General features: G+C 43.1%; 95 protein-coding genes, 1 other RNA gene, 3 pseudogenes and 1 riboswitch (1 of these 100 only partly in view). Of the genes and pseudogenes, 24 read left to right on the forward strand and 75 right to left on the reverse strand.

Annotation, left to right across the window (positions count from 1 at the left end; genetic code table 11):
• Positions 1-51 precede the first annotated feature (51 nt).
• Together HMPREF1149_RS06270 and HMPREF1149_RS06275 are read right to left on the reverse strand one after the other, a co-directional pair.
• Positions 52-3,045, reverse strand: a complete 2,994-nt coding sequence (locus tag HMPREF1149_RS06270; protein ID WP_029710884.1) for a type I restriction endonuclease subunit R — start codon at positions 3,043-3,045, stop codon at positions 52-54.
• 76 nt (positions 3,046-3,121) lie between these two features.
• The gene (locus HMPREF1149_RS06275; RefSeq protein WP_000901148.1) at positions 3,122-5,746 is read right to left on the reverse strand and encodes a DEAD/DEAH box helicase family protein; all 2,625 of its coding nucleotides are present in this window, start codon (positions 5,744-5,746) and stop codon (positions 3,122-3,124) included.
• Positions 5,747-5,879: 133 nt separating this feature from the next.
• On the opposite strand from HMPREF1149_RS06275, the gene HMPREF1149_RS06280 reads away from it, so the two are divergent.
• Positions 5,880-6,497 (forward strand): TVP38/TMEM64 family protein, encoded by a 618-nt coding sequence (locus HMPREF1149_RS06280; protein WP_000076176.1) that lies wholly within the window; start codon positions 5,880-5,882, stop codon positions 6,495-6,497.
• Positions 6,498-6,820: 323 nt separating this feature from the next.
• On the opposite strand, the gene scrK is transcribed toward HMPREF1149_RS06280, so the two are convergent.
• Both scrK and HMPREF1149_RS06290 read right to left on the reverse strand, forming a co-directional pair.
• Positions 6,821-7,708 (reverse strand): fructokinase ScrK, encoded by an 888-nt coding sequence (scrK, locus tag HMPREF1149_RS06285; RefSeq protein WP_000164288.1) that lies wholly within the window; start codon positions 7,706-7,708, stop codon positions 6,821-6,823.
• A gap of 158 nt (positions 7,709-7,866) precedes the next feature.
• Complete coding sequence (locus HMPREF1149_RS06290) at positions 7,867-9,753, reverse strand: sucrose-specific PTS transporter subunit IIBC (protein ID WP_001064522.1); 1,887 nt, start codon at positions 9,751-9,753, stop codon at positions 7,867-7,869.
• 377 nt (positions 9,754-10,130) lie between these two features.
• On the opposite strand from HMPREF1149_RS06290, the gene HMPREF1149_RS06300 reads away from it, so the two are divergent.
• On the forward strand, positions 10,131-11,585 hold the full coding sequence (locus HMPREF1149_RS06300) for a sucrose-6-phosphate hydrolase (protein ID WP_000455336.1): 1,455 nt from the start codon (positions 10,131-10,133) through the stop codon (positions 11,583-11,585).
• Entirely contained in the window at positions 11,566-12,531 is a 966-nt protein-coding gene (locus HMPREF1149_RS06305) for a LacI family DNA-binding transcriptional regulator (protein ID WP_000225990.1), read from the forward strand. Before HMPREF1149_RS06300 ends, HMPREF1149_RS06305 begins: the two co-directional genes overlap by 20 nt.
• Before the next feature lie 33 nt (positions 12,532-12,564).
• Here HMPREF1149_RS06305 and HMPREF1149_RS06310 read toward each other — a convergent pair whose 3' ends face one another.
• From HMPREF1149_RS06310 to HMPREF1149_RS06420, 23 genes are all read right to left on the reverse strand, one after another.
• On the reverse strand, positions 12,565-13,839 hold the full coding sequence (locus HMPREF1149_RS06310) for a hydroxymethylglutaryl-CoA reductase, degradative (RefSeq protein WP_000704357.1): 1,275 nt from the start codon (positions 13,837-13,839) through the stop codon (positions 12,565-12,567).
• Complete coding sequence (locus HMPREF1149_RS06315) at positions 13,839-15,011, reverse strand: hydroxymethylglutaryl-CoA synthase (protein ID WP_000151971.1); 1,173 nt, start codon at positions 15,009-15,011, stop codon at positions 13,839-13,841. The genes HMPREF1149_RS06310 and HMPREF1149_RS06315 overlap by 1 nt, the downstream gene beginning before the upstream one ends.
• Before the next feature lie 118 nt (positions 15,012-15,129).
• On the reverse strand, positions 15,130-15,585 hold the full coding sequence (locus HMPREF1149_RS06320) for a threonine/serine exporter family protein (RefSeq protein ID WP_000176910.1): 456 nt from the start codon (positions 15,583-15,585) through the stop codon (positions 15,130-15,132).
• Between the two features lies 1 nt (position 15,586).
• A complete protein-coding gene (locus tag HMPREF1149_RS06325; RefSeq protein ID WP_000344546.1) occupies positions 15,587-16,345 on the reverse strand; it encodes a threonine/serine exporter family protein in 759 nt (252 codons plus the stop codon).
• 85 nt (positions 16,346-16,430) lie between these two features.
• Positions 16,431-18,311 (reverse strand): Stk1 family PASTA domain-containing Ser/Thr kinase, encoded by a 1,881-nt coding sequence (gene pknB / locus HMPREF1149_RS06330; RefSeq protein ID WP_000614520.1) that lies wholly within the window; start codon positions 18,309-18,311, stop codon positions 16,431-16,433.
• A complete protein-coding gene (locus tag HMPREF1149_RS06335; protein ID WP_000401533.1) occupies positions 18,308-19,048 on the reverse strand; it encodes a Stp1/IreP family PP2C-type Ser/Thr phosphatase in 741 nt (246 codons plus the stop codon). Before HMPREF1149_RS06335 ends, pknB begins: the two co-directional genes overlap by 4 nt.
• Before the next feature lie 15 nt (positions 19,049-19,063).
• The gene (rsmB, locus tag HMPREF1149_RS06340; protein ID WP_009067348.1) at positions 19,064-20,377 is read right to left on the reverse strand and encodes a 16S rRNA (cytosine(967)-C(5))-methyltransferase RsmB; all 1,314 of its coding nucleotides are present in this window, start codon (positions 20,375-20,377) and stop codon (positions 19,064-19,066) included.
• On the reverse strand, positions 20,370-21,305 hold the full coding sequence (gene fmt, locus HMPREF1149_RS06345; protein ID WP_000163655.1) for a methionyl-tRNA formyltransferase: 936 nt from the start codon (positions 21,303-21,305) through the stop codon (positions 20,370-20,372). The genes rsmB and fmt overlap by 8 nt, the downstream gene beginning before the upstream one ends.
• A 12-nt stretch (positions 21,306-21,317) precedes the next feature.
• A complete protein-coding gene (locus tag HMPREF1149_RS06350) occupies positions 21,318-23,714 on the reverse strand; it encodes a primosomal protein N' (RefSeq protein WP_000951894.1) in 2,397 nt (798 codons plus the stop codon).
• Between the two features lie 65 nt (positions 23,715-23,779).
• Positions 23,780-24,094 (reverse strand): DNA-directed RNA polymerase subunit omega, encoded by a 315-nt coding sequence (rpoZ, locus tag HMPREF1149_RS06355; RefSeq protein WP_002874282.1) that lies wholly within the window; start codon positions 24,092-24,094, stop codon positions 23,780-23,782.
• A 24-nt stretch (positions 24,095-24,118) separates the two neighbouring features.
• Positions 24,119-24,745, reverse strand: a complete 627-nt coding sequence (gene gmk, locus HMPREF1149_RS06360; protein WP_000775041.1) for a guanylate kinase — start codon at positions 24,743-24,745, stop codon at positions 24,119-24,121.
• A 134-nt stretch (positions 24,746-24,879) separates the two neighbouring features.
• Positions 24,880-26,493, reverse strand: coding sequence for a ribonuclease Y (locus HMPREF1149_RS06365; protein ID WP_000404958.1), 1,614 nt, complete (start codon positions 26,491-26,493; stop codon positions 24,880-24,882).
• Positions 26,494-26,696: 203 nt separating this feature from the next.
• Complete coding sequence (locus HMPREF1149_RS06370) at positions 26,697-27,794, reverse strand: nucleotidyltransferase (RefSeq protein WP_000587364.1); 1,098 nt, start codon at positions 27,792-27,794, stop codon at positions 26,697-26,699.
• Between the two features lie 9 nt (positions 27,795-27,803).
• Entirely contained in the window at positions 27,804-28,544 is a 741-nt protein-coding gene (locus HMPREF1149_RS06375; RefSeq protein WP_009067223.1) for a class I SAM-dependent DNA methyltransferase, read from the reverse strand.
• Between the two features lie 206 nt (positions 28,545-28,750).
• Entirely contained in the window at positions 28,751-29,104 is a 354-nt protein-coding gene (gene rsfS, locus HMPREF1149_RS06380; protein WP_001003030.1) for a ribosome silencing factor, read from the reverse strand.
• Between the two features lie 12 nt (positions 29,105-29,116).
• Positions 29,117-29,617 (reverse strand): cysteine hydrolase family protein, encoded by a 501-nt coding sequence (locus HMPREF1149_RS06385; protein ID WP_000859395.1) that lies wholly within the window; start codon positions 29,615-29,617, stop codon positions 29,117-29,119.
• Entirely contained in the window at positions 29,618-30,211 is a 594-nt protein-coding gene (gene yqeK, locus HMPREF1149_RS06390; RefSeq protein ID WP_000331214.1) for a bis(5'-nucleosyl)-tetraphosphatase (symmetrical) YqeK, read from the reverse strand. It lies immediately after the preceding gene.
• Positions 30,211-30,840 (reverse strand): nicotinate-nucleotide adenylyltransferase, encoded by a 630-nt coding sequence (locus HMPREF1149_RS06395; RefSeq protein ID WP_000963715.1) that lies wholly within the window; start codon positions 30,838-30,840, stop codon positions 30,211-30,213. Before HMPREF1149_RS06395 ends, yqeK begins: the two co-directional genes overlap by 1 nt.
• Before the next feature lie 50 nt (positions 30,841-30,890).
• Positions 30,891-31,202 carry a ribosome assembly RNA-binding protein YhbY gene (gene yhbY / locus HMPREF1149_RS06400; protein WP_000060171.1) on the reverse strand — a complete coding sequence of 104 codons (312 nt, stop codon included), beginning with the start codon at positions 31,200-31,202 and terminating at the stop codon, positions 30,891-30,893.
• A gap of 213 nt (positions 31,203-31,415) precedes the next feature.
• Entirely contained in the window at positions 31,416-32,522 is a 1,107-nt protein-coding gene (gene yqeH / locus HMPREF1149_RS06405) for a ribosome biogenesis GTPase YqeH (RefSeq protein ID WP_000391171.1), read from the reverse strand.
• Positions 32,523-32,524: 2 nt separating this feature from the next.
• Positions 32,525-33,052 carry a YqeG family HAD IIIA-type phosphatase gene (locus tag HMPREF1149_RS06410; protein WP_000963735.1) on the reverse strand — a complete coding sequence of 176 codons (528 nt, stop codon included), beginning with the start codon at positions 33,050-33,052 and terminating at the stop codon, positions 32,525-32,527.
• 14 nt (positions 33,053-33,066) lie between these two features.
• Positions 33,067-33,975: a magnesium transporter CorA family protein gene (locus tag HMPREF1149_RS06415; protein ID WP_000899713.1), complete on the reverse strand. Its 909-nt coding sequence runs from the start codon at positions 33,973-33,975 to the stop codon at positions 33,067-33,069.
• 57 nt (positions 33,976-34,032) lie between these two features.
• The gene (locus HMPREF1149_RS06420) at positions 34,033-34,593 is read right to left on the reverse strand and encodes a mechanosensitive ion channel family protein (RefSeq protein WP_001150575.1); all 561 of its coding nucleotides are present in this window, start codon (positions 34,591-34,593) and stop codon (positions 34,033-34,035) included.
• Positions 34,594-34,742: 149 nt separating this feature from the next.
• Here HMPREF1149_RS06420 and sstT point away from each other — a divergent pair, with 149 nt between their 5' ends.
• On the forward strand, positions 34,743-35,954 hold the full coding sequence (gene sstT, locus HMPREF1149_RS06425; protein WP_000821321.1) for a serine/threonine transporter SstT: 1,212 nt from the start codon (positions 34,743-34,745) through the stop codon (positions 35,952-35,954).
• 49 nt (positions 35,955-36,003) lie between these two features.
• Positions 36,004-36,957, forward strand: a complete 954-nt coding sequence (locus tag HMPREF1149_RS06430; RefSeq protein ID WP_000060065.1) for an aromatic acid exporter family protein — start codon at positions 36,004-36,006, stop codon at positions 36,955-36,957.
• Positions 36,958-37,479: 522 nt separating this feature from the next.
• On the opposite strand, the gene HMPREF1149_RS06435 is transcribed toward HMPREF1149_RS06430, so the two are convergent.
• Both HMPREF1149_RS06435 and HMPREF1149_RS06440 read right to left on the reverse strand, forming a co-directional pair.
• Positions 37,480-39,024, reverse strand: coding sequence for a peptide chain release factor 3 (locus tag HMPREF1149_RS06435; RefSeq protein WP_000155101.1), 1,545 nt, complete (start codon positions 39,022-39,024; stop codon positions 37,480-37,482).
• Positions 39,025-39,167: 143 nt separating this feature from the next.
• Positions 39,168-39,860 (reverse strand): YwaF family protein, encoded by a 693-nt coding sequence (locus HMPREF1149_RS06440; protein WP_000468949.1) that lies wholly within the window; start codon positions 39,858-39,860, stop codon positions 39,168-39,170.
• Between the two features lie 165 nt (positions 39,861-40,025).
• On the opposite strand from HMPREF1149_RS06440, the gene gatC reads away from it, so the two are divergent.
• From gatC to nusB, 11 genes and pseudogenes are all read left to right on the forward strand, one after another.
• A complete protein-coding gene (gene gatC / locus HMPREF1149_RS06445; RefSeq protein WP_000705412.1) occupies positions 40,026-40,328 on the forward strand; it encodes an Asp-tRNA(Asn)/Glu-tRNA(Gln) amidotransferase subunit GatC in 303 nt (100 codons plus the stop codon).
• A complete protein-coding gene (gatA, locus tag HMPREF1149_RS06450; protein ID WP_000143714.1) occupies positions 40,328-41,794 on the forward strand; it encodes an Asp-tRNA(Asn)/Glu-tRNA(Gln) amidotransferase subunit GatA in 1,467 nt (488 codons plus the stop codon). The genes gatC and gatA overlap by 1 nt, the downstream gene beginning before the upstream one ends.
• Entirely contained in the window at positions 41,794-43,239 is a 1,446-nt protein-coding gene (gene gatB / locus HMPREF1149_RS06455) for an Asp-tRNA(Asn)/Glu-tRNA(Gln) amidotransferase subunit GatB (protein ID WP_001008659.1), read from the forward strand. Before gatA ends, gatB begins: the two co-directional genes overlap by 1 nt.
• A gap of 57 nt (positions 43,240-43,296) precedes the next feature.
• Positions 43,297-43,692 carry a hypothetical protein gene (locus HMPREF1149_RS0101980; RefSeq protein ID WP_001032000.1) on the forward strand — a complete coding sequence of 132 codons (396 nt, stop codon included), beginning with the start codon at positions 43,297-43,299 and terminating at the stop codon, positions 43,690-43,692.
• Positions 43,693-43,773: 81 nt separating this feature from the next.
• Positions 43,774-43,905 (forward strand): annotated as a pseudogene (locus tag HMPREF1149_RS11535) (SPFH domain-containing protein); the annotation flags it as partial.
• Positions 43,880-44,176, forward strand: a pseudogene (locus tag HMPREF1149_RS06460) (glutamyl-tRNA amidotransferase); the annotation flags it as partial. The pseudogenes HMPREF1149_RS11535 and HMPREF1149_RS06460, both read left to right, overlap by 26 nt.
• A gap of 62 nt (positions 44,177-44,238) precedes the next feature.
• Positions 44,239-45,183 carry a zinc-ribbon domain-containing transport protein gene (locus HMPREF1149_RS0101985; protein WP_000715062.1) on the forward strand — a complete coding sequence of 315 codons (945 nt, stop codon included), beginning with the start codon at positions 44,239-44,241 and terminating at the stop codon, positions 45,181-45,183.
• 8 nt (positions 45,184-45,191) lie between these two features.
• The gene (locus tag HMPREF1149_RS06465) at positions 45,192-46,319 is read left to right on the forward strand and encodes an SPFH domain-containing protein (protein WP_000505818.1); all 1,128 of its coding nucleotides are present in this window, start codon (positions 45,192-45,194) and stop codon (positions 46,317-46,319) included.
• Positions 46,320-46,400: 81 nt separating this feature from the next.
• Complete coding sequence (efp, locus tag HMPREF1149_RS06470; protein ID WP_000568640.1) at positions 46,401-46,961, forward strand: elongation factor P; 561 nt, start codon at positions 46,401-46,403, stop codon at positions 46,959-46,961.
• A 21-nt stretch (positions 46,962-46,982) separates the two neighbouring features.
• Positions 46,983-47,372 (forward strand): Asp23/Gls24 family envelope stress response protein, encoded by a 390-nt coding sequence (locus tag HMPREF1149_RS06475; RefSeq protein ID WP_000510584.1) that lies wholly within the window; start codon positions 46,983-46,985, stop codon positions 47,370-47,372.
• Positions 47,365-47,787: a transcription antitermination factor NusB gene (gene nusB / locus HMPREF1149_RS06480; protein ID WP_000203656.1), complete on the forward strand. Its 423-nt coding sequence runs from the start codon at positions 47,365-47,367 to the stop codon at positions 47,785-47,787. The genes HMPREF1149_RS06475 and nusB overlap by 8 nt, the downstream gene beginning before the upstream one ends.
• Before the next feature lie 50 nt (positions 47,788-47,837).
• On the opposite strand, the gene HMPREF1149_RS06485 is transcribed toward nusB, so the two are convergent.
• The 16 genes from HMPREF1149_RS06485 to HMPREF1149_RS06555 all read right to left on the reverse strand — a co-directional run bounded on the left by HMPREF1149_RS06485 (position 47,838) and on the right by HMPREF1149_RS06555 (position 60,599).
• The gene (locus HMPREF1149_RS06485) at positions 47,838-48,560 is read right to left on the reverse strand and encodes a CPBP family intramembrane glutamic endopeptidase (protein WP_002879118.1); all 723 of its coding nucleotides are present in this window, start codon (positions 48,558-48,560) and stop codon (positions 47,838-47,840) included.
• Positions 48,561-48,578: 18 nt separating this feature from the next.
• A complete protein-coding gene (briC, locus tag HMPREF1149_RS0101990; RefSeq protein WP_025170442.1) occupies positions 48,579-48,764 on the reverse strand; it encodes a biofilm-regulating peptide BriC in 186 nt (61 codons plus the stop codon).
• 194 nt (positions 48,765-48,958) lie between these two features.
• Complete coding sequence (locus HMPREF1149_RS06490; RefSeq protein WP_000732998.1) at positions 48,959-49,684, reverse strand: CPBP family intramembrane glutamic endopeptidase; 726 nt, start codon at positions 49,682-49,684, stop codon at positions 48,959-48,961.
• A 355-nt stretch (positions 49,685-50,039) separates the two neighbouring features.
• Positions 50,040-50,807, reverse strand: coding sequence for an acetyl-CoA carboxylase carboxyl transferase subunit alpha (locus HMPREF1149_RS06495; protein WP_001017383.1), 768 nt, complete (start codon positions 50,805-50,807; stop codon positions 50,040-50,042).
• Complete coding sequence (accD, locus tag HMPREF1149_RS06500) at positions 50,804-51,670, reverse strand: acetyl-CoA carboxylase, carboxyltransferase subunit beta (protein ID WP_001173369.1); 867 nt, start codon at positions 51,668-51,670, stop codon at positions 50,804-50,806. The genes HMPREF1149_RS06495 and accD overlap by 4 nt, the downstream gene beginning before the upstream one ends.
• A gap of 35 nt (positions 51,671-51,705) precedes the next feature.
• On the reverse strand, positions 51,706-53,073 hold the full coding sequence (gene accC / locus HMPREF1149_RS06505; RefSeq protein ID WP_000488659.1) for an acetyl-CoA carboxylase biotin carboxylase subunit: 1,368 nt from the start codon (positions 53,071-53,073) through the stop codon (positions 51,706-51,708).
• Between the two features lie 11 nt (positions 53,074-53,084).
• Positions 53,085-53,507, reverse strand: coding sequence for a 3-hydroxyacyl-ACP dehydratase FabZ (gene fabZ, locus HMPREF1149_RS06510; RefSeq protein ID WP_000565515.1), 423 nt, complete (start codon positions 53,505-53,507; stop codon positions 53,085-53,087).
• A complete protein-coding gene (gene accB, locus HMPREF1149_RS06515) occupies positions 53,504-53,986 on the reverse strand; it encodes an acetyl-CoA carboxylase biotin carboxyl carrier protein (protein WP_001052301.1) in 483 nt (160 codons plus the stop codon). The genes fabZ and accB overlap by 4 nt, the downstream gene beginning before the upstream one ends.
• A gap of 2 nt (positions 53,987-53,988) precedes the next feature.
• Positions 53,989-55,224, reverse strand: a complete 1,236-nt coding sequence (gene fabF / locus HMPREF1149_RS06520) for a beta-ketoacyl-ACP synthase II (RefSeq protein ID WP_000774045.1) — start codon at positions 55,222-55,224, stop codon at positions 53,989-53,991.
• Between the two features lie 28 nt (positions 55,225-55,252).
• Complete coding sequence (gene fabG / locus HMPREF1149_RS06525) at positions 55,253-55,984, reverse strand: 3-oxoacyl-[acyl-carrier-protein] reductase (protein WP_001176203.1); 732 nt, start codon at positions 55,982-55,984, stop codon at positions 55,253-55,255.
• A gap of 44 nt (positions 55,985-56,028) precedes the next feature.
• Positions 56,029-56,949: an ACP S-malonyltransferase gene (gene fabD / locus HMPREF1149_RS06530; protein ID WP_000167659.1), complete on the reverse strand. Its 921-nt coding sequence runs from the start codon at positions 56,947-56,949 to the stop codon at positions 56,029-56,031.
• Positions 56,942-57,916 (reverse strand): enoyl-[acyl-carrier-protein] reductase FabK, encoded by a 975-nt coding sequence (gene fabK / locus HMPREF1149_RS06535; protein ID WP_000857447.1) that lies wholly within the window; start codon positions 57,914-57,916, stop codon positions 56,942-56,944. The genes fabD and fabK overlap by 8 nt, the downstream gene beginning before the upstream one ends.
• Positions 57,917-58,033: 117 nt before the next feature.
• Positions 58,034-58,258 (reverse strand): acyl carrier protein, encoded by a 225-nt coding sequence (locus HMPREF1149_RS06540; RefSeq protein ID WP_000257840.1) that lies wholly within the window; start codon positions 58,256-58,258, stop codon positions 58,034-58,036.
• Between the two features lie 56 nt (positions 58,259-58,314).
• Complete coding sequence (locus HMPREF1149_RS06545; protein WP_000852969.1) at positions 58,315-59,289, reverse strand: beta-ketoacyl-ACP synthase III; 975 nt, start codon at positions 59,287-59,289, stop codon at positions 58,315-58,317.
• Positions 59,289-59,723: a fatty acid biosynthesis transcriptional regulator FabT gene (gene fabT, locus HMPREF1149_RS06550; protein ID WP_000386337.1), complete on the reverse strand. Its 435-nt coding sequence runs from the start codon at positions 59,721-59,723 to the stop codon at positions 59,289-59,291. The genes HMPREF1149_RS06545 and fabT overlap by 1 nt, the downstream gene beginning before the upstream one ends.
• 90 nt (positions 59,724-59,813) lie before the next feature.
• Entirely contained in the window at positions 59,814-60,599 is a 786-nt protein-coding gene (locus tag HMPREF1149_RS06555) for an enoyl-CoA hydratase (protein WP_001015584.1), read from the reverse strand.
• A gap of 283 nt (positions 60,600-60,882) precedes the next feature.
• Here HMPREF1149_RS06555 and HMPREF1149_RS06560 point away from each other — a divergent pair, with 283 nt between their 5' ends.
• The 3 genes from HMPREF1149_RS06560 to serS all read left to right on the forward strand — a co-directional run bounded on the left by HMPREF1149_RS06560 (position 60,883) and on the right by serS (position 64,109).
• On the forward strand, positions 60,883-62,247 hold the full coding sequence (locus HMPREF1149_RS06560) for an aspartate kinase (protein ID WP_000869629.1): 1,365 nt from the start codon (positions 60,883-60,885) through the stop codon (positions 62,245-62,247).
• A gap of 2 nt (positions 62,248-62,249) precedes the next feature.
• On the forward strand, positions 62,250-62,621 hold the full coding sequence (locus HMPREF1149_RS06565; RefSeq protein WP_000079371.1) for a DUF956 family protein: 372 nt from the start codon (positions 62,250-62,252) through the stop codon (positions 62,619-62,621).
• Positions 62,622-62,834: 213 nt separating this feature from the next.
• Entirely contained in the window at positions 62,835-64,109 is a 1,275-nt protein-coding gene (serS, locus tag HMPREF1149_RS06570; RefSeq protein ID WP_000884266.1) for a serine--tRNA ligase, read from the forward strand.
• A gap of 25 nt (positions 64,110-64,134) precedes the next feature.
• Here serS and HMPREF1149_RS06575 read toward each other — a convergent pair whose 3' ends face one another.
• The 6 genes from HMPREF1149_RS06575 to zapA form a co-directional block, all read right to left on the reverse strand.
• Positions 64,135-65,034 carry a TDT family transporter gene (locus HMPREF1149_RS06575; protein ID WP_000714449.1) on the reverse strand — a complete coding sequence of 300 codons (900 nt, stop codon included), beginning with the start codon at positions 65,032-65,034 and terminating at the stop codon, positions 64,135-64,137.
• 109 nt (positions 65,035-65,143) lie between these two features.
• Positions 65,144-65,692 (reverse strand): carboxymuconolactone decarboxylase family protein, encoded by a 549-nt coding sequence (locus tag HMPREF1149_RS06580; protein WP_000206774.1) that lies wholly within the window; start codon positions 65,690-65,692, stop codon positions 65,144-65,146.
• Between the two features lie 131 nt (positions 65,693-65,823).
• A complete protein-coding gene (locus tag HMPREF1149_RS06585; RefSeq protein WP_000892025.1) occupies positions 65,824-67,146 on the reverse strand; it encodes an alanine/glycine:cation symporter family protein in 1,323 nt (440 codons plus the stop codon).
• A gap of 89 nt (positions 67,147-67,235) precedes the next feature.
• Positions 67,236-67,324: riboswitch (glycine riboswitch) on the reverse strand.
• A gap of 168 nt (positions 67,325-67,492) precedes the next feature.
• Entirely contained in the window at positions 67,493-69,829 is a 2,337-nt protein-coding gene (locus HMPREF1149_RS06590; RefSeq protein WP_001092926.1) for an endonuclease MutS2, read from the reverse strand.
• A 113-nt stretch (positions 69,830-69,942) separates the two neighbouring features.
• A complete protein-coding gene (locus HMPREF1149_RS06595) occupies positions 69,943-70,491 on the reverse strand; it encodes a CvpA family protein (RefSeq protein WP_000623541.1) in 549 nt (182 codons plus the stop codon).
• Positions 70,488-70,790: a cell division protein ZapA gene (gene zapA / locus HMPREF1149_RS06600; protein ID WP_000002028.1), complete on the reverse strand. Its 303-nt coding sequence runs from the start codon at positions 70,788-70,790 to the stop codon at positions 70,488-70,490. The genes HMPREF1149_RS06595 and zapA overlap by 4 nt, the downstream gene beginning before the upstream one ends.
• A gap of 86 nt (positions 70,791-70,876) precedes the next feature.
• On the opposite strand from zapA, the gene rnhC reads away from it, so the two are divergent.
• The 3 genes from rnhC (at position 70,877) to recD2 (ending at position 74,872) form a co-directional block, all read left to right on the forward strand.
• On the forward strand, positions 70,877-71,758 hold the full coding sequence (gene rnhC, locus HMPREF1149_RS06605; protein ID WP_000146893.1) for a ribonuclease HIII: 882 nt from the start codon (positions 70,877-70,879) through the stop codon (positions 71,756-71,758).
• Positions 71,759-71,761: 3 nt separating this feature from the next.
• Complete coding sequence (gene lepB / locus HMPREF1149_RS06610; protein ID WP_001083989.1) at positions 71,762-72,376, forward strand: signal peptidase I; 615 nt, start codon at positions 71,762-71,764, stop codon at positions 72,374-72,376.
• Between the two features lie 129 nt (positions 72,377-72,505).
• Positions 72,506-74,872, forward strand: coding sequence for an SF1B family DNA helicase RecD2 (gene recD2 / locus HMPREF1149_RS06615; protein ID WP_000454448.1), 2,367 nt, complete (start codon positions 72,506-72,508; stop codon positions 74,870-74,872).
• A 47-nt stretch (positions 74,873-74,919) separates the two neighbouring features.
• Here recD2 and tig read toward each other — a convergent pair whose 3' ends face one another.
• The 17 genes and pseudogenes from tig to HMPREF1149_RS06695 form a co-directional block, all read right to left on the reverse strand.
• Complete coding sequence (gene tig, locus HMPREF1149_RS06620) at positions 74,920-76,203, reverse strand: trigger factor (RefSeq protein ID WP_000116504.1); 1,284 nt, start codon at positions 76,201-76,203, stop codon at positions 74,920-74,922.
• A 90-nt stretch (positions 76,204-76,293) separates the two neighbouring features.
• Entirely contained in the window at positions 76,294-76,950 is a 657-nt protein-coding gene (locus HMPREF1149_RS06625) for a DNA alkylation repair protein (protein ID WP_000050040.1), read from the reverse strand.
• On the reverse strand, positions 76,951-77,583 hold the full coding sequence (locus HMPREF1149_RS06630; protein WP_000698403.1) for a response regulator transcription factor: 633 nt from the start codon (positions 77,581-77,583) through the stop codon (positions 76,951-76,953).
• Positions 77,584-77,592: 9 nt separating this feature from the next.
• A complete protein-coding gene (locus HMPREF1149_RS06635; RefSeq protein WP_000744937.1) occupies positions 77,593-78,591 on the reverse strand; it encodes a sensor histidine kinase in 999 nt (332 codons plus the stop codon).
• Positions 78,588-79,286 (reverse strand): cell wall-active antibiotics response protein LiaF, encoded by a 699-nt coding sequence (liaF, locus tag HMPREF1149_RS06640; RefSeq protein WP_000714476.1) that lies wholly within the window; start codon positions 79,284-79,286, stop codon positions 78,588-78,590. The genes HMPREF1149_RS06635 and liaF overlap by 4 nt, the downstream gene beginning before the upstream one ends.
• Before the next feature lie 165 nt (positions 79,287-79,451).
• Entirely contained in the window at positions 79,452-80,453 is a 1,002-nt protein-coding gene (fni, locus tag HMPREF1149_RS06645) for a type 2 isopentenyl-diphosphate Delta-isomerase (protein WP_000210644.1), read from the reverse strand.
• Entirely contained in the window at positions 80,437-81,444 is a 1,008-nt protein-coding gene (locus tag HMPREF1149_RS06650; RefSeq protein WP_000637612.1) for a phosphomevalonate kinase, read from the reverse strand. Before HMPREF1149_RS06650 ends, fni begins: the two co-directional genes overlap by 17 nt.
• Positions 81,431-82,384, reverse strand: a complete 954-nt coding sequence (gene mvaD / locus HMPREF1149_RS06655; protein WP_000375369.1) for a diphosphomevalonate decarboxylase — start codon at positions 82,382-82,384, stop codon at positions 81,431-81,433. The genes HMPREF1149_RS06650 and mvaD overlap by 14 nt, the downstream gene beginning before the upstream one ends.
• Positions 82,366-83,244 (reverse strand): mevalonate kinase, encoded by an 879-nt coding sequence (gene mvk, locus HMPREF1149_RS06660; protein WP_000163299.1) that lies wholly within the window; start codon positions 83,242-83,244, stop codon positions 82,366-82,368. The genes mvaD and mvk overlap by 19 nt, the downstream gene beginning before the upstream one ends.
• A gap of 117 nt (positions 83,245-83,361) precedes the next feature.
• Positions 83,362-84,395, reverse strand: a pseudogene (cbpF, locus tag HMPREF1149_RS06665) (choline-binding protein CbpF).
• A gap of 99 nt (positions 84,396-84,494) precedes the next feature.
• The gene (locus HMPREF1149_RS06670) at positions 84,495-85,184 is read right to left on the reverse strand and encodes a response regulator transcription factor (RefSeq protein ID WP_000518005.1); all 690 of its coding nucleotides are present in this window, start codon (positions 85,182-85,184) and stop codon (positions 84,495-84,497) included.
• A gap of 11 nt (positions 85,185-85,195) precedes the next feature.
• Positions 85,196-86,620: an NADP-dependent phosphogluconate dehydrogenase gene (gene gndA / locus HMPREF1149_RS06675; protein WP_000158772.1), complete on the reverse strand. Its 1,425-nt coding sequence runs from the start codon at positions 86,618-86,620 to the stop codon at positions 85,196-85,198.
• A 75-nt stretch (positions 86,621-86,695) separates the two neighbouring features.
• A complete protein-coding gene (mapZ, locus tag HMPREF1149_RS06680) occupies positions 86,696-88,138 on the reverse strand; it encodes a cell division site-positioning protein MapZ (RefSeq protein WP_000039111.1) in 1,443 nt (480 codons plus the stop codon).
• Positions 88,139-88,150: 12 nt separating this feature from the next.
• Entirely contained in the window at positions 88,151-89,308 is a 1,158-nt protein-coding gene (locus HMPREF1149_RS06685; protein WP_000662900.1) for a THUMP domain-containing class I SAM-dependent RNA methyltransferase, read from the reverse strand.
• An 83-nt stretch (positions 89,309-89,391) separates the two neighbouring features.
• Positions 89,392-89,773: RNase P RNA component class B (rnpB, locus tag HMPREF1149_RS11310), an RNA gene on the reverse strand.
• 23 nt (positions 89,774-89,796) lie between these two features.
• Positions 89,797-90,123 (reverse strand): cell division regulator GpsB, encoded by a 327-nt coding sequence (gpsB, locus tag HMPREF1149_RS06690; protein WP_000146536.1) that lies wholly within the window; start codon positions 90,121-90,123, stop codon positions 89,797-89,799.
• A gap of 69 nt (positions 90,124-90,192) precedes the next feature.
• Positions 90,193-90,720 carry an SLOG family protein gene (locus tag HMPREF1149_RS06695; RefSeq protein ID WP_000205321.1) on the reverse strand — a complete coding sequence of 176 codons (528 nt, stop codon included), beginning with the start codon at positions 90,718-90,720 and terminating at the stop codon, positions 90,193-90,195.
• A 66-nt stretch (positions 90,721-90,786) separates the two neighbouring features.
• Between HMPREF1149_RS06695 and recU the strand changes: the two genes are divergently transcribed.
• Both recU and pbp1a read left to right on the forward strand, forming a co-directional pair.
• Positions 90,787-91,383 (forward strand): Holliday junction resolvase RecU, encoded by a 597-nt coding sequence (gene recU / locus HMPREF1149_RS06700; protein WP_000248761.1) that lies wholly within the window; start codon positions 90,787-90,789, stop codon positions 91,381-91,383.
• On the forward strand, positions 91,380-93,545 hold the full coding sequence (pbp1a, locus tag HMPREF1149_RS06705) for a penicillin-binding protein PBP1A (protein WP_001041850.1): 2,166 nt from the start codon (positions 91,380-91,382) through the stop codon (positions 93,543-93,545). Before recU ends, pbp1a begins: the two co-directional genes overlap by 4 nt.
• Before the next feature lie 167 nt (positions 93,546-93,712).
• Here pbp1a and HMPREF1149_RS06710 read toward each other — a convergent pair whose 3' ends face one another.
• The 7 genes from HMPREF1149_RS06710 to HMPREF1149_RS06740 all read right to left on the reverse strand — a co-directional run.
• Complete coding sequence (locus HMPREF1149_RS06710; RefSeq protein ID WP_009067384.1) at positions 93,713-102,073, reverse strand: SIALI-17 repeat-containing surface protein; 8,361 nt, start codon at positions 102,071-102,073, stop codon at positions 93,713-93,715.
• 139 nt (positions 102,074-102,212) lie between these two features.
• Positions 102,213-108,680 (reverse strand): SpGH101 family endo-alpha-N-acetylgalactosaminidase, encoded by a 6,468-nt coding sequence (locus HMPREF1149_RS06715; RefSeq protein ID WP_000360687.1) that lies wholly within the window; start codon positions 108,678-108,680, stop codon positions 102,213-102,215.
• Between the two features lie 267 nt (positions 108,681-108,947).
• Entirely contained in the window at positions 108,948-110,930 is a 1,983-nt protein-coding gene (locus tag HMPREF1149_RS06720; protein ID WP_000842596.1) for a peptide ABC transporter substrate-binding protein, read from the reverse strand.
• A gap of 236 nt (positions 110,931-111,166) precedes the next feature.
• Positions 111,167-112,222, reverse strand: coding sequence for a hypothetical protein (locus HMPREF1149_RS06725; protein ID WP_000878659.1), 1,056 nt, complete (start codon positions 112,220-112,222; stop codon positions 111,167-111,169).
• A gap of 24 nt (positions 112,223-112,246) precedes the next feature.
• Positions 112,247-113,344, reverse strand: a complete 1,098-nt coding sequence (gene glf, locus HMPREF1149_RS06730; RefSeq protein WP_000272522.1) for a UDP-galactopyranose mutase — start codon at positions 113,342-113,344, stop codon at positions 112,247-112,249.
• Between the two features lie 143 nt (positions 113,345-113,487).
• Positions 113,488-114,636: a hypothetical protein gene (locus tag HMPREF1149_RS06735; protein ID WP_000724385.1), complete on the reverse strand. Its 1,149-nt coding sequence runs from the start codon at positions 114,634-114,636 to the stop codon at positions 113,488-113,490.
• 179 nt (positions 114,637-114,815) lie between these two features.
• Positions 114,816-115,343 carry the 3' portion of a flippase gene (locus HMPREF1149_RS06740; protein WP_000866219.1) on the reverse strand. Its footprint extends 888 nt past the window's final position, so only the last 528 of its 1,416 coding nucleotides appear in the window; its start codon lies off the right edge, out of view; it ends in the stop codon at positions 114,816-114,818.

Here is a 115,343-nt window from a genome sequence, read left to right on the forward strand (position 1 = left end):
TTAGAATGCATATAAACTTTAGGAATTCTATGTCTTCGAAACTTCGAAGGACTATCTCCCCACTCTGAGTGGCTCAATGACTTCTTCGACAAGTTGCTTACAAGCTTCCTTGATTTGTTTTTTATAGAGGAGGGGATTGAGGGCATCCGCCACTTCTATCTTATAATCCTGATAGCGCTGGCTCTTGGTCAGCTGGCTCTCTCCTAGTTGTTTCTTGGCTCCCTTGCGGTAGTGCTCGACATAGTAACGGAGTTCATCCTCTCCGACATACCAACGTTTGCTAAAGACTTGGATATGTTGCTGGATAACCGCCTCGATCATCTGATCCAAGATATTGGCAATGGACTGACCGCGATAGCTTTCTGGATTGTCCTGTACTTCCTTCCATAGTTCCGTGATGATCTGGGCAGGATTAGGATTGGTCTTCTCAAGGCTCTGAATATAGCTATCCACTGCTTCTCTATCTTGAGCACTTAGGTTCTTTTCTTGACTCTGACCTTGCTCGATCAGGCTTTGGATCAAGGTTAGGATATAGGCATAGTTAATCTCATCCACTTGGATAGACTCTAGTTCATAGTGAATATCAAGGGGCTCCCCATCCTCATCACCATCATCTCTTCGACTTTTTAACTCTGCAAGGATATTTTGATAAAAGCCTAGATAGGTTTCCAATTCTTCTGCGCTTAGTCCTGTCTGGGCATAGATTTCTTCCTCATCATACTCTTTATACACTCGGATAGAGGCTAGATATTTATCAAAGACTTGATAAGCCTTGGCGAGCTTTCTCAACTCAGGTGTAGAGATTTGCTCGATTTGAAGCCCTTCCTCCGGATCATCTGTGATGAGATTTTGGAAATCACTGCAACTCCGCAAAAAGTTTCTCTTTTCCTCTTCCCAGCTAGGCGCTAGAACCTCATTTTCTCCACCATTTGAGTAGAGCTTGAGGGCATTATCGACTGCTTCTTTAAAAGCTAGAGGCTTTTGGAAGGTGATGATATGACCATAGGTCTTACTGGAGTCAAAGATACGGTTGGTACGACTAAAGGCCTGAATTAAATCCTGCGGTTGCATTGGTTTACGATCGATAAAGAGAGTCGATAGACAAGGTGCATCAAATCCTGTTAGGAGACGATTGACCACGATAACCAAGTCCAACTGCTCCTTGCGATAGAGATACTTGTCTTGCTTACGGGCAAGGCGGTTATTGACATCCGTATTAAAGCCACGAAGATCCGCCATTGTAAAGTGAGTATCAAACTCTTGGTTATAGTCCTTTAAGACCTGCTTCATGTGGTCTTGGTTGGCTCTTGACTCTTCTTCATTTTCAGTGACAGAGTAGGTGATGGTCGCCTTTGGAAAATCAGGAAGGACCTGCTTGACCCTCTCTGATACCTTGACTCGTGTCTGACCAGCCTTGACTCGTTTGAGTAGGTCATAGTAGGCTTGGGCTTGAGGGATGGATTTGACAGTTAGGATGGCATTGTAGGTCTTACCTACTCCCTTTTGGAAGCCTAACTGTTGGCGGGATTTATTGATAATGGCATCCAAGACTTCCAGCATATGCTCCTCATCTTCGTAGACACTATCTGAGACTTGATCTTCAGACTGATCTGTGATGAGGGTATTACGATAATCGACCTTAAAACCTAAAACAGCTCCATCATGGATAGCTTCCTTGACTGTATACTCGTGCAAGCGTTCGCCATACTGTTGCTGGGTGGTTTGAGCAAGGTCTCCGACCTGCTGGCGTTTATTTTCCTTAAAGATAGGCGTCCCTGTAAAGCCATACCAGAGGGACTGAGGGAAAAAGGCCTTAATATCTTTTTGTGTCTGTGGCGTAACGGCACGGTGGCATTCATCCACGACAAAGGCCACTCGGAGTCCCTTGATTTTGTCCGCATCACGCTGGTAAAGACCTTGGTCAAACTTGCGCATCATGGTGGTGATTTTCTGGATGGTGGTTACCACCACACGCTTATCATTACTACCTAGTCGCTTGACCAAATCATGTGTATTATCCGTCTCATCGATATCAATGACATCATTGGTCGCATATGAGAGGAAGGATGAAGTGGTCTGTTGGTCCAAGTCCCTACGGTCAACGACAAAAATCGTCTTTTGGATGGATGGAATCTGGAGGAGATTCCGAGCCACCTTATAAGAAGTCAGGGTCTTCCCTGAACCTGTTGTATGCCAAACATATCCTGATGCTTGCTGGCGAGAAGCTTCCTGCACCGCTTCGATGGCATGAATCTGATAGGGGCGCAAGAGGATGAGAGCTTTCTTGCTATCATCAATGACAGAATACTGCATGACCATCTGGTGCGCACGAGGGATAGAAAGGACTTCGTGGGCAAAGCTAGTCAGGTTTGTCACAGGATGATTGTCCTTATCCACCCACTTGGTTAGAAATTGCTTGTTGAGTTTATTTTCCCTAGCTGCGGCGATATAGCGTGTGTCTATCTTATTGGTCACAACAAACATCTGTAAGCTAGAGAAAATGCCACGGAATTTCCCTTCACGGTCATATTTTTTAATTTGGTGAAAAGCATCGATAAATGCTGCTTGGGAACTCTTAAGCTCGATTTGAATCATGGGTAAGCCGTTGATGAGAAGAGTAACATCCAGTCTACGGTCTTGGTCCAGAGGATTTACTTTTTCTCTCTGGACTTGATTGACAACTTCATAGCTAGACTTACCAGCAGCGATATTGTCTCGCCAGATAACTGATAAACGAATGGTTCCTAGGCTAGCATCTTCTCTTTGAACCTCAACTTTGGCAATGCCATTTTCTCCGACCAACCACTTGGCAGCATCGTAGTAGCTGATAAAGTTGAGTTGGTTTTTTATCTGGCGTTTTTCCTGCTCTGTCAAAGGATAGTCTGCTAGCAGGGCAACGTTGTTTTGGGCTAGTTTAGTAAAGAAATTGTCCCATAATTGGTCTTCTGTTTTGAGGTCCTCCCTATAAGTCCATTGGCTTTCCCCAGTTACCAGTTGGGTGATCAGTTGTTTTTCTATCTCCAATTCTGGCTTTACTTGCATCATTCTCTCCTTTATAATGCACAATTTTACTATATTATATCATGTTTCAGATGGATTTTCCCATACGCCCCTACTCCAACTAGCTTTTAACCTTCTTCTTAGTCAAGATACGGTCGTTTTTGTTAGAGAGAGCTTTGATACGAGCTTCAAGAAGGGTTTTCCGTCCGGCCTCTGTTCGTGTGTAGACGAGGTGATAACGTCCAATAGTTGGCGTTAGGAAGTCGAGGAATTTTTGTGCCTCTTCCTTGCGCTTTTCAAAAAGACTAGGCACGACATAGTAAGGTGACTGACCTTGTCGAACTTTCTCTGCCTTCAAGAGATAGCGCTGGTTGTCCACTGGAGCAAAGAATTCTCCCACAGTCTGAGCAAACAACTCCTTGTCCCTCATGCTTCCTCCCTTGAGATAGGCGAAAACCATATAGTTTTCCTTGTCCTCCTCTACCTGAACACGGGATTGATCGTCTATTAGATGCCCCGAATCTAGCAGAGCCTTTCGGATCTGCTCACCAAGGAATTGCACACGCCTATAGGGGCTTTTATAGAGGAGATAGCGTGATGTAGCAAAAGCTAGAAAGAGGAGACAGGCTGCCGTAAGCCACCAAACTCTAATCAGTCTCAATCTAAACAACAAGAGCAATAAATCCACTGCTAGGAGCAACAAAGACAGGCGAACCCATTTTAAGGCATCAAGCAAGAGCATGATTGGAATTTTCTGTTTTTGAGTCGCAACTTCAGTGACAATCTCAAATTGATCTGCCACTACGAGAGAATCGTACCATTTTTTGCGCAAACCCGCTCGATCCTTGGATAACATCTTAATCCGTTCGTTATACTCTCTGATTTGCTTTTTCTTAAAAGGGGGCTTTGGAAAATCCAAACGATCCAAACCAGTCTCAATACTCTCCTGATTATAGGCCAATCCAAGAAAATGCTCCATCCGTCGCGACAAGGTTTGCAGATCCTGATTGCTCTCTGGTCTAGGCTCCTCTCCAGGAAGAGTGATAAGTGCTTGTGCTTGAACGGTTACCAGATGCCAGATGTTGCTGGTCTTTTCTGGATGTCCCGGCCAGATACGAATGGCACGTCCCCGCATCTGGTTACTCAACATAAAGCTCCCCACAAAGCTTCCGAGAATTAGGGAATTAATACAAGGAGCATCCCAACCCTCTCCGAGGAGAGATTTGGTTCCGACTAGGACTTGAATCTGCCCTCGTTGAAAAAGCTCCGTCACTGCCGCTACGATTCCCTTAGCTGAGCTTGGAAAACCGACCTGCACATAATCTTTTGGATTCAAGTGACCAATAGATGAGAAACTAAGAGGAACCTGAGGTAAGAGTTCCTTCAACTCTGCTGTCACATCAGTAGGCAGAATAACGACACTACCTGACAAAACAGCCAAAGACACAGGTAGCTCATACTCCTGAGCTTTCCGACGAATACTTTCAAAATAAGGGAGAACTCCCAACTGAGAAATGGTCGCCTGATCATCTCCCAGATAGGTGGCAAAATCCTTGCGAATATAGTCAGCTAGTACTAACTGTCTCAGTTCCTGACCTAGACTCTCATACTCTGTCAAAAAGATATCGGCAATGGCAGACAATTTCCCCAGAGATTGGGTTAAAAGCTGATCAGAAGACTTGGACTTAACCAGATAAACCTGACGTTTTTCCACCAGCCCACGCGCCTTCAAGTCAGCCTCTAACTTTTTCCTATATCCATCTGGATCCTCATACCAATCTGGTGTCTGATAGAGCATGCTCTGCAACAGCGTCTCCAGCCAGTAGGAGGTTAACGCTGGAAGCTTCTGAGTTCCCAGCAAATTTTGCAAAGAGGGAGGAATCGTTAACCCCTGAGAATGCATATAAATCAACATAGCAGACAAGTACTTGGGATCTTCTAAAAGCAAATCAGATGAAATATCCCCTTTGAGGACCTTAGACCCTGCTACAAATGTTTGAAAATCAGGATCGACTATAAGGTGATGAATATAGTCCCACTTAGTCTCCTCAAACCGTTTGAGACGTTCCGCCTCTTCAGCTGTTGGTGAACACATATAGACAAAATCCTGATGAGGGCAAAGAGTGTCTTCCTTGACTAGTTCAGGTACCGTGATTTCTTGATCGATCTCCCCGCACATTCGGATATAGCGTTCCCAGAGTTCAGGCTCGCTGTCATATGGTGGTGTCGCTGTCAGGGAGATGACTTGCAGCGGTTCATACTGCTTGCGAAAGGCTTCCAGACTTTTCCACCATTCATTACGCAGGTGGTGGCATTCGTCCAAGCAAAGAGTCGCAACTTTCTGAGTTCTTAGACTTGCAAGCAAATCAAACCCCATAAAATCCTCTGCTTCTCCATCTTCTTGTGATTGCAATTGGTTCATGGCGCTATGAAAAGCCTGATAGGTCACAATCGTTAATGCCTTCATCTCCTTTAAGTTTTGGGAAACGAGGTCTGAAAGCCTCTGACCATCCTCTAGAAAAGCAGTTTGGATCCTATCTACCCATTGTTCACGAATGGTGACAGTCGGAACTAAGATGAGGGCTGGGTTGCCAAAACGAGCGATTAGCTCGATACCAATGGTTGTCTTTCCAGACCCTGGAGCTGCCACTAGATGAACATGACCGTCTGCTTGATAGTCCTGAAAACGATCCAAGACCTGTTTTTGATATTGGCGCCATCTTCCTTTAAAGTTTAAACCTAACATGATACTCCCTCATTCTATACCGTCATTTTCTTATTCTCATTTTACCACACTTATTTCACCAATCAGATAATCCAGATAGTTTTTCTCCTCAAAATATGGTATAGTAGAATCATACTATCTATGAGGAGTTTACATGTCACAGGATAAGCAAATGAAAGCTGTTTCTCCCCTTCTACAGCAAGTCATCAATATTTCATCTATCGTCGGGGGAGTCGGCACCTTGATTTTCTGTATTTGGGCCTATCAGGCAGGAGTGTTACAGTCAAAGGAAACTCTATCGGCCTTTATCCAGCAAGCTGGGGTTTGGGGGCCACCACTCTTTATCTTTTTACAGATCCTACAAACCGTCGTTCCGATCATTCCGGGAGCTTTGACCTCAGTGGCTGGGGTCTTTATTTACGGCCACATCATCGGAACCATCTATAACTATATCGGCATCGTGATTGGCTGTGCCATTATCTTTTACCTCGTCCGTCTCTATGGAGCTGCCTTTGTCCAGTCCGTCGTCAGCAAGCGCACCTATGACAAGTATATCGGTTGGCTAGATAAGGGCAATCGTTTCGAGCGGTTCTTTATCTTTATGATGATCTGGCCTGTCAGTCCAGCTGACTTTCTCTGTATGCTGGCTGCCCTGACCAAGATGACCTTCAAACGCTATATGATTATCATCATTCTGACCAAACCCTTTACCCTAGTGGTTTATACTTATGGTTTGACCTACATTATTGATTTCTTCTGGCAGATGTTTTGAGAATAGAAAAATCCGTTTGGTTTCCCAAGCGGACTTTTAGAACATAAATGGAAAATAGCCTGATACTAAATATACTTTGGTATGGAAATCATGCCTATTTTTCGATAGTAAATCGAGGACTTACCTAGCCTTTCCGCCGTGATAAAAACACCTGAAATCTAATGGTTTCAGGTCTTGGGAAACTTTGAGACATTGGGCTCAAAGTTTAGGTATGGAATTTCGAAGAAAGTCGCTACCGTCCGTCATCACTTAAGGAAAGGCTCAAATAAATTGTCTTCAAACAAAATATCCGTTTGGTTTCCCAAGCGGATTTTTTGTTTGTTTTATTTTGCGACACTCTTAGCAAGGACAAAGTTCCCAAGTGTGGCAGAACCATTGCCTGCAACTGCTGGAGTGACAATGTAGTCACGCACGTCTGGTACTGGTAGGTAGCCGTTGAGAAGAGCTGTGAATTTCTCACGCACACGGTCCAGCATGTGTTGTTGGGCCATGACTCCACCACCAAAGACGATGACATCTGGACGGAAAGTCACAGTAGCGTTGACTGCAGCTTGAGCGATGTAGTAGGCTTGAACATCCCAGACAGAACTGTTGAGTTCGATGTTTTCACCACGAATACCTGTACGAGCTTCTAGACTTGGTCCAGCCGCAAAGCCTTCCAAACAACCCTTATGGAAAGGACAGACGCCGTTAAATTCTTTTTCTACATCCATTGGGTGTTTAGCCACATAGTAGTGACCCATCTCAGGGTGACCCACACCACCGATAAACTCACCACGTTGGATAACACCTGCACCGATACCTGTACCGATCGTGTAGTAAACCAAGTTTTCGATACGGCCACCAGCATTGTTACGAGCAACCACTTCACCATAGGCAGAGCTGTTCACGTCTGTGGTGAAATACATGGGTACGTTGAGGGCGCGGCGGAGAGCACCAAGTAGGTCTACATTTGCCCAGTGAGGTTTTGGAGTCGTTGTGATAAAGCCATAGGTTTTTGAGTTTTTATCGATATCAATGGGACCGAAGGAACCGATGGCAAGACCTGCAAGATTATCGAATTTTGAAAAGAATTCGATGGTTTTATCGATGGTCTCGATAGGAGTTGTTGTAGGAAACTGTGTTTTTTCTACAACGTTAAAATTTTCATCTCCGACAGCACAGACAAACTTTGTACCGCCCGCTTCTAAGCTTCCATATAATTTTGTCATGATAAACCTCTTATCTTTGTTTTCTCTATTATAGCACATTTTAAAGGGCTAGATTTCTCAATATTTTAGATTTTCCTCTGTAAATCTTACCATCCAAGTAAAAACGAACAAACATGATATTTGTTCGTTTTGTTTTTAGATCTGATTTTTGAAGAAGACTAGGCTTTCACTTCGATGATAACGTCACCCTTGACAACTGAACCGCTTGCGACTGGTGTCACAGAAGCGTAGTCTGCTGTGTTGGTTACGATAACCATTGTTGTGTCGTCAAGACCTGCAGCAGCGATTTTGTTTGAGTCAAAGGTTCCGAGAACGTCACCAGCTTTGACCTTGTCGCCTTGAGCAACCTTTTGTTCAAAGCCTTCACCGTTCATAGTCACCGTATCGATACCAACGTGGATCAAGATCTCAGCTCCATTTGCTGTCTTCAAACCATAAGCATGTCCTGTAGCAAAGGCGATCGATACTTCTGCATCAGCTGGTGCGTAAACCACACCTTGGCTAGGTTTTACAGCGATTCCTTGTCCCATTGCACCACTTGAAAAGACTGGATCATCAACATTCTCAAGGGCAACTACGTCCCCAACGATTGGAGTTTGGATTGTTTCATTTTGAGGAGCTACTGGAATGTTACCAGTTGTTTCTTCTTGGACCAAACGTTCTGTCGCTACTTCAGAAGCAACTTCTTTTTCGTCCTCGTAACCAAACATGTAAGTAAGGGCAAAACCAAGAACGAATGATACAGCTACCATAAGAAGGTATTGAAGCAATTGACCGTTACCAACGTACAACATTGTACCAGGGATGATGGTGATACCATTACCAGTACCAGCAAGTCCAAGGATAGAAGCCAATCCACCACCGATAGCACCAGCGATCAATGAAAGGAAGAATGGTTTACGGAAGCGCAAGTTCACCCCGAAGATAGCAGGCTCTGTAATACCGAGGAAGGCAGAAAGAGCAGCTGGGAAAGCAAGTGTTTTCAGTTTAGGATTCTTCGTTTTAACACCAACGGCAACAGTTGCAGCCCCTTGAGCTGTCATCGCTGCAGTGATGATAGCGTTGAATGGGTTCGCATGGTCCGCAGCAAGCAACTGCACTTCAAGCAAGTTGAAGATGTGGTGTACACCTGATACGACGATCAATTGGTGAACCCCACCGATGACCAAACCACCAAGACCAAACGGCAAGCCAAGAATTGCCTTTGTTCCGAGAAGGATGTAGTTTTCAACAACGTGGAAGACTGGTCCGATGACAAAGAGTCCAAGGATAGACATGACCAAAAGTGTCACGAACGGTGTTACCAAGAGATCCAAGACATCTGGAACCACCTTGCGGAGAGCTTTTTCAAACTTGGCTCCGACCACCCCAATGATGAAGGCTGGAAGAACGGAACCTTGCAAACCAACAACAGGAATGAAGCCAAAGAAGTTCATAGCTGTTACTTCACCACCTGATGCTACTGCCCAAGCGTTTGGAAGCGAACCAGAAACCAGCATCATACCGAGGACGATACCAACAGCTGGATTTCCACCGAATACGCGGAAGGTTGACCACACAACTAAACCTGGCAAGATGATGAAGGCTGTATCTGTGAGGATTTGGCTGTAAATGGTAACATCTTCTGGAAGTGTCATTCCAAGAGCGTTCAAGAGTCCACGAAGACCCATGAAGAGACCAGTTGCTACAATAACTGGGATGATTGGCACAAAGACGTCACCGAAAGTACGGATAGCACGTTGGAACCAGTTTCCTTGTTTAGCAGCTTCTGCTTTCATATCTTCTTTAGAAGATGTTGGCAAGCCGAGTGCAACCACTTCGTCGTACATCTTGTTTACTGTACCAGTACCAAAGATGATTTGGTACTGGCCTGAGTTAAAGAAAGCTCCTTGAACTTTATCCAAGTTCTCAATCACTTCCTTATTGATTCTCCCTTCATCTTTGACCATGACACGTAGACGAGTCGCACAGTGGGCAACACTGTTGACATTTTCACGTCCGCCAAGGGCTTCGATGACCTTTTTTGCAATATCCTGATTGTTCATTTGCAAAAATCTCCTTATAAAATTTTGTTCTTGTTTGAAAGCGATTTTATTCGCCCTACGACTATTATTTTATCACGTTTCTAAAATATGTCAAGCGTTTTGCAGAATTTTTTATTTCCTTTCTTTTATTCCTGATTATTCTTGATCGTTTTTGAGGGATATTTTCTTTTTCCTCAAAAAATATCTTTATACTTGAGGAATCGAGGCTTTTATTTACATTTTCTTTCATTTTTTCGTGAAAATTTGCCAGATTTCCTTTACTTGATTTCTGGCAATCGTTTGACATATTTTTCTTTTTTTTAACATAAAAGACTTGCTTTTTTTGCCGAAAACGTTTACTATTAATAATAGAATAGAACTTATGGAGGAAAGATAAAATGGAATGGACAACCGAGCGCCGTTATAGACGCTATGAAGACTGGTCTAATGATGAAATCAAGCAAATCAAGGAAAAGATGGCACAATCTCCTTGGCATACTCGTTACCATGTCGAGCCTAAAATGGGGCTTCTCAATGATCCAAATGGCTTTTCTTATTTTGATGGCAAATGGATTCTCTTTTACCAGAACTTCCCCTTTGGTGCAGCCCATGGGTTGAAGTCTTGGGTGCAACTTGAAAGTGATGATTTAGTGCACTTTACAGAAACTGGAGTCAAAATTTTGCCAGATACTCCATTAGATAGCCACGGCGCCTACTCTGGTTCTGCCATGCAGTTTGGCAATCAGTTGTTCCTATTTTATACTGGAAATGTCCGTGATGAAGATTGGATCCGTCACCCTTACCAGATTGGCGCTTTGATGGATAAGGATGGTAAAATTATAAAGATTGACAAGATCTTGATCGACCAGCCAGCAGACTCTACTGACCACTTCCGCGACCCGCAAATTTTTAACTTTAAGAGACAATATTATGCCATCGTCGGTGGACAGGACTTGGAGAAAAAAGGCTTCGTCCGTCTCTACAAGGCTGTGGACAATGATTATACAAACTGGCAAGCAGTTGGCAACCTTGACTTTGCTAACGACCGCACTGCCTACATGATGGAATGTCCAAATCTAGTCTTTGTAGGGGAGCAACCTGTCCTTCTCTACTGCCCACAAGGATTGGATAAGGCTGTTCTAGACTATGACAATATCTATCCAAACATGTACAAAATCGGGGCTTTCTTTGATCCTGAAAATGCCAAAATGGTAGATGTGTCTCCATTGCAAAATCTAGACTATGGCTTTGAAGCCTATGCAACGCAAGCCTTCAACGCTCCAGATGGACGTGCATTGGCAATAAGTTGGCTTGGACTGCCAGATGTTTCTTACCCATCTGACCGTTTTGACCACCAAGGTACCTTCTCATTGGTCAAAGAACTCACTATCAAAGATGGCAAACTCTACCAATATCCGGTCGCAGCCGTCAAAGAACTTCGTTCTTCTGAAGAGGCCTTCTCAAATCGTACTCAAACCAATAACACCTATGAACTCGAGCTCAACTTGGAGGCCAATAGCCAAAGCGAGATTGTCTTGCTCGCTGATAAAGAAGGCAAGGGGCTTTCCATCCACTTTGACCTTGTCAATGGACAGGTGACAGTGGATCGTAGTCAGGCTGGTGAACAGTACGCCCAAGAATTTGGTACTACTCGTTCTTGCCCTATCGATAACCAAGCTACTACTGCCACTATCTTCATCGACAAGTCAGTCTTTGAAATTTTCATCAATAAAGGAGAAAAAGTATTTTCTGGTCGTGTCTTCCCACATGCGGATCAAAACGGTATCCTCATCAAGTCTGGAAACCCAACTGGAACTTACTATGAATTAGATTATGGTCGCAAAACTAACTGATGTCGCAAAACTTGCAGGCGTCAGCCCCACTACCGTCTCACGGGTCATCAATAAAAAGGGTTATCTATCTGAGAAAACCATTCAAAAGGTAAATGAAGCCATGCGAGAATTGGGCTACAAGCCCAATAATCTGGCTCGAAGTCTCCAAGGAAAATCTGCCAAGTTGATTGGACTTATTTTTCCAAACATCAGTCATGTCTTTTATGCGGAGTTGATTGACAAGTTGGAACACCAACTCTTCAAAAATGGCTACAAGACCATCATCTGTAACAGCGAACATGACTCTGAAAAAGAACGAGAGTACATTGAAATGCTGGAGGCCAATCAGGTCGATGGTATCATTTCTGGAAGTCACAACTTGGGAATCGAAGACTACAATCGTGTGACGGCACCGATTATTTCCTTTGACCGAAATCTATCACCAGACATCCCTGTCGTCTCCTCTGATAACTACGGTGGCGGGGTCCTCGCAGCCCAAACTCTAGTCAAGACGGGCGCCCAGTCTATCATCATGATTACAGGAAATGATAACTCGAATTCACCAACTGGACTGCGCCACGCTGGATTTGCCTCTGTTCTCCCGAAAGCGCCTATTATCAATGTTTCGAGCGACTTTTCTCCCGTCAGAAAAGAAATGGAAATCAAGAATATCTTGACCCATCAGAAACCAGATGCCATCTTTGCTTCGGATGATTTGACAGCTATTCTAGTGATCAAAATCGCTCAAGAGCTGGGAATTTCTGTTCCTGATGAGCTCAAGGTCATCGGCTATGATGGAACTTACTTTATCGAGAACTACTATCCTCATTTGACAACGATTAAGCAACCTATGAAAGAGATTGCCCACCTCACTGTTGATCTTCTCTTACAGAAGATTGAAGGTAAGGAAGTTGCGACAACTGGTTACTTCTTACCAGTTACCTTATTACCTGGAAAAAGTATTTAAGTACAAAAAACTCAGACGAATGCGTCTGAGTTTTTATGATCTTAAGTTTTCTAGATAGCGCTGGGCTGTCTCTAAGTTAAAGGTTTTATCTGCAATAAGGCGCTCTACTAGGGGAGCAACTTCGGACTCACTAGCACCTGCTAGGAGAGCTAGGGATTTGGCCTGTAATTTCATGTGACCTTGCTGGATGCCCGTACTTACCAAGGCCTTGAGAGCCGCAAAGTTTTGGGCAAGGCCGATGGACACGATAATCTGAGCTAATTCCTTGGCTGAAGGGTTTCCTAGTAGTTCATGACTGAGAGCTGCACGAGGGTTGAGTCCGATAGAACCGCCCTTTGTAGCTACCGGCATGGGTAGGGTCATCTCACCGACCAATTCTTCTGTGTCCCTATCTAGACTCCATCGACTGAGACCTTGATAGCGTCCATCTCGACTGGCAAAGGCATGAGCCCCAGCTTCGATGGCACGCCAGTCATTACCTGTGGCGATTAAAATGGCATCAATACCATTAAAAATCCCTTTATTGTGAGTCGCTGCTCGGTAGGGATCAGCCTGTGCAAACTGGCTAGCCAAAGCTATTTTCTCCGCAATTTCTCGTCCTTGGTCCCTTTGGGGACTCAAGTAGCGAAAGGAGATACGACAGCTTGCAGTCACCAGAGAATCGGTCGCGTAGTTGGACAGGATCCCCATAAGGCTCTGTCCTTGACTGAGTTCTTCTAAGACTGGTTTCAAGGCTTCCAGCATGGTGTTGAGCATATTGGCTCCCATGGCTTCCTGGGTATCGACATGGAGATAAACAACAAGAAAGTCTGTTTCACCTTTGATCTGCTCTACATGCAAATCACGCGCCCCACCTCCACGTTTAACGATGGACGGATAGGCTTGATTGGCAAGTTCTAAGAGCTCCGCTTTCTTGCTGGCAATCTTCTCTTGCGCTAGATCTGGATTAGCAACTTGATAAAGGGCTACCTGACCAATCATCTGGCGCTCATGTACTTGAGCAGTAAAGCCACCTGCTCGCTTGATGATTTTACTTGCATAGCTGGCCGCAGCAACCACTGAGGGTTCTTCTGTCACATAGGGAACTGTGTAGCCCTGACCATTCACCACAAGATCTGGAATGACGGAATAAGGTAGAGAGAATGTTCCCACCACATTCTCACTCAGCTGGTCTGCAACAACCAAACTGACCTGCTCATCCTGCTCCAGACTGGTTTGCTTTTCAGGACTAAGGAGCGTCTGAGCTTTCAACAACTCTAGGCGCTCATGGTATGATTTTTTAGAAAATCCATTCCAACTTATCTTCATTATTTTTCAACCTTGCTATAACGGCGTTGGTGGTCGACAATTTCAACCAAGGCATAGTCTTGATGTTCATAACCTGCAAATTGAGCTGAGCCAGACTCATCCAACTGCACCTCTTCGAAGAAGACTTTTTCATAGTCTGCAACAGACAATGCTGTACGTTGCTTGAGTTTGCTCAAGCGATCCTTATCAAGGTAGGCCTCGTAGCCTTCAACCAGTTCTCCACTAAAGAACTCTGAAACCGCTCCACTTCCGTAACTGTAGAGGACAATTTTATCTCCAGCCTTCAAATTTTCTGCATTTTCCAAAAGGGAGAGAAGCCCAAGGAAAAGGGAACCTGTGTAGATATTCCCAATCATCTGACTGTATAGAATGGATTTATCAAAATTTTCTTGCAGACTATCCTTTTTTTCCTGAGACAAAGTCTTATCCATCATCTTGCGCAAGCCTTTTAGGGCTAATTTGGGATAAGGCAAGTGGAAGCAGATAGCCGCAAAATCATTCATAGTCCAGTCATAGCGTTTCTTGTATTCATCCCAAGTCGTCGTAAGACTGTCAAGATATTGCTGAGTTGAGTACAAGCCGTTTACATAAGGAGTAGTTGAATAGTTCGGACGCCAGAAATCCATAATATCACGCGTTTGGGCAACATTATCATTGTTAAAGGCCATGGTACGCGGATTTTGCGTAATCAACATCGCCACACTCCCAGCTCCCTGAGTTGGTTCACCTGGAGTCGCTACACCATACTTGGCAATATCGCTGGCAATGACCAAGACCTTAGACTCTGGAGAATTTTCCACATGCAACTTGGCATAATGGAGGGCAGCTGTTGCTCCGTAACAAGCTTCTTTGATTTCAAAACTGCGAGCGAACGGCTGGATACCTAATAGACCGTGAACAAAGACCGCCGCAGCCTTACTCTGGTCAATACCTGACTCAGTCGCCACGATGACCATATCGATTTCTTCTTTTTCTTTGTCTGTTAAAATAGAGTTGCTTGCACTAGCTGCCAAGGTAACAATATCCTCAGTCAATGGTGCAATGCTAATTTCGTTTAATAAGAGACCCTTACTATATTTATTCGGATCAACTCCTCTTGCTTCTGCTAAGTCTTGTAATTTCAAGACATATTGACTGGTCGCAAAACCAATCTTATCAATACCGATTGTCATATTTACCTCTGTTTTTTCATTCATTGTAAAAAATCGTTCTATTCTATTTTATCACAAATAGGAACAAATGAGAGAAAAAAGACTTGATTCAACAAATCAAGTCTTTGCTTTGACAGCATTAGGAGGATATGCCTCGCTGTTTTCGGATATAGTAATAAAGTTTCAGAATCACTGTTCCACTTGCCATCCCGATAGAAATGACCAGAGCCAACATAACTACTAGTGTTGCACTGGTAAGGGCATGACTGTAATCACCTGTCACAAAGAAAGCTGTCGTTCGATAGGATAGATAACCTGGCACCAAGGGGGCAAGAATGGCCAAGACAAAGACCACTGCTGGCGTCTTATAGACAATACTTAGAATCTGGCTGATGCAAGAACCAACCACCGCTGCAATAAAGGTCGCAACAATAACATTGGTTGGTTCTTTAAGTACAAGGTAGAGGAGCCAGACACCCATTCCCAGAACACCACCAGGTAGGAGCATGGAGCGTTGAACATTCAGTACGATTAGAAAGGTGATAATGGCGAGTAAACTTGCCACTGCTTGGAGTAAAATACTTGTTAGAGTCATCTTATGTCATCAAAACCAGGGCGACGGAGGTACCGGCCCCTAAAGCGAGGGTAATGAGCAGGGATTCAAACATCTTGCTCATACCAGAGTTGATATGGTTGGTCATGATATCCCGAACTGCATTTGTCAGAGCAATCCCTGGAACAAAAGGCATGACAGCTCCCGCTATGATCAAGTCTGCCGTCGAAGGAAATCCTGTATAGCGGGCCCAGAACTGGGCAATCAAGCCAAAAACAAAGGCTCCCGCAAAGGCGGTTACAAAAGGAATGCGGACAAACTTCTCTACATAGAGAGAGAAAGCAAAACCAAGTAAGGTCGCAATGGCTGCACCAAAAGCATCATAAGTATTCCCCCCGAACATAATCGAGAAAAAAGGGGCACTGAGAGTTGCTGCAATAGTCACTTGGAACTTGGTATAAGGAAGAGCTTGATTTCTGATTTCCTTTAGCCTTTCAAAAGCCGTAGAGAGATCAATCTGCCCTCCGACAAGCTCCCGTGATACTTGGTTGACATCGCAGACTTTTTCGATGTTGTAGGAAGAAGAAGTGACTCGTTTCATACGAGAAATATTGGTATTCTCAATAGAAAAGAAAATAGCTGCTGGCATGGCAAGAACGTTGCAATCCACTATTCCCTGTGAATGAGCGATACGGATCATGGTGTCCTCAACCCGATAAATCTCCGAACCGCTTTTTAAGAGAATGGTTCCAGCTAACATAATGACATCAATAACGGCATTCAACTCTCTTGATTCGTCCATTTTCTCCTCCTTTTCTGCTTCCTATATTTTATCACAAAAATCAATGAAAAAAAATCTTTGTCATGAAATCATGACAAAGATTCGTTTAATCTCGAGAACTTTCACGTGTTCCTTCACTATTTGATTGACTAGTTGAAGGAGTGTTTCCTTGTTGGTTCCCCTGATTTGGAGTTGTAGAAGAACCTTGGTTCCCACGTTGTGCAGAACTAGAAGATGAAGTTGACGGTGGTGTTTTCGGTTTGTAGATGGAAAGTTTGATACGCGTGCTAGCAAGGTCAACCTTTTCACCCGCTTTTGGTGTTTGATCTACAACTGTACCTTCTGCTGTCCCTTCAGGAGCAGTCGAAACCTCGACAACCTCAATATTGGCCTCTTTTACACCGACAATCTGAGTCAAATTATTCTTTGTAAATTCGAGACTTGAACCAATATAACTTGGCATAGAAACGCTTGTTACTTTCTTAGCAACCGTTAAAGTAATTGTGCTGGCTTTTGAAAGATCATAAGTCGTACCTGCCGCAGGACTTTGTTTGAGAATGGTTCCAGGTTCGCTTTCGCTGGATTCTTCCTCTTCCATCTTGATTAGATTTTCAGGAACCTTCTTCTCCTTGAGTTCAGCTACGACATCCGTATACTTGCGTCCGACGTAATTGCTCAATTGGAAGGATTGCTTACCAGAAGAAACAATCAAATTGACCTTAGTTCCTTCTTTTCGGCCGCTACCAGCTTCTGGATCCGTTCGAATAACACGTCCTTCTGCTACGGTATCGCTGGCTTCTGACTTTTCTTCACCAGCTTCAAACTTGGATTTTTTAAGAGCTTCCTTAGCCTCTGCAACAGTTTGTCCAGCCACGTCAGGAACAGCAATCGTTGCTGGTGTTCTAGATAAAATCCAGACCAAAGAGGATGCAACTAATAGAAGACTAGCTAAAAGAATCATATAGCGAGCCTTAAACTTCCGTTTTTTAGTTGGCTTTTGCGTAGGTGCTTGCTCTGGGGTTAATTTCTTTGACTGAGGACGTTCTTCCTGCGCCGGAGCTTTTGGAATCGAGGTCAATGTACTTTGTGGGACTTTAGGTAAAGTCTTCGTATCCGCCTTACTCGCATCGTCAAAGACCAGTTTCGGTTCATTCCGACGATTATAAGACAAGCTAGTTGACAAGTCCATATACATTTCTGAAACAGACTGATAGCGATCAGACAATTTCTTAGCAGTTGCCTTGATGACAACATTTTCCAAAGCCTGAGGGACAGATGGGTTTTCAGCAATGACAGACGGAAGTGGCTTCTGGAAATGCTGGAGGGCAATCGTAACCGCGCTATCTCCATCATAAGGGATATGTCCCGTCAGCATCTCATAGAAGATAATCCCCATCGCATAGATATCGCTCTGGAAAGTCGCTTTAGAACCACGTGCTTGCTCAGGTGACAAATAATGAACCGAACCCAGCATCGAGTTGGTCTGGGTCAGACTCGTCTCTGCAAAGGCCACTGCAATCCCAAAGTCAGTAACTTTAGCAGTTCCATCTGGTGTCAAGAGGATATTTTGAGGTTTCAAATCGCGGTGAACAATTCCTCTAGCATGAGCTAAACGCATAGCCAAAAGAATCTGTCCCATAATCCGAACCGCTTCTTCATTTGAAAGAGGATAGTGTTCTTTGATATAACGCTTGAGGTCAAGTCCTGCTACGTATTCCATAGCTAGGTACTGTTGGCCATCTTCCTCACCGATATCTGTTATCCGGACGATATGAGGATGGTCCAGATCCGCCATAGCCCTCGCTTCCCGCTGGAAACGTGCCACAGCAATCGGGTCCGTCTGGTAGTTGGTCCTCAGGACCTTAACTGCCACCTCTTCCCCATCTAGGATCAAATCCTTGGCCAAGTAAACATCTGCCATGCCTCCTCGACCAATCTGCTTGACAATCCGATACCGCCCGGCAAAAATCTTGCCGATTTGGATCATTCTGCCGCCTCCTCGTTCATGTAAACAAGGGCAACCGTAATGTTGTCTAAACCTCCTGCATTGTTAGCAAAACGAATGAGGGTTGCCGCCTTGTCTGCTAGGGAAATATCACTGGTTACAATATCATAAATTTCGCTTGCCGAAATCATATTGGTCAAACCGTCACTATTGAGCAAGAGATAATCCCCAGACTCCAGTGTGATCATCCCAAAATCTGGCTGAATTTCATCCTTTTGTCCGATAGACTGTGTGATGATATTCTTTTGAGGATGAGTTTCTGCTTCTTCTGGAGTCAATTGACCAGCCTTGAGCAATTCATTGACCAAGGAATGGTCACTCGTCAACTGGTGGTATTCTTCTCCACGAATCAAACCGATACGAGAATCTCCAATGTGAGCATAGATGGCTTGGTTGTCAATAAACGCAACAGCTTCTAGCGTTGTCCCCATGCCTCTGTAGGCTTCGTCCTGACCTAGTTGATGAATTTTTTGATTTTCAATCTCCAGGTAGTGGGCAAACCACTCACGAACTTCATTGACTGAGTTAATTTGAGTATCTACCCAATCCACACCGAGGTCTGTTACCGCCATCTCACTAGCGATATTTCCTGCACGGTGTCCTCCCATCCCGTCAGCCAAGATGATCATAGTGCGTCCTGCTCGGTTGACAAAGTGATTGACATAGTCCTGATTATTTGTCCGTTTCTGACCAACATCTGTTAATAATGCTATTTCCATTGTGTCAGTTCCTTCCTATTCTGATATCTTGCAAAATTGGCTGATAAAGAATCCATCACTTCCATACAATTCAGGAGTAATCAGGATGCAGCCATCTTTCAGGATATCTTTGCATTCGTGTTCTAGTTTAACCTGCTCAAACTCGGGATGACTTTCTAAAAACGCCTCAACGACTTGAAAGTTCTCCTCAGAGACAATAGTACAGGTACTATACGTTATTATACCACCTTTTCGTAGTGTTTGACAAACACTACCTAATATTTCCAGCTGAATTTCCTGTAAGGAGGTGAAATCTGCTGTTTCTTTATTGTATTTGATATCTGGTTTGCGACGTAAAAGTCCAATCCCAGAACAAGGGGCATCTACTAAAATCTTATCAAAAGAGTCCCGACCGAAAAACTCATGCACTTTTCTGGCATCCAATTTTTGCGTTTGCACTCGATCTGCCACACTCAGACGTTGGGCATTTTCTTGGATTAAGTCCAACTTATGGTCATACAAGTCCAAAGCTGTCACCTTACCAGATATGAGGTAAGAGGCCATATGGGCTGTTTTACCGCCCGGAGCCGCACAGGCATCCAGGACCTGTTCATCACCTTGTAAATCAAGAGTCGGAGCAACCAATTGACTGGACTCGTCTTGGATGGTTATAGCCCCTTCTGCGAACAAATCATGTCCTGCAAAGTGGCCTTGCTCCTTGACCAGACCAGTGGCCGCCAAAGGGGAATCAGTCGCCTCTAACACGGCTTTGATTTCCTCTTTTCGACTCAAGTCAGTCACCCGAATACTGGCTTTGTTACGCACCAAGAGGCTTTTAAAGATGGCTTCTGCTCGCTCTTCACCGTATTCTTCCTTGAGCTTAGACACTAGCCAAACTGGGAGAGAATAGGCAATGGAATCACGCTTGTTTTTGCGTTTGATGCTGTCAACATCCGGCCAACCTTCTCGCAAGATACGACGAAGGACTGCGTTGACCAATTTTTCACTGCCTTTTTTACGCGCTTTGGCTAGTTCTACCGCTTCATTGACTACAGCGTGATTAGGAATCTTATCCAGATACCGAAGTTGGTAGGCGCTAAGAAGGAGCAGGATATAGAGCCAGTTATCTAGCTTATCTCGGTCTTCGATAAAGTGGGACAGGTACCATTCCAGAGTCAGTTTACGGGCTACCGTTCCATAGACAATCTCTGTCACCAAACCCTTGTCCGCTGTAGAAAGTTGACTCCCCTTGAGATGCTTATGTAAGGCAATATTTGAGTATGCTTGATTGATAAAAACATTCTCTAATACTGCTAGAGCTAGACTTCTAGCCGTTTCTACTTTAGTCACCAAATCGTTCTCCTACAGTCAATGTACGTCCCACTCCGTTGAGAAAGGATACGATGTCCATCTTAGGCTTCCCAGCAGGCTGCACTTGCTTGAGAGACAGAGCCCCTTCTGCCGTTGCGACAATCAATTCCTTCTTACCAATAGAGATGATCTCGCCTGGAACTCCCTGACCTTCTACTGGTAGGGCTTCATAAACCTTAAAGCGATCACCCTTGAAAAAAGTATGGGCAACAGGCCATGGATTCATCCCTCTGATTTGGTTGAAGAGTTGACGGTTAGTCTTATTCCAGTCCAATTTTTCTTCCTCTGGTTTGATATTTGGCGAGAAAGTGACTTGACTAGGATCTTGTGGTTCAGGTTGGATTTCTCCTGCTAGGTAGCCAGGTAGCGTATCCAAAAGCAAGTCCCGACCAACAATCGCTAATTTTTCAAACAAGGTCCCGACATTGTCCTCATCTGTGATAGGAATGCTACGACGAGAAATCATATCTCCTGCATCCATTTCCTTAACCATCTCCATAATGGTCACACCAGCTTCCTCATCCCCTTGAATCAAGGCATAATGGATAGGCGCACCACCACGGTGTTTGGGAAGAAGGGAGGCGTGAACATTGACTGCAAAGTCCATGCTATCAAGAAGTTTACTTGGGAGAAATTGCCCAAAAGCAGCGGTGATAATCCCATCCGCTCCTAAATTCATAATAGCTTCCAGCTCTGGGCTCCCAGATAATTTTTCAGGTTGGTAGATAGGGAGACCCGCTTCTTTGGCGGCCTGCTTGACTGGGGTTTCTTGGATCACTTTTTTACGGCCGACAGCGCGGTCTGGCTGGGTCACAACTGCTAAAATCTCGTAACGGTCATCTGATAACAAGCCCTTCAAAACTGTCGCTGAAAAATCGGGAGTCCCCATAAAGATTAGTTTTGTCATTTCTTCTCCTTCTTATAAAAATTGCTGCGGTTCGTGGTCAATGCTGAGACGAAGCTCGCTATTTTCCCGTTCTTGAGTCAAGGCCAAAACTCGATTGAGGGTTGGTCCTAGTTCATCTTCTAAACGGTATTTAATCAAAATCTGGTAATGATAAAGGTTGTGAGTACGGGCGATGGGTTTTGGCGTTGGTCCAAGGATTTTACTAGTTTCCGACAAACCTGAGCGCAAAATTCCCATGACTTCATAGGCACGTTTGACAACCTCTTCTTCTTGCTTGTGAGAGAGGGTAATCCCAATCGTGAAATAATAAGGCGGGTAGCCGAGTTGGCGTCTGATGCCCATTTCATAAGCGTAAAAACCTTCGTAATCCTGATCTTTTGCAAAACGAATGGCATAATGCTCAGGATTGTATGACTGGATCAAGACCTGCCCAGCCTTTTCTGCACGACCTGCGCGACCAGCCACCTGAGTTAAGAGCTGGAAGGTTCTCTCGGAAGAACGAAAATCTGGCAGATTCAAGGCCGTGTCCGCATTGAGAACTCCGACTAGGGTCACATTTGGAAAATCCAAGCCCTTGGCAATCATCTGAGTTCCCAACAAGATATCTGCTTCCCCACGGCCAAACTGGTCAAGAAGAGCTTGGTGACTGCCTTTCTTGCGGGTCGTATCCACATCCATCCGTAGAATGCAGGCCTGAGGAAAGAGTTCTGCCAGTTCATCATATGCTTTCTGAGTCCCTGTACCGTAGTAGCGAATGCTGCGACTCTGACAGTTGGGACAGACATGAGGAATCCCCTTAGAAAAACCACAGTAATGGCAGTTCATGGTCTTGGTATCCATGTGGAGAGTCAGAGAAATGTCACAGTTGGGACAACTATCCACCGTCCCACACTCCCGACACATAACAAAGCTAGAATAACCCCGACGGTTGAGCATGAGGACTACCTGCTCTTTTTTATCTAGGCGATCTTGGATGGCCTCTAGCAAAGGAGGCGTAAAGTTTGACGTCTCATTCTGCCCGATATAGTCACGAAAGTCAATCACTTGAACCTCAGGAATAGTGGCTAAAGGATTGGCCCGTTGGGTCAGACGTAAGTGTTGATAGACGCCTTTTCCAGCACGCGCACGACTTTCTAAACTCGGTGTCGCCGAACCAAGGACCAGAGCTGCTTGATTGTACTGGGCCCGTAAGATGGCTACCTCTCTGGCATGATAACGTGGATTGCTGTCTTGTTTGTAGCTAGCTTCATGTTCCTCATCGATAATCATGACACCCAGATTTTTCAGTGGAGCAAAGATAGCTGATCGAGCGCCAACGACAACTTGGGCATCGCCACGCTCAATCTTGCGCCATTCGTCGTACTTCTCACCATTGGATAGGCCTGAGTGGAGAATGGCTACTTTCTCACCAAATCGAGCAATGAAACGCTCCGTCATTTGTGGCGTCAGAGAAATCTCAGGAACCAGTAAAATAGCTGTCTTCCCCTTGTCCAAGGCTCCTTGGATGATCTGTAAGTACACCTCAGTTTTCCCACTTCCTGTAATTCCTTGAAGGAGGAAAGGAGGCTGTTGACTGCCAATAGCACTGACAACGGCATCACGCGCCTGTCTTTGTTCCCGATTCAATTCCAAAGGTTGGCTGACTTCAATGCCTTCAAAATAAGCGGCTGAGCGTTGCACTTCCTTTTGGACTAGGGTTAGAGCTCCTTGCTCCACAAAGAAGTTGACTTGCTCGCGTGAGTAGGACTCTAACAAACTAGCCAGAGGAGCACTCTTAGGATGAGACAGCAAATAGTCTCTGAGTTCTGCCTTTTTCTTAGCACGCGCAGAAATCTCGATCTTCTCTAGCTGAGTAGCATCAACCTCATACCAAGACTGGGTCTTAACCTTCTTTTGATCGACTGCCTGGTATTCTAAGTGGAGCAGACCTTTCCTGGTCAAGCGCATCATTTCTGCCTGTTTAGCAAGGTCTAGAGAAGAAAAGGCTAGCGAAGCTTCTGAACCAAACAAGCGCTCTTTGTCTGCCTGACTCAGACCTTCCAGAGGATAGAGAATCTTATCATAGCTGGAGTTTAAAAACCCTGGAAGCATGGCTTTTAGAATGGAGATTTTGTAAGAAAAGACGGACTTGCGTAATTCCTCAGCCAACCAGAGTTGCTCTTGAGTGAGAACAGGGGAAAAGTCCAGCACCTCTGCAATCTCTTTCAAGTCCTGATCAGCTTCTTCCTCATCTGACTGGAACTCCAAATCTAGCACAATCCCTTGGATCAAACGATTACCCTTGCCGAAGGGGACATGGACCCGCATACCAACTTCCAGCATCTCTACAAATTCTTCAGGGACCTTGTAACTGTAAGGCTGGTCCGTCTGCATCAGGGGAACATCCACGATAATCTTTGCAATAGCCATCTTCTCACCTCCTTCTTGTCAGTATATTCTTGCAATAGAAAAAATAAGATTGAGTCCCCCCAACCTTAAATTTTTTCACCATCTTCTTTTTCTTTAGCAATTTGCTCTTTGATTTTCTTTTCTTCTTCTTCTTTGCGACGTTTTTCTTCTTCGATACGGAGACGAACCGCTTCACGTTTTCCTTCTGGATCTGGGTGAATGGTTACATTTCCTGACTCGATTTCTTCCAAAGCGCGAAGAGTTGATTTTTCAGACTTAAACTCTTGAGTTGCTGGTGCACCGGCTTCTAGTTCGTGGGCGCGTTTTGCTTCCAAGATTACGAGTGAATATTTTGATGGTACCTTGTCTAGCAAGGTATCAATAGAGGGTTTTAACATCATTTGCTTGTACCTATTTCCTATAGTTTATCGAGTAGTTGGAGATTTTGGCAACATCTCCTGGTAGTGACCAATGACACGGTCCACACGGAAGTGTTCTGCTTCGATCACACGCTTGACACGTTCAGCAGCGAGGGGCACCTGATCGTTGACAATGGCATAATCATACTCACGCATGAGGGCAATTTCTTCCTTGGCTTTTTCGATTCGTTGGGCAATCACTTCAGCGCTATCTGTTCCACGACCTACCAAACGATCTTGCAATTCATCCAAATCTGGTGGCGTTAGAAAGATAAAGACAGCATCTGGAACCTTTTTCTTAACCTGAAGAGCTCCCTGCACTTCAATCTCAAGAAAGACATCGATTCCCTTGTCTAGGGTTTCATTGACATAGGTTAGCGGAGTTCCATAGTAGTTACCGACATATTCTGCATATTCCAACATCTGACCTTGACGGATCAGCTCTTCAAACTCTTCACGAGTACGGAAGAAATAATCCACTCCGTCCACTTCACCAGGACGTTGCGCACGCGTCGTCATCGATACAGAGTATTGAAATTGATTCTCAGAACTCTCAAAAATCTCTCTTCTAACCGTCCCTTTCCCAACTCCTGAAGGACCAGAAAAAACGATTAGCAAGCCTCGGTCTGCCATTATGTCTCCTTTAGTTAGTCTGTGAAATAAAGTAAAATTTCTCTCGGATACTGATGAGAACGTCAGTTATCCTTCTACAGTCTTTCTATCTAGTGTAACAAAAAAGCAGTAATTTTTCAACTGCTCTTTCTTATTTATTTAGCATAATCTACTGCACGAAGTTCGCGGATCACGGTTACCTTGATATTTCCTGGGTAATCGAGATTATTTTCAATTTTCTCACGAACTTTGTGAGCCAAGATTGTGACTTTGTCGTCTTTGATTTGTCCTGGATTAACCATGATACGAATTTCACGTCCTGCTTGAAGAGCAAAGCTATTTTGCACTCCTTCAAAGCCATTGGCGATTTCTTCCAAATCGTGGAGACGCTTGATATAGTTTTCAAGAGATTCACTACGAGCACCTGGACGCGCTGCACTCAAGGCATCTGCTGCAGCAACAATCACTGCAATGACGCTTTCGGCTTCGACATCGCCGTGGTGGCTAGCAATGGTATTCACCACAACTGGGTGTTCCTTGTACTTACGAGCCAACTCTGTACCAATCTCAACGTGGCTACCTTCAACCTCACGGTCAATGGCTTTCCCAATGTCATGAAGGAATCCAGCACGACGGGCAAGAGCTGCATTTTCACCAAGTTCACTGGCGATGATACCAGATAACTTAGCAACTTCAATCGAATGACGCAAGACATTTTGTCCATATGAAGTACGGAACTGTAAGCGTCCCATGATCTTCATCAAGTCTGGATGGAGGTTTGGCGCACCAATCTCGTAGGCAGCAGCCTCACCGTATTCACGGATTTTATTGTCAATCTCTTGACGGTTTTTCTCCACCAACTCCTCGATACGAGCTGGGTGGATACGGCCATCCTTGAGCAACATTTCCATGGTCATACGAGCAATTTCACGACGAATCGGATCAAATCCTGACAAGGTTACCACTTCTGGCGTGTCATCGATGATGACATCAACCCCTGTCAAACTTTCAAAGGTACGGATGTTTCGACCTTCGCGTCCGATAATGCGTCCCTTCATGGTATCATCTGGTAGGTGAACTGTCGAGTTTGTTGACTCTGCTACATAGTCACCAGCGATACGCTGCATAGCCTGAACCAAGATATCTTTCGCAATCTTGTCTGAACGTTCCTTCACCTCTTGCTCAGCCTCACGAATGCGGCTAGCAATTTCCTTGGTCAAGTTTTCCTCTGTCTGAGCCAAGATAATATCTCGAGCCTCAGTTTGAGAAAGGGAACCGATACGTTCAAGTTCAGCTTCTTTTTGTCTTTCGACTTCCTCTAATTGCTCTTCACGTGCATCAAGGTTTTTTGCTCTATCAGAAATACTTTGTTCTTTTTGTTCAAGTGTTTTTTCTTTGTTCGTCAAATTGTCGTCCTTACGGTCAAGGCTCGTAGCTCTCTCCGTCAAACGACTTTCAATTTGCTTGAGCTCCTGACGTTCTGACTTAAATTCAGCGTCCACTTCTTCACGGTATTTTCTGGCTTCCTCTTTGGCCTCCAATAGTGCTTCTTTTTTAAGAGACTTGCTTTCGCTCTTGGCTTCATTTAGCAATAAATCCGCTTCGCGCTCAGCTTGTCCTCGTAAATTAGTTGCTTCTTGTTCAGCATTTAGAAGCATCAACTCTGCAGCCTCTTGAGATGATTTCATCTTAGCTGAGATGCTGACATATCCAATGACTAAACCAATGATGACGGCAAAAACAGCAATCGCAAGTGTCATGATTTCCATGTTTTTACCTCATTAAATTTGTTTATCGAATGACATACATTCCTTAATATTCTATCATAAAAAAACGATTTCCACAAACCCAAATTGAAGAGTTTTGTGTGAATTTTAGAAGAAAGTTCTGAAATCGCCAAACAAACTTTCTAACACTTAAAAATGACATTTTCATTAAAACATACAATAAAAAAGCCTACCTTTCAGTAGACTTAGTTTGTTTCTATTCTAATCGGCACTCTTCCAAAATTCTGCTCTGCGATACTTGGCTGTCCTAGTTGGTAAATCTGGTCTACTTTTTGAGTCATTGCATCCCATGGTTCTTTGCCAATTCGGCTGACTAGATGGACCTGCCCTTTCAAAGACTTGAGATGTTGTCTGCCTTTTTCGGTAAAGCCAAGGACATGGATGCCTTCTGGCAAGTCGCTTTCTCTGGCTTGCACCAAAATATAAGTCAAGAGGCGTCTGACACGCGCCTTGGTATAACGCTTGGTCGCAACTGCCTCGACCAATTCGTCAACAGACTGGGCTGTTTTAATAGCATCCTTGATGCGCACAGCCATTTCTTGATTGACCTGATAGATGGTGGTAAGGTCGGGATTTGACAAAATTTGATAGCGGAGCAAGGGAAAATAATCATCCCAACTCACCTTACTCGCCTGCTCAAAGAGGGTAACAGAAGGCATAAAGCGTTCTAAGAAATCTTGGTCTGATTGATGCTGGCGGAGCGCTGTTGCCGAGGCAAAGTCCACATCCTTATCCACAGAATGATAGCCAGCTCCCTGACGTTGAATCGGATGGAGTTTGATTCTACGTCCCGCAACCACCTTGGCATAGGCCAAAGCTAGAACATGATTAGGGGTATTACCTGAAAAATCAAGACCTGCAAATTCCTTCCACATGGCCTGGGTTTTCTGGGGATAGGAAAGGGAATCAGGCAGATTTTCCACAAATTTCTCCATCTCAGTACCTCGCTCTGTGTATAAGTCAGATATTTTTTGATAATCCAGAACTTCCTCTGTCCCGAAAGCTAGAGTATCAATACCCAAGCGAGCCAAGATATCCACAGCTCCTTGACCAAAGAAATCTGCCGCCTGAACACTGACTAAAAAGGGCAATTCCACTACCAGATCCGCTCCATTTTCCAGCGCCATCTGAGCCCGTGTCCACTTGTCTACGATAGCAGGCTCTCCTCTCTGCATGAAATTCCCTGACATGGCAACGATTTTCAATCCCTCTGCTTGATCCAGCAAGTATTTGTGGCCATTATGAAAAGGATTAAACTCCGCGATAATACCTGTGATGATCATGATGTTCTCCTACTTCTGCGCGACAAAAAACCAACGGGTGCTGGTTTCTGTCGGCTCCTTGTCCTCAAAGTCCGCATAGAGTTTGAAGGACTTGAAACCAGCCTGTTCCAGCAAGATATCATAGGTCAAGACTTCATATGTACGCTCCTCATGCACTTCATCGTGGCGACTAAAGGAACCGTCCGCTTCCTTGACAAAGAAGGTCAACTCATGCACGATGGAGTGAGGAGCCGCATCCTCATAGGTATCCCAGAGCATGGCAAAATCTTCCGCATTTTCATGGTAAGAATAGCCTGGAAAAACCTCATCTGTCTGGTAGGTCGAATGCACGTCAAAGATGAATACTCCGTCTTCATTGAGGGCATTATACACTTCCTTAAACACATCTCCTACTTCGACCTCATCCTGCATGTAGCAGATTGAGTCCGAGTAACACGTAACAAAGTCGTACTTACCAGTCTTAGATAAATCCAGCATATTGCCTTCAATAAAATCAATCTTTTGCTTGGCTGAAGCCGCTCTCTTCTCCGCAATCTTCAACATATCCGCGCTCAAGTCAAGTCCTGTCACATCAAAGCCAGTTTGAGAAAAGCGGACAGACTGGATACCTGTCCCACAAGCCAGTTCCAAAAGTTTCTTTCTCTCCTTGGTCTTAGGCAAATGACGTAAAGAAAAATCCGTCCATTTATCGTATAAACTATCATCCATCACAGCATCGTAAACAGCCGCAAAGGTTTCGTAAGTTGCCATAATTAAGATACAAAGAGCGTTAAAAGCAAGGAGAAAATAGGAAACTTTCTGCTGTATCATCAGATACAAAGGAAGTTTATCTTTTTCTCGCAGCTTTTAGCTCGTGTTCAGTTTCGAGATGAACAAAACACGACGCCCTCACCTTTCTATCCATTTTTTTCTAAACTAAGCAAATAAACCCAGTTGACTGCAACTGAGTTCATCTACTAGGCCAAGGCTTCAGAAATATCTACAGAATCCGCCTCATGCCATAGTTTTTCTAGGTTATAGTGGGCACGCATTTCTTCTGAGAAGATATGCACAACGACACCACCGAGGTCTAGCAAAACCCAGCCTCCTGCTGCATCGCCTTCAACATGGCTGCCTTTAAAGCCTGCTTGAGCTACTTTTTCACGGATATTGTCAGCGATAGCGTCCAACTGACGGCTATTCATTGAGCTAGTGATGACAAAGTAGTCCGTCACACTGGTCAATTCTTGTACGTCAAGTGCGAGGATATCCTCCGCACGTTTTTCATCAGCCGCTTTCACGACTAGTTCTAGTAATTCTTTTTCGTTCATTTAGTCCTCTTTCTAGAAAATATGTTTGTAATCTAGGACATCTGCAAAGCGCCCCTCCCAAATGCCCTCATAGAATTCATTTATCGTTTCTGCTGGAATGTCATTCCCATCAAACGTTGTGCAAGTTCCTGCTGGAATAATAAGCTGATAACCATATTCAAAGGCAACCTTGACAGAGGTATCCACACAATATTCTGTCTGCATACCACATAAAACCAATTTTTCAATCCCCTGTTTATCCAAGTATTCTTTTAAACCAGTTTCTTTGAAAATACTGTTATACTTCTTCTGAAAGACCTTTTCATTAGGTTTTCGATTTAAAAGCCCAGATAACTGCCAATCTTCTGATGTTTGAGCTTCAGAATCCTCAATGTGTTGAACATAAATAATTTCGATATTCTTGCTTCTAGCCTGGTTTTGTAAATAAGAAATTTTTTCCAATAGACTATTTGTCTGAAAACCGGTTTCCACTAAAATATTCTGAACATCAATGATTATAAAAACCGTCTTCATTTAGTCCTCTTTCAAATAGTGCACAAAGGCGTTATAGGTTTCAAGGGTTTGGGGATAGATGGGGAATCCCTGATGAGCTAGATGCTCCACAGTTCTCGCTGTTTCGTAGGCCACTGCCTTATTGAGCGATAGCTCAGCAATTTCACGCGCCTGATCCACTCCAGGAAAGGCACGATTGTGTTCGATATAATCTGCGACGTAGATGACTTTATCTAGATTGGTCATCTGACCAGCTCCGACTGTATGGATTTCAATAGCTCGCAGGATTTCAGGATCATGCAAATCCAAATCTTCCCGAATCTTGTAGATGCCAACCATACCATGCCAGACATTATTGCCCCAGTTTTTGAGATCAGTGTCTAGCTGATGACAGTCAATCAAGTCTAGAAATTCCTGATCTGACAGCTTTTTAGCATAATCATGAAGAAGGCCTGCTAGACCCGCTTTCTCAGCATCGACTCCGAATCGCTTCGCTAGCTCTATGGCTGCACGCTCCACACCCAAGCAATGAGTTAAGCGTTTTGCAGGTAGAAGCTCTGCCATTTTTTCCAACAAAGCCTCTCGGGAACAGTTGATATAGTCTTGGTATGCCATCAGTAAAGCCCCTCCTTCTCGATGTAGTCTAGCACTGGCTGAGGTAGGAGAAAGTTAGGTTTCCGACCTTGGGCAATGAAGTCACGCACCATGCTAGACGAGATGTCCATGAGAGGTACATCCACCCAGATAACTGGATAGGAAGTCCCTGCCTTGTAGCGTGGGCGCTGAACTCCAACAAACTGAACCATGTCGACCAGCTCATCAATTCGGTACCATTTAGGCAGATAGTCCACCATATCCGCCCCGATAATGAAGTAATAATCCGTATCTGGATGTTGCTCTGTCAAAATCTTCATGGTGTCGTAGGTGTAGGAAATGCCCTTACGCTCTAACTCAATGGTTTCAATGTCCAGACCTTCAATCCCCTCAATCGCCAACTCAAGCATCTTGAGCCGATGGTGCTCGGGAATGGTTTCCTTTTTATCTACATGAGGTGGTTGGTATTCGGGCATAAGCAGGACCTGATCTAGTCCTAACTGTTGTCGTACTTGGTCCGCCACAACAAGATGGGCATTGTGAACAGGGTTAAAATTTCCCCCTAAAATCCCGACTTGTTTGCGTTTTTTCTCCTTGATTTCTGGCTCCAACTCTACCTTGGTAAAGGGAGTCAATAATTCGATTGCCATAGGCTCGTCTTCCTTTAATTCTCTGTAAAAACAGTTGTTTGGAGTAGGTTTTAGATTTCTTTGACTTTTTTAGAAATCTTGCGATTTTCTTTCTTGCTGGATTGCTTATACAAAATCAAGATGCGTCCGATTTTTTGGACTGTATCCACACCGATTTCTTCTTCCAAGATTTCAGCTACTTCGTGGATGTTTTCATCTGTGTTTTGCAAGAGCGTAACTTTAATCAATTCGCGTGCGTCAAGAGCTTGACGGACGCTGGTTTTGATTTGGTCGTTGAGTCCATTTTTCCCGATTTGGATGATGGGTTTGAGGGTGTGTGCCTGGCTGTTGAGGAAGGCACGTTGTTTTGATGTTAATGACATATTCTCTTTAAAAGAGTTTCTTTTTATACTTTTCTGAAGTGGTTACGGACGTCAGCAAAGTCCTTCGGACTTTCATGACTAAAATCTGAGCCTAAGGTCTCAGATTTTCCGTTGTTGGTACAATTCCTTGTACCAACTGACACCACGGCGAAAAGTATTCGTTATGGGCTCGCAGAGCTCGCCCTAATTCAGACAACTCTTTCCTTTCTGTGTTTAAATAATGGCTTTTCGTGTGATGACGGCGACGCCTTCTGGTGCCCAGACGGCGACTTTGGCGGTGCCTGTTACGCGGATCCAGCCTAGTCCTGAGATGACTAAGTCTGTCTTGTCCTTGATGGTAAAGACATGCTGGACTAGTTTTGGAAAATCTTCTTTCTCTTTGCTATTTGGTGGTGTGAGAAGAGTTCCCAGATGCTTGTCATAAAAGGCACTAGCGCTTTCAAGCTTAGTACGATGGAGTTTGAGTTCATTGTCAAAGAAAGCTGTAAATCCTTGCTTTTCTCCTGATATGAAGTCAAAGCGTCCAAGACCACCTAAAAACAGGGTTTGCTCAGGGTTAAGCTGATAGGTTTTGGGCTTGATTTCCTTTTTGGGGCTGACATACTTGAGGTTTTTAGCCGTCAAGTAGTGGGCCATCTGGTGGCGGTGGATAATCCCTGGCGTATCGTAGATATAAGATCCGTCGTCAAGCGGAATCTCAATCTTGTCCAAGGTTGTCCCCGGAAAACGCGAAGTCGTGATGACATTTTGGTCACCCGTAATTTCTTGAATAATGGCATTGATGAGGGTTGATTTTCCAACGTTGGTTACCCCAACTACGTAGACATCGCGGTCCTTACGGTAGTGCTCGATTTTGTCAATGACTTCCTTAATAGCATGCTTATTCTGAGCCGAAGTCAGGACGACATCCACAGGGCGAAGACCTTCTTCGTGGGCACGTTCCATGAGCCACTGGCTAATCTTGCCCGGTTTAACAGACTTGGGCAGGATATCTTTTTTATTTCCGACCAAGAGGACATCATTGCCCGATACAAAGCGTGGTAAGCCTGGGATGACAGAGCCATTAAAGTCAAAGATATCAATGACATTGACCACCAAGGCATCACTGTCTCCCACCTCGTGCAAGAGTTTGAGGAAATCATCGTCCGTCAACTGGACATCTGTGATTTCATTGTAATGGCGGAGACGGAAACAGCGTTGACAATAAACTTCTCCAGTCTCCAACCCTTTTTCAAGTGCCGACTGGGGCGTAAATCCAAGACCAGCCTTGTCTATCGTCTGAATGGTTGCTCCACAACCAATACAGAGAATTTCTTCCATAGTTAAATTCCTTTTTTATATGTAATCGGTCCGTACTTTTCAGTAATTTGCTTCATGACACGGCGCTCGCGAGCTCGGTTGATCTGCGTCTTGATCGAGTCGTGTTGGACCAAGGGTTTGACCAAGATCGAGCGAATACCTGCACGGTGCGCTGCTCGTATATCCGTCATGAGTTGGTCGCCGACCATGACCACTTCATTTTTCTCATAGTGAAATTCCTTCATGGCACGGTCAATCCCAAATGTGAAGGGCTTCAGAGCCCAATAAATGTAATCAATCCCAAACTTTTCAACTGCTCGTTGAACTCGTTTTTTGGTGTTATTTGAGACCACGATGATGCGGATACCCGCGTCACGGAGGTCATGTAGCCATTGCTTCATCTCTGGCGTCCCATCAGGGTTGTCCCAAGCAATGAGGGTATTGTCCAGATCGACCAAAACAGCCTTGATACCCTGCGCTTGCAGGCTTGGGACTGTCAGATCATAAACTGCTTCCACAGCAAAATCTGGCATATAATTTTCAATCGCCATTCTGGCTCCTTTTTTTAATTTCTAGCAATTTTCTTTAAACATTGAGCTAAGACTGCCCATAAAATGAGACTAGCTATCAAAATATAAATCCAAGCATTTGGTTCATCTGTAAACGGTAAGGGAACATTCATTCCGAAGAATCCTGTAATAACCGCAAGGATAGCTAGCAAGACTGAGATAATTGTCAAAGTTGTCAAATTATCATTTAGATTATTATTTAGGATGTTGTTGTAAGAGGCTGAGAGTTGTTGCAAAACTTGAGATATCAAGTCTGTCATTGAAACCAACTGATGGGCTTCAATCATAGCATCGTCAAACTGCTCTCTTTCCACCTCATTAAGATTGCGATAAAGGGCATGTCCTTGGATATGTTCCAAGAGGAGACGATTTTGTTTGGCAGCAGCAGTCAGGTAAACCATACCAGTTTCCAAGTCAGAGAGAGCAAAAAGATTTTTTTTAGTTGTTTTTTGACGAAGAAGTGCACTGATTTCATCCTTACTTTTATCCATCTCTTCAATCACTGGATAATAAGCATTGCTAATAATCTCTAAACTGGCAAAAAGAAATTTGTAGATTGAAACAACTTCATGGCTTTCAAGGTAGGATGCCATTCGTTTAATCACATAACTATTCTTGTGGTTGCTAATTGTGATCAGCCGTTGTTTTTCAACGATAAAGGTCATCGGAATCGCTTCATAATATTCTTTGTCTTTTTCTAAGTCAAGAACATTATAAATGAAGGTTACCGTTCCCGTTTCACGGTGATAGTCCATGTGGGCACGCTCATTTCTATCCAGAGCATACTCGATGGTTTCCTTGTCCAATCCATAGACATCCGAAAGGTCTTCCATGTTTTTAATCTTGTCTACATCAAGGTCTATCCACGTACAATCGTGACCTAATTTTTTCTCTACAAATAGCATACTCTCTCCTTTACCAAACTCCTTCTATTGTACCACAAATCTGCTAAAATAGCCGGCCTATTCAGTACGAGATAGATTGCTGACGACGGTGATATTACGATTGGGAACAAAGTGAAGGGCTTGATCGTCACCCCGCAGTTGCGTTGTACGGATCCCTACGCTAACGACCTTTCCAGAAACGGTAATCGGTCCATTTGTGAGAACTACTTCATCACCCACATCAAGCTGGCGTTCAAAAAGAATGAAGAAGCCATTAATGACATCGGATAGAAAGCCTTGCGCCCCCATACCAATGGCCACCCCAGCAATCCCCGCACCAGCAAGAAGGCTGGAAACTGGCAGTCCTAAAATAGACAGGATACAGTAGAGCAAAAAGAAATAAAGAATGTAATTAAAGACATTCTCCAGCAAACGAGAAATGGTCTTTTGTCTTCCCGCATCTCGATTGGAAAATTTAAGTGAAGGCTTGACAATCTTTCGGACAGTCGCATGAAGCATCTTTTTAGCTATATAAAATAGTAAAAACAAAATCAAAAGAGAAATCACCTTGGTTAAGAGATTCTCTAAAATAGTTGTTAAGTCAAGTCTATCAAAATAGCGTTGAAAAAAATCTTGCATATAAAACTCCTTTTTCCTATTATACCATAAAATCGCCCTTCTCTTTTCTTTCATAATTATTCAATTATCGGCCCTTTTTTCAAAATATCACTTGCCTCTATAGCATATTTATACTATAATTATAAACAATACATTTGAAGGAGACTGCTATGAAACGAATCATTAGAGCCTGGACCAAGGCAAGCCTCATCAAACGAATCCTTATTGGAATGATTTTTGGAGCGACATTAGGGATGCTCTTTCCAAACCTTACAGGAATTGGTCTGCTTGGAGAACTCTTTGTAGGCGGACTGAAAGCCATCGCTCCTATTTTGGTTTTTGCCCTTGTTGCCAATGCCCTTTCCCAACACCAAAAAGGACAAAACACCAATATGAAGACGGTTATTTTCCTATATTTACTTGGAACCTTTGCTGCTGCATTGGTAGCCGTTCTAGCTAGTTTCTTACTGCCTGTGCAAATCACCCTGACCAGCGCAAATACAGAAGTTGCTGCTCCTGACGGTATCGGTCAAATCCTCAGCAACCTCTTGCTCAAACTGGTGGACAATCCCTTGAATGCTATTGTTGAAGCCAACTATATCGGGATTCTCTCTTGGGCAGTCGTCTTTGGTCTGGCTATGAGAGAGGCAAGTAAACACAGTAAAGAATTGCTGAAAACCATGGCGGATGTCACCTCTAAAATTGTCGAATGGATTATCAATCTAGCTCCCTTTGGGATTTTAGGCTTGGTGTTCAAGACCATCTCTGACAAGGGCATTGCCAGTTTGGCTAACTACGGTGTCCTCCTAGGACTTTTGATTGCTACCATGGCCTTTGTTGCTCTCATCGTCAACCCACTCATCGCCTTTCTCTTTATGAGAAAAAATCCCTATCCCCTTGTTTTGAAATGCCTACGTGTCAGTGGTATTACAGCCTTTTTCACTCGTAGCTCTGCTGCCAATATCCCTGTCAATATGAAACTCTGCCAAGACTTGGGACTGAATCCTGACACCTACTCTGTCTCCATCCCGCTTGGTTCGACCATCAATATGGCTGGCGCTGCTGTTACCATAAATGTCCTGACCCTGGCTGCCGTCAACACACTCGGAATCTCGGTAGACTTTGGGACAGCATTTGTGCTCAGTTTCGTGGCTGCCATTTCTGCCTGCGGAGCCTCTGGAATCGCTGGGGGATCCCTTCTCCTCATTCCTGTCGCTTGTAGCCTCTTTGGGATTTCCAACGACTTGGCTATGCAGGTTGTCGGAGTCGGATTTGTGATTGGAGTCGTGCAAGACTCCTGCGAAACAGCCCTAAACTCTTCGACAGATGTCCTCTTTACAGCGGTTGCCGAGTATGCTACAAACCGAAAACTTCGTCCCTAGTCTCTAACTCCTCGTTAAACACTTGATTCTATTAGTTTAGGAAATTTTCATGTCCCTCACTCAACGTACGACCAAACTGGTCTTAGCGACCTGTCTCGCTTGTTTACTCGCTTATTTTTTAGATTTATCATCAGCAGTTTCAGCTGGAATCATCGCTCTCTTAAGCCTCTCCGACACACGCAGAAGCACGCTGAAATTAGCACGTAACCGCCTCTTTTCCATGCTCCTAGCGCTGGCTATCGGTGTTCTAGCCTTTCAGCTGACAGGCTTTCACATCTGGAGCCTGGGCCTCTATCTGGCTCTCTATGTCCCTCTTACTTACAAAATGGGCTGGGAAATCGGCATCACCCCTAGCAGTGTCTTGGTCAGCCATCTCTTGGTACAGGAGTCTACTTCTCCAGAGCTCTTGCTTAATGAAGTGCTCCTCTTTCTCATCGGGACAAGCTTTGCTCTATTAGTCAACCTTTATATGCCTTCTCGTGAGAAAGCCATTCAAAGCTACCACCTTCAGGTCGAAGAAAAGTTAAAAGACATCCTGCTTCGTTTTAAATACTATCTTTCAAGGGGAGACGGACGCAATCAAGCCCAACTCGTTGACCAATTAGACAAGCTCCTCGATGAAGCTCTCAAACTGGTCTACCTGGATCACTCGGACCATCTCTTTCACCAGACGGACTACCACATCCATTACTTTGAGATGAGACAGCGACAAAGTAGCATCCTGCGAAATATGGCCCAGCAGATCAATACCTGTCATCTGGCCGCAAGTGAGAGTTTGATCTTGGCCCAGCTCTTTTCTAAGATTGCTGTCCAGCTAAGTCAGACCAATCCTGCTCATGACCTACTTGATGACATCGAACGCTATCTGCAAGTCTTCCGCAATCGGAGTCTCCCGAAAACACGTGAGGAGTTTGAAACCCGTGCTACCCTCCTGCAACTACTACGCGAAGCCGAAACCTTTATCCAGGTTAAGGTCGATTTTTACCAGAAATATGGAAACTAAAACGCAAAGAACCTCAGAGAATTCACAAAAGGTGAACACTTCTGAGGTTTTTGTTTTTCTTTAATTCCAATTATCTTTACTGTACAGAGATTGGTCCAGCCTACCTTATTCTATGCAGAATTTAGAGAGTAATTAGAAAAATCTTTTGCCTAGTGGAGCGCCTAGCCAAGTTCCATAGAAACTTGGCGTTAGTTACTTAGATTGTTACACATTCAAATAAATTTACTGAACTATGACACTGGGGTTTACAAATCAATTTCATTTGTAAAACTCAGTTAGTGAGGCAGTTAGGCAGTTAGGCAGTTCAATTCCTTGCCATTACTACGAAAAAATCCACGAATCGATAATATTCGTGGATTTTTCCTAGTGAAGCGTTTAGGTAAGCCGATTTTACACTACGACACGGAGTTTGGCAAATCGATTCTATTTGCCAAACGTAGTTAGTGAGGCAGTTAGCTAGTTCGCCAAATAGCGACTAGCGTCCAACAATTAGGAACTTTAGTTCCAATTGTTGGTGCTGAGTTACATCTTTTCCTCCAACTCTACATCCGGATACTTGTCCGCAAACCAGCGGAGGGCAAAGTCATTTTCAAAGAGGAAGACTGGTTGGTCGAAACGGTCTTTAGCCAAGATATTGCGGCTTGAGGACATCCGTTCATCCAAGTCCTCAGGCTTGATCCAACGAACCGTCTTTTTACCCATTGGGCTCATGACCACTTCTGCATTGTACTCGCCTTCCATACGGTGCTTAAAGACTTCAAACTGGAGTTGTCCGACAGCTCCTAGCATATACTCACCTGTTTGGTAATTCTTATAAAGCTGAATGGCTCCTTCTTGCACCAGTTGCTCAATCCCCTTGTGGAAGGATTTTTGCTTCATGACGTTCTTAGCAGAAACTTTCATGAAAATCTCAGGGGTAAAGGTTGGCAGCGGTTCAAATTCAAACTTGTTTTTTCCAACTGTCAAAGTGTCTCCAACTTGATAAGTACCAGTATCGTAAACCCCGATGATATCACCTGCTACAGCATTGGTCACATTCTCACGACTTTCTGCCATAAACTGGGTGACATTAGAAAGCTTGGCAGTCTTCCCAGTACGAGGCAGATTGACACTCATCCCTCGCTCAAACTCACCTGATACGATACGAACAAAGGCGATACGGTCACGGTGACGAGGGTCCATGTTGGCTTGGATTTTAAAGACAAATCCTGAGAAATCCTTGTCATAAGGATCCACAATTTCGCCATCTGTTTTCTTGTGGCCATGTGGTTCTGGAGCAAACTTAAGGAAGGTCTCAAGGAAGGTCTGCACCCCAAAGTTAGTGAGGGCTGAACCAAAGAAGACAGGCGTCAATTCTCCAGCAAGGATAGCTTCTTCTGAAAATTCATTTCCTGCTTCTTGCAACAGTTCGATATCGTCCTTAACCTGAGCGTAGAAAGGATTGCTGCCAAAGAGTTTGTCCCCATCTTCTAGACTGGCAAAACGTTCATCCCCTTTATAGAGCTCCAAGCGTTGGTTATAGAGGTCATACAAGCCTTCAAAGGCTTTCCCCATCCCGATTGGCCAGTTCATTGGGTAGCTCGCAATGCCAAGGACTTCTTCTAGTTCTTGCAAGAGGTCCAGTGGCTCACGGCCGTCACGGTCCAGCTTGTTCATAAAGGTAAAGACTGGAATGCCACGGTGCTTCACAACCTCAAACAATTTCTTGGTTTGGGCCTCGATACCCTTGGCAGAGTCCACGACCATGACCGCAGCATCCACCGCCATCAAGGTACGATAGGTATCTTCTGAGAAGTCCTCGTGCCCTGGTGTGTCGAGGATGTTCACGCGCTTGCCGTCGTAGTCAAACTGCATAACAGATGACGTGACCGAAATCCCACGTTGTTTCTCGATATCCATCCAGTCAGACTTAGCAAAAGTCCCTGTTTTCTTCCCCTTTACCGTACCAGCCTCACGAATCTCACCTCCAAAGTAGAGCAACTGCTCAGTGATGGTTGTTTTCCCGGCGTCCGGGTGGGAGATGATGGCAAAGGTACGGCGTTTCTTGATTTCTTCTTGAATAGTCATAAGTTCTCTTTCTTTGATTTTCTATTTTTAGTTGTTTCAGTAGCTAAGAATGATGTTTACATTGGATTTTACCATCCCTTTCAACTCTCCATTATATCGGATTTTGGGGAGTTTTTCAATTGCTCATCTGATGAAAAGGCAAGCTAGAGCACAGATTGCGCCTGATTTCTCTTTTTCCACCGTTTCTTGAACAAGATATCAAAGAGAACCAGAGCCAGTGAAAGGATGACCGACACAAGGAGGTACTTTATCCATAGAGGAGCATTCGAGATAAACGGGGTATCTCTTAAGAGACCATAATTTCCACCCGTCACCTGATTAACCCCAACTAGAAAGAGGTTGAGAATAAAGGTATAGGCTACAATCATATATTTCTTAAGCAAGGTCTTATCATAGTGATTCATCAAGTAAACTAAGGAATTCACTAGAAGGGCATAGTGCCCAATCAAAAATGAAAAACTGGTGATATGGGGGAAATCATAGGGATCAAAAACAGGGTAAACCAAAGCAAAGACCGCCCCACTTGCTCCTAAGAGGGCAAAATATTGCTTGCTCAGCCATTTATCTGGCAAGAAAACTACCGCAAACATAGCCAAACGGCAATGGTAAAATGGAAGGCTATTAGAAAATGGAATCCCAAAGCCAACATACCAGCTATATAGGGCTAGCAACTGGAGGATCTGAATCCCCTTAAACAAGCGAACAAATTTCGGATTATTGTGATAAGCAAGTGCTCCATAAATACAAAGCACTAATAGGATCATCATAATCCCATACCAAAAGAGGGAAATGGGAGGAGGAACCGTCTGAGATCTGGTGATAAATTGATGGAACATATTTCTATCCTAACTCTTATTTTTTCTATTCTCTAGTTTAACCATTATAGCGAATTAAAAGCGATTTTTCAATTTCTATTTCTTTTCAGTTTGGCTCCCTTATTTATAGGAAAATATGGTAAAATAGAACAGACTAAAAATCATCATTTCACGAAAGGATGCAAGATGAAAATTACGCAAGAAGAGGTAACACACGTTGCCAATCTTTCAAAATTAAAATTCTCTGAAGAAGAAACTGCTGCCTTTGCGACAACCTTGTCTAAGATTGTAGATATGGTTGAATTGCTGGGCGAAGTCGACACAACTGGTGTCGCACCTACTACAACCATGGCTGACCGCAAGACCGTACTCCGCCCTGATGTGGCCGAAGAAGGAACAGACCGTGACCGCTTGTTTAAAAACGTACCTGAAAAAGAAAACTACTATATCAAGGTGCCAGCTATCCTAGATGATGGAGGAGATGCCTAATGACTTTTAATAACAAAACGATTGAAGACTTGCACAACCTCCTTGTATCTAAGGAGATTTCAGCTACTGAATTGACACAAGCCACGCTTGAAGATATCAAGTCTCGCGAGACAGCTATCAACGCTTTTGTCACTATCGCTGAAGAGCAAGCCCTTACTCAAGCCAAAGCCATTGACCAAGCTGGAATCGACGCCGACAATGTCCTTTCAGGAATTCCACTGGCTGTTAAGGATAATATTTCTACTGACGGCATCCTCACAACTGCTGCCTCAAAAATGCTCTACAACTACGAGCCAATCTTTGATGCGACAGCCGTTGCCAATGCCAAAGCTAAGGGTATGATTGTTGTCGGAAAAACCAACATGGACGAGTTTGCCATGGGTGGATCAGGTGAAACTTCTTACTACGGTGCCACTAAAAATGCTTGGGACCACAGCAAGGTTCCCGGTGGTTCATCAAGCGGTTCTGCCGCAGCTGTAGCTTCTGGGCAAGTCCGCTTGTCACTTGGTTCTGATACGGGTGGTTCCATCCGCCAACCTGCTGCCTTCAACGGGATCGTTGGTCTCAAACCAACCTACGGAACGGTTTCACGTTTCGGTCTCATTGCCTTCGGTAGCTCATTAGACCAGATTGGACCTTTTGCACCAACTGTTAAAGAAAATGCCCTCTTGCTCAATGCGATTGCCAGCGAAGATGCTAAAGACTCTACTTCTGCTCCTGTCCGCATTGCCGACTTTACTTCAAAAATTGGTCAAGACATCAAGGGAATGAAAATTGCTTTGCCTAAGGAATACCTTGGTGAAGGGATTGACCCAGAGGTTAAGGAAACCATTCTGAATGCCGCTAAACACTTTGAAAAACTTGGTGCCATCGTCGAAGAAGTGAGTCTTCCTCACTCTAAATACGGTGTTGCCGTTTACTACATCATCGCTTCATCAGAAGCCTCCTCAAACTTGCAACGCTTTGACGGTATCCGTTATGGCTACCGCGCAGAAGATGCAAGCAACCTTGATGAAATCTATGTAAACAGCCGTAGCCAAGGTTTCGGTGAAGAAGTGAAACGCCGTATCATGCTAGGTACTTTCAGCCTTTCATCAGGTTACTACGATGCCTACTATAAGAAAGCTGGTCAAGTCCGTACCCTTATCATTCAAGATTTCGAAAACGTCTTTGCGGATTACGACTTGATTTTGGGACCAACTGCACCAAGCGTTGCCTATGATTTGGACTCACTCAACCACGACCCAGTTGCCATGTACTTAGCTGACCTCTTGACCATCCCAGTCAACTTAGCTGGTCTTCCAGGAATTTCGATTCCTGCTGGATTTGCTCAAGGTCTCCCAGTCGGTCTCCAATTGATTGGTCCTAAATACTCTGAGGAAACCATTTACCAAGCTGCTGCTGCTTTTGAAGCAACAACAGACTACCACAAACAACAACCCGTGATTTTTGGAGGTGACAACTAATGAACTTTGAAACAGTCATTGGACTTGAAGTCCACGTAGAGCTCAACACCAATTCAAAAATCTTCTCACCTACTTCTGCCCACTTTGGAAACGACCAAAATGCCAACACCAACGTGATTGACTGGTCTTTCCCGGGAGTTCTGCCAGTTCTCAATAAAGGTGTTGTCGATGCCGGTATCAAGGCTGCTCTTGCCCTTAACATGGACATCCACAAAAAGATGCACTTTGACCGCAAAAACTACTTCTATCCTGATAATCCAAAAGCCTACCAAATTTCTCAGTTTGATGAGCCAATCGGCTACAACGGCTGGATTGAAGTAGAACTAGAAGACGGTACGACTAAGAAAATCGGTATCGAACGTGCTCACCTAGAAGAAGATGCTGGTAAGAACACCCACGGTACAGATGGCTACTCTTATGTTGACCTCAATCGTCAAGGGGTGCCATTGATTGAGATTGTATCTGAAGCCGACATGCGTTCTCCTGAAGAAGCCTATGCTTATCTGACTGCCCTCAAGGAAGTTATCCAGTACGCTGGCATTTCTGACGTTAAGATGGAAGAAGGTTCCATGCGCGTGGATGCCAACATCTCCCTTCGTCCTTATGGTCAAGAGAAATTCGGTACCAAGACTGAGTTGAAGAACTTGAATTCCTTCTCAAATGTTCGCAAGGGTCTTGAATACGAAGTCCAACGTCAAGCCGAAATCCTTCGCTCAGGTGGTCAAATCCGCCAAGAAACACGCCGTTACGATGAAGCTAACAAGGCAACCATCCTCATGCGTGTCAAAGAAGGTGCTGCAGACTACCGCTACTTCCCAGAACCAGACCTACCACTCTTTGAAATCTCAGATGAGTGGATTGAGGAAATGCGCACTGAATTGCCAGAGTTTCCAAAAGAACGCCGTGCGCGCTACGTATCTGATCTTGGCTTGTCAGACTACGATGCTAGCCAGTTGACGGCAAACAAAGTCACTTCTGACTTCTTTGAAAAAGCTGTTGCCCTCGGTGGCGATGCCAAACAAGTCTCTAACTGGCTCCAAGGTGAAGTTGCTCAGTTCTTGAACGCCGAAGGTAAGACACTGGAACAAATCGAATTGACACCAGAAAACTTAGTAGAAATGATTTCCATCATCGAAGATGGTACTATCTCTTCTAAGATTGCCAAGAAAGTCTTTGTCCACCTGGCTAAAAATGGCGGTGGCGCGCGTGAATACGTGGAAAAAGCAGGCTTGGTACAAATCTCTGATCCAGATGTTCTGATTCCAATCATCCACCAAGTCTTCGCAGATAATGAAGCAGCCGTTGCCGACTTCAAGTCAGGCAAACGTAACGCAGACAAGGCCTTCACAGGATTCCTCATGAAAGCAACCAAAGGCCAAGCCAACCCACAAGTTGCCCTTAAACTCCTGGCACAAGAATTGGCGAAGTTGAAAGAAAGTGAGTAATTTACTCTTTATACACTTTTTTCTACTTTTAAGACGAGAATGAGACAAGGAGAATAAATGAACAAATTTTTACGATTGCTATTTGTCTTAGTCATCATCGCTATGTTAGGTGCTTCTATACTACAAATTTTCTTTCCATCGTACATGGGAAGCCACTCCGGGTACGGAATATCTGCTGGTTGGCAACGAGAAATTGGAATATGGAATTTAGCTGTATTGATTATTATTCTCGCTGTCAATATTAAATACGATTGGTTCTATCTACGAATCGCACTTCTTGCTCTCATTATTGGCGGAATTGGAATAGGAACAAATCACTTACTCAATTATATGGAGTATCACTCTCCTGTAAATGCTATCGGTGCTTTTGAAAATTACTTGCTAGCAATAGGATGGATTGTGGGATGGCTCATCGAACGCCATTCCATAAAGAAGCTAAATGCTAGTAAATAACGCCTAGTATATCTTAGATGATTTTTAAAGGTTATTAAATAGTTTAATAATCATTCGAATTCAGAATTCTACCTTTTCAATAGCCTCAATGACAATCAAGACACCTTTAACGAACTCGCTAAACAAGAGGTCAACAAGGTTTGGACAGGTCTCTACGGGATTGAAGCAACCAATATCCTTCTTAAAGACCTCAGCTACTACCAAGAAAGTCTTTGTCCACCTAGCTAAAAATGGCGGTGGCGCGCGTGAATACGTGGAAAAAGCAGGCTTGGTGCAAATCTCTGATCCAGATGTTCTGATTCCAATCATCCACCAAGTCTTTGCGGATAACGAAGCTGCCGTTGCCGACTTCAAGTCAGGCAAACGCAACGCAGATAAGGCCTTCACAGGCTTCCTCATGAAGGCAACCAAAGGACAAGCCAACCCACAAGTTGCCCTTAAACTGCTTGCACAAGAGTTGGCGAAGTTGAAAGAAAGTGAGTAATTCGCTAGTAGCCACCCAGTAGTCTAGACAGCTACCTTTCCAATCATATAGTTAGGAGACACATGAAAAAGTTTTACGCTCTTTTAATGACCTGTTTATTACTTGTTTTTCTATCCGTGCCTCAAATCGTTGATGCGGGTGTAGGACATTCCAGAAGTGGAGGGAGCAGCCGCAGTAGCTCCCGCTCAAGTGGAGGTGGAAGTCGTTCTGGCGGCTCATCCTACCACTACTACCGCTCTGGATACGGCTCATCCTCTGACAGTTCTAATAGCTCTCCCGATCTAGGATTTATGTTCATATTAATCGGAGGAATCATACTAGTTGTTATCGTCAAATCCTTGCAGAATAAGTCTGGAGATTCGAGTTCAACCTACACTAGTAATGATTCTCAAACGCTCCATCGTCGAGTTGAACACAACACACTGGCCATTAGCCGTGTGAAATACGGAGATCCGAACTTTGACGCGGAAGCCTTCACATCTTGGGTTAAGGAAGTCTACCTTAAATTGCAGGTTGCTTGGACTGAAAAAAATTGGAACTCTGTCCGCGCTTTGGAAAGTACCAGTCTCTACTCTCAACATAGTACCCAACTTGAGGACCATATTCGAGCTAAAACAACTAATGTTTTAGAGAAAGTTTGTATCGAAAATGTTCGCATCAAGGAGTTCATTGAAAATCCTGACGGAAACGATACCTTAGTGGTGATCCTGTCATCTACCTTGCGGGACTATGTCATTGACGATGAGACTCGCCGTGTCCTTGAAGGAGACCCTAAAAAAGATCTCTTCACCGTGTATCAATTGAACTTTATCCGTCAACACGGTAGCCAAACCCAAGCAGTCAATCCAGACCAAGTTGTGAGCGACCACTGTCCAAACTGTGGCGCCCCATTGAAAATCTCTGCAGTTAGCGAGTGCGACTACTGTGGTGCCAATCTCTCTCGCAGTCCAAACCAATGGGTACTGGATACCTATGATGTTGTGGATGAAGACGAGCTTTATAATTAGGAGGAATTATGGGATTTATACGTGCAGCCTTATCAGCAGGCTTAAATAGTTTTAATGATAGTAAATTCAAGGAAGCCATTGTCCTTCCAGATAATGTCTCTGGCGACGCCTTGGCCGTCAAGGGGCAATTACTCACTAAAGACCCAGATGGACGTTCTCGTCACAGCAATCAAAATACAGGCCTCTTGTCAGATGGCAGTGTGGTTATCGTTCCTCAAGGTTATACCGCTGTTTTGGTAAACAACGGTACCTTCCTTGGTGAGGTCCTCGAAGCTGGTAGCCACGAATGGCAAGCTGGTGATAACGCCTGGCTCCTTGAAAAAGGTGGTTTAAAAGGCACTTGGGAAAACTTTAAAAACCGTTTCTCTTTTGGTGGACAAATCATCACCCAGCAGGAAATTATCTTTATCCGCATGCAACCTATTGCAGGTAATAAGTTCGGCACACAAAATGCGGTCGAATACTTCAGCGAACGTTACCAACAACTGCTCAACATCCGTTTCTATGGCTTGTTTGATGTAAAAATAGCAGATCCAGTTCTCTTCTATGTGAGCTCTGTTAGCCACCAAATTACTGACGGACAGCCATTTACTCTCCAAGATGTAGCTCAAGGAACGCTCCGTCAAAATATCGCACCGAAAATCGCAATCGCCATTGCCAAATACACCAACGAAAATAAGGTTGATATCTATAGCCTTAATGCCAACCAAGACACCTTTAACGAACTCGCTAAACAAGAGGTCAACAAGGTTTGGACAGGTCTCTACGGAATTGAAGCAACTAACATCTTGCTTGAAGACCTCAGCTACGACCAAGAAAGTCTTGATATCGTTCGTAAGCTTGATAGTGAGCTCGTGGCAATGAAGTACAACACGATTGAAATTGAAGAACGCCGTGCTCGCAACGAAGCGCTCATTGCTGCAGCTGCCAATGAAGGGAATGGCAATGGGATGAACATGTTTATGGGCATGAATCTTGGCCAAACTCTCGGTGGTCAACTAAGCCAACAAGTTCAAAATCAAGCACCTGCTCAAAACACTGGGCAAACTGCCAGCAAGAATTTTTACATCGAAGTCGACGGAAAATACGTCCTCGTTACCAAAGACGAAGATGGAAATATCGTACCAGTCAACTAATTAAGCTCCTTTTGACATTTGAGTAATGTTGTCTTTTATGGTACAATAAAGAGTAAATTATTTTATTAAAGAGGTAAAAACATGATTGAAGCAAGCAAATTGAAAGCTGGTATGACATTTGAAACTGCAGACGGAAAATTGATCCGCGTTTTGGAAGCTAGCCACCACAAACCAGGTAAAGGAAACACGATCATGCGTATGAAATTGCGTGATGTCCGTACTGGTTCTACATTTGACACAAGCTACCGTCCAGAGGAAAAATTTGAACAAGCTATCATCGAGACTGTCCCAGCTCAATACTTGTACAAAATGGATGACACAGCCTACTTCATGAACACAGAAACTTACGACCAGTACGAAATCCCTGTAGTCAATGTTGAAAACGAATTGCTTTACATCCTTGAAAACTCTGATGTGAAGATCCAATTCTACGGAACTGAAGTGATTGGTGTTACCGTTCCTACTACTGTTGAATTGACAGTTGCAGAAACTCAACCATCTATCAAAGGTGCTACTGTTACAGGTTCTGGTAAGCCAGCAACGATGGAAACTGGACTTGTCGTCAACGTTCCAGACTTCATCGAAGCAGGACAAAAACTCGTTATCAACACTGCAGAAGGAACTTACGTTTCTCGTGCCTAATCTCTAGAAAGAGGTCATTCTATGGGAATTGAAGAACAACTTGGCGAAATCGTTATCGCCCCACGTGTACTTGAAAAAATCATTGCTATTGCTACTGCAAAAGTAGAGGGTGTACACTCTTTTTCAAACAAATCAGTGTCTGATACCCTTTCAAAACTTTCTCTAGGCCGTGGCGTTTATCTAAAAAACGTGGACGAAGAACTCACAGCTGATATCTATCTCTACCTTGAGTACGGAGTAAAAGTTCCTAAGGTAGCTGTTGCTATCCAGAAAGCTGTTAAAGATGCAGTCCGCAATATGGCTGATGTAGAACTCGCTGCTATCAATATCCACGTTGCAGGTATCGTCCCAGATAAAACACCAAAACCAGAATTGAAAGATCTATTTGACGAGGACTTCCTCAATGACTAGTCCACTATTAGAATCTAGACGCCAACTCCGTAAATGCGCTTTTCAAGCTCTCATGAGCCTTGAGTTCGGTACGGATGTCGAAACTGCTTGTCGTTTCGCCTATACTCATGATCGTGAAGATACGGATGTACAACTTCCAGCCTTTTTGACAGACCTCGTTTCTGGTGTTCAGGCTAAAAAGGAAGAACTAGACAAGCAAATCACACAGCATTTAAAAGCAGGTTGGACCATTGAGCGTTTAACACTCGTGGAGAGAAACCTCCTTCGCTTGGGAGTCTTTGAAATCACTTCATTTGACACTCCACAGTTGGTTGCTGTTAATGAAGCTATCGAGCTTGCAAAGGACTTCTCAGATCAAAAATCTGCCCGTTTTATCAATGGACTGCTCAGCCAGTTTGTAACAGAAGAACAGTAAAAAGAAAAAAGTGTTTGACAGCTATCAAACACTTTTTTCTTTGCCTCCCACTACCTAAAAAAATGATAATAGATATAATTGTAAACAAAAATCCAGATGGGTTTTGCATAAATGAGAAAGTTGAAAAAACTATGACAGAAAATGGTCAATCGAAGATTGTCTGTAGAACGATAGACAAGAGCGAAAAAGAAACCAATCAGACTATAATATAATAAACTAATTGGGTCCCGATGAGATAGTATCAAATGACTGAGTCCAAAGATAAGGCCTGATAAGATGACATCTAAATAGTACTTTGACTTAGAAAAGAAGATATTCATAAAATACCCTCTATCAAGAGTCTCCTCAAAAACAGGACCGATGATTACAGGCAGGACAAAAGATAAGATAGTCGATAAAAAAGTTGGTTGTCCATTTGAAAGAACCACGGTAAAATACTCATCATGAATATTCCTATGATTAATCAAATGAGCATAGCGTGCCCAAAAATTACCGAGAATCTGATAAACCACATAACTTGCAAATAAGTAGAAGACAAATGACCAGTTCCAGATCTTTTTCTCAAAGATAAAGAGCATCTTTTGCTTTTTTAACCACCAAATTAATGGAAGGCAAATTCCTACTAATCCTATTGTTAAAATAAGGGAATAGACATCAGCACCTAACCCTAAAATGATTGCCACATACAATCCAATTGTTTGTGGTAAATAGGTAGATAGTAAAATAATAAGCAAAAATATTCCAAATTGTCCTAGTTTCTTTGTGTTTCTCATCGCACTTTTTTTGAAAGATTATCCTGCTCGGAAGCCGTACTTCCAAGCATCTCTATAAGAATTAAGTGCCCCTTGCCCCATATAGGGAGCAAATTCTCTATAATATAAGCATCTACCATATCCATCTTCCCAAACAGCAAGACCACCTGAAGTTTGCTCTAAGTCTTCTGACGAAAGAACAGTAAATGTTTCTGTATCTGCCATTGCAAGTACATCCTTAAAATTATTTTTTGTAACCTTACATCTACAGTATATATCTTTTTTGTCTATTTTATTGTCCATCTCTTCAACTGTCAATTTTTCAGCCTGAATGGTTGCTTTACCCATTGAAAAAGAAGAAATTGATAAAAAAGATTTCTCTATCTTCCTATCAAATTAGAAAAAGTGTTTGACTTCCACTATCTAAAAAAATGATAATAGACATAATTATAAACAAAAATCCAGATGGGTTTTGCATAAATGAGAAAGTTGAAAAAACTATGACACAGAATGGTGATTTTTAGATTCTTTGTCCAACGGTAGACAAGGGCATAGAAGAGACCGCCTAAACTATAAATAATCAAACTGATAGGATCTCGGTGAGTTAGGATCAAATGACTAAGTCCAAAGATAAGAGCAGATAGGATAACATCCAGATAGTACTTGGACTGGGGGAAAAAGGTATTCATAAAGTACCCTCTATGAATCAGTTCCTCTAATATAGGTCCGACGACTACTGTTAAACTAAAACTGAGAACAGTTGATAGAAAAGTTGGTTGACCATTGGAGTATAGAATCGAAAGAAGGTCCTGAAAGATATACTTGTTATCAATTAGGTGATGAAACTGTAACTGAAAAGCATCCACCAATTGACGATCAAAATAAGTAGCCACTAGACCAACTACAAGGTAAAAGAATCTTGACTTCTTTGAACCCTTTTTTTCAAAAATATAGAGCATCTCTTTCTTTTTGAGCCAGTAGATAAATAATAGCAAAAGAGCTATTACTTCAACTATTAAAAAGATAAAATAGCCATTTATCCCCCATCCTAAAAACTTAGTTAGATGCATAATTCCTAACTCTGGTAGATAAACCGATAGAAATACCAATGATGTATAGACTCCCAAATGCCCTAGTTTTTTCATACTTACCCCTTTAATTTATCAATAGGTAATACCATAAGCACGTCTAGTCGCATGATTCAGTATTGTACTCCACTCTGTTGCTAAACTATATGCATATGGCGAATCCCAATGTCTATCATCAACTGCCCAAATCATTCGACCACCTGAAACTTGCTCTAGTTCTCAGTTGAAAGAACTGTAAATGTTTCTGTATCTGCCATTGCAAGTACATCCTTAAAATAGATTGTTGTAAGCTCACATTTATAGTATACATCTTTTTGTCTATTTTATAGTCTATCTCCTCAACTGTCAATTTTTCACTCTGAATAGCATTTTCAATAAAAAATGAGACCTTTCTAGTCTCATTTAGTCATTCTTAATACTTTCTAAAGCGTTGGTAACGTTCTTCAATAAGTTGGTTGAGTGGTAGTTCTTGCAACCTATCCAGTTCTGCACGTAATTCATTTTTAACACAAGCTAGCAGTTCTTTACTTGAGAAATCCTCTTCTGGAATTATCTTGTCTACGATTCCCATTTCTAGAAGTTCATGTGAAGTGATTTTCATCAATTCTGCTGCTTCCATAGCACGACTTCCATCCTTCCAAAGGATAGAGGCAAATCCTTCAGGGCTAAGTACTGCGTAGATTGAATTTTCTAACATCCAGACACGGTTAGCTACGGCTAGAGCTAGGGCCCCACCAGATCCACCTTCACCGATAATAATCGCGATGATTGGAACCTTGAGGTCACTCATTTCCATCAGGTTTCGGGCAATTGCTTCACCTTGTCCACGTTCCTCGGCTCCCACACCAGGGTAAGCACCCGCCGTATTGATAAAGGTCACAACTGGACGACCAAACTTTTCTGCCTGTTTCATCAGGCGCAAGGCCTTACGATAGCCTTCTGGATGAGGTTGGCCGAAATTCCGTTTGAGGTTGTCATGAAGACTCTTCCCCTTTTGGATGCCGACGACAGTTACTGCTTGGTCACCTAACCAGCCAATTCCACCGATAACCGCACCATCATCACGAAAAGACCGATCTCCATGCAATTCGATAAACTCTTCAAAGATTCCATTGGCAAAATCAAGTGCAGTCAAGCGACTCTGCTCGCGTGCCTCTCTGACTATTTTTGCAATATTCATCCGCGACTTCCTCCATGCAATCTCACTAATTTAGCAATTGTTTCAGGCAATTCTCTCCGTTTGACAATTGCATCAACAAATCCATGTTCAAGCAGAAATTCTGCCTTTTGGAAGTCATCCGGCAAGGTCTCACGAACTGTATTTTCGATAACACGACGCCCAGCAAAACCAACCAAACTCTGTGGCTCCGCTAGGATAATATCACCTTCCATAGCAAAAGAAGCGGTCACCCCACCTGTTGTCGGATCGGTTAAAATAGTTAGGTAAAAAAGTCCTACCTTGGAATGGCGTTGAACTGCCGCAGAAATCTTAGCCATCTGCATCAAGCTCATGATTCCTTCTTGCATACGGGCTCCACCAGAAGCTGTGAAGAGAACGACTGGCAAGTTTTCTACCGTTGCATACTCAAACAAGCGCGTGATTTTTTCACCCACAACGGTTCCCATAGAAGCCATGATAAAGTTTGAATCCATAATCCCAAGGGCAACTTTTTGCCCCTTGATGCTAGCTGTACCAGTCAGTACGGCTTCATCCAAACCTGTCTTTTCACGCATACTAGCTAGTTTTTTCTGATAGCCAGGAAAGTTTAATGGATCTTGAGTTTCAATACCTGTAAACATCTCCACAAAGCTACCAGAATCAATCGTCAAATCCAAGCGTTCCTGAGCTGAAATACGGAAAGTATAGCTACAATGGGGACAAATTCGTTCGCTCCCAAGATCCTTTTGGTAAATGGTATGTTTACAACCAGGACACTGGGAAAAGAGTTCATCCGGAACCTCAGGCTTGGCTTGTAGTTTCTGCCTTACGGAACGGTTAGGATTGATCCGAATATACTTATCCTTTTTACTAAATAGAGCCATAACTCCCCCTTTTAGTTCTCATACTGTTTGAAAGTCTATTCTTTTTCTTGGTATTTTGGCAAGAAAGTTTCCATCAAGAAGGAAGTATCGTAGTCACCAGCGATAACTCGGCGGTCTGAAATCAGATCCAACTGGAAGTCTGCATTAGTTTGCACTCCTTCAATATCAAGTTCATAAAGTGCCCGTTGCATCTTCATTAAGGCATCAAAACGATTCTCCCCATGAACAATGATTTTAGCAATCATACTATCATAGTAAGGGGGAATGGTATAACCTGGATAAACTGCTGAGTCCACGCGCAAGCCAACTCCACCACTCGGTAGATAGAGATTGGTAATTTTCCCTGGGCTTGGAGCAAAGTTAAATGCTGGATTTTCCGCATTGATCCGGCACTCGATAGCATGACCTCGTAGGACGATATCTTCTTGTTTGAAAGGTAAGGGTTGCCCGGCAGCAATGCGAATCTGCTCTTTCACGATATCAACACCTGAAACAAACTCTGTGACTGGGTGTTCAACTTGCACACGAGTATTCATTTCCATGAAGTAGAAATTGCCACTCGCTTCATCGAGAAGAAATTCAATCGTCCCTGCATTTTCATAGCCTACAGACTCTGCTGCACGAACGGCTGCAGCACCAATTTCATGACGAAGGGTTTTGCCAATCGCAATGGACGGACTTTCTTCTAAGACCTTTTGGTTATTCCGTTGGAGTGAACAGTCCCGTTCACCAAGATGGACAACATGACCCTCTTGGTCCGCAAGGATCTGAACTTCGATATGGCGAGCTGGATAAATCACACGTTCAAGATACATTGCGCCATTTCCAAAATTGGCCTTGGCTTCACTGGATGCTGTCTCAAAGGCTGCGACCAAGTCTTCTGCCTTTTCAACCTTACGAATCCCTTTTCCACCACCACCTGCCGATGCCTTAAGCATGACTGGATAGCCAATTTTTTCTGCAACTGCAAGCGCCTCTTCAGCCGTATGAACTTCACCATCAGATCCTGGGATAGCTGGAACCCCAGCCTTGATCATTTGCTCACGCGCATTGATCTTATCTCCCATGGTATCCATTACAGCCCCAGAAGGGCCGATAAACTTAATCCCCACTTCATCACACATCGTGGCAAACTTGGAGTTTTCGCTAAGAAAACCAAAACCTGGGTGGATGGCTTCTGCTTCTGTCAAGACTGCAGCAGATAAAATAGCGTTGATATTGAGATAAGATTCTGTCGCCTTACCAGGTCCGATACAGATAGCTTCATCCGCAAGGAGTGTGTGAAGAGCTTCCTTATCAGCAGTTGAATAAACTGCTACAGTTGCAATGCCCAATTCACGCGCAGCTCGAATAATGCGAACCGCAATCTCACCACGGTTGGCAATTAAAATTTTACGAAACATGGAGAACCTCCTTAGTTTCCAATTGCAAAGGTAAGAGTACCACTCGCTGCAAGCTTACCATCTACCTCAGCCTTTGCTTCAACCACAGCAATCGTACCACGACGTTTGACAAAAGTAGCCGTCATGACTAATTGGTCACCTGGTACAACTTGCTTCTTGAACTTAACCTTGTCCATGCCAGCATAGAAGACCAGTTTCCCTTTATTTTCAGGTTTGGACAATTCCAAGACACCAGCAGTCTGAGCCAAGGCTTCCATGATAAGAACACCTGGCATAACTGGGTATTGAGGAAAATGACCATTGAAGAAAGGTTCGTTGATGGTCACATTTTTAATGGCAACAATGGTATCCTCGCTCACTTCCAAGACACGATCCACTAGGAGCATGGGGTAGCGATGGGGTAGAGCTTCTTTGATTCCTTGAATATCGATCATTTGATACGTACCAATCCTTTACCGAATTCAACCATTTCTTCATTTGAAACGAGAATTTCTGTCACCACACCATCCTTAGGTGCAGGAATTTCATTCATGACTTTCATGGCTTCGATGATCACCAAAGTCTGACCTTTTTTAACACTGTCTCCAACTGTGACAAAGGCAGGTTTATCTGGTCCAGCGGCCAAGTAAGCCACCCCTACAAGTGGGCTTTCAACAATATCACCCTCTGGAGCAACCGTCGTTTCAGCTGGTACTTCTTCCACAGCACTCTCTACTGGAGTTGAAGGGGCAGAAACTACTGGACTTGCAGCTACTGCAGTTGGCACTGGAGCAACTTGAGCTGGCGCTTCAGAAGCCATCCTTGCTTCATTCTTGCTGAACTGCAATTCATCCGTTCCATTTTTATAAGAAAATTCTCTCAAACTTGATTGATCAAATTGAGCCATCAAGTCCTTGATCTCATTTAAATTCATAATTATTTATTCTCCCAACGTTTGAAAGCAAGAACCGCATTGTGTCCACCAAAACCAAAGGTATTTGAAATAGCATAAGGGATTTCTTGCTCCAAGCCTTCTCCATAAACAACATTCGCTTCGATATAATCTGACAACTCACTTGTCCCAGCTGTCATTGGTACAAAGTTATGACGCATGGCTTCAATTGTAGCGATGGCTTCTACTGCCCCTGCAGCACCAAGTAAGTGTCCTGTAAAGGACTTGGTTGAAGATACTGGTACTTCTTTACCAAGGACAGCTACGATGGCACTGCTTTCTCCTTTTTCATTAGCAGGAGTTGAAGTTCCATGGGCATTGACATAAGCCACTTGTTCTGGAGAAATCTCTGCCTCTTCCAAAGCTAATTTAATTGCCTTGATTGCACCCTGACCTTCTGGATGAGGTGAAGTCATATGATAAGCATCGCAGGTATGTCCATAACCAACTACTTCAGCCAAGATAGTCGCTCCACGTTTTTCAGCATGTTCAAGACTCTCAAGAACCAGCATCCCAGAACCTTCTCCCATCACAAAACCATTACGATCTTTGTCAAACGGAATAGAAGCACGAGCCGGATCTTCTGTTGTTGATAGGGCTGTCAATGCTTGGAAACCAGCGATAGCAAAAGGAGTGATAGATGATTCTGATCCACCAACTAACATGACATCTTGGAAACCAAACTTGATAGAGCGGAAGGCATCTCCAATAGCATCATTTGATGAGGCACAGGCTGTATTGATTGATTTACAGACACCGTTTGCTCCAAAGCGCATGGCAACATTTCCCGAAGCCATATTTGGCAAGGCTTTTGGAAGTGTCAATGGCTTAACACGTTTTGGGCCTTTTTCGTGAAGACGGATAACTTGGTCTTCGATTTCTTTAATTCCCCCAATACCAGAAGCCACGATGACACCAAAGCGATCTTTATCAATTGCTTCTACATCAAGATTAGCATTTGTCACCGCTTCTTGAGCTGCGTACAAGGCATACAAAGAATAGTTATCAAAACGGTTGGTATCTTTTTTGACAAAGTATTTATCAAAGGGGAAATCTTGAACTTCTGCCGCATTGTGCACAGCAAATTCGCTGTGGTCAAACTTAGTGATTTCTCCAATTCCGATTTTCCCAGTTTGCAAACTGTTCCAAAATTCTTCTGGAGTATTTCCGATAGGAGAGGTTAATCCATAACCTGTTACTACAACTCGATTTAGTTTCATCTGTCTTACCTATATCTTTCCTTATTTTTTACATGCTAAGTCCGCCATCAACAGCGAGAACTTGTCCAGTCAAATAATCCTGTCCAGCCAGGAACACTGTAGCATCTGCGATATGTTCTGCTTGTCCAAAACGCTTCATTGGGATTTGGGCCAATGTCGCTTCCTTGACCTTATCAGATAAAACAGCAGTCATATCCGATTCGATCATCCCTGGGGCAAGAGCATTTACTCGTACATTGCGATTGGCAACTTCACGTGCTACTGACTTGGTAAAACCAATCAAACCTGCTTTAGAAGCTGCATAGTTGGCCTGCCCAATATTTCCCATCAAACCGACCACACTGGACATATTGATGATCGCACCTTCACGTGCCTTTATCATCTGTTTCAAGACTGCTTGCGTCATATTGAAGGCACCTGTCAAGTTGATTTTAATCACCTTTTCAAAATCTTCTTCTGTCATCTTGAGCATGAGTGTATCTTGAGTGATTCCAGCATTGTTGACCAAGACATCAACAGAACCGAGTTCTGCAAGTGCTTGATTTACCATACGTTTGGCATCTGCAAAGTCTGAAACATCACCTGAAATCGGTACTACTTTGACGCCGTAGTTTGAAAACTCAGCCAGCAATTCTTCTGAGATTGCTCCACGACTATTCAAGACTACATTCGCACCTAGTTTAGCAAATTTGTGAGCAATGGCAAGTCCGATACCACGACTTGAACCTGTAACAAAGATATTTTTATTTTTTAGTTGCATTCTATTCTCCTATTTCCTGTTGTATTTTCTGGGAGAAGGGGTCACTAGTTTCCTAGCAAAGCATCCAAGCTTGTTTGATCTTCAACGTTAGCTAGCTTAGCAGTTTTATCGATTTTTTTGACAAATCCTGATAGGACTTTTCCAGGGCCGATTTCAATAAAGTTGGTTACCCCAGCATCCTGCATCACAGCAATACTTTCATAAAAACGAACAGGTTCTTTTACCTGACGCGTCAAGAGCTCTTGGATTCGATCTTTTTCCATAACAGTAGCTTCCGTATTGCCGACTAGTGGCCAAGTAAAATCAGAGAAACTCACTTCCTCAAGAGCTTCAGCTAGTTTCTGACTGGCTGGCTCTAAAAGTGCTGTATGGAAAGGGCCAGATACATTTAAAGGAATCAATCGTTTTGCTCCTGCTTCCTGCAAGAGTTCAACTGCGCGGTCAACCGCAGCCACCTCGCCACCGATAACGATTTGGCTTGGGGTGTTGTAGTTGGCTGGAGTCACTACTCCAACTTTAGAGGCTGTTTCACAAGCTTCCTCAATCACTTCGACTGGAGTATTAAGAACGGCAACCATCTTTCCAGAGCCTGCTGGTGCAGCCTCTTCCATATAAGCACCACGCTTAGCAACCAAGGCAACTGCATCCTCAAAGTCCAAGGTACCACTTGCTACAAGAGCAGAATATTCCCCAAGAGACAGTCCTGCCACCATATCTGGCTGATAGCCTTTTTCTTTCAATAGTCGGTAAATAGCAACGGATGTAGCTAGAATAGCTGGTTGCGTGTAACGAGTCTGATTTAACTTTGCTTCATCATTGTCAATCAAATCACGAAGGTCATAACCTAAGACTTGGCTAGCTTGATCGATTGTTTCCTTGACGATAGGATAGTGGTCATAGAGCTCGCGACCCATTCCTAGGTATTGAGATCCTTGACCAGCAAATAGAAAGGCTGTTTTAGTCATTTCTTGTAACTCCTGCCCAACGAGCAGCTTCTTCTTGAATTTTTTCAGCTGCACCGTAGTAGATATCTTTTAAGATTTCTTCAACAGTTTCTTCTTTAGAAATCAAACCTGCAATCTGGCCGGCCATCACTGAACCGCCATCCACATCACCATGGACAACAGCTTTAGCTAAAGCTCCTGCACCCATTTGCTCAAAGATTTCTAAATCTGGATTTTCTTGTTTAAAGGCATCCTTTTCAGCTTGCTCGAAATCACGAGTCAACTGGTTTTTAATGGCACGAACTGCGTGTCCAAAATGTTGTGCTGAAATCGTTGTATCAATATCACGAGCTTTTAAAATTTTAGCTTTATAATTTGGATGAGCATTAGACTCTTTGGCAACTACAAAACGAGTTCCTACTTGAACAGCTTCTGCGCCAAGCATAAACCCAGCCGCTGCCCCCTCACCATCTGCAATACCACCAGCAGCAATAACTGGAATTGAAACAGCTGCAGCAACTTGGCGAACCAAGGTCATCGTTGTCAATTTACCAATGTGTCCACCAGCTTCCATACCTTCTGCAATGACGGCATCTGCACCAATTTTTTCCATGCGTTTTGCCAAAGCAACACTAGGAACAACAGGAATAACTGTAATTCCTGCATCATGGAAACGGTTCATGTATTTACTTGGATTTCCAGCACCAGTTGTAACCACCTTAACCCCTTCTTCAATCACGAGATCAACGATATCTTCTACAAAAGGTGACAAGAGCATGATGTTGACACCAAAAGGTTTATCCGTAAGTGATTTGATTTTATCGATATTAGCCTTTACGACCTCTTTAGGTGCATTTCCACCACCGATGATCCCCAAACCACCAGCTTTTGATACCGCACCAGCCAAGTCGCCATCAGCAACCCAGGCCATTCCTCCTTGAAAAATAGGATAATCAATGTTCAATAATTCTGTAATACGTGTTTTCATAGTGCCTCCATCATTCCTTGCTTACGTAATAGTTCGATAAGTTTATCATTTGAATTTCAAACTATTACCTAAACAAGAGGGAGCGGGTCTCCCCTACTCCTTCTAGTAATATGCTAATTATTTTGTTTGCTCTTCAACGTAAGCAACCAAGTCACCAACTGTTTTCAAGTTATCTTCTGCTTCAATTTGGATATCAAAAGCATCTTCAATTTCAGAGATTACTTGGAACAAGTCCAATGAATCTGCATCCAAATCATCAAAAGTAGATTCAAGTGTTACTTCTGATGCGTCTTTTCCAAGTTCTTCAACGATAATTTCTTGTACTTTTTCAAATACTGCCATGATAGGACTCCTTTAAAATATAAAATTTTATAACTATGTGTTTACCACATGATTACCTAGATTGTAAGAATGAGTGTGCCCCATGTCAAACCTCCACCGAAGCCTGATAGGAGAATCGTCTGGCTACCATCTAAACGAATCATGCCATTCTCCACACACTCTGAGAGCAAAATCGGGATACTTGCTGCACTGGTATTTCCATACTCCATCATATTGGCAGGAAGTTTGTCTCGGTCTACGCCGATTTTCTTAGCCATCTTATCCAAAATGCGGATATTTGCCTGATGAAGCAAGAGATAATCCAAGTCCGATGCTGCGATTGGACCATTTTCAATGGTTTCTTTGATTGATCTAGCAACATCACGATTTGCAAAATCAAAAACTGCTCGTCCATCCATCTTCAAAAAAGCAGGAACTGCTTCTTGATCCGAGAAAGGGGAAGCCAAAGCCGTTTGACCATAGGTCAAGCACTCGCTCCGAGAGCCATCCGTATAGAGACTTTCCACAAGGAAGTGCCGTGTTTCGCTCGCTTCCAAGAGAACCCCACCAGCTCCATCTCCAAAGAGAACAGCTGTCGAACGATCTGACCAATCAACTGCCTTGGATAAGGTCTCAGCCCCAATAACAATCCCTTTTTTGAACTGTCCAGAACTTAAAAACTTTTCTGCAGTTGAGAGAGCGAATACAAAGCCACTACAAGCTGCTGTCAGATCGAAGGCGAAAGCTCTATGCGCTCCGATATTTGCCTGAACTCGAGCTGCTGTGGAAGGCATCATCGAGTCTGGGGTAATCGTCGCTACAATGATAAAATCAATCTGATCCGCTGTTAAGCTCCCTTTAGCCAACAAGCTCTTAGCTACTTCTGTCGCCAAGTCACTTGTAGACTCTGTTTTTGAAATATGTCTCTGTTTAATTCCTGTCCGACTTGAAATCCACTCATCGCTTGTATCCATGATTTGAGCTAAGTCATGATTAGTGACCACTTGCTCTGGAACATAATGAGCAACTTGGCTTATTTTAGCAAAGGCCATTATTTCAAATCCTCCAAAAATTGATAAAGGTTCGTCAAGCCTCTGCCCATGACTTTCTTTTCCTCAGGACTCATGCCGTCAATAATTCTTTCGACCATGGCCTTGTGGAATCGTTTGTGAAGGCGGTGAACCAAACGACCTTTCTTTGTCAAATGCAGATAGACCACACGACGGTCTTGGTCAGAACGAATACGCTCAATGTAACCCTTTCTTTCTAGGTTATTCAAGCTCGTCGTAACCGTTCCTAGGGTCACCATCAGTTCTTTGGAAACCTTACTAGGCGTCGCCTCAGGAAACTTCCCAATCACATCGATCGTGTGCATTTCTTTGATGGAGATGTCTTTGAATCGACTACCTCGTAAGCTAACCTCCTCAATCACAAGGACGTTATTGAAAATAGATGTTAAATAATCATTTACTTGTTGGTAGTCCAAACTTTTTCCCTCCTCCTCAAAAAACTTTCACAATCAAAACATTTGATAGAAGAAGTATAACAAACTTCAAAGAATTGTGCAAGTATTTTTTTATTTTCCTGAAAATTTTGGTCTTCTTCTTTCAGAATGTGCTCGAACCCCTTCTTTAAAATCTTCAGTTAAAGATAAAGATTTCTGCAATTTCAATTCCAATTCGGCATAATCTTGCCAATCTTTAAATTGACTTTCCCAAACCAATTTTTTAATCGCTGCGTATGAGTTTGCTGAACCTCGTCTTAATTTTTTCAGAACTTGTTCTCTTGTTTTTTCTAATTTGTCAGCTTCACAAACGCGGTATACTACGCCCCATTCCAGTGCTTTTTCTGCAGTCAAGGCTTCACCTGTCATAGCAAGTTGTGCAGCTCGTGTTACCCCGATACTACGACTCAAAAGATGAATCCCACCAGCATCCGGCGCCAACCCAACTCCAACAAAGGCTTGTATGAATTTTGCCTTGTCAGTCGCCAAGCAAAAATCAACTGCTACTGCCATATTTGCCGCAGCACCTGCAACTGCTCCATCTACCTCCATCAAAACAGGCTTAGGAATTTGCTTGATTTTAAAAGAAATTGTATTGACTAATTCTGCAATCTTATTCAAAGAAGGAATGTCATCCTCATCCACTGCACGCTTCATCTCAACCAAGTCTCCCCCAACCGAAAAGACCTTTCCATTAGCATTAATCAAGATGAACTGAACAGCTTGATCCTGCTCTGCTAGGGTCAAAGCTTCTAAAATCTCCTCACACATTGGGATATGGAAACCATTTGCCACTTCTGGACGATTCAAAGTAATAATAGCAAGATCATCTACGATCTGATATAAGATATGATTCATAGCTTCTCCTTTTCTTTTGTAAGGCAATGAAATTATTTTGTTTTCAAAGTATACCTTTTTTTGGATAAAGAGGCAAGAAAAAACTAAAGGAAAGTGTCTCAGCTGATTATTTCCCCACCGTTTATGAATGTAAATAAAATTTGACTCTCTTACTTTTAAAACTGTTGTCGCTTTTCAGAATAAGTTAACATTTACTTCTATTATAATAGGGAGCTATTTTCTTCATTGAAAAATGCCCCTCTTTCTGCTATAATCGTATAAAATACTTACTTGAGGAGTCCTTATGAAGGTTGTAAAATTTGGTGGAAGTTCGCTTGCCTCTGCTGGTCAGTTAGAAAAAGTTTTAAACATCGTTAAAAGTGATAAGGAACGCCGTTTTGTAGTCGTTTCTGCACCCGGAAAACGCAATGCTGAAGATACGAAGGTAACCGATGCCTTGATTAAATACTATCGCGACTATGTGGCGGGAAATGATATCAACTCTAGCCAAAGCTGGATCATTGATCGTTATGCCGCTATGGTTAGTGAACTAGGCCTAAAACCTGCCGTTTTAGAAAAGATTTCTAAAAGCATTCGGGCCTTGGTAACTCTTCCTATAGAAGACAATGAATTTCTCTATGATACCTTCCTAGCGGCTGGAGAAAATAACAATGCCAAACTCATTGCAGCCTACTTTAACCAAAACGGCATTGACGCACGCTATGTTCATCCAAGAGAAGCTGGAATCATTGTTACAAGTGAACCAGGAAACGCACGTATCATCCCATCTAGTTATGACAAGATTGAGGGCTTGGCTGATAGCAATGAAGTCCTTGTCATCCCTGGTTTCTTTGGCGTAACTAAAGAAAATCAAATCTGTACCTTCTCACGTGGAGGTTCAGATATTACTGGTTCCATTATCGCAGCTGGAGTCAAGGCTGATCTCTATGAAAACTTTACAGACGTAGACGGTATCTTTGCTGCCCACCCTGGTATTATTCATCAACCACACTCCATTCCTGAATTAACCTACCGTGAAATGCGTGAATTGGCTTACGCTGGATTTTCTGTTCTTCATGATGAAGCCCTTCTACCTGCCTACCGCGGAAAAATCCCTCTTGTCATCAAGAATACCAACAATCCTGATCATCCCGGTACTCGTATCGTTCTGAAACACAGTAGCGATAAATTCCCAGTCGTTGGAATCGCTGGTGATTCTGGATTCGTCAGCATCAACATGTCAAAATACCTTATGAACCGCGAGGTTGGATTCGGTCGTAAGATTCTTCAGATCCTTGAAGATCTTAACATTGGTTGGGAACATATGCCAACAGGTATCGACGATCTTTCAATCATCCTTCGTTCCCGTGAATTGACTCCTATCAAGGAGGAAGAAATTCTGCGTCAGTTAGTTCAAAAAGCCGAAGTGGACCATGCTGAAATCGAACACGACCTTTCAATCATTATGATTGTCGGAGAAAAGATGAAGAGCCACATTGGTGTAACAGCTACTGCAACACGCGCTCTATCTGAAAACAAGATCAACATCCAGATGATGTCCCAAGGTTCAAGTGAAGTTTCCATCATGTTTGTTGTCAATAAAGAGCAAGAAAAGGCAGCTATCAAGGCTCTCTATCATGCCTTTTTCGATGAAAGTAAGGAAGATTAATCATGGCCCAATCACTCAATAAAGTCATTGACCTACAAACCACTGGAACATCCTATCTTTCCATCTCTGGAAAAGTCGGAAAATTTCTAGTTGGGGATCAAGCCTTAGAGTTTTATCCTGATGTCAATGTCGAACAATATATCCAAATTCCCTGGTCCAGTATTCAGCAAATTGGAGCCAACGTAACTGGCCGCAAAATCAGTCGCCACTTTGAAGTCTTCACTGATCAAGGAAAATTCCTCTTTGCTTCCAAAGACTCTGGAGCTATTCTCAAAATCGCTCGGGAAAAACTTGGCAATGACAAGGTTGTAAAACTTCCTACTTTACTCCAGACCATTGGTCAAAAATTCAAAAATCTATTTGCAAAAAAGTAGAAACTTTAGTATAATCATAGCAACGGATAAGTAGGTTATCCTCTTCTTTCAGAAAGTCTGCGGGTGCTGCGAGCAGATAGGAGGGGTAGGTGAAATTCTACCGTTAGTAACAATTACATACACAATCAAGTGCACACCTGTGAAGTTGGATGGAACCGTGGCCCTGTCACTCCAACGCTTTGTCAGGTGTGTTTTTTTCATAAAGGAGTTCTTATGTTAGATATTAAACGTATTCGTACAGATTTTAATGCTGTCGCAGAAAAATTGGCTACACGTGGTGTAGATCCTGCTGTCTTAAACGAGATGAAAGAAATCGATGCTAAACGTCGTGACATCTTGGTCAAGGTTGAAAACCTTAAGGCAGAACGCAACACGGTTTCTGCTGAGATTGCCCAATCTAAGCGCAATAAGGAAAATGCCGATGACAAGATTGCTGCGATGCAAACCCTATCTGCTGAAGTCAAAGCTTTGGATGCTGAATTGGCAGAAATCGATGCTAAATTGACAGAATTCACCACTACTCTTCCAAATATCCCTGCTGACAGTGTTCCTATCGGAGCTGACGAAAATGACAATGTGGAAGTCCGTCGTTGGGGAACTCCACGCGAGTTTGACTTCGAGCCAAAAGCTCACTGGGATCTTGGTGAAGACCTTGGTATCCTTGACTGGGAACGTGGAGCAAAAGTTACTGGTGCTCGCTTCCTCTTCTATAAAGGACTTGGGGCTCGTTTGGAACGTGCTATCTACAACTTTATGTTGGATGAGCATGGAAAAGAGGGCTATACTGAAGTCATCACACCATACATGGTTAACCATGATTCTATGTTTGGTACTGGTCAATATCCAAAATTCAAGGAAGATACTTTTGAATTGAAAGACACTAATTATGTCCTTATTCCTACCGCCGAAGTGCCTTTGACAAACTACTATCGCGATGAAATCCTTGACGGTAAAGACCTACCAATCTACTTTACCGCTATGAGTCCGTCATTCCGTTCTGAGGCTGGTTCTGCCGGTCGTGATACACGTGGCTTGATTCGTTTGCACCAATTCCACAAGGTTGAAATGGTTAAATTTGCCAAGCCAGAGGAATCTTACGAAGAATTGGAAAAGATGACAGCCAACGCTGAAAACATCCTTCAAAAACTCAATCTTCCGTACCGCGTTGTTGCACTCTCTACTGGAGACATGGGCTTCTCAGCTGCTAAGACTTACGACTTGGAAGTTTGGATTCCAGCGCAAAATACCTACCGTGAAATCTCAAGCTGTTCAAATACAGAAGATTTCCAAGCTCGTCGTGCTCAAATCCGTTACCGTGACGAAGCCGATGGCAAGGTTAAACTCCTTCATACCTTGAATGGTTCTGGACTTGCAGTTGGACGTACAGTGGCTGCTATTCTTGAGAACTACCAAAATGAAGATGGTTCTGTGAGCATTCCAGAAGTTCTTCGTCCATACATGGGTGGCGCTGAAGTTATCAAACCATAAAAAACAAGGCCTAGCTAGAAGATAGCTAGACCTTTTTTCGTAACCAAATCAGATAAGCGCCCAATACAAAGAATAAAATAGTGAGGCATATAACCGTTTCAGCAAACACCAGATAATCCAGAAATGGAAGTTTCAAAATTCCTTGAGCCATCTTGAGCGAAGTAGCTGTGATAATGGTTGGAAAAGTGAGGGCTGAGAAGGCTGGTTGAAAGCCTTGTTTTAAAATATTAGGCAAGCGAGTTAAAACAAAGAAAAAGAAGGACTGAGATGCCAAAATCATGACGATCAAGAGCCAAGTCGGTAGGCTTGCTCCTCCAACTCGAACTAGGGATGCCAGGAGTAGGGAAAAGGGAGCACAGTAGATTCCTTCCTGTCCAAGCAAGGCCACTGGGAGTGGGATTTTCTTTAAATCGCTATAAATAAGTGGATAGAGATAGAAGGTCAAGACAAAACCAAAACTCAAGGTCGCATAGGCAATTTCAATGATTCCGACAAGGGGATAGGTCAAGGCTGCTACTGCTATCCCCACATAGAGTACCGTCCAGCTTGGAGTCGCATTGGTCTTCCGACCTGGACAAGCAAATTTGATGGTAAAAGTAACAATCAAAACCAAATCCAAGAGAAAGGAAAACCACCAGATCCCTTGTGCTACCAAAGTAAGAGCAGGGAATACGCGAAAGACATAGGTCGATAAAATCATCCCAGCCATAGGAAAAGTGGCCATCCCAGATAAAAGAGGGGGCTTGGTCAATTCTTGCTTGGTTTCTTCCCAATTAAAAAGATGAAGAATCAGAAAGAAAATCCACAAAACTAAACCAGTCAGACTCAATAAATGCGACGGAACAGGCAAAGTATCTGCAAGCAGATTTCCTGCACCTGCTAAACCTAATAAACAGCCAGAAAATACCAAGGGGAACTTTTTCATCCGAGCCTCCAATAATCATGTTATTATTAGTATAGCATAAAAGCGCTTAAATGAGAGCCTAAAAAATGAAGCCCGATTATTTCAGACTTCATTTTTTCTCAGATATGAATTAAGCATAAGGTTGTAATTCTGGGTTAATAGGCGTATTGGCTAGGTTGTTGGCATAGTTGCAGAGGCTGGCAAGACTAACACCGAGAACCACGTCCAAGGCATTTTGTTGCGTGTATCCAGCTTCCAAAAATTCAGCCAAGGCTTCATCTCCTACACGCCCTTTGGTATTGATGACCGCCAAGGTAAACTTAGCTAGAGTATCTAGTTTTGGATCTGTCTCGATTGGAGTACGGTTGCGGAGTGCTTGTAGAAGATCATCATTCATCTGGATTTGTTTGATTGAAAAGGCTGTGTGACCTGCGACGCAGAAAGCACAACCATTGGTTACGGCAGCTGTGATTTGCACTACTTCACGCTCTACTGGTGTCAGGCTGTTGCGACGGTTGATGGCTCCGACAGTTCGGTAGGCTTCAAGCGCGGTAGGAGCGTTGGCCAAGAGACCGATTAGGTTGGGAATATAGCCATTGTTGTCTTTTTGTACTGTTTCAAGAACTTCTTTCACTTCTGCTGGTGCTGATTCTACTGTGTGTATGGTAAATGTTGTCATAAGAAACCTCTTTTCATTTTATTGTCATTTAGTCTATCATAGAATTTCACCCTTGGATAATATATATTTTCAATCGCCTTGATAGGAAATGTCTATGAAATGAAAAAAATCACACGAAAAGTGTGATTGGGTTAGTGTTTAAAATACTGTTTAGTCTCAGCAATGACGACTGGCGACAAGACTAAGAGGGCAATCAAGTTTGGTAAAGCCATCAAGGCATTGACAATATCTGCGATAATCCAAACCATATCCAACTCGATAAATCCTCCCAACAAGACCATGACTACAAAGACTACACGGTAGAGCCAGATAAAACGAACCCCAAAGAGAAACTCAAAACAGCGTTCTCCGTAGTAGTTCCATCCGAGGATCGTCGTAAAGGCAAAGAGCACAAGGAAGATTGTCAAAAGAGCAGGTCCAAAGTGTGAAAAAACTGTTGAAAAGGCTGACTGGGTCAAGGCAACTCCATTCAAATCACCACTCCAAACCCCAGTTACCAAGATTGTTAGACCTGTCAGAGTGCAGATAATCAAAGTATCAATAAAGGTTCCTGTCATGGAAATCAAGCCTTGCTCGACAGGCTCATTTGTCTTAGCTGCAGCCGCTGCAATGGGAGCTGATCCTAGGCCAGATTCGTTAGAGAAGACTCCTCGCGCCACACCATTTTGGATAGCCATCCGAATGCTGGCACCTGCAAAACCACCTACCGCAGCAGCTGGACTAAAGGCTGAAGTAAAGATGAGTGCAAGCGTAGCTGGGATTTTCTCGATATTAAAGAGAATAACTGTAAGAGTTCCCAGAATATAGACAATAGCCATAAAAGGAACCACTGCCGTCGAAACTTTTGATATGGATTTGAGGCCACCAAAGACGGCAATCCCTACAAAAATGGATAAAATCAGAGCTGTGATAACTGGATCAACTTGGGCTGTATTTTGAATAGATTCTGTAATCGAATTGACTTGGGTAAAGGTACCAATCCCCAGAAGGGCAACCAATACACCCGCTAGGGCAAAGAAGATAGCAAGTGGACGCCACTTTTCTCCCATTCCCAAAAGGATGTAATGCATGGGGCCTCCAGCTACAGCTCCATTTGCATCCTTTGTGCGATATTTGATGGCCAGTAAGCCTTCGGCATACTTGGTCGCCATCCCAAAGAAGGCTGCCATCCACATCCAAAATAGAGCCCCTGGCCCACCAACCTTAATGGCTGTCGCAACTCCGATGATATTTCCCGTACCAACGGTGGCTGCTAGAGCCGTACAAAGAGCAGCAAAGCTCGACACATCGCCGTGCCCCTTGTCCTTGGTAAAGATCAACTGAAAGGCCTTAGGGAGACGAGTAACCTGCAAAAGGCCCAGTCGGATGGTCAAATAGATACCCGTTCCGACCAATAAGATCAAGAGGGGAGGCCCCCAAACGAAAGTATCAAGCTCTTTAAGCATTTCTAACATATCCTTCTCCTATCTTTCAACCCCAAAAGAAAGAGCACATGCAAGATACATGTACTCTGGAATGCTTAGATAAATGCCTAAAAGCGGTCTATCCTAGCTCTGTCCTTTTACCTGAGAGTTTGAGCAGTTGCCTGCCTTGCCCCTTCGGTGCCTTTACGGTCTCTCCAGAGTTCCGTCCATTTACAGTCATGGAAAACAAACCTTTCTCCACTTCTATTAAACTTCATTCGGTGTTGGTATTTTATTTTTTATTATTCTACAAGAAAAGTTAGCCTTTGTCAATATATTCTATGAAACTTTTTGACTTTTCATTTCTTTTTTCAGAAAGAGCGAATCCTTCTTCTCTCTATCCTTTAAAGGTTACAATGGTGGCGCCACTGCCGCCAGCATTCTGTGGAGCATAACCGAAACTCTTAACATGCTTGTTTCTTTGCAGGTATTTGGTGACGCCCTCACGGATGACACCCGTTCCGATACCATGGATGATGTCGACTTGCGCCATGTTATTGAGCAGGGCTTGGTCGATAAAGGCGTCCAGCTCATTCATAGCCTCTTCGTACCGTTTGCCTCGGAGATCCAGTCTGGCTTGCGGACCACGACCAGAAGCACGTTTGACGACATTGACCTGTTTTTTCTTGACTGGGGCTTCTTGCTGAGCCTGAACAAGGTCAAATTCTTTCTCTTCCAAGGTCATCTTGATTAAACCGACTTGGGCTTCCCAACGGCCGTCCTTAAGCTGATTGGTCAAGGTTCCACGTTGACCATAACTGAGAACAATGATATCATCCCCAACCTTTGGAGCTCGTTTTTTCTTGGCCTTTTGAAGGACCTTGTTTTTAGACAAGTCGACTTTTTCAGGAGCTAGTTTTTTCAGTTTAGCCTTGGCTTCAATGATTTCGTGGGGTTTGAGTTGAGACTTGCTATGAAGGTTCTTAAGAATCTGGTCACTCTCACTTAGAGCGAGTTCCACAATCTCGGCAGCCTGTTCACGCGCCTTATTGAGCTCAGTTTCTTTTTCACGATTGAGTTCGTTGTAGAGTTTTTTGAGTGCCCGGTTCATCTTAAGGTTTTCTTGCTCCACCTCACGGATATTGTCCAAGCGTTTACGGCTTTCAAACGTTTGCTCTTCCAATTGTTCAATGATGCGGTTGACATCATTATCTTGATTGACCTGCTGACTGGCATCTCCTACAATGACATCCGACAATCCTAGGCGTTTGGCAATTTCAAAGGCATTGCTTCGCCCTGGAACGCCCTGCATAAAGCGATAAGTCGGACGCAGGCTGGCTGTATCAAACTCCATGCTGGCATTTTGCACAAAGGCTGTTTCGATACCGTAGGCCTTGAGCTCTGGATAGTGGGTCGTCGCCATAGTCTTAACCTGACGTAGACGAAGATCCTCCAAAATAGCCATAGCAAGCGCTGCTCCTTCCTGCGGATCGGTACCTGCCCCCAACTCATCCAAGAGTAAGAGTGAATGTTGATTGACCTTGCCAAGAATATCTACGATATTGGTCATGTGACTGGAGAAGGTCGACAAGCTTTGCTCGATAGACTGCTCATCCCCAATATCTGCGAAGATTTCCTCGAAGATACCGACACGGCTTCCCTTGTCAGCTAGAATGGGCAATCCAGATTGGGCCATGAGTTGAGTCAAGCCTAGGGTTTTGAGCATGATGGTCTTCCCACCCGTATTGGGACCTGTAATGACAATAGCCGTTAATTCCTTACCAAAGTGTACATCGTTTGCGACAGCATTTTTAACCAAAGGATGGCGAACATGAAGGAGTTGAATCTCTTGGTTCTCTGAAAGTTGAGGAACAACTGCTTGTCTTTCTTGGATGAAACGCACCTTGGCACGAATCAGATCCAGATGGCCAATAATCCAAGCGTCATTAGCAATCTCTGCAGCATGAGGACGGACCCGTTCTGAAAGCTCCTGTAGGATGCGAATCATCTCATAGCGTTCATCAGCTCGTAAACTAGCGATTTCTTCGCTCAGCTTGACGACCTCACGTGGCTCGATATAGACCGTATTCCCACTGGCAGAGATGTCATGGACAACACCTGCAATCTTATTACGATAGGTATTCTTGACAGGTAAGACTTGACGACCATTTCGGCTAGCGATTATGCCCTCCGTCAACATCTGAGCTTTTTGTTTGAGCAAGTCTTGCAAGACATCTCGGACCTGACTCTCGCTATCATGAATTTTTCGACGGATGCGTGCTAGCTCTTCACTGGCGAAATTTTCGATAAATCCTGCATCATTTAGGGATTGAAGACTCCCTTGCAAGTGTGGAAAATCGTGTAGTTTTTCAAACCATCTCGCCAACTGCTCCAAGCGTACATTTTCAAGATTGGCATAAAAACCTTGCAACTCTCTGCTAGCCAGTAAGACCCGTTTGAGGAGCAGGAACTCCTCGATATTGAGGTCCGCCCCCATCTCCAGACGCTTGCAGACAGCTGAAATCTCACGTGTCGCTAGGATGGTAAAGTGAGGTTGCTCCACAAAAAGAGCTTGCATTTCCTCCATCTCTGTAAAGGCTTGTTTAATCTTATCCGCCTTTGTAGTTGGAGCCAAGCCTTTTAGCTCCTCTAGGCCTTGTTCTGTCAGGAGATGCGGTTCAAACAAGGCCTTGATTTTATTAAATTCTAATGTTTCTAGTATTTTTGTATTCATATTCTTTCCTTGTATGCTTGTTTACAAGACCGTAGCGCCTAGAAATTTTTGGACTTTACCTAACCCTAGTCGTCCAATCTGTAAACAAAGGGCTAGGAAAAATCCCGCCCTTTTTATCCGATTAAATTTGTCACCCAGAGTTGTTTGATAAGGTTTGTCGTAAAAGGGACACTTTGGATGATGTGTTTGGCTACTGTACTTTTTTCGAGTGAATTTTGAATGACTGCCAGAGGCACCGTTGCAAGGATGGTCAGAACCATTTGCAAGACAAATAAGGTTACCAATAGAGACAAAATGCCTGATCCGATACGCAACCATTTGACATCTAGCTTTTTAGTTGGAATCAAGTGCAGGAACAAACCGATAAAACGTCCGATACTATAACAAATTCCGAAAACTAAAAGGTAGGCTAGGCCCGCATAAAAGACCTTATCTAGCTGAAACAGCTGGTCTGAAGGGAAGAAAAAGGTTCCCTGCCCTTCCTGAGGATTGGCATAAGGGACAAGCAAGTGGAAGTGATCCCCCAGTGATTTATAAAACTGTCCCGCAACAAAGGCTGAAATCACTGCCACGAGGAAATAATAAACTTGCAGGACCAAGCCTCTACGATAGCCGATGTAAAAGCCCCAAGCCAGAACCAATAAGAGTAGGATTGAAATCATAGGGAGTCCTCAATCTTGCTCTGTTCTTGTTTGACAGCAATCAACTTGTGGCGGAGTTCTAACAACTCTTGCTCCTTGTCATCAAATTCAATCTCACGGTTGAGTTGTGTAGACAGACAATTGACCGCCAAAAGAAGCGCAATGGTTTCATCATCCGCCCCAGGCATTTGTTCTTTAATTGCTTGGTATTTTTCAGTCGCAACCTTGGCAATTTCCTCCATAAAGAGGTTATCATGCTCGGTTGTCAAGGTTAATGTCTTTTTCCCGAATGTAAACTTATATCGATTTAGATTTGCCATAAAATTCACCTCACGATATTATACCAAATTTCGCTAACTTTGTCAGTTTTTACCAATTCTCCTGCTTTTGTGGTACAATAGAGACTATGGCAAGTATCACACTCACACCAAGTGAACAGGAAATTCAGAGCTTTTTAAGTCAGTATCAGAAGGCTCTCAGTCCTAGTAAAAATCCCTATATTCGCTTTTTTTTGCGATTCCCTCAAGCAACAGTTTCCATCTATACTTCTGGAAAAGTCCTCCTGCAGGGCGAAGCTGCTGAGCACTACGCTAGTTTCTTTGGCTATCAAGTTCAACAAGAAAACAGTGGACAAGATTTTCCTATGATTGGGACTGATGAGGTAGGAAATGGTTCCTACTTTGGCGGGCTGGCTGTCGTGGCTTCCTTCGTGACACCGGACCAGCATGACTTCTTGCGAAAACTCGGTGTGGGGGATTCTAAGACTCTGACAGACCAAAAGATTCGTCAGATTGCCCCTATCCTCAAGGAAAAAATCCAGCACCAAGCGCTCCTCCTTTCACCGAGCAAGTACAACGAAGTTATCGGAGAGCGTTACAATGCTGTTTCTGTAAAAGTTGCCCTTCACAACCAGGCTATCTTTCTCCTGCTTCAAAAAGGAGTCCAGCCAGAAAAAATCGTGATTGATGCTTTTACAAGCCCTAAAAACTATGACAAGTACTTGGCGCAAGAAGCCAACCGTTTTCCAAACAAAATTAGCTTAGAAGAAAAAGCCGAGGGCAAATACCTGGCTGTTGCAGTTAGCTCTATCATCGCGCGAGATCTCTTCCTCGAAAACTTGGAAAATCTTGGACGGGAACTAGGCTATCAACTGCCAAGTGGCGCTGGAACTGCATCTGATAAGGTTGCTAGCAAAATCCTTCAAGCCTATGGCATGAAGGGACTTCATTTCTGCGCCAAACTGCATTTTAAAAATACTGAAAAAGCCAAAGCACTTCTAGAAAGGTGAGTTATGAATTCGTTTAAAACATTTCTAAAAGAATGGGGAGTTTTCTTCCTGATTATCGCGCTGGTCGGCCTTAGCCGTATCTTCCTTTGGAGCAATGTCCGTGTGGAAGGGCACTCTATGGATCCTACCCTAGCCGACGGAGAGGTTCTCTTCGTTGTCAAACATCTCCCAATTGACCGTTTCGATATCGTGGTTGCGCATGAGGAAGACGGAAATAAAGACATTGTCAAAAGGGTCATCGGCATGCCTGGTGATACCATCCGCTACGAAAATGACAAACTCTTTATCAACGATGAAGAAACGGATGAACCCTACCTAGCTGAATATCTCAACTTGTTCAAAACAGAAAAGTTGCAGAACACCTATACTGGAAAAGGATTTGAAGGCAATAAGGGAGTTTACTTTAGAGAACTTGCTCAAAAGGCACAGGCCTTTACAGTCGATGTCAATTCCAACACCAGCTTTAGCTTTACTGTCCCTCAAGGTGAGTACCTTCTCCTTGGTGACGATCGTCTAGTCTCTAGCGACAGCCGCCACGTTGGTACCTTCAAGGCCGGCGATATCAAAGGCGAAGCAAAATTCCGTTTCTGGCCACTTAACCGTATCGGAACTTTTTAAGATAAGGAAGAGGCCGAGAATGCTAAGTCTCAGCCTCTTTTTCTATTGCGAGAAGAAGACTTTTTAGTCTCCTAACTTGTTGAAAGAAGCTAAAGGTCCAACTCTCATTAACTCATGTAAAGGAAACCTATGGAAGTTTATTTTTCAGGCACCATTGAACGGATTATTTTTGAAAATCTCAGTAATTTTTATCGCATTCTCCTCCTAGATATCGAAGATACCGATGCGGAGGACTTTGACGATTTTGAAATCATCGTTACAGGAACCATGGCGGACGTGATTGAGGGTGAAGACTACACTTTTTGGGGACAAATCGTTCAGCACTCCAAGTATGGGGAACAGCTTCAGATCAGCCGTTATGAACGCGCAAAACCAACTAAAAATGGGCTAGTCAAGTATTTTTCCAGTAGCCATTTCAAGGGGATTGGTCTCAAAACGGCCCAAAAAATCGTTGATAGCTATGGTGACAATACCATTGACGAAATTCTGGAACATCCTGAAAAGCTAGAAAGTATTGCAGGACTCTCTGTCAAAAACCGTGAGGCTTTTGTTTCCACCCTCCGTCTCAACTATGGGACAGAAATGGTTTTGGCTAAACTTGCCAACTACGGCATTCCCAATAAACTGGCCTTTCAGATTCAAGACTTTTACAAGGAAGAAACGCTGGATATTGTCGAAAACTATCCCTACCAACTGGTTGAAGATATCAAGGGCTTGGGTTTTACCATTGCAGACCAATTGGCTGCCGAACTAGGCATCGAAAGTCAAGCTCCTGAACGCTTCCGTGCTGGCCTTGTCCACAGTCTTCTTCAGGGATGTATGGATACAGGCGATACCTATATGGAAGCCCGGGATTTGCTGGAACAAACGCTGACTCTCCTCGAGTCTTCCCGTCCCATGGAACTCGATCCCAGCCAAGTAGCTCAGGAATTATCTCATCTGATTGAAGAAGACAAGGTTCAGCAGATTGATACTAAAATCTTTGATAACAGCCTCTTTTTCGCCGAAGAAGGCATTCGCAGTCACTTGGTTCGTATCCTCGAAAAAGGAAAGAAACAAAGTCAGGATTTGGAAACCATTCACAAGCATATCGCTACTGTCGAGCAAGAATTAGCTATCCAATACGATGACATTCAAAAACAGGCTATCTGCGACGCTATCCAGAACAAGGTCTTTATCCTGACAGGTGGACCTGGTACTGGTAAGACGACGGTTATCAATGGGATTATCGCTGTTTATGCCCTCTTAGAAGAGCTTGATCTCAGGAAGAAAAGCAGTCTGCCTATCCTTCTAGCAGCTCCAACTGGCCGAGCCGCTCGGCGCATGAATGAATTGACAGGTTTGCCTAGCGCGACCATACATCGCCATTTGGGGATGACGGGAGACGATGATACCAGTCATCTGGAAGATTATCTGGATGCCGACTTCATCATCGTGGATGAGTTTTCTATGGTGGACACTTGGTTAGCCAACCAACTCTTCTCCAACATCTCTTCTAACAGCAAAATTCTCATCGTGGGAGACAGTGACCAGTTGCCCTCTGTTAGTCCCGGACAAGTCCTTGCTGACCTGCTCCAGATACCCCTGATTCCGCAGACTCGCTTGGAACGGATTTACCGTCAGAGCGAAGAATCAACTATCGTTACCTTGGCGAGTCAGATTCGACAAAGCATCTTGCCAGCTGACTTTACCCAGAAAAAGGCAGACCGCTCCTACTTTGAAATTGCTAGCGGCCATATCCCTGCTACCATTGAGAAAATTCTTGGTGCTGCCCTCAGAAGTGGCATTCCGGCTCGTGATATTCAGGTGCTAGCGCCTATGTATCGAGGTACTGCAGGTATTGATGCCATCAATCAGCTCATGCAAGACCTGCTCAATCCACCACAAAAAGACCAACTCAGTTTTGAAGCTCCCCAATGCTTCTATCGCAAGGGTGACAAGGTCATTCACCTAGTCAACGATGCCGAAGTCAATGTCTTTAACGGAGACCTAGGCTACATCACAGACCTGATTCCTGGAAAATATACCGAGTCCAAACAAGACGAGATTGTCATTGATTTTGATGGCAATGAGGTCATCTACCCACGAAACGAATGGTACAAGATTCGACTGGCCTATGCCATGAGTATCCATAAGTCTCAGGGAAGTGAGTTTCCCGTCGTCATCCTGCCTATCACCAGTGCTAGCAAGCGCATGCTGGAACGCAATCTCATCTACACAGCTATCACACGGGCTAAGAGCAAACTTATCTTACTAGGTGAATTACAGGCTTTCGACTATGCAGTCAAGCACATCGGAACTGCCCGCAAGACCTATCTGATTGAGCGTTTTCAGGACCTGATAGAAAGAACTGACCAAACCAACCCAACCTCTAGCAAAGTGACAAATCAAGATGATTCTCCTCTATCCTACATCCTCACTGAGGAAAACTGGTCTAGTATTCCAGCCATGATCGGGATTACAGATGCAGACTTAAAAGAGATTTTTGGAAAATAGTGCAGCAGAAAACCCACCTAGGCAGGTGGGATTTTTCTCTTTTAAGATTATTTTACTGTTGCAGTGCTTGTGATCAATTCAACAGCTTTTTTGATAGTAATATCATGTTTCAACATGTCAGCTGAAAGCAAGTTTTGTACTTGTGCAACTTCCATGTTGTAGTCTGCTGCCAATTGCTCGATTTCTTTTTGGATTTCTTCTTCTGAAGCATCAAATCCTTCAGCTTTGGCAACTGCTTCGATAACAAGGTTAGTCTTCGTACGTGACTCAGCTTCTGCTTCGTATTGTTTGTGAAGGTCTTCTTGAGTAGTTCCTGTGATTTGGAAGTACATGTCAGGGTTGATACCTTGACGTTGCAAGTTCCCAAGGAATTCATTTACTGAACGGTGAACTTCTTCGTGGATCATTTCTTCTGGAAGTTCTACGATTTCAGCGTTTTCTACAGCTTTATCAATTGCTGCACCTTCAACGGCATCTTTGTATGCTTCTTCTTTCGCAGCAGTCAATTCTTTGCGGTATTTTTCTTTCAATTCGTCAAGAGTTTCCACTTCTTCGTCGATGTCTTTTGCAAGTTCATCATCAAGAGCTGGAACTTCTTTAGCTTTTACTTCGTGGATAGTTGTCACGAATTTAGCTTCTTTACCTGCAAGGTCTTCTGCTTGGTAGTCTTCTGGGAATGTTACGATAACATCAACAGTTTCGCCAGCTGAGTGACCTACCAATTGGTCTTCGAAACCAGGGATGAATTGACCTGATCCAAGTCCAAGTGAGAAGTTTTCACCTTTTCCACCGTCAAATTCAACACCATCGATAGAACCAACGAAGTCAATAACAACAGTGTCACCATTTTCAGCAGCGCCTTCTTTGATAACCAATTCAGCCAAGTTGTTGCGTTCGCGTTCGATACGCTCTTCAACGTCAGCGTCTGTCACTTCTTTTTCTACATCTACTGACACTTCAAGGTTTTTGTAGTCGCCCAATTTTACTTCAGGTTTTGTCACGACTTCAGCTGTAATAACCCAGTCTTGACCTTTTTCCATTGAAGTCACATCGATTTTTGGTTGTGCAACGACTTCAAGACCAGCTTCTTTTACTGCAGCTTCATAAGCGTTTGGCAAAAGAGCGTTCATTGCATCTTGATAAAGAGCTTCTTCACCAAATTTTTGGTCGAAGATAGGGCGTGGAAGGTGACCTTTACGGAAACCAGGAACGTTAAGAGTTTTCTTTACTGAGTTAAATACACGGTCCAATTCTGGTTTGATTTGGTCTTGAGAGATAGTGAAAGTCAAGACACCACGGTTTGTTTCTTTGTTTTCAAATGATACAGACATTCTGTCATTTCTCCTTAAAATTTTTAATACAGTCCATTATACCATATAATAGCGACTTTTTTCAAGTAATGAATGCGCTTTTCAATAGTGCTAAAGGTACTTGCTCGCTTCCTTGATACTAAGTTCAGCCATTCGTTTCTTATTTTTTTCAATAAAACGTGCTACCCATTCGGGATTGGTTTTAGAGTAGTCTCTTAGAGCCCAGCCGATGGCTTTGTTGATAAAAAATTCTGTCTGGTCCAGATTGTTGAGCAGGATCTTTTCCATCAGCTGGACATTGGTTTTCTCTTTTCTTAACAACTGGTGGTCAATAGCGACTCGTCTCAGCCAGATATTGTCTGAGAGGCTCCATTTTAAAATCACTTCTTCAAGTTTCGGATGGTCGGCTACCAAACTTCCTACTACTCGATCTAAGATATCTACCGTATCCCACCAAGACTTGGTCACGACCAGACGCTCAAGCTTAGGCAAATCATCCTTCGTTAGATAAGACTGCATGGCTTTCAAATAGTTGGCGCCCACATATTGGTATTCTCTAGATTCCTTTTCCCAGCAAGTGTCTACAAAATCCCAATCAATAATCTTTGTTTTTTTCTCGCTTGGAAAGTATTTTTTATAGAGGGCATTTCTTTCAGGACCTGCAATACCTAAAAAGGGAAATTGATGACGCATATAGGCTTCCATTGGGCCTGCTTTATGCGGATCTTTTGCCGCTTCTAGCTCCTCAAGTAAATCTGCAAGACTCATCTAAAAGTCCTCCTGCCCGACCAAGTGATGCTGAAAGGCATAGACCGCTGCCTGGGTGCGATCACTAACCTCAAGCTTGGCAAGAATGTTGGACACATGGGTCTTGACCGTCTTGAGAGAGATAAAGAGTTCATCAGCGATGCGCTGATTTTCGTAGCCCTTGGCGATCAGTTGAAGCACGTCTCGCTCACGTGCAGTCAGATCCTCATGAAGTTCGATATGATTGCGGTGGTATTCGACCTTCTTGCTGACCTCTTGTTCAATGGCCAGCTCTCCAGCAGCCACCTTGCGGACAGCGTGGAGCAATTCATCTGCACTAGAAGTCTTGAGCATATAACCTTTGGCACCCGCATTCAAGACCGGCATGATTTTTTCATTGTCCAAGTAAGAGGTCACAATCAAAATCTTGGCTTCAGGCCATTCTTTGAGGATGGCTAAGGTTGCATCAATCCCATTCATCTCAGGCATGACAATATCCATGACAATGACATCTGGGCGCAGTTCCAAGGCCAAGTCAATACCTTGAGCCCCATTGGCAGCCTCGCCCACAACTTCCACATCGTCTTGGAGATCAAAATAGCTTTTCAAGCCCAATCGAACCATTTCATGGTCATCTACCAGTAAAATTTTCATCTCTACTCCTTATAATTCCTTATCTAGCAAGGGAATACGGATATCAACCGCTAGTCCTTGCTTAGGTGCTGTCAAGAGTTGAACCGTACCTGCCATATCTTCGACTCGCTCCTTGATATTTCGCAGTCCATAACTCAAGTCATCTAAACTCCCCAACTGGAAACCAATCCCATTGTCCACCACCTTCAGCTGCAATTCAACGTCTGTCTGATAGAGGTAGACATCTAGGCAAGATGCCTGAGCATGGCGAAGGGTATTGCTGATCAACTCCTGCAAAATGCGGAAGATATGTTCTTCAATCTTCTTGGGCAATTTAGACACATTCTGCTTGAGACTAACCTTGAGATCACTCTTGTCCTCTAGCTCTTTTAAGAGGATTTGAATCCCCTCAACCAAACTCTTCTCTTCCAACTCAACTGGTCGCAAATGTAGGAGCAAGACCCGCAAATCCTTTTGGGCTGTCTCTAGGATGGCCGCGACACTTTGCAACTGGGTCTGCATCTTTTCTCTATCCAGCTTCAAAGCCTGCTGACTGACACCTGATAAAATCATATGGGCTGCAAACAACTCCTGACTAACTGTATCGTGCAGGTCGCGTGCTATCCGCTTTCGTTCTTTCTCGATGATTGCTTCTTCCTTGACCAGGCTTTGATTTTCAGCCTTTTGAACAGCCTCTGTCAAGAGGTTAAGCTTGCCAGACAAGGACTTAAAACTGGCATCCAAGTCTGGATCTGCAAAGGCAACCACCTCTTTTCCTGCTAGCAGTCGCTTGAGATTGACCTGCATTTTTCTGCGAGAGACTTCTTCTATCACGCGCCAAAAAAGGACAAAAAAGAAGGTCATGGAAAGGCTAAAGACCAAGATCAAGAAGATGAGTTTCTCTGTTTTCTCGATATCCTGTAGCAAATAGGACCAATCAAGATTAAGAATATCAAGTAGACTATTGGTCAAAAAGAGGATAAAAAGGAGAGAAGTCAGCCCGATTAATAGATAGGATTGCTTTTTCATCCTCTAACCACCTCCACATCTCCAATCATACTGGTTAGGAAAATTTTGACGCTCTTGTTACTCTTGAGGTAGTCTCTGGTTTCCTGATGATAGTGTTCATTACGAAGGGATCTCTTAGGTTGATGAAGGAAGGTAAGATCTCCATAAAGACAGTTGACACTGAGGCTGATTTCCACATCTACAGGTACGATAATCCTAGTCGTTCCGACCATTTTTCTAAGGATAATGACATTGTCATGATTGGTTAGGATAACTCTTTCTAGATGAATGGTGTCCTTGCCCATGAGGCGAAAGAGATTGATATCGTCAAATTGGCAGGTCTGGTGACTAGAGAAATGATGGAGATTGCCAAACCAAGGATTGTGTTCATTTTTAACCGTTACCACCTCTTCAAAGACCAAATCCGTCTCCTCTCTTTCTTGATTCATCATTGGATAGAGAAGAAAGAGACTATAGATAACTGCCACAAAGATCGCTAGAATCACAAAGGGATTGAGCATGACGATAAAAAAGAAAAGAATGGTGGCCACAAGGAGAAGAAAGTTATTGCCCTCTTTGCCTGCATAATAGCGTATCAGGAGAAGAAAGAGGAATAGAATCAGCAGAAAACGCGAAAAATGCTCTGATACCATCAAAATCAGAGCTCCCGTCAATAGACAGGCTTCAATAAATAGAAAAATTTGAAATTTTTTCATAGGTGCATCCTCTCCCTTCTATTTTATCACAATTCAAAAAAGACACCTCGGTCTAAGGATGGAAAAAGCGGTCGGACAGAAATCGCTCCTACAAACTAGGTTCTTTCAGCCCACCACAGTTGACAAAAGGCTACAAAAAAGGACGGGATTCTTGTCCCGACCTCTCTACATCTGCTCTTTAGCTTCTTTTAGTTTACCGTAAAGAATATAGTCTACATTTTGCAGATCTGCTATGGTGGCACAATTAAGGGCACACATAATCAAGCGTAAATCTGCTTTCCATCCTTGGACAATACTAATCACTTCCTCGACCGAGTAGGTTTCAATCAATTCCAGAACGGTACGTGACAGTCCTACAGCCTTGGCACCAAATACCAAGCACTTAATCATATCAAGCGGGTTCCGAACGCCTCCACTGACCAAGAGTTCGACCTTGTCTTTCCAAGCTTGCGCATTGAGAAGGGCCTGCATGGTGGACTGGCCCCATTGATTTAGGTATTCACGTTGGCCACTGCGACGGTTTTCAATATAAGCAAAACTGGTACCTCCACGACCTGACAGGTCAACCGTTCGAACGCCCAGTTCATAGGCTCTCTCGATGGTCTTCATATCCATCCCAAAACCCACTTCCTTGAGAATAATAGGAACAGGGATTTGCTTGCTATAGTCTGCCAGATGCGAATACCAGCTTCTGAACTTCCTTTCTCCCTCAGGCATGAGTAATTCCTGCATGACATTAACATGCACTTGGAGGAGGAGAGGATTCATCGCTTCTACAGTCTGAAGGCCTAACTCAACAGGCTTGTCCAAGCCAATATTGGTTCCAAGGAGGAGCTTTGGATGACTAGACTTGACAGAAAAAGAGGCATCTGTTGGATCTTTTAGGGCTGCACTATAAGAGCCCGTTACAAACAAAATCCCACAGGCTTCTGCCACCTGAGCCAGCTTTTGATTGATTTCTCTCCCCTTATCGCTCCCACCCGTCATGGCATTGATATAAAAAGGAAAGTCCCACTTTCGACCTGCAAATTCTGTAGACAAATCAATCTCATCCAGGTCATAAAGAGGCAGGGAAGAATGAATCAACTCCACCTCATCAAAGCTATTATAGGAACTTTTCTGCTCGAGGGCATAGCGGATGTGCTCATCCTTACGATTTGTCGTCATGTCCTATCCTTTCTTGATATAAGAGCTCAATCCCCAGATCGGCCCAACGATTTTTTAAGGTTTCGGTTGATTGCACATCAAAACTCAAGGCAATGCCACAGTCACCACCACCAGCGCCACTGCTTTTGGCAACGGCTTGCAAGCCTTGGCTGGCTTCTTTTAGCTGTCTGAGCGAAGGCGTATAAATATCTAAACTCAAGCCTTCTAAGAGCTGGCTGGCTGTTTCCAGCTGCTCGATGATGTTTTCTACTTTCCCCTGCTCCAAGGCTTCCACCAAAGCAGCCACCGTTGCTTTTGAGGATCTTAAAAAATTCTGATTGATGTTTTGCTTGATTTGCTGAACCATTTGACTCGATACGGCCACTTCCTTGGTCCATCCCACTAGGAAATCACATTCTAGACCTGGTTTTACTTGTGAGATAGAAAAGCCCCAATCACGCTCCACAACTGTTGCCAAGCTTTCGTCTTTCAGCCACGTAGCCACCTTCTTTCGATCAAAAGATTGGTAGAGAACCAAATCTTCTGCCACAATACAGGCTAGATCTCCCATAGAACCATTGTCTCCTCGCTTGAGTAAGACCGCGCTAGCCAGCTTGAACAAGAGTTCCGAATTAACTGAAAGACCATACAGAGTCAGCAGGGCCTTGATCACCAAGACAACGACGCTACCACTAGAACCCAGACCAAATTTTTTGCCTTCCCGTTCCATTTTCCCACGAATTTCCAAGGAAAAAGGTCGCAAAGTCTGACCGTGAACAGCAAGGAAGTCTTCCACCAAAGCAATCGTTTCTTGAATCAAGCTGTAGTCAGGATTTGGCGTCAAGTCCACTGCGAAATCAAACATGTCTGAGTAGATACGATAGTTCTCAGAAAAAGCAATCTCAGCCTTCATATAGATGGGGATGGCCTTTATCAAGGCTAACTGCCCTGGCTCTAGAATAGCATACTCACCTGCCCAATAGAGTTTCCCGCAAGTTTTAACAACAATCATCTTGGCTCAAATCCTTTGTTTTTGACACAATCAAGCGGTAACGTTGACCGAAAATTTCTGACAAATGCTCCAAGTCTTTCTCCTGACAGAGGACTTTGACATTGGGACCGGCATCCATGGTAAAGTAGCAGGCTTCCCCTTGCTCACGAAGCTGACGAACAAAGTCCATCGCTTCATAGGACGCATCCGTTAGATATGAAAAGGCTGGACTAGCAGTCTTGGTCGTAGCGTGCATGGCTAGAGCATTTCTCTCCGTTAATTCCCCAACCTTGGCAAAGTTATTCTCTTTGAGATAAACCAGCATCTCCTGATAATCCTTCTCAGACTGGCGCACCCAGTCATCAAAGGTCGTCGAGGTTTCCACACAGAGTTTCATCCCATCACGGCTAGAGATTGGTTTTTTCTTATCCTCTAGCACCAACATAATCATAGCTAGTTTCAAGTCTGTCGCTACAGGGTAAATTTCCCCACTATTCTTATCCCAGGCACCTAGTGGTCCATAAAAGCTCCGAGAGGAAGAACCTGAGGCAAACTTAGCCTCCTGCGCCAACTGTCTCCGATCCAAACCAAGCTGGAAATAAGCATTGCAAGCCTTGACCAGAGCGGACAAACCACTGGAACTTGAGGACAAGCCCGCTGCAGTCGGCATGTTGTTTTGGGTATCAATACGGACAAATCCCTCACCTTCTGGACGGTAGCGGTCAATGATTTTGCTCATCTTGGCATGCTCAGCCTCATTTTGGAGCTGACCATTGATATAAAAGGCATCAGCAGTCGCATCCATTGGTAAAGGCGACAAGGTCGTCTCTGTATACATGTTTTCCAAAGTCAGAGAGATGCTACTAGTAGCAGGAACCATCTCTTTTTCTTTTTTCTTTCCCCAATATTTGATAATGGCAATATTTGCGTAGGAACGTACTGTTACAGGCTTTCGATCCATGTCTGAACAGCTCCTTTCTCTTCTAATCTTTCTGCTAGTTCTTGAGCTTGAGTCAAATTGGTTGCCAAGGCTATGATACAGCCTCCTAGCCCACCACCACTCATCTTGGCACCTAGAGCACCATGGCTCAGAGCCGCTTCAACGAGGGAGTCTGCCTCAGGGCTACTAACACCAATTTCTTTTAAATGTAAATGCGCTTGACTGAGGATTTGTCCCAGTCCCTCAGCATCTTTTCGTCTAATTGCCTCTTCTGCCTGCTGGGTCAATTCTCCCAAGGCATGCAAAAACGGTAGGGCATCCTTCCCCTTGCTTTGAACCACTTGGATGGCTTCACGAGTGTGTCCATACACGCCCGTATCAGCAATCACCAAATAGGCAGATAGATTCATCTCAAGTTCTGTAAAACCAACATTCTTGATAAAGCGAATGGGCTGGTCACTGAGACAGGTCTTGGCATCCAAGCCACTCGGATTCATATGGGCAATCATCTCAGCCCGATTGACCAAGATTTCCAATACATGATGAGGCAGGTCGGCTTGATAGTAGTCAAAAACCGCACGAATGGCCGCTATGCTGATAGCCGCTGACGAACCCATTCCCCGTTTTTCAGGGATAGCCGAGTCAATCACACATCGAATGCAAGCTTCTTTGATATCCAAATACTCCAGCGAGGCATACACTGCCATGGACAAGGTATCCTCCTCATACAGACGCCAAGGACTAGCTGCAGGGACAACCTTACATGTCACCTCCACCTCCAAAAGAGGCAGAGAAATAGCTGGATAGCCGTAGACTACCGCATGCTCTCCTATTAAAATAATCTTACTATGTGCCTGACCGACACCAACTTTTTTTGTCATGTTTTCCTTTAACCAGACGGAAAGACCGTCTCATTTCATACAGTAGTATTTTCTCCTATCTATTTTATTATATTTTCACAAAAAAAGCGATTGTTTCCTTCACAATCGCCTCTTTCATTATTGGACCCATTCGCCATTATAGTTGACAGAATAACCATCTACGGTCGTATTCACTGCTAAAGCACCTGAACTATATGCGTAGTACCATTTACCATTAACCTGGAACCAGCCTGTCTTCATATCGCCATTACTTGCATGTAGATAATACCAAGTCGAACCTTCCTGATACCAGCCAGTCGCCATAGCTCCTGATGAACGGAGGTAGTCCCACTTGTTCCCAAGGTATTGCCAGCCGTTTTCATATCGCCATTTGGTTCATCTAAATAATACCAAGTTGAGCCTTCCTGATACCAGCCAGATGCCATTGCTCCTGATGAACGGAGGTAGTACCACTTATTGGCAAGTTGTTTCCAACCAGTTTGCATAATGCCAGTTTCTGGGTCTAGGTAGTACCATGGAGCCGCTTTTATTTCCTCTTCATCATATAGAAGAGAATAATCCTTGGCCCAACCACGCACTGGCTCCCCAACCGTTAAACTGTTGATACGAGCATCAAAGCCACCACTCTTCTGTAAATAATACCAGTCCCCCTCATCATAAACCCAACCAGTTTTTAAGGTGTGATAGCTATTCTGATCTGTAAAATAATAAACACGTTTTTCGGCTGGGCTATCATATTGTTCCCCATGATGTTTGTTGGTATTTGTAGCAGTTTTTGCTTCTAACACTTGCTTACCAACAAATTTTTGTAGTACCCCATCTTGACCAAAGTAATACCATTTTGACATTGGCATAAATTCCAACCTCGTACCATTTGGGTAAGGACCAATGGTACTTCCTTGATATGGAAATGGAATGTATTGCCAACCAACAACCATTTCACCATTATAATCAAAATAATATGTCTTGCCATCAATCACTCGCCAGGCCGTTTCTTTGATGTCACCCTTCTTGTAGTAAGTTCTACCATTTTCTTGGACAAATTGCCAGCCTTCTGAATCAGCATCATCCGCCAATACGGTGCTTGTCGCTAGCAAAGCAAAGAAAAAGACTGCGAGCCCAACTTGCATCATTATTTTAAATTTTTTCATTAGATCTTTCCTCCATAACTGATTGTAGCAAAGACTTTATTGTATGTCAATATATAGAAACTTCTCAAAAAAAGCAGTTACACAACTGCAACTGCTTTTCTATTCTTGCATGGTGTACCCAACACCACGCACGGTTTTAATGTAGCTTTTTTGACCTTTTACATCAAGCTTGCTACGTAGATAACGGATATAAACATCCACGATATTGGTTTCTGTCGCACTTTCGTACTTCCAAACACTTTCCAACAACTGCTCACGAGTCAAGACCTTCTTGCTTCCCATGAGAGTGGCCAAAAGGTCATACTCACGGCGCGTCAGAGCAATCATCTCCTCGCCACGATAAACGGTATGATGTTCTACATCCATACGCAAATTGCGGTAAGACGTTGGGACCTTCATCTGACTACAATGTTGGTCGATAAAGTCCCGACCTCGGAAAATCGCTGAAATACGAGCCACCAGCTGATCAATAATCACTGGCTTATAGATGTAAGAAACGGCGAAGCGCTGGATTGTCTCAATCTGGTCTTGCAATTCTTCGCGATGGTCCAAGACCATAATCACTGAGGCAGGTTTTGTCCGACTCAGCCTCTCTGCAAAATCCTGGGCCGTCATATCCCCCAGACGAGCATTCAGTAAAATCAAGTCATAATCTGTCTGGAGAGCCATGGAGAGGGCTTTTTGCCCCTCCTCGACCAGATCAACACGGTATTGCTCTTTTTGGAGTTCCAGACTGAGAAAATGAGCGAGATTTCGTTCTTTCTCAAGTAATAAAATCCGTTTCCCCATGGCAGACCTACTTATTTTTCATCATACCAAGAGTAGTGGAATGTGCCTTCTTTGTCTTTACGTTGGTAAGTGTGGGCACCAAAGTAGTCACGTTGCGCTTGGATCAAGTTAGCAGGAAGGTCTGCTGAACGGTAGCTATCAAAGTAAGTAATGGCTGCTGAGAAGGTTGGCACTGGTACACCAGCTTGAACAGCAAGAGCTACGATATCACGAACTGCTTGTTGGTACTTAGCAGTAACATCCAAGAAGTACTCATCCAAGAGAAGGTTTGCAAGATCAGCATCGCGGTTGTAGGCATCTGTAATCTTTTGCAAGAAACGAGAACGGATGATACAGCCATCACGCCAGATAGATGCGATGTCGGCAAATGGCAAGTTCCAGTTATTTTCTTTAGAAGCCACACGCAATTGGGCGAAACCTTGTGCGTATGAAATGATTTTTGAGAAGTAAAGGGCTTGACGAATCTTTTCGATCAACTCAGCCTTGTCACCTTCAAATTTGAAGGCAGCTGGTTTTGGAAGGACCTTGCTAGCATGTACACGCTCTTCTTTGTATGTAGAGATGTAACGGGCAAATACTGACTCAGTGATAAGTGACAACGGCACACCAAGGTCAAGTGCTGATTGGCTAGTCCATTTACCCGTTCCTTTGTTTCCTGCAGCATCCAGGATGTAGTCTACGATTGGTCCATCTTGACCTTCATCATCTTTACGGCTCAAGATATCAGCTGTGATTTCGATCAAGTAGCTGTCCAATTCACCCTTGTTCCACTCAGTAAAGATTTCAGCCATGTCTTCTGCAGAAAGGCCAAGCAAGTGTTGCATCAAGTCATAGCTTTCTGCAATCAATTGCATGTCACCATACTCGATACCGTTGTGGACCATTTTCACATAGTGACCAGCTCCATCAGGACCGATGTAAGTCACACATGGTTTGCCATCTTCTGGTGCTTTAGCTGAGATTTCTTCAAGAACATCCGCAACCAATTCGTAGGCTTCTTTTTGTCCACCAGGCATGATAGAAGGACCTTCAAGGGCACCTTTTTCACCACCAGAAACTCCAGTACCGATAAAGTTGATCCCTGAGTTTGCTAGTTCTTCATTACGACGGATGGTATCTTTGTAGAAAGTGTTTCCTCCATCAATCAAGATATCACCCTTATCAAGGTGTGGAAGAAGAGCTTGGATAGTTGCATCTGTACCAGGTCCAGCTTGAACCATCAGCATGATACGACGAGGTTTTTCGATTGAGTTTACAAAGCTTTCAACGTCATAGCTTGGCACAAAGTTCTTTTCAGGATGGCAGGCAATTACGTCTTCTGTTTTTTCTTTACTACGGTTGTAAATGGCAACTGTATAACCACGAGATTCGATATTTAGGGCAAGGTTACGACCCATTACGGCCATACCTACGACACCAAAGTTAGCTTTTGTCATGTGACACTCCTCTTATTTAATTTGTTTTATTTTATCATTTTTACCTATGAAAGGAAAGAATTTTGTAACGGACTCCTAATAGTCCAAGTCATCTGCATGGCCAGAACCATTCCCTACAAAGTAACCAGTCTTACAGTTGAGGGTGAAGAGGTAGGTTCCATCTGGTTTGTAGAGGTTGTAATAGCCGTTTCCGTTTACAATATTGACACGTTCGAGAATGTATTGGTTGCCAGTGATATAGCCACGAGCACGTGAGGTTGCTAGGATTTGTTCCAATACACCATCTGCAAACGTCCAAGCAGGGTTATTGCTATCGTCTACAGCTGATTGGTTGTAGGGTACACGACTAGCACTTCTTTGAAGATTAACCCCATCGCCAGATAAACCACCATTTGTATCTCTAGCCGGTGCTGTGGTACTTGTTGAAGGCGTCGTACTGCTTGCACTGCTTTCTGTAGCTGAACTTGAGCTTGCTTGACTCGTGCTAGAACTTGAGCTGGAAGCACTGGTTTGTTGACTCTTACCAAGACTAATCGCCTGATCTAACAGTTTATCAAGCTCTGTATTTCCCGTTTTAACTTCCGTGAACTTAGCATCCGCCTTGGCTTTAGCATTGGTATTCAAGACACCATCAGTAATAGCTGGACTTTCAAAGAGGGCGTTGACATCTTGAATGGCCTTGATTTGAGTTGCTAGGCTATCGTATTTTGACTTAGCTAGTGTATAATCACGGCTACCTTCTAACTTATCCAGTAAGGTTTTTAGCTGGCTCAACTTATCGAACTGGCTATTTTTTAAAGCAGTCTTATTGGCATCTGTATAGAAGGAATCATAAAGCGTATTGAACTCTTGCAAGTCGGTTTGCGATTCTTGATTTCCTGAAGATGATTGAGAAGACTGAATTTCTTGGTTCGAACGGGATACCTGACGGTAGACATAATACGTCCCAGCAAGAACAAGAATTGCAGCTACCACAGAAACGATGGTAATCAGACGTTTCTTTTTAGAGCCTGTTTCAGGTTCCGTCTGTACTGATCGTGATAGGGAAGTATAGGTTTCTTCTTGTTCCTCATTTTCCTCATTCATTTCCTTGGATGCTGTTTCTGTTAAAACGAGAGGCTCTATTTCAGTACTTTCCTCATCTTGAAGCGGGGGAACAAACTGAGTAGTTTCTTCATTATCTATCTCTTCACTAGATTCCTCGGAAACCAGGTCTGAATCGTCTACCTCTCCAGAAAGTTCACTTGTTTCACGAACTTCTTGGATCAATTCCTCTAAGTTTTGAGTAGAGGCCAACTCTTCTTTTTCAAACTGACGAGTTTCGAACTTATCTGCCTCGATCTCTTCGCGGTGCTGTTTGATGTATTTGTCCAAGATATTGTCTTCAGGCAATACTCCAGCCTCAACCTCTTCATTCTTACGAATTGCTTGACCAACAGTCAAATCTTTTGCTTCGTCAAAATCGAATTGTGGCTCTTGCTGTTCTTTTTTATGACGATCATGTCTTTTCTTGCTCATGAGTTTACCTTTCTATTTTACCTCTTGGCGTTTCACACGCTGACCAAAGTATTGATACAAATCCACTTTTAAGGTCCCGTTATAGAGTTTTCGTTTTTTATCCGCTGGACTTCCGTACTTACTTTCAAAAGCTTCGTCACTCGTCAGGATAAACTTACTCCAGGTTTTCAGTGGTGCAAAGACCTGTCCCATCTCAGCATAAAGTTTCGTAACTCCTGCATCATCGGACAAGCGCTCTCCATATGGTGGATTGGAAATGATAACGCCATTGATCTTGTCAGTGCGCAAATCTTGTACCCGCATTTGTTTAAAGGTGATATCTCCTGCAACACCTGCTGCTTGGGCATTTGCCTTGGCAATTTCTACCATACGAGCATCAATATCACAGCCCATGATATCCAGTTCTATCTCACGATTAATTTTCTTAGCAGCATCAGTACGGACCTCTTGGATTAACCGATTGCTGACCCAGTTCCATTCCTCAAAAGCAAAGGAACAGCGAAGGCCTGGTGCCATCTTTCTGGCAATCATAGCCGCCTCGATACAGAAAGTTCCTGAACCACAGGTCGGATCAATCAAGGGCTTGTCTGGATACCAGTTAGATAGTTGTAAAATGGCCGCTGCCATATTTTCCTTGATTGGCGCTCCACCCTTTTCCGTACGATAACCTCGTTTAAAAAGGCTAGAACCTGTCGTGTCAATCATGACAGTTGCCACATCTTTCAGAATAGACACCTCAATCTTAAACTCAGGACCAGTTTCCATCAAGGGAATTCCTTCTGGGCGGGCATAGTGTTTTTGTAATTTCTTCACAACAGCCTTCTTAGAAATAGCCTGAACACTGGGCTCGTTATGAAGTTTTGACTTAACACATTTGGCCTTTGATATCGGGAAACGCGCCCCAAGCGGGAGATAGTTTTCCCAATCTAGAGCAAAAACGCCTTGAAAAAGCTCTTCAAAGGTCTTAGCTGGAAAGCTTCCGACTACAATCTTGATGCGATCCGCTGCACGAAGCCAAAGATTGGTCTCAATGATTGCCTTCACATCTCCTTGGAAGCGGACACGTCCATTCTCAACCTGGCAATCATAACCCAGATCTCGCACTTCTCGTCCAACGATAGCCTCAAGACCCGCCGCAGCAGTTGCGATTAAATTAAATTGTTCTTTCATTTCTAGTCTTGCAGGACCTTTCTCTTGTTCACTTTAAAAAATGAGGTTGAGAAAGATTTCTCAGCCCCAACCTATATGCAATTTTCTATAAGCCATGTTTTGTTCCAGAAGTGACTAGGACCACTTCCTTCGATAATCATCTGTCTACCGCTAACAGCATAAATCTGCTAGCAGTCAGAGTACTACGTTCGTTTCCGTGCACTCCATGCCCCGACCAAAATTTGGGTTGCTAGCTTGAGGGGTTTACCGCGTTCCACTCTCTCCGTTTCCAGAAAGACTCCGTCACTGTGGCACTTTCAAGCCTATTCTGACCTATCCGAAGACTTAGCCATTTCGACTGCCGTAACGATCACTCGTCCCTAGGCTTATGGATTCGCCTAGCACAAACACTACAGGCATCACAGCCTGTGCTAGCATGGACTTTCCTCATGAAAAGAGAACCTCTTCACGCGATTATCCAAAAATTGCATTCATTCCTTAGTCAATTATCAATCTTGATTGTCTAAGATTTGCTTACCAAATACTTCTTTTTCGAGACGATTTAAGCGTTTCAAAATATCAAAATTTGTCATTGAAGTAGAAGCTGTTACTTCAATAGAGTCTGGTTGAGTTGGAGCCGCCTGTGGTTTACGAGACAACTCCTCCTTCAAATCGGCAATTTCTTGGCGAAGGGATTTAACCAAAGCTGCGTAAGTTTCATAATCCTTAATCACATCATCGAGGAATTCATCCACCTCTGATCTGCTATATCCACGCACTTCGCGTCCAAACTCTTGTTCAAAAATATCTTTTGCTGAAAATATAATACTTGCCATGTCTCTCTCCATTCTGGGTTACTAGTATTATTATATAAAAAAAGACAAGTAAAAATCAAGGTCAAAGGGTTACTTTTCAGAAAAATTTTCTGCTAGTTCATTTAACTCATCAAATGTTAATTGCCTTGTAACATAGTCTGCTTGATTTTTCATCATTTGGTAAAAATATTGTAACTTAGTTTTGTTTTCTTCATCATAAAAAAGATAGCAAATATCTGTGTTCTCCAGTAAAAATTTCTGATAATCACGTAGTTGTCCCTTGTGTTCATACTGTGAATAGGCATATTTGACAAAATCAACTTGCTTGAATTCGCTCAACTTCACTTGATTGGCTTCATTCCAGTTACTGCCATGGGTTTCAAAATCAAAAATGGTCGCCAGCTGAAATCCATAGTCTATTTTCATGTCTTTTGCCACCTGAAGCGCCCAGTACTCAAAGCCCAAAGTCCCTGTAAAGACAAGCCAGGTCACCCCTTCCTCTGCTAGACGCTCCAGGTCTCTCCGAATAGCTGTTTTGATAATATCAACGCGAATATCCTTGTCATTAAAGAGACCAAGGTCGAAGGCAGAATAACCTGAAATCAAGGCTGTTGTCATTTTTAACCCTTTCTTTGTAAATTTATGATATAATAGAGTGATGTTATTGTACCAATAAGGAGAATTATGGTCAACTATCCACATAAAATTTCATCACAGAAGAGACAAGCTCCCCCGTCACAAACTAAAAATTTCGCAAATCGGGGAATGTCTTTTGAAAAGATGATCAACGCTACGAACGATTATTACTTGTCGCATGGGATGGCAGTGATTCACAAGAAACCAACTCCCATCCAAATCGTACGTGTTGACTATCCCCAACGAAGTCGAGCCAAGATCGTTGAAGCCTACTTTAGACAAGCCTCAACCACAGACTATTCAGGGGTTTATGATGGATATTACATCGACTTTGAAGCAAAGGAAACTAGGCAAAAACATGCGATTCCGATGAAGAATTTTCATCACCATCAGATTCAGCATATGGAACAGGTCCTTGCCCAGCGAGGAATCTGCTTTGTCCTTCTTCACTTTGCTTCTCAGCAAGAAACTTATTTATTGCCGGCTGTTGACCTGATTCGTTTCTATCATCAAGATAAGGGACAAAAGTCAATGCCACTTGGATATATTCGAGAAAATGGATATAGGATTGAGCTGGGTGCCTTTCCCCAGATTCCCTATCTCGATATTATCAAAGAACATTTACTAGGTGGTAAAACAAGATGAACAAACAAACTATCCTGCGAATAGCTAAATATATCAGTATCTGCTTCTTAACTGTATTTATCGCAGCTATTATGCTGGGCGGAGGTCTCTTTCTCTACTATGTTAGCAAGACTCCAGCCCTATCTGAAAGTAAACTAGTTGCTACAACGTCAAGTAAGATCTATGATAGCAATGATGAACTTATCGCTGATCTTGGATCAGAACGTCGGGTCAATGCTCAAGCAAACGAAATCCCGACCGATTTGGTCAACGCTATTGTTTCGATTGAAGACCATCGCTTCTTTAATCACCGAGGAATTGATACTATCCGTATCCTAGGTGCCACCCTACGAAATCTTCGTGGTGGCGGAGGCCTTCAAGGAGCTTCAACTTTGACGCAGCAGTTGATCAAGTTAACCTATTTCTCTACGTCAACTTCTGATCAGACTCTTTCTCGTAAGGCCCAGGAAGCTTGGTTAGCCGTTCAGCTAGAACAAAAAGCGACTAAGCAAGAGATCTTGACCTACTACATCAACAAGGTTTACATGTCAAACGGTAACTACGGAATGCAGACAGCTGCCCAAAGTTACTATGGCAAGGATCTCAAAGATCTAAGTATTCCTCAACTGGCTCTCCTTGCTGGTATGCCTCAGGCTCCAAACCAGTATGACCCTTACTCGCATCCAGAAGCCGCTCAAGAACGTCGTAATCTCGTCCTCTCTGAGATGAAGGGGCAAGGTTACATTTCAGCTGAGCAATATGAAAAAGCGATTAATACTCCGATTACAGATGGACTTCAAAGTCTAAAATCGGCTAATAGTTATCCTCCATACATGGATAATTACCTCAAAGAGGTGATTGACCAAGTTGAACAGGAAACAGGTTACAACCTTTTAACTACGGGTATGGAAGTCTACACAAACGTTGATTCTAAGGTCCAACAACGTCTCTGGGATATTTACAATACGGACGAGTATGTCAACTATCCAGATGATGAGTTACAGGTGGCCTCTACTATCGTTGATGTCACAAACGGGAAAGTCATTGCCCAATTAGGTGCTCGCCACCAATCAAGTAACGTTTCCTTTGGAATAAACCAAGCTGTAGAAACTAACCGTGACTGGGGTTCTACCATGAAGCCTATTACAGACTATGCTCCTGCTTTGGAATATGGCGTTTATGATTCAACTGCTTCGATTGTTCACGATAGTCCTTATAATTACCCTGGAACCTCTACCCCTGTCTATAACTGGGATAAGAGTTACTTTGGAAACATAACACTCCAGTATGCTCTCCAGCAATCACGGAATGTGCCGGCTGTAGAAACGCTAGAGAAAGTAGGGCTCGATCGTGCCAAGACCTTCCTAAATGGACTCGGTATTGACTACCCAAGCATACACTATGCTAATGCTATTTCAAGTAATACAACTGAATCTGACAAAAAGTATGGAGCAAGCAGCGAGAAGATGGCTGCGGCTTATGCTGCTTTTGCCAATGGCGGTATCTACCGTAAACCTATGTATATCAACAAGATTGTCTTTAGTGATGGCAGTTCAAAAGAATTCTCTGATTCTGGTACACGTGCTATGAAAGAAACGACAGCCTATATGATGACAGATATGATGAAAACTGTCTTGGCATACGGAACTGGTCGAGGAGCCTACCTCCCTTGGCTACCACAAGCTGGTAAAACTGGTACGTCAAACTATACAGATGATGAGATTGAAAACTACATTAAAAATACGGGTTATGTAGCTCCGGACGAAATGTTCGTTGGCTATACTCGTAAATATTCAATGGCAGTTTGGACAGGTTACTCAAATCGTCTTACTCCTATCGTTGGTGATGGCTTCTATGTTGCTGCGAAGGTCTACCGTTCAATGATGACTTATCTCTCTGAAGATGATCATCCTGGTGACTGGACGATGCCTGAGGGTCTTTACAGAAGCGGAGAATTTGTCTTTAAGAATGGAGCACGCAATACGTGGACCCCTTCATCATCTACACAACAAAGTTCGACATCTGAAAGTTCAAGCTCGACATCAGAAAGCTCAACTTCACAGTCTAGCTCAACTACTCCAAGCACAAATAATAGTACGACTACCAATCCTAACAATAATACGCAACAATCAAATACAATCCCTGGCCAACAAAACCAGAATCCGCAACCAGCACAACCATAACATTTATCACCCAGAATACTCTGGGTGATTTTTTCATAGCAGTATCGTATTTATGTGCTTAGCAAAAGCCTGAGAAGATTTCTTCTCAGGCTTTCTACGTACTATAAACCTCATCGAGAAAGATAAGAAACTGAGTTCGTAATCTTGTTAAGAGGTTTTACTAAATACTAGTCTTTCTTTGTTTTTGCTACAAAGAGAGCGGATAGGGCTAGGCTAACACCTGCTAGGAAGAGAGCTGTGTCAGATTGGCTCTCACCTGTTGCTGGCAAGCTTTGTTCAGCTGTTTCTGGTCTAGCCATTTCTTGCTTATAATCTGGCATCTTACCTTGATCGGAAGCTAAAGAGCTAAGTTTAAACTCAGGTTTCTCTACTGTTGGAGCGGCTTGGTTACCTACTGTCGATAATGGGCCTGTGTACTCTGGTACTTCATGTACCAAGGCTTCAACTGCATTGACACCGCCCTGGAACTCAGGCTTCTCAACTGTCGGAGCTGGTTGGTCGCCTACTGTCGATAATAGACCTGTGTACTCTGGAAGCTCATGTACCAAGGCTTCAGCTAGATTGACACCACCCTTAAACTCAGGCTTCTCAACTGTCGGAGCTGGTTGGTCGCCTACTGTCGATAATAGACCTGTGTATTCTGGAAATTCATGTACCAAGGCTTCAACTGCATTGACACCGCCCTTGAACTCAGGTTTCTCTACAGTTGGAGCGGCTTGATCGCCTACTGTCGATAATGGTCCTGTGTACTCTGGAAGTTCATGTACTAGGGCTTCAACTGCATTGACACCACCTGTGAATTCAGGAATCTCAAGAACGGGTGCTGGTTCTTCACCCTTGCTTGATTGAACAGCTTCTTCTGTTAATTCTTGATAGAAGCTCGCCAATTCATAAAACTCGGCCTTGCCACCTTCCCAGGCTAATTTGACATCTAGAAGAGAGCCACCATTTCGGATAGCGAAGGTTTGGAGACTGGATGTAATGGCACCGAGGTCTAGCCAACTATCTTGGCCATCCTTAAGTGTTCTAGCAAGAACACGTGCTTGCGCTCCTTCAGGAAGACTGGAAACGAGGCGAAGGTGGTTGGCATTGGTTGGCTCAGATAAGTGATAAACTAACTCGCCTTTGTCTTTTTCAGACTTGTAGCTGGTCAAGACTTTGCCGTCTACAAGATTATTGTAAAGATTACCTTGGCTTTCTCCACTACTTCCTTCTACTGTTGGATCATTGATTGGTTTGACAAATTCACCATCGTTGATGACCAATTCTGTAAAGCCTACAAACCGGGCATCATAGTCTGCCGTATAGAGGACACGGAGATAGTTAGCTTTGACTGGTGTCGTCAATTCACCTTCGATGTAGCGATTTCCTGGCATCTTAGAATCATGTGTCCAACCATCTGTCAGAGAATCATCGTGTTGGCTATTAGCCACACCATCTCCTACTGTAACGACATCAGTCCAAGTTTTACCGTCTTGGCTGACTTGAATCTTACCATCACGAAGATAGTTTTGCGTTCCGTCTTGGATGTAGGCTCTAATCTTCTTGATAGTGCGTTCACTGCCAAGTTTCAAGGTCACATGACCATCTTTACGAGCATAGTCTGAAAACTCAACGAAGTTGTTATAAACACCGTCAAACAGTTGATCTAGGTTGTTCAGTTTACGAACATCATTGCTTCCGTATGTTGGATGAATTCCCATAGTTGTAGATTCTAGTTTGGTTGGTTGTACTTCTTTGGTTGTCACAAGGAGAGAAGTGGCTGTCACAGCTTGTTCCTGATCTGTTTTATTGACCAGACGAACATAACGTACCAAATGACTCACTACAGACCTGTCTGTCAACTGGCTAGCTGGCGTCCATTCTTGCGCATTTGCAGAGTACTCTAGGCTAAGAGCAGGGTTTGCCTGACCTTGGAGCTGGATGCTCTTGATTTGATGGATACGGTCAAGCTTCATTCCTAGATAGCTATGAGCAGGGAGTTTGGTTCCAGCTGGAATTTGAAGTTCGTAACTGCCCAAGCTATCCACTACCGGCGTTTCCTTCAATGATTCCACGTTGGTGTCTGTTAACTCACTATTTCCAGAGCGTGTCTCAACAGAGAAGTCTTGGATACGCCACCAGAGGTCAAGGGCCTTGGTATTGCGTACTCGGATGTAACGAGCATTGATCGCTCTGGTCACTTCCTTGGTTTGTTCTCCTGATAGGCGATCCAACTCTTGCCATGCAGTTCCATCTGTAGAGTACTCAAGTACACCTGTGGCAAGCTTATCACCCGTTCCTTGGCGAAGTCGTACTTTAGTGACTGACTTGACTTCACCGAGGTCAAGCTGTGCCCAAGCATCTACTGGAGTTGTATTGCTACCGTCAGCATTTGCCATCATGGCTTCTGTATTGTCCTTGCCATCAGTGATTTGACGGGCTGAGGTATTTAGTTTGTAAACTAAATTTGAGCTTAGACTAACTGTCGTTGCTTGTTGGCTACGAGCTTTTTCAACTGGACGGTTGACTGCAATTTCCTGAACTGCAAACCAAGTATTCTCGCGGTCTGCTGTCGCAATCATGCGAACTGCCTTGGCCTTGATAGTGAGATTTTCAAACTTAAGAAGGGATTCATTTCCGACATAGCTTGGCTCTTTCAAGGTTACCCAGTTATCGTTTTCATCTAGATACTGCACTTCTGCCTTACTAAAGGTATCACGTGGATTTGCCTGCGTTCCCATAGCAAAGGTCAAGGTTTGAATCGCTACTGGCTTGTTGAACTTCATACCAATATAATCACCTGTCTTGATGCTGTTTGGTGATTTAATAATCGCATGGGTTGCCAAATCGCCATCCGTTACTTTTGCCAAACCACCTTCTACACCTGTTCGATTGGTGATAAAGGTGCTGATGATTTGGTCTGGATGCAAGACTTTTTGAACCTCAGACGCTAGAACTTCTTTCAAGGATAGGATAAATGGACGAATATGTTGAACACCCAATTCAGCTTTTTCCATATGGTCTACATAATGGAAGGTGTGAGTTTGAGACTGTTCGTACAATTTCAAACCTTTATAGTAGCTATCCCAAAGTTTGGCTGCATCGTTTGTAGCCATGGCTTCAGTTCCTGTAAGGAAGGCATCGAGAGCATTCATTTGGTCGATTGCATTATCCAACCAATAGTGGATTTGAGCAACCATTTTTTTATTGCCTGATGCTTTATAGAGTTCGGCTGCTTCTTTAATCTTGGCAAATTCTGCACGCAAGGCTGCACGTTCGGCAGTCACATCCTGACCTGCTTTAAGCTTGGTTATAAAGTCTGTTAATTTTGGAGCCAAGTCTACAGATTCTTCTAGTTTGACGACACGATTATCCATGTTTTGGTTGATCATGTGCTTACCAAGTTCGCGGAAGGCTGCTGATACCTTGCTATCTTCAAAATGACCATTTTCTACAAAGTTGAAGGCAATGTCATTGATTTTCTTAGCTTCTTCTTCTGATTTCCACTGTTTCCATGAGTATTGAGCTCCTGAAAAGAGGGCAATCTTAGATGGTTCAGACTGTTGCATTGGGTTCAACATGATACCAGATAGCAAGCTTGGATCTACATTTGGATGAAGGAATTTCTCACCACCACCTAGAATCAAGTGTTGTTTCGAGTTATCTGTTACAGGCCAGTTAATCCAAAGTGAAACTGGGCGATAGGTCTTGCCACCTGCGGATAGATTGTTCTTGAGAGTTGAAAGGAAGCTTTCAGAGACTTCACCCCAAATCTTACCACCCGTCAAGGTCATGGATGTTGAACTTGGGAGATTTTCATTGAGGGATTTCAACTCATCCTCACGTCCATTACCCCAATACTGTCCAGGAACAAAGATCATTTCTTTACGAAGACCGCTGTAAGTTCCCTGCATTTCAGTCAACCACTTGGTCATATCTTGCATCAAGCGGTTGTAGCTATTGTAGCCTCCGACTGGGCTTGGAGCATCATCTGCAAGGATACCAAATTCACGGACACCCACTTTCATCAACTGGGTAAATTTGGCCTTGATGGTTGCCAAATCTTCTTGGTAATGTGCTTCATTGCCAAAGCGGATACGATTGTTCATGAATGGATGGATAGTCCAGACATAGCGAGTTTTACTTTGATTTCCGACACGAGCCAATTCACGGATTTCAGCTAGTTTTTCTTCTGGATAGAGTTCACGCCATTTCTTGTTGTGGTATGGATCATCTTTTGGTGCAAAGAAGTATTGGTTCAATTTCAAATCGCCACCGTAACGCATGAGCTCTGCACGATCGGCATTAGACCATGGATTTCCATAGTAACCTTCGATGAAACCACGGTTCTTGAGCTCTGCGTAATCTTCTACTGTCACATTGCGAAGGACTGGCACTTGGCTTTCCTTGAGCATGTGTTTCAAGGTTGTCAAACCATAGAAGACCGCATCTGTGTCTTTCCCGACGATGGAAATCGAATTATACTTGATGCTCAAGACATAGGCGTCAATTTTGTCAAAGAGACCTGCTGAAACCTTAGACAAGTTTTGCTCTGCTTGTGAACCTTGTCCATGCACTCCAAGATAGATATTGGTTGCGCCAGCGATTGCTGCCTTACCAGTTGTATAAGACACTTGATTGTCCTGCAAGACACTCTTCAAGCGATTACGAGTATAGATATCGAGTTGATCGCCCATGACCAGATTGACTTGCTTACGAAGGGCTGTGACTCCTTCTCCATAAGTCACTTTTTGTGGAGTTGGGAAGACCTTGTACTCTTTCTTGAGATAGTCTGCGCTCTTGCTGGCAGCTGCAATGCTATCTTCGCTAGCTGGTTTACTTGCAGTGAATTGATCTGCCAATTCAACTGTTCCATCACCGGTTTGGTCTACTTTTGGTTTTTCAGGTGTAGTTGGTTTTTCTGGTTGACTTGGTGCAGGCGTTTCTTGCTCTTCTTTAACAGGTTTCAATAGATGAACTTCAGCTGCACTTGCAAAACCACCAACGCCTTCCAATACTTTCAACTCAATCTTGTTGGTATGTACCGCCGCAAAGTTGACTGTTTTTTCTTGGGCGTTGTTGTCCCAGCTTCCTTCTGAAACCTTGACCATTTGGCCATCTTTTTGTGCGTAGATTTCGTAGCGCGTCACAACACCATTTCCACCACCTGGGCGTGGGAGATAAGTCAAGCCATTGACTTTTTCTGCTTCTTTCAAGGTCATAGTAAGGGTGTATGGCGCAGTGTCACCAGTCCACTTAGTATGCCAGAAGGTATTTGGATCATTGTCAAAGGCCTTTTCAACAGCGCCTTCAGTCGCGTTTCCTGGAAGTTGCTGGCTGCTTGCGGTTGCAGTAATCTTATCATTTGAAATCAAACGAGGATTTACAAATGGTTTGTCTGACAACTCTGCACTATGCAAGATTCCTTTGAAACCACCGATGCTTTCAAGCGGTAGAACCAAGCTATTGTGGGCAAATCGAGGGTGGGCTGGATTTGCGATACGTTCAATCTTTTCACCATCTACATAGACTTCTGTAGATTGTGGTTTGGTCACGATAGAGATTTGATAACGTTTGTTTTTTTCAAGTTTTTTATTGAATTGGATATGGAACTGTTCAAATTGATAAGCAAGATAACCATCTTTATCAGCTAAATAGATACGATTGTCCCCACTTGTTGAGAAGGTTTGTTCCCCGTCTCCAGTGACAGTTACATCAAACTTCAAGACGTGACTTGGACCAACATCACCAGCCAAGCCTTCGATACTGCTGTCTTTCTCAAAAGCCAATCCCTGCTCGCTTGTCTTCACCTTCTTGCTCGCATAGTTCTTGACTGTTTCAGAATTGATAGTAAACAAGTCGCTTTGATCAATCTCTTTATCAGGATTTGACTGTGGCGCATAAGGACTCGTTGGTAGGGTGCGTTCTGCAAAGGTCGCAGCTGCACGGTCAGATCCCCAGGTGCGTTCTGCAGTGGTTTGCATGCTCTTGAAAAAGCGTTTGAAGATGTCATAAGAGGTCAAACCTGTCTCATGAAGGTCAATGTTATCATTCCAAACTGCGTGACCACCACCAAGGATACTTGGATGAGAAGCTGGTAGAAGCGGACCTCCACCTGTTTGGAAATCATTCGGTGTCCAGCTATTATACTGGCGTTCGTAGTTAGCATAGTCCCCGTAGGCTGCTTGACTATTGCTTCCACTTGGCACACTATAGGTCGGTACATCTGTGATGTTGATAATCTTAGCTCCCTGAGCAATGGCTTCATTTGGTCGTTGCCATCCGATACTCCAGATATCAACCTCTACTCCGTTCCAATCAACAGGAGTGTTCCCACGTTTCGCACTGAGTGAGCCCCAGATACGAGGGGTATAGCCTTTTCCTTTAATGTATTTGATAAGGTCATTGACATAGCGACGATAGCTTTCTCTGCTGCCATAGTATTCATCCGTTCCGATATGAACAGTGGACACGCCATGAAGCGGTGCATCTGGACCATCGAGGAGTTTGTCATAAACTGATTTGACAAAAGCCAGCGTTTCATCGTATTTATTATCTAGATCGAGCATGGCTACGCGTTCTACGTTATGTTTACCTCTGTAATCGCTCAGACTACCTTGATACATGAGATCTGGACGGACTTTGACAAAGGACAAGGCATGACCTGGTGTGTCGATTTCTGGCACTAGGTTGATATGCAAGGCTTTGGCAAGTTTAATCAGATTTTGCATTTCTTCCTTGGTATAATGCTCATCTGATGTTAGTTTTTGGCCATTCTTACCGACAATGTCTGTCTCTACACGGAAACCAGTCTTGGCATGTTCTAGAACGTACTTAAGCTCTTCTTCTTGTGTTAGATTCTTACCTGCCAAGTGTTCCTTGAGGAAGATATAATTATCATTAAGGTGCAACTGCAAGTCGTTCATCTTGTAGTAAGCCATGTTGAGCATGATGTCTACAAGGGTGTCATAAGGGATAAATTTACGACCTGTATCTAGCATAAAGCCACGGTGGCTGAAACTTGGGAAATCACGAATTTCACCATTTTGTAGGTCTGTTTCTCCCATTTGAAGAAGAGTCCGAGTGGCGTAGAAGGCTCCTGTATTTGTAGCAGCTTCGATGGTAATCACATCATCTTGGATAGTGATGCCGTAGCCTTCCTTACCGTACCCCTTATTTTCAACCTTTTTAAATTCGATTCGTTTTTGAGCTTGCTTGTCACCTGTTGCTAGTTCCAATCCACGGCTGGCAAGGTCTGACTGGTAGAAGGTTGCAGCCTGATCAAAGCCTGAATCTCCTGTTGCAAGGACTGTATCTGAAGTGATAGAAGATTGGCCTTCTTTTCCATACCATTGTTGAACAGCTGGTGCTACTTTTGGTTTGACACCCACACCTTCGTCCTGATGTAAGCCCTTGATGACTACTTCAAATTCTTTAGTAAAGGTATGACTGTCTCTGATTTGCTGGACCATGACCTTGACACGTTGATCAGTCAGAGGTTTATAGATACGATTTTGAAGGTCAATTACACCTTGTTTATTGCTTCCGATGAGACTGACTTTTCCTGGTAAAGTTGGTAAGACAAGAGACTGTCCATCTTCTGCTACTGATAGTTCTGTTACTTGGCGGATATCCGTTACCTTACTATGGTCCGGAACGTTAGAATAAGCTCGAATTTCTTGGATTCCAACGTTTCTCCAGCCCATTGTGCCAGCTTGGTAGTCATTGATTTCTAACTTGAGATATTTAGCTTGAATACTATTGGCTAAGTCAACTTTCTCGTCTAAAACAGGTTCTCCGGTTTTGGTATGAGCGAGTTTCCATTGTTTTTCTCCATTAGCGCCCACGTCTTCTTGACCTGCGTAGTAGAGACTCCAAGATTTGATATTGGGGTCATTTTGCCCATTACGAAGACGACGATCCCAGTCAATTTCTACATGCTTAATGAGAGTAGTTTTTGGAAGAGTTAATTCGAAGGTTGGTTTTGGTACATCTCTATCTGTTGCCCAACGAGTATTGTCATCGCCATCAATGGCCTTATCTGCAGTAAAGTTTGTCCCAGTCTCATGGTTGCTCGCCTGGGCAGTAGCACCCTCGAGATGGTTGACATCCTCTCTATCTTCGATTGTCTTTTCAGCTGGTTTTTCTGCTGGTGTAGTGGTTTCCGCAGGTTGATTGTCTGCCTTTGGTGTTTCAACCGGTTTCGACGTTTCTGCTGGCTTAGGGCTTGCAGGACTTGTCTCTGGTTTTGCCTCTTCACTTGCTGCAGGATTGGTTCCCTCATCAGTCGCTGGAGTTTCTTCATGGCTTGCTTCTGTTGCAGCTTCTGCATCCGCCTTTTCAAGCGCAGCGGCTAAATCATCTGGTAACTTATCCAGGGCTTGAACATGAGTGATACTTCCCTCTGTCTCTGAAGGTGTTGCTGTTTCTGCCGCCTGAACCATATTGGCGCCAAAGATACTAGCACCAATCATAACGGAGGCTGCACCGATTGCAAATTTTCTTATACTATAGTGACAGCGTTTCTCAAAAAAATGTCTATCCATCTTTCTCCTATTCCTTTCATCCGCATACATGAGTAAGCGGTATCATTTCTCCTTTGAAAAAGGAGAGAACCAAGAGGTCCTCTCCGGCTGTTTGTTCCTTTTGATTCGAGTTGCTTTGAACAGCTGAAATCAAATCTCATTAATCTTCTTTACGTTTTGTCGCAAGAACCGCAGCAGATAAGGCGATGCTCACACTTGCTAAGAAGAGGGCTGCTTCTGAACCATGTTCTCCTGTAGCAGGAAGTTTCTCTTCTTTATCTTCCAGAGTTTGGGTATCAGATACTGGGCTTGGAGTGAGCGGGTACTCAGGTTTTTCAACTGTTGGAGCTGCTTGATCTCCAGCGGTAGCCAATACACCTGTGTAGGCTGGTTTCTCGTTTACCAAGGCTTGAACCGCATTGACGCCGCCCTTAAACTCTGGGGCTTCATTGACAGCTGCTTCAACTGCATTAACCCCACCCTTGAACTCAGGAACTTCATGTACAGCTGCTTCAACCGCATTGACTCCTCCCTTGAACTCAGGAATCTCATGTACAGCTGCTTCTGCTGCATTGATGCCACCTTTGTATTCTGGAACCTCATGTACAGCTGCTTCTGCTGCATTAACACCGCCCTTAAACTCTGGGACTTCATTGACAGCTGCTTCTGCTGCATTGACGCCGCCTTTGAACTCAGGTACATCAAGAACTGGTGGTTGTTCTTCCCCCTTGCTACTTGTTGGAGCGTCTGGTTTCGTAGCAGAATCTTTTAATTGGTTGAGATAGTCTGCGAAGTAGGCAACCATTCTTTCCGTCAAGAGGTGGTTATCCATCGCATATTTCATGCTTGCCTGAACTCCAGCTACTTCCTCTTGATTGTCTTTGTCTGTTAATTTCTGCGCCTTAGCCAAAGCTGCTTCATAGCCAGACATGTCAAGTGGTGTCTCTGCTACTTGTGGACGGGTAAAGATGAGTTCCGCTGCAGATTGGTATTTATCTCCACCATCTCCGTATGTCTTGGTACCAGTCAGGACAATTTTCTTAGCCTTGATTGTCTTACCAAAGTCAATGTCTTTTGGCTTGTTGTTATCTGGCCAATCTGTCACGGTGAAGGTATGCTCCTTGCCAAACTCATCTGTGACAACCAGTTTCACGTCACGCAAGTTACCATTTGAACCTGATCCACGTGGAACATAGCGAAGTCCAGTGATTTCAGTTGGTTCTTTCAAGACCATGGTTGCAGGCTTGCCTACATCTCCTCCATTCCAAGATGTATGCCATAGACTAGACACATTGCCATCAAAGGCATTCTCTAGGCCTTCTCCCGCTTGAGCTGGCGCATCCAAACTTTCAAAGTCTTCTGCTACCAAGGCTGTCTTCTTCTGAACCAAAGCATTCTTCAGAGCTTCAATCTTGGTAATCTCTGCACGCGCTTCTTCCACGCTAATGTCATCATCTGCCTGACTGAGGTTAAAGACCGCCTCTTTCAAAGCATCCATAGACTCTTTCGTGTAGTTGGTCATGGCAACCGTTGGCAAGTAGTTCTTGAGAGCATTTTCTGTCAACATCTTACCTGTTAGCGTAATTTCCTCGATGTGAAGATTGTCCATCATGAAGTCGTTGTAACCACGGAAGTTGGCATTTCCGCCAGAATCTCCACGAGTATTGCTTGCGTTTCCAGTTGAGTAGATACCTACCCAAGTATCTCCTGTTTCTGCACCAGTCACAAGGAAGGTTGCCTTCTTGGCTTTCTTAGAATCTGTCCAAGTATTTGGCAATTCATGCATTTCCAAGTTGCTTGCTTGAGTACCACGACGACCTGACTGGAATTCTCCCTTACCAACTACAAAGGCATAGGTATTGTCAGAGCCTGCTTCATATTCAAAGGTTACACGGTAAGTCTTACCTGCCTCAAAGCGGAAGTTTTGTGGGATGGTTTGGTAAACCAAGTTACGACGGCTCACTAATCCATTTGTCTTCAATGACCAATTTCCTTCGATAACATCATCAACTTTCTTACCATTCCAACCACGCTGTGTATAAGGATCGTGTTTTTCAGACAAGTGAGTGCGGTTATCTTCAACACCTTCGACACCACCTACTACAAATGGGAAGATTCCTTGAGCAACATTTTCAAAGTCTTGTTTGAAGGTTCCTTGACCTGTATCATGCTTGTCTCCGTACATGCTTGAATTGTTTTCAAAGGTACGAATTTCATCAAAGTAAGTTGCTTCATCACCAGCTTCACGACTCAATGTCAGAGTAACATTTGATACATCAGATCCAGTTGTAAAGAAGGCGTACATATTTTGGAAGTAACTTGTATCATCAACTGTAGCATTTTCACGACGATTGTTATGAGCATAAGCTTTGATATAGTTGAGAGCGAGTGACTTATTGGTATAAGTAGTCACTTCTTTCTCGCCAGTATTCACTGTGATACTTGCCTTAGCATTACTACGGTTATCAGCACCCACATAAACCGCATACTTGGTATTTGGTTTCAAGCCAGTCAGTTTCTGAGTAAGGCTGACCTTGCTCTTATTGCCTTGTATACGAAGCATTTCATTTGCGCCCTGTGATTTGACAATTTCTGCCTTAGAAGCATCACCAGAAATGGTCCAGTGTTTCAAGGTTCCACTGTTAAATCCTTGGTCATAGATATGCATACCTTCGCTCCATGACATTTCAGGATTGGTTTGTTTTGAACGGTAGAGAACGTATGGTTGATTCGCTAGAAGGTCTAGGGTAATCTTGCCATCTGTTACAGTTAGTTCTTGCTCTTCTGTCTTACCTTGGTCAGTTAGCTTGTAAAGGTAAACCTTGCTATTTGCCCAATCGCTCGGAAGTGTCCAAGTTGTTGCACCAGCTTGCGTATTGAAGTAGTACATTTTTTCCTTATCAGTAGGAAGTTTCTTACCATTCGCATCCCAGTTCCAAGGAGTCAAGTAAGCTGAGCCATCTTGGATGACACGTCCGTTGAGCGTTACTGTACGTTCGCGGTATTGCGGGCTATTGACATCGTTTGACTTACGAGTCACAACAACCTTGTTACCTGCTGCATCGACTAGCTCAACCTTCATTTCTGGAGTCCATTTATAGGTGCTACCATTATCGGTCATGGTAACTGGTGTACCATTTTCCCATTTACTTACAGTGAAGTGTTGGAAGTACTTAGTCATGACATCATGGGCAAATAAGTTGGTTACATAGCCATTGTAGTCGCTTCTTCCTTGCCAGCCTTCAAAGTCTTTCATGCTGTAGCCACCTAGAAGTGGGTAGTTGGCTGCACCACCGTAACTTCTATAATCCCCAACCCATGAATCTTTTTGGTGGTTGCGGATAAAGCGTGTGATGGCACTGTTGATACCTTTATTAGTGTAGCCACCATAGGTCAAGTCAGCCGCCCAGTGTTGGAAGGTAGAGTCGTATTCACCACCATGCCCCCACTCAATCGCAAAGCGCCAGCCTTGTTTGTTGATCTCTTTAGCAAGAACGTGGGTAGCCCAGGCACCGTTATCACCTGATTGACCATTGCCCCATACGTCCACATAGATAAAGTCGAGACCTTCACCAAGTTTTTTCTTCAAGTCTTCCCAGCGAGCCAAGCGTCCATGCGCCAAATCATAAGCAGCATCAATGTTGATACCTTGGTCTAACCAGTTCCAACCATAGCTGTAGCTTCCATCTGGATTCTTACGAAGAATATTTTCATTAAAGTATTTAGACTCAGGATAAGTCTCAGAAGCGTTAACGTGGATACCAAGATGAGCTCCATATTTCTTCGCTTTTTCGATCAAGGTCTTGAAGTCTTCGACACCACCAATACGTTTACCAATATCAGCATAGTTCAAGTGTCCAGAGTCGTGACCTTCACTACCATATCCTTTAAGGAGAACACCTTGCCCAAGACCATCTGTGTGGAGATTGATTTTCTTGATACCATCCAAGGTCATAAGGAATGGGTTTTGTGCTTGAGAACCAAAGTTCATCGCGATACGATAAGCTGTGATATCCTTAACTTTTTCCCAACCTTGAGGGTTGTTCATGATGCTACGATAAGCAATGGCACCATCTTGCCAGTCGACTTTGTTGTCCGCATTGGCATCTTCTGTGATAACAACCTTGGCACTTGGAAGTTCCTTCGTGTATTCTGGGAAGACAATGCCCTTATAAGCTTTTTCCCATTGCCATTCAGAGCTATGAATTCCGACATAGTTGGCATTTCCAACTGTTTCTTTATAGGCTGTCAAACGAGTCCAATCATACGAACCACCACCGTAGCTGTTTTGAGAGTTGCTCCAAACACCTGCAGCAAGCTTATCTGTAGAAACAAATCCATACATGTAACCCTTAGCCAAATCCTTCATTGGATTGGTTACATCGATATGATCATCTCCGCTGACATGGGTATTGTTTGACATGGTTGCCCCATCAAACTTAGCACCAGCTTGATCACTTGAAACAGACACTAAAGCATTGCCAAGGAAACTAATGGAAGAAAGCAGTTTTCTTTCATCATCAATCTTTTGACCTGGAGTGACTTGATTGTGGTTGACAATCTTGGTCACATCAAAATGCAATTGATTGTCCACAACTTGCAGACGAACTGTCATTTCCGCATTGATAAGATTAGCATCATCGCGAAGTTTCATCACGTACTCTGCTGTTGTCTCATTGATTTTCTTATAAGTGACTTCAGGGGTGACTTCGTGTTTGTTGATAAATACTTTATTGAACTGTTGCACCTGTCCTGGCAAAGTATGCCCGTTCAAACTGTATTCTTTAATACGAGGGAAGGCCTGGTCAATTACTGCCTTAAGTACCTTAGACTGGATCGTATCATAAGTCACCTTGCTATCGTCAACGGCCGGACCTGTTTCTTTCTGGGCAGGAGTATCATCCGCTTTTACGCCTTCTTGATTGTCTGTTTTAACGCTGACAACTGTACGCTCATTGCCATAGGAACCAGCTTTTAGGACAATTTTCTTCTCATTTTTGAGAGTTTCATTGACAGCTGCTGGCAAAGTGACCGTATCAAAGAGTTTCTCATCATTATTCGTTGCATTGAGTTGTCCATCTGACTTGAGAGTGATAGAAAGACGGTTTACAGAACCTGGTTCTGGTGCTGCTACACGATTGCCCTTATACCAGGTGCTATCGGTTGGAGATTTATACTCCCAGAACCAGCCGTCCTTGTCATAACCAACAAAAACATTGTTCTTGGTGTCTTTAAATTTCAAGAAGACACCGAAGCGTGATTTGCCCTTTTCAGAATCATCTTTGAAGGTTAAATCAACCGTCGCATTTCCATTAGCGTCAACTGTCAATCCTTGTTTTTCAAACAAGGCTGGTTTATCGCCATTGTCGTTCTGTGCAGTTGAAGACAATTGATTGTAGCGGACACCTTTTTCTTCACGAACCGTAACTGTTCCCTGTTGTTCTTTATTCGCTACTGTTTGCCATTCAGGAGTCACTGTTTTAGGTGTTTCAGATTTAGCAGCTGCAGGTTTCTCCTCTTTTGGTTTTTCCTCAGCCGGTTTTTCTTTCTCTTCCAAGTCTGCTGGTTTCACACTTGAAATTCCCTGCATGTGGTCTTGAATCCATTTTAGTTGAGCTGGTGAGAAGAGAATGCCTCCGCTCCGTTTTCCAACTACACCATTTTGATGAACACCGACCAGTTTTCCTTCTGTATCAAAGATACCACCACCACTAGCGCCTGGTTTCCCTCCTTGGTAACCAATCCCTTGGACACCTTCTCCGTATGGTTCCGCAAAATCAACTGTAGTATTGACAATCGGATTCAATTTCCCTTCTGGATAACCAAAGACATGGAGCTTATCTCCAATTTTCTTAACTACTGTTTTTTTAGTTACTTCAACAGGCGTGTTTTCGAGAACCGTACGCAATCTCACAAGGGCCAAATCATTCTTGAAGCCCTTTAGGTAGCCTTCACGATCCCAATGAATGATATCTTTCTTGCTAAACTTGACATCTGGCAATCCTGGATATGAGATGCTATAGATATCTCCATCCCCTTGGTCATTATCCACAACCTTACGGATATTGCCGTCTTGGCTATCCTTGATAAAGTTATGAGAAACCGTCAAAACAAGATCTTTTGCAACGACAATACCACTACCTTCTCCTGATGGCGTCTTGATCTTAACAGTTGCGCCGTAGTTTAATTCCCCATTGGTAGTCTTAGCCACATCTTCTGGGACGAGCTTCCCAGTATCTTGGGCCAACTGATCCTTGTCAACTTCGCGCCCATTGTCTTCAGCTTTCTCCAATTTATCTTCTAATTCTTTTGGAAGATTGCTTGGTTTATCTGACTTTTCTTTTTCTTGAGCCAACAACTCTTCTTCTGTTTGAGGGCCTTCAGTAGTTTCAGCTGAACCAGGATTCTGAGCGGCAACTTCCTTGTCAAAATCGTGCCCCTCATCACTAGCCTTCTTATCCAAATCAGCTAGTTCACTTGGCAAATTATCTGTTGAACCAACCCTTGCTTGATCAGCCAATACTGGGGCAGTCGCAAAGAAAGTCGCTCCAATCATCACCGAAGCTACCCCAAGCGTAAACTTACGAATACTAAACTTACAGCGTTTTTCAAAAAATTGTTTATCCATAAACTCCTTAATCCTTTCACTCAACAGTAAGCGTTTACATTTCTTTTTTTAAAAATACTCCTTTCTCTGAAAGTACCGTGCTTAACTGTCATAAATAAAAAATAATTATGCTTTTAATATAACAAATAATATCTAAGAAAGCAATAGGAAAAAGGAAAATTCGCAAAAATTTCTCAAGACACCCCAAATTTAAAAGCTCGCTTTAAAGATATAAAAAGGACTTAGCACCCAAGGGGAATACTAAATCCTTTCTCATATCCTGTAAAATTATTTCACATGGTTTGCAAGGTCTTCTTGAGCCTTCTTATTAGACTCTTCTTTTTCTTTCAACCAGTTTTCTTGAGCTTTTTGGTACTCTTCTGTTGTTACCGCCTTGTCTTGTACATCTAGGTATTTATACAAGAGGGCTTCGCTCATACCCTTGTTACCAGAGTATGCAAACGGAAGTGTAAATGGTACCATCTTAGACAACATTGGACGACCAGTTTGAGAAGTTGTTGGGATGAGCAAGGCACTGTCTGTCAACCAAGCTTGGGCAGCAGCATATTTTTCATAACGTTTTGAAACGTCAGTAGTTTCTTCCCCAGCTTCCACAACCATTTTTTCGTAGTCTTCCAAACCAACTTGCTTGGCAGCAGCGTTGTTTGTTCCAGAGTCAAATCCTAGGTAAGTCTTTGTATTTTCCCCTACAGATGGTTTGATAATATCAAGGTAGGTAGAAGGGTCTGCAAAGTCTGGAGACCAACCAACGTTATCTGAGATATCCCAGTCTTCTCCAGCCGCAGTTTCAGCAAAGTAAGTGATGTTCAAGACATCGTCTTTTTGAAGTTGTTGGATATCGACAACCACATTATCAGATCCTAAGTTTTCTTCAACTGACTGTTTAAAAGATTGGACACGTTGAACTTTTGTTGTATTGGTTTGGTCTACAGGCATATCCAAGTGGATTGGGAATTTCACACCTTCCGCTTGAAGAGCTGTCTTAGCTTTAGCAAACTCTGCTTTCGCCTTATCTGGGTTGTAGAGTCCATCTTGAGCATCATCCAAGTTCACGTTGCTCCACTCGTCACCATAAGTCACCAATTTTTCTTTGACCATTTCGCCAAAGTTCTTTCCATCTGCCTGTACAAATGTAGGAGGAACAAACAAGTTACGAAGCAGTTTAGTTGCCCCGCTTGCACCATTTACTTGAGAAGCATAGGCCGTTCTATCGAAACCAAAAGCAAGAGCTTGACGGAAGTCCTTGTTTAGAAGAGCTTTCTTGGTTGATGTTTTTTCTTCATCGGTTGTCTTAGAAGTGTACTTATAAGACTGGCGATCGATATTCGTACCTACTAAATAAGTAGTAGAGTCTTGTTGTGTATAAACAATATTGTCTTTAAATGCTTTTTCAGTCTCTGCGTAGCTAGCGCTTGTTGGGAAGAGACGAGCCATTGTAAAGCTGCCGTCTTTGAAAGCTTCAGTTGGTTTGTTGGTATCTTGTCCATCCCAGAATGATAATTTAACCTTATCGATATGGACATTGTCCTTATCCCAGTAGTTAGGATTTTTCGCAAATTCAACAGAAGATTTAGCAACAATTGATTTGAGTAAGAATGGACCATTGTAGAGAATACTGCTTGAATCAGTTCCCTTAGCGAAGTCATCCCCTTTAGAGTTCAAGAACTCTTCATTTACTGGAGCCAAAACTCCCATCGTTGTCTTAGAATTCCAGAAGCTTTCTGGCTTGTTCAATGTATACTGAACTGTATAATCATCAAGGGCCTTGATTCCTACTTGAGAGAAGTCTGTAATTTCTCCTTTCACATAGGCGTCCAATCCTTTGATTGATTCTTGAACTAAATAAAGACCATCAGATTTTTTATCAGCAGCATATTTAAGTCCTGTTACAAAGTCTTGCGCTTTAACTTCTGCATATTCCTCACCTTCAGATGTATACCATTTTGCATCCTTTCGGAGTGTATACGTGTAAGTCAATCCATCCTTAGATACAGACCAATCCTCAGCCATAGATGGCACAAAGTTACCATAGCGGTCATTTTCGAGCAAGCCATCGATAACGTTGCTCGTAATATTTGCTGTAGCTGCCTTACCAGTTGTCAAATAGTTTAGGTTATCAGGATCCGTTTCATAAATGTATGAGAATGTCTTCTCACCTTTAGCACTTGAACCTGATCCAGAGCACGCAGCCAGAGTACCAGCTGCCAATAATGTCACACCCGCAAGGGCAAGTAATTTTGAACTTTTCATCATTTTCTCCTTTAAAATTTACATCCCATTATAGACTCTTTTCAGAAAGTTGTCAACAGAATTTTCAGAATTTTTGAATTAATTTGATATATTCTGAAAAAATAGTCTTGAAATGAATTACACGGATGATAGATTTCATAATATGGTTCTTTCATTCTCCACTTAAATCTCTCTTGATATAAGAAAAGAGGGAATCCAGTAATTCCCTCATCTATCTATTTAAGAAATTTTTAGATTCATTCATTTAAAGCTTGCAATGCGGAAAGAAGATATGAACCCTCACGAATTTTTTGACCTACAGACTTAGCATTTTTGACCAAATCTTGATACTTTTCTTGAGACAAATGTTCCAATACTTCTTCTAAGTCAAGTAAACTCTCAACACTAATTCCACACTCCTTTTCTAAGACAAAATTAGCCAAAGCAGATTGGCCCCAAACAATAATAGGAAAACCAGAAGCCAAATAAAGGGATGCCTTGTGGGAATTATTGAATCTTAAATACTCACCAAACACTCCACTACAAGTTTTAGAACTATCACCGTCCCAGACTAAACCAAAGCTTCCTTCTAATGCTGAAGGAAGTTCATCTGGAAGAAAGGAACCAAAATAGGTTTCATTGGATAGCTTTCTAGCCTCATCAAAACCAACACCATAGAGGTTATACACCAGTCTTGAAGGCAACTCATATAAGTAACCTGCTTTTTCTTGAGCCAAATTTCCAGCTACAATAATAGCCCCTTCTTTCGATAACTCTTCTTTGTCCTGATAATTCGGGATAAGATAGTCAAAAATGCCTAAACTAACTATTTTTTTCTCAGAAATTCCCTTGTCAACAAGAACTGATTTCATAACTGGATTATGAGCAATAAGACCATCAGCTTGTTTCAAAAGACTAGACTCTTGCAGATGAACACGAATTTTATGCTTCCAAGGCACTGTATCCAAATTAGCGTAGCGCAAAACTTCTAAATCATGGATAATAAAGTGAACCTTCACTCCTTTACGTTGCATTCTCTTTACTAAATGAGTCGTAAAGAAACTATGATGAAGCATAGGAAATTGAATAAGTAGCTGATCCCCTTCCTTTAACTTAGAAATAGCTTTGGATAGGGCTTTGGCCTTGTGTCGTTGAGCCCTAATAGTCCCCATTTGATACCAATCATCTACCATCAATAACAAAGGACTATAGCCCTCACGAACTACTATTTTTTCGACATCGTTTCGAGCCTTATTCCCCGCATTTCGTGCACCAGAATCCTTCAAAAATTCTTCTTTTAGATAATATTTCATCTATCAATTTTATCCTTCATTATCTTATTTAAACTCTTCCTCTACAACATTTAGAGCGCGCTCAATGACCACATGCATGTCATAGTATTTATAATCAGCCAAACGTCCACAGAAAATCACCTTATCATTCTGTGCTGCTTCTTCTTGATATTTAGCAAACATGTCATTGTTTCTCTCATCATTGATTGGATAATAAGGCTCATCACCTCGCTTCCAGTCAGCAGGATATTCACGCGTAATAACTGTCTTTGGTTGCGTTCCGTATTCGAAGTGCTTGTGTTCAATGATGCGAGTATAAGGAATTTCACGTTCTGTATAGTTAACAACGGCATTCCCTTGATAGTTTTCCTCATCTAGAACTTCATGCTCAAAACGAAGACTACGGTATTCTAACTCACCATGCTTATAATCGAAGTATTGGTCAATCATCCCTGTAAAGACAACTTTTTCAGCAGAAGCCTCTAATTCCTGACGATTGGCAAAAAAGTCAACGCCAAGTTCCACTTCTACATCCTTCAGCATATTTTCGATGATAACGTTGTACCCCCCAATTGGAATTCCTTGGTAACGGTCATTAAAATAATTATTATCAAAGGTTAGACGAACTGGTAGACGTTTAATAATAAAGGGTGGAAGGTCAGTCGCAGAACGTCCCCATTGCTTTTCAGTATATCCCTTAATTAACTTCTCATAGATATCTGGACCGATCAACTTGATAGCCTGTTCTTCCAAATTCTTCGGCTCAACATCCTTCATATGAGCTGTTTGTTCAGCAATCTTATTTTTCACTTCCTGTGGAGTTTTTGTCCCCCACATAGCATAGAAAGTATTCATATTGAAAGGAAGATTATAAAGACTTCCCTTATAGTTTGCAACAGGTGAGTTGATGTAGTTGTTAAATTCAGCAAATTGATTAACATAATCCCAAACTTGTTTATTAGAAGTATGGAAGATATGTGCTCCATATTTATGAACATTAACACCTTCTACATTCTCACAGTAGATATTTCCACCAATGTGATCACGTTTATCAATAACTTTTACTTTTTTTCCACGCTTGGTTGCTTCATAAGCAAAAATTGCTCCAGACAAACCAGCACCAACAATTAGATAATCATACATATTAAATCTCCATTATTAAACAATACAGTTCCTTTTTAAATCACTAATTCCTCTCACTAAATTTTGATTTTAGAACGCAAAAATTGATAAATCAAAAATATTGTACCATTTAAAATAATCTCCCCACTATATCGGAAGAGTTCTTAAGCAGTAATTTGTGAAAAATTATCATTTAATTTAATCCTATCAAAAGTATTTGTTGAAAACAACATAAACATAAAAATATTGTATGAAGGAACAAACCAAAATGCTTCAATCATACAGTTTAAAGCAATTATAGAAAGAATTGCCACATATAAATATTGACCTTTTCTATACTGCTCTCTCGCTGAAATGATATAAATTATAATTAGTAACACTACGGGAACAATACCATATGTAAACAGCATCTGGACGTAAGAGGAATCTACATAGTTATATCCAATTATCGCTTCCGTCTTTCCACCTGAACCAATAAACAAAACTTCTCTAGTACCAAATAAATTTAAAGTGAAGGAACTAAATGCATTTCTTCCTAACGCTAACCTACCCGTAATTAATTTATTAATTGAAACCAGAAAAGGTGAACTCCAAGAAAACGTATAGGATAAATACATCATTAATGATGAAAAAATCAGTACTGAATATGGGAGTATTGCATAGATGCGAAGTTTCTTTTCTCCAACAACATAAAAATATATAAAAATAATCGTTGCTAATAAAATAGACAATGCATTTAAGCGCGCGTCACAATATTTAATAACAAATGCAGCTAGTAAAAGTCCCACTATTGATCTCATCCAAATCAATCTATCTTTTAATAAATAAGAATAAGCTATAAATAAATAGAAACAATGGGAAGCAAAATCTGTAGGATAAATAAATCCAAATGAATTTCGAATCACTCCCCCTCGATTATATTGTAAATTTGGGATCATTCCTAAAAGTGATAATATAAATACAACTATCAATACTATACTAGATACAAAAACATAATTTTTCAAAATTACTTTCATATCAACATTAACTAAAAAAACTAGTAATGTCGAATAGACAAAAAAATTAAACCTACCAGTTTGTAAGTATACTACAATTCCTGTTAAGAGAAGTAAGATAGATAATACCAGATATTTGTAAGAAATCCTCATTTTATACAAAAATCGAAGTCCTAAAAGCAATACAACTACAAACAGATAATTTGCTTTGACTTGAAAAAAAGTCCTATCCAACATTGTTGTAGATATAGCATTAAAAAATACCACTACTGCTACAACAATGTTAACAAGTAGGTTTTCAATAGTTATTTTTTTCATTTTTTGATAAAGAATAATATAGAATGAACTAAAATGATTATTTTAAATCATAGGAACTTTAGCTCATCTATAATCTCCCTTCCTCACTTTCCTAAACTTTTAACACTTTACAATATTATCTAAAACAAACTCTCATCTATAAAAACATTTAATTAATTTATAGTGATATTCTTACCATTCTACTTATTGAATAATTGCTCTTTTAACTCCTTTAGACTAACTACTCTAAATAATAAAATTTGCAGAACATAAAGTATTCCCCCTACAACCGCACATATAACAATATTAACCAGCGGTACAAAATTCATACCTGTCTTTAACAATGAAAGTGCCAAATACATAAGAATAGACGCTGAAAGTATTTTAAACATTGAAGCAAAAATTGGTACTTCTCTCAGATATCCTCTTGTAAAATACAATTGAAGGAGCCATACTAAGGCTTCCGTTAGTACCGATACAACTGATGCACCAATATAGCCAAATTTAGGTAGTAAAATTAGATTTAATCCCACACTAATAATCGCTGGAACCGTAGTTGAAATCATAAATTCTTTATTTTTATTATGAGGTATCAAAATTTGAATTCCCATAATATTCGTCCACCCAATAAAGAACATTCTAAAAATCATAATTGCTATTGCATACCTAGCATCTTGGAAATCATTGCCCAAGAAAAATTTTACAAAATCATTATTAATAATTAGCAT

The sequence above is a fragment of the Streptococcus sp. BS35b genome (genome assembly GCF_000286475.1).
GTDB classification, from domain to species: domain Bacteria; phylum Bacillota; class Bacilli; order Lactobacillales; family Streptococcaceae; genus Streptococcus; species Streptococcus oralis_W.

What these genes read in the sequence shown, in the direction of transcription:
- yqeH (WP_000391171.1), bottom strand. Translation starts at nt 32,522, where the DNA reads ATGGAAGAAATTCTCTGTATTGGTTGTGGAGCAACCATTCAGACGATA.
- HMPREF1149_RS0101980 (WP_001032000.1), top strand. Translation starts at nt 43,297, where the DNA reads ATGAACAAATTTTTACGATTGCTATTTGTCTTAGTCATCATCGCTATG.
- HMPREF1149_RS06430 (WP_000060065.1), top strand. Translation starts at nt 36,004, where the DNA reads ATGTCCCTCACTCAACGTACGACCAAACTGGTCTTAGCGACCTGTCTC.
- HMPREF1149_RS06710 (WP_009067384.1), bottom strand. Translation starts at nt 102,073, where the DNA reads ATGGATAGACATTTTTTTGAGAAACGCTGTCACTATAGTATAAGAAAA.
- HMPREF1149_RS06485 (WP_002879118.1), bottom strand. Translation starts at nt 48,560, where the DNA reads ATGAGAAACACAAAGAAACTAGGACAATTTGGAATATTTTTGCTTATT.
- HMPREF1149_RS06290 (WP_001064522.1), bottom strand. Translation starts at nt 9,753, where the DNA reads ATGAACAATCAGGATATTGCAAAAAAGGTCATCGAAGCCCTTGGCGGA.
- HMPREF1149_RS06555 (WP_001015584.1), bottom strand. Translation starts at nt 60,599, where the DNA reads ATGAATCATATCTTATATCAGATCGTAGATGATCTTGCTATTATTACT.
- HMPREF1149_RS06735 (WP_000724385.1), bottom strand. Translation starts at nt 114,636, where the DNA reads ATGAAAAAAATAACTATTGAAAACCTACTTGTTAACATTGTTGTAGCA.
- HMPREF1149_RS06300 (WP_000455336.1), top strand. Translation starts at nt 10,131, where the DNA reads ATGGAATGGACAACCGAGCGCCGTTATAGACGCTATGAAGACTGGTCT.
- HMPREF1149_RS06635 (WP_000744937.1), bottom strand. Translation starts at nt 78,591, where the DNA reads ATGAAAAAGCAATCCTATCTATTAATCGGGCTGACTTCTCTCCTTTTT.
- fabD (WP_000167659.1), bottom strand. Translation starts at nt 56,949, where the DNA reads ATGACTAAAACAGCCTTTCTATTTGCTGGTCAAGGATCTCAATACCTA.
- HMPREF1149_RS06320 (WP_000176910.1), bottom strand. Translation starts at nt 15,585, where the DNA reads ATGACTCTAACAAGTATTTTACTCCAAGCAGTGGCAAGTTTACTCGCC.
- glf (WP_000272522.1), bottom strand. Translation starts at nt 113,344, where the DNA reads ATGTATGATTATCTAATTGTTGGTGCTGGTTTGTCTGGAGCAATTTTT.
- HMPREF1149_RS06565 (WP_000079371.1), top strand. Translation starts at nt 62,250, where the DNA reads ATGGCCCAATCACTCAATAAAGTCATTGACCTACAAACCACTGGAACA.
- fni (WP_000210644.1), bottom strand. Translation starts at nt 80,453, where the DNA reads ATGACGACAAATCGTAAGGATGAGCACATCCGCTATGCCCTCGAGCAG.
- HMPREF1149_RS06725 (WP_000878659.1), bottom strand. Translation starts at nt 112,222, where the DNA reads ATGAAATATTATCTAAAAGAAGAATTTTTGAAGGATTCTGGTGCACGA.
- recU (WP_000248761.1), top strand. Translation starts at nt 90,787, where the DNA reads ATGGTCAACTATCCACATAAAATTTCATCACAGAAGAGACAAGCTCCC.
- gatA (WP_000143714.1), top strand. Translation starts at nt 40,328, where the DNA reads ATGACTTTTAATAACAAAACGATTGAAGACTTGCACAACCTCCTTGTA.
- rnhC (WP_000146893.1), top strand. Translation starts at nt 70,877, where the DNA reads ATGGCAAGTATCACACTCACACCAAGTGAACAGGAAATTCAGAGCTTT.
- HMPREF1149_RS06490 (WP_000732998.1), bottom strand. Translation starts at nt 49,684, where the DNA reads ATGAAAAAACTAGGGCATTTGGGAGTCTATACATCATTGGTATTTCTA.
- efp (WP_000568640.1), top strand. Translation starts at nt 46,401, where the DNA reads ATGATTGAAGCAAGCAAATTGAAAGCTGGTATGACATTTGAAACTGCA.
- HMPREF1149_RS06305 (WP_000225990.1), top strand. Translation starts at nt 11,566, where the DNA reads ATGGTCGCAAAACTAACTGATGTCGCAAAACTTGCAGGCGTCAGCCCC.
- gpsB (WP_000146536.1), bottom strand. Translation starts at nt 90,123, where the DNA reads ATGGCAAGTATTATATTTTCAGCAAAAGATATTTTTGAACAAGAGTTT.
- briC (WP_025170442.1), bottom strand. Translation starts at nt 48,764, where the DNA reads ATGGCAGATACAGAAACATTTACTGTTCTTTCGTCAGAAGACTTAGAG.
- gatB (WP_001008659.1), top strand. Translation starts at nt 41,794, where the DNA reads ATGAACTTTGAAACAGTCATTGGACTTGAAGTCCACGTAGAGCTCAAC.
- gatC (WP_000705412.1), top strand. Translation starts at nt 40,026, where the DNA reads ATGAAAATTACGCAAGAAGAGGTAACACACGTTGCCAATCTTTCAAAA.
- rpoZ (WP_002874282.1), bottom strand. Translation starts at nt 24,094, where the DNA reads ATGATGTTAAAACCCTCTATTGATACCTTGCTAGACAAGGTACCATCA.
- HMPREF1149_RS06415 (WP_000899713.1), bottom strand. Translation starts at nt 33,975, where the DNA reads ATGCTATTTGTAGAGAAAAAATTAGGTCACGATTGTACGTGGATAGAC.
- HMPREF1149_RS06365 (WP_000404958.1), bottom strand. Translation starts at nt 26,493, where the DNA reads ATGGAAATCATGACACTTGCGATTGCTGTTTTTGCCGTCATCATTGGT.
- HMPREF1149_RS06540 (WP_000257840.1), bottom strand. Translation starts at nt 58,258, where the DNA reads ATGGCAGTATTTGAAAAAGTACAAGAAATTATCGTTGAAGAACTTGGA.
- mvaD (WP_000375369.1), bottom strand. Translation starts at nt 82,384, where the DNA reads ATGGATCGAAAGCCTGTAACAGTACGTTCCTACGCAAATATTGCCATT.
- HMPREF1149_RS06580 (WP_000206774.1), bottom strand. Translation starts at nt 65,692, where the DNA reads ATGACAACATTTACCATACACACAGTAGAATCAGCACCAGCAGAAGTG.
- HMPREF1149_RS06560 (WP_000869629.1), top strand. Translation starts at nt 60,883, where the DNA reads ATGAAGGTTGTAAAATTTGGTGGAAGTTCGCTTGCCTCTGCTGGTCAG.
- sstT (WP_000821321.1), top strand. Translation starts at nt 34,743, where the DNA reads ATGAAACGAATCATTAGAGCCTGGACCAAGGCAAGCCTCATCAAACGA.
- HMPREF1149_RS06465 (WP_000505818.1), top strand. Translation starts at nt 45,192, where the DNA reads ATGGGATTTATACGTGCAGCCTTATCAGCAGGCTTAAATAGTTTTAAT.
- serS (WP_000884266.1), top strand. Translation starts at nt 62,835, where the DNA reads ATGTTAGATATTAAACGTATTCGTACAGATTTTAATGCTGTCGCAGAA.
- zapA (WP_000002028.1), bottom strand. Translation starts at nt 70,790, where the DNA reads ATGGCAAATCTAAATCGATATAAGTTTACATTCGGGAAAAAGACATTA.
- fabG (WP_001176203.1), bottom strand. Translation starts at nt 55,984, where the DNA reads ATGCAACTAAAAAATAAAAATATCTTTGTTACAGGTTCAAGTCGTGGT.
- pknB (WP_000614520.1), bottom strand. Translation starts at nt 18,311, where the DNA reads ATGATCCAAATCGGCAAGATTTTTGCCGGGCGGTATCGGATTGTCAAG.
- HMPREF1149_RS06270 (WP_029710884.1), bottom strand. Translation starts at nt 3,045, where the DNA reads ATGATGCAAGTAAAGCCAGAATTGGAGATAGAAAAACAACTGATCACC.
- scrK (WP_000164288.1), bottom strand. Translation starts at nt 7,708, where the DNA reads ATGACAAAATTATATGGAAGCTTAGAAGCGGGCGGTACAAAGTTTGTC.
- HMPREF1149_RS06370 (WP_000587364.1), bottom strand. Translation starts at nt 27,794, where the DNA reads ATGATCATCACAGGTATTATCGCGGAGTTTAATCCTTTTCATAATGGC.
- fabF (WP_000774045.1), bottom strand. Translation starts at nt 55,224, where the DNA reads ATGAAACTAAATCGAGTTGTAGTAACAGGTTATGGATTAACCTCTCCT.
- lepB (WP_001083989.1), top strand. Translation starts at nt 71,762, where the DNA reads ATGAATTCGTTTAAAACATTTCTAAAAGAATGGGGAGTTTTCTTCCTG.
- HMPREF1149_RS06695 (WP_000205321.1), bottom strand. Translation starts at nt 90,720, where the DNA reads ATGACAACAGCCTTGATTTCAGGTTATTCTGCCTTCGACCTTGGTCTC.
- HMPREF1149_RS06685 (WP_000662900.1), bottom strand. Translation starts at nt 89,308, where the DNA reads ATGAAAGAACAATTTAATTTAATCGCAACTGCTGCGGCGGGTCTTGAG.
- HMPREF1149_RS06650 (WP_000637612.1), bottom strand. Translation starts at nt 81,444, where the DNA reads ATGATTGTTGTTAAAACTTGCGGGAAACTCTATTGGGCAGGTGAGTAT.
- HMPREF1149_RS06585 (WP_000892025.1), bottom strand. Translation starts at nt 67,146, where the DNA reads ATGTTAGAAATGCTTAAAGAGCTTGATACTTTCGTTTGGGGGCCTCCC.
- accD (WP_001173369.1), bottom strand. Translation starts at nt 51,670, where the DNA reads ATGGCTCTATTTAGTAAAAAGGATAAGTATATTCGGATCAATCCTAAC.
- HMPREF1149_RS06395 (WP_000963715.1), bottom strand. Translation starts at nt 30,840, where the DNA reads ATGGCAATCGAATTATTGACTCCCTTTACCAAGGTAGAGTTGGAGCCA.
- HMPREF1149_RS06670 (WP_000518005.1), bottom strand. Translation starts at nt 85,184, where the DNA reads ATGGGGAAACGGATTTTATTACTTGAGAAAGAACGAAATCTCGCTCAT.
- fabZ (WP_000565515.1), bottom strand. Translation starts at nt 53,507, where the DNA reads ATGATCGATATTCAAGGAATCAAAGAAGCTCTACCCCATCGCTACCCC.
- HMPREF1149_RS06630 (WP_000698403.1), bottom strand. Translation starts at nt 77,583, where the DNA reads ATGAAAATTTTACTGGTAGATGACCATGAAATGGTTCGATTGGGCTTG.
- HMPREF1149_RS06575 (WP_000714449.1), bottom strand. Translation starts at nt 65,034, where the DNA reads ATGAAAAAGTTCCCCTTGGTATTTTCTGGCTGTTTATTAGGTTTAGCA.
- fabK (WP_000857447.1), bottom strand. Translation starts at nt 57,916, where the DNA reads ATGAAAACACGTATTACAGAATTATTGAACATTGATTATCCTATTTTT.
- mvk (WP_000163299.1), bottom strand. Translation starts at nt 83,244, where the DNA reads ATGACAAAAAAAGTTGGTGTCGGTCAGGCACATAGTAAGATTATTTTA.
- accC (WP_000488659.1), bottom strand. Translation starts at nt 53,073, where the DNA reads ATGTTTCGTAAAATTTTAATTGCCAACCGTGGTGAGATTGCGGTTCGC.
- HMPREF1149_RS0101985 (WP_000715062.1), top strand. Translation starts at nt 44,239, where the DNA reads ATGAAAAAGTTTTACGCTCTTTTAATGACCTGTTTATTACTTGTTTTT.
- fmt (WP_000163655.1), bottom strand. Translation starts at nt 21,305, where the DNA reads ATGACAAAACTAATCTTTATGGGGACTCCCGATTTTTCAGCGACAGTT.
- gndA (WP_000158772.1), bottom strand. Translation starts at nt 86,620, where the DNA reads ATGACAAAAGCTAACTTTGGTGTCGTAGGTATGGCCGTAATGGGTCGT.
- HMPREF1149_RS06350 (WP_000951894.1), bottom strand. Translation starts at nt 23,714, where the DNA reads ATGGCTATTGCAAAGATTATCGTGGATGTTCCCCTGATGCAGACGGAC.
- yqeK (WP_000331214.1), bottom strand. Translation starts at nt 30,211, where the DNA reads ATGGCATACCAAGACTATATCAACTGTTCCCGAGAGGCTTTGTTGGAA.
- nusB (WP_000203656.1), top strand. Translation starts at nt 47,365, where the DNA reads ATGACTAGTCCACTATTAGAATCTAGACGCCAACTCCGTAAATGCGCT.
- HMPREF1149_RS06435 (WP_000155101.1), bottom strand. Translation starts at nt 39,024, where the DNA reads ATGACTATTCAAGAAGAAATCAAGAAACGCCGTACCTTTGCCATCATC.
- rsfS (WP_001003030.1), bottom strand. Translation starts at nt 29,104, where the DNA reads ATGAACGAAAAAGAATTACTAGAACTAGTCGTGAAAGCGGCTGATGAA.
- liaF (WP_000714476.1), bottom strand. Translation starts at nt 79,286, where the DNA reads ATGAAAAAATTTCAAATTTTTCTATTTATTGAAGCCTGTCTATTGACG.
- HMPREF1149_RS06720 (WP_000842596.1), bottom strand. Translation starts at nt 110,930, where the DNA reads ATGAAAAGTTCAAAATTACTTGCCCTTGCGGGTGTGACATTATTGGCA.
- HMPREF1149_RS06475 (WP_000510584.1), top strand. Translation starts at nt 46,983, where the DNA reads ATGGGAATTGAAGAACAACTTGGCGAAATCGTTATCGCCCCACGTGTA.
- HMPREF1149_RS06495 (WP_001017383.1), bottom strand. Translation starts at nt 50,807, where the DNA reads ATGAATATTGCAAAAATAGTCAGAGAGGCACGCGAGCAGAGTCGCTTG.
- mapZ (WP_000039111.1), bottom strand. Translation starts at nt 88,138, where the DNA reads ATGAGCAAGAAAAGACATGATCGTCATAAAAAAGAACAGCAAGAGCCA.
- HMPREF1149_RS06310 (WP_000704357.1), bottom strand. Translation starts at nt 13,839, where the DNA reads ATGAAGATAAGTTGGAATGGATTTTCTAAAAAATCATACCATGAGCGC.
- pbp1a (WP_001041850.1), top strand. Translation starts at nt 91,380, where the DNA reads ATGAACAAACAAACTATCCTGCGAATAGCTAAATATATCAGTATCTGC.
- HMPREF1149_RS06375 (WP_009067223.1), bottom strand. Translation starts at nt 28,544, where the DNA reads ATGGCAACTTACGAAACCTTTGCGGCTGTTTACGATGCTGTGATGGAT.
- HMPREF1149_RS06590 (WP_001092926.1), bottom strand. Translation starts at nt 69,829, where the DNA reads ATGAATACAAAAATACTAGAAACATTAGAATTTAATAAAATCAAGGCC.
- HMPREF1149_RS06325 (WP_000344546.1), bottom strand. Translation starts at nt 16,345, where the DNA reads ATGGACGAATCAAGAGAGTTGAATGCCGTTATTGATGTCATTATGTTA.
- yhbY (WP_000060171.1), bottom strand. Translation starts at nt 31,202, where the DNA reads ATGTCATTAACATCAAAACAACGTGCCTTCCTCAACAGCCAGGCACAC.
- HMPREF1149_RS06545 (WP_000852969.1), bottom strand. Translation starts at nt 59,289, where the DNA reads ATGGCCTTTGCTAAAATAAGCCAAGTTGCTCATTATGTTCCAGAGCAA.
- accB (WP_001052301.1), bottom strand. Translation starts at nt 53,986, where the DNA reads ATGAATTTAAATGAGATCAAGGACTTGATGGCTCAATTTGATCAATCA.
- HMPREF1149_RS06420 (WP_001150575.1), bottom strand. Translation starts at nt 34,593, where the DNA reads ATGCAAGATTTTTTTCAACGCTATTTTGATAGACTTGACTTAACAACT.
- tig (WP_000116504.1), bottom strand. Translation starts at nt 76,203, where the DNA reads ATGTCTGTATCATTTGAAAACAAAGAAACAAACCGTGGTGTCTTGACT.
- HMPREF1149_RS06385 (WP_000859395.1), bottom strand. Translation starts at nt 29,617, where the DNA reads ATGAAGACGGTTTTTATAATCATTGATGTTCAGAATATTTTAGTGGAA.
- HMPREF1149_RS06315 (WP_000151971.1), bottom strand. Translation starts at nt 15,011, where the DNA reads ATGACAATCGGTATTGATAAGATTGGTTTTGCGACCAGTCAATATGTC.
- HMPREF1149_RS06595 (WP_000623541.1), bottom strand. Translation starts at nt 70,491, where the DNA reads ATGATTTCAATCCTACTCTTATTGGTTCTGGCTTGGGGCTTTTACATC.
- HMPREF1149_RS06715 (WP_000360687.1), bottom strand. Translation starts at nt 108,680, where the DNA reads ATGGATAAACAATTTTTTGAAAAACGCTGTAAGTTTAGTATTCGTAAG.
- HMPREF1149_RS06410 (WP_000963735.1), bottom strand. Translation starts at nt 33,052, where the DNA reads ATGGCGATTGAAAATTATATGCCAGATTTTGCTGTGGAAGCAGTTTAT.
- HMPREF1149_RS06275 (WP_000901148.1), bottom strand. Translation starts at nt 5,746, where the DNA reads ATGTTAGGTTTAAACTTTAAAGGAAGATGGCGCCAATATCAAAAACAG.
- HMPREF1149_RS06280 (WP_000076176.1), top strand. Translation starts at nt 5,880, where the DNA reads ATGTCACAGGATAAGCAAATGAAAGCTGTTTCTCCCCTTCTACAGCAA.
- recD2 (WP_000454448.1), top strand. Translation starts at nt 72,506, where the DNA reads ATGGAAGTTTATTTTTCAGGCACCATTGAACGGATTATTTTTGAAAAT.
- gmk (WP_000775041.1), bottom strand. Translation starts at nt 24,745, where the DNA reads ATGGCAGACCGAGGCTTGCTAATCGTTTTTTCTGGTCCTTCAGGAGTT.
- HMPREF1149_RS06335 (WP_000401533.1), bottom strand. Translation starts at nt 19,048, where the DNA reads ATGGAAATAGCATTATTAACAGATGTTGGTCAGAAACGGACAAATAAT.
- HMPREF1149_RS06440 (WP_000468949.1), bottom strand. Translation starts at nt 39,860, where the DNA reads ATGTTCCATCAATTTATCACCAGATCTCAGACGGTTCCTCCTCCCATT.
- HMPREF1149_RS06625 (WP_000050040.1), bottom strand. Translation starts at nt 76,950, where the DNA reads ATGAGTCTTGCAGATTTACTTGAGGAGCTAGAAGCGGCAAAAGATCCG.